Source organism: Polyangium fumosum, assembly GCF_005144585.1.
GTDB classification, from domain to species: Bacteria; Myxococcota_A; Polyangia; order Polyangiales; family Polyangiaceae; genus Polyangium; species Polyangium fumosum.
This window is the reverse complement of the sequence record NZ_SSMQ01000038.1, coordinates 1-115343: the sequence shown is the minus strand read 5'-3', so window position 1 is coordinate 115343 and position 115343 is coordinate 1. Positions and strand designations below refer to the sequence as shown.

86 protein-coding genes (1 of these 86 running past the window's edge) are annotated in these 115343 nt (G+C 69.1%); 56 read left to right on the top strand and 30 right to left on the bottom strand.

Annotation, left to right across the window (positions count from 1 at the left end):
* The 3 genes from E8A74_RS30775 to E8A74_RS30765 all read left to right on the top strand — a co-directional run.
* Positions 1–380: part of an ATP-binding protein coding region (locus E8A74_RS30775; RefSeq protein ID WP_170229494.1), annotated on the top strand (this coding region is incomplete at its 5' end). The annotated region extends 45 nt beyond the left edge of the window; the window shows 380 of its 425 annotated nt.
* Between the two features lie 763 nt (positions 381–1143).
* A complete protein-coding gene (locus E8A74_RS30770) occupies positions 1144–2499 on the top strand; it encodes a hypothetical protein (RefSeq protein ID WP_136932669.1) in 1356 nt (451 codons plus the stop codon).
* Between the two features lie 33 nt (positions 2500–2532).
* Positions 2533–3426, top strand: a complete 894-nt coding sequence (locus E8A74_RS30765) for a hypothetical protein (RefSeq protein WP_136932668.1) — start codon at positions 2533–2535, stop codon at positions 3424–3426.
* Between the two features lie 27 nt (positions 3427–3453).
* On the opposite strand, the gene E8A74_RS30760 is transcribed toward E8A74_RS30765, so the two are convergent.
* The 5 genes from E8A74_RS30760 to E8A74_RS52890 form a co-directional block, all read right to left on the bottom strand.
* Positions 3454–6708: a PAS domain S-box protein gene (locus tag E8A74_RS30760; protein WP_136932667.1), complete on the bottom strand. Its 3255-nt coding sequence runs from the start codon at positions 6706–6708 to the stop codon at positions 3454–3456.
* Positions 6709–6771: 63 nt separating this feature from the next.
* Positions 6772–7362, bottom strand: a complete 591-nt coding sequence (gene thpR, locus E8A74_RS30755; protein ID WP_136932666.1) for an RNA 2',3'-cyclic phosphodiesterase — start codon at positions 7360–7362, stop codon at positions 6772–6774.
* Between the two features lies 1 nt (position 7363).
* Positions 7364–7777, bottom strand: coding sequence for a secondary thiamine-phosphate synthase enzyme YjbQ (locus E8A74_RS30750; protein ID WP_136932665.1), 414 nt, complete (start codon positions 7775–7777; stop codon positions 7364–7366).
* 50 nt (positions 7778–7827) lie between these two features.
* Positions 7828–10062, bottom strand: a complete 2235-nt coding sequence (locus E8A74_RS30745) for a glycoside hydrolase family 9 protein (RefSeq protein ID WP_170229493.1) — start codon at positions 10060–10062, stop codon at positions 7828–7830.
* 25 nt (positions 10063–10087) lie between these two features.
* A complete protein-coding gene (locus E8A74_RS52890) occupies positions 10088–11443 on the bottom strand; it encodes a mandelate racemase/muconate lactonizing enzyme family protein (protein ID WP_170229492.1) in 1356 nt (451 codons plus the stop codon).
* 147 nt (positions 11444–11590) lie between these two features.
* Here E8A74_RS52890 and E8A74_RS30735 point away from each other — a divergent pair, with 147 nt between their 5' ends.
* Positions 11591–13444 (top strand): S41 family peptidase, encoded by a 1854-nt coding sequence (locus tag E8A74_RS30735; RefSeq protein ID WP_136932664.1) that lies wholly within the window; start codon positions 11591–11593, stop codon positions 13442–13444.
* 4 nt (positions 13445–13448) lie between these two features.
* Here the strand turns inward: E8A74_RS30735 and pdxH are convergent, their stop codons facing one another.
* On the bottom strand, positions 13449–14036 hold the full coding sequence (pdxH, locus tag E8A74_RS30730) for a pyridoxamine 5'-phosphate oxidase (RefSeq protein ID WP_136932663.1): 588 nt from the start codon (positions 14034–14036) through the stop codon (positions 13449–13451).
* Positions 14037–14298: 262 nt separating this feature from the next.
* Here pdxH and E8A74_RS30725 point away from each other — a divergent pair, with 262 nt between their 5' ends.
* From E8A74_RS30725 to E8A74_RS30715, 4 genes are all read left to right on the top strand, one after another.
* Complete coding sequence (locus E8A74_RS30725) at positions 14299–14991, top strand: phosphoribosyltransferase (RefSeq protein WP_211365479.1); 693 nt, start codon at positions 14299–14301, stop codon at positions 14989–14991.
* Positions 14992–15373: 382 nt separating this feature from the next.
* On the top strand, positions 15374–16315 hold the full coding sequence (locus E8A74_RS30720) for a hypothetical protein (protein ID WP_136932662.1): 942 nt from the start codon (positions 15374–15376) through the stop codon (positions 16313–16315).
* 109 nt (positions 16316–16424) lie between these two features.
* Positions 16425–16601 (top strand): hypothetical protein, encoded by a 177-nt coding sequence (locus E8A74_RS52885; RefSeq protein WP_170229491.1) that lies wholly within the window; start codon positions 16425–16427, stop codon positions 16599–16601.
* Between the two features lie 13 nt (positions 16602–16614).
* Positions 16615–18717: an NHL repeat-containing protein gene (locus E8A74_RS30715; protein ID WP_136932661.1), complete on the top strand. Its 2103-nt coding sequence runs from the start codon at positions 16615–16617 to the stop codon at positions 18715–18717.
* Here E8A74_RS30715 and E8A74_RS30710 read toward each other — a convergent pair.
* A complete protein-coding gene (locus E8A74_RS30710; protein ID WP_136932660.1) occupies positions 18714–20519 on the bottom strand; it encodes a sensor histidine kinase in 1806 nt (601 codons plus the stop codon). The genes E8A74_RS30715 and E8A74_RS30710 overlap by 4 nt on opposite strands.
* 11 nt (positions 20520–20530) lie before the next feature.
* Positions 20531–21217: a cell surface protein gene (locus E8A74_RS30705; RefSeq protein WP_232379826.1), complete on the bottom strand. Its 687-nt coding sequence runs from the start codon at positions 21215–21217 to the stop codon at positions 20531–20533.
* Positions 21218–21295: 78 nt separating this feature from the next.
* On the opposite strand from E8A74_RS30705, the gene E8A74_RS30700 reads away from it, so the two are divergent.
* The 15 genes from E8A74_RS30700 (at position 21296) to E8A74_RS30630 (ending at position 37564) form a co-directional block, all read left to right on the top strand.
* Positions 21296–22723: an FAD-binding oxidoreductase gene (locus E8A74_RS30700; RefSeq protein WP_136932659.1), complete on the top strand. Its 1428-nt coding sequence runs from the start codon at positions 21296–21298 to the stop codon at positions 22721–22723.
* Positions 22724–22733: 10 nt separating this feature from the next.
* The gene (ruvC, locus tag E8A74_RS30695; RefSeq protein WP_136932658.1) at positions 22734–23264 is read left to right on the top strand and encodes a crossover junction endodeoxyribonuclease RuvC; all 531 of its coding nucleotides are present in this window, start codon (positions 22734–22736) and stop codon (positions 23262–23264) included.
* Between the two features lie 78 nt (positions 23265–23342).
* Positions 23343–24068, top strand: a complete 726-nt coding sequence (gene lolA, locus E8A74_RS30690) for an outer membrane lipoprotein periplasmic chaperone LolA (RefSeq protein WP_232379825.1) — start codon at positions 23343–23345, stop codon at positions 24066–24068.
* A gap of 98 nt (positions 24069–24166) precedes the next feature.
* A complete protein-coding gene (locus E8A74_RS30685) occupies positions 24167–24568 on the top strand; it encodes a hypothetical protein (RefSeq protein WP_136932657.1) in 402 nt (133 codons plus the stop codon).
* Positions 24569–24637: 69 nt separating this feature from the next.
* Positions 24638–25885 (top strand): PrsW family glutamic-type intramembrane protease, encoded by a 1248-nt coding sequence (locus E8A74_RS30680; RefSeq protein ID WP_232379824.1) that lies wholly within the window; start codon positions 24638–24640, stop codon positions 25883–25885.
* A gap of 162 nt (positions 25886–26047) precedes the next feature.
* Positions 26048–26755, top strand: a complete 708-nt coding sequence (locus tag E8A74_RS30675) for a response regulator (RefSeq protein WP_136932655.1) — start codon at positions 26048–26050, stop codon at positions 26753–26755.
* Between the two features lie 93 nt (positions 26756–26848).
* Entirely contained in the window at positions 26849–27610 is a 762-nt protein-coding gene (locus E8A74_RS30670) for an energy transducer TonB (protein ID WP_136932654.1), read from the top strand.
* Positions 27611–27651: 41 nt separating this feature from the next.
* The gene (locus tag E8A74_RS30665) at positions 27652–28353 is read left to right on the top strand and encodes a MotA/TolQ/ExbB proton channel family protein (RefSeq protein ID WP_136932653.1); all 702 of its coding nucleotides are present in this window, start codon (positions 27652–27654) and stop codon (positions 28351–28353) included.
* Complete coding sequence (locus tag E8A74_RS30660; protein ID WP_136932652.1) at positions 28310–28756, top strand: ExbD/TolR family protein; 447 nt, start codon at positions 28310–28312, stop codon at positions 28754–28756. Before E8A74_RS30665 ends, E8A74_RS30660 begins: the two co-directional genes overlap by 44 nt.
* A gap of 2 nt (positions 28757–28758) precedes the next feature.
* Positions 28759–29196: an ExbD/TolR family protein gene (locus tag E8A74_RS30655; RefSeq protein ID WP_136932651.1), complete on the top strand. Its 438-nt coding sequence runs from the start codon at positions 28759–28761 to the stop codon at positions 29194–29196.
* Positions 29197–29203: 7 nt separating this feature from the next.
* On the top strand, positions 29204–32092 hold the full coding sequence (locus E8A74_RS30650; RefSeq protein ID WP_136932650.1) for a TonB-dependent receptor domain-containing protein: 2889 nt from the start codon (positions 29204–29206) through the stop codon (positions 32090–32092).
* 84 nt (positions 32093–32176) lie between these two features.
* Positions 32177–33487, top strand: coding sequence for a T9SS C-terminal target domain-containing protein (locus tag E8A74_RS30645; protein ID WP_136932649.1), 1311 nt, complete (start codon positions 32177–32179; stop codon positions 33485–33487).
* A 168-nt stretch (positions 33488–33655) separates the two neighbouring features.
* Complete coding sequence (locus E8A74_RS30640) at positions 33656–36658, top strand: cation-translocating P-type ATPase (protein ID WP_232379823.1); 3003 nt, start codon at positions 33656–33658, stop codon at positions 36656–36658.
* A complete protein-coding gene (locus E8A74_RS30635; protein ID WP_211365478.1) occupies positions 36655–36957 on the top strand; it encodes a hypothetical protein in 303 nt (100 codons plus the stop codon). Before E8A74_RS30640 ends, E8A74_RS30635 begins: the two co-directional genes overlap by 4 nt.
* A gap of 34 nt (positions 36958–36991) precedes the next feature.
* Positions 36992–37564, top strand: a complete 573-nt coding sequence (locus E8A74_RS30630) for an HMA2 domain-containing protein (protein WP_136932647.1) — start codon at positions 36992–36994, stop codon at positions 37562–37564.
* A gap of 153 nt (positions 37565–37717) precedes the next feature.
* Here the strand turns inward: E8A74_RS30630 and E8A74_RS30625 are convergent, their stop codons facing one another.
* Complete coding sequence (locus E8A74_RS30625) at positions 37718–38377, bottom strand: hypothetical protein (protein ID WP_136932646.1); 660 nt, start codon at positions 38375–38377, stop codon at positions 37718–37720.
* 275 nt (positions 38378–38652) lie between these two features.
* Here E8A74_RS30625 and E8A74_RS30620 point away from each other — a divergent pair, with 275 nt between their 5' ends.
* The 7 genes from E8A74_RS30620 to E8A74_RS30590 all read left to right on the top strand — a co-directional run bounded on the left by E8A74_RS30620 (position 38653) and on the right by E8A74_RS30590 (position 46765).
* Positions 38653–39408: a hypothetical protein gene (locus tag E8A74_RS30620; protein ID WP_136932645.1), complete on the top strand. Its 756-nt coding sequence runs from the start codon at positions 38653–38655 to the stop codon at positions 39406–39408.
* Positions 39409–39472: 64 nt separating this feature from the next.
* Positions 39473–40123 carry a hypothetical protein gene (locus tag E8A74_RS30615; RefSeq protein ID WP_136932644.1) on the top strand — a complete coding sequence of 217 codons (651 nt, stop codon included), beginning with the start codon at positions 39473–39475 and terminating at the stop codon, positions 40121–40123.
* Positions 40124–40172: 49 nt separating this feature from the next.
* Positions 40173–41087 carry a DNA-processing protein DprA gene (locus E8A74_RS30610; RefSeq protein ID WP_136932643.1) on the top strand — a complete coding sequence of 305 codons (915 nt, stop codon included), beginning with the start codon at positions 40173–40175 and terminating at the stop codon, positions 41085–41087.
* Between the two features lie 87 nt (positions 41088–41174).
* On the top strand, positions 41175–43760 hold the full coding sequence (topA, locus tag E8A74_RS30605; protein ID WP_136932642.1) for a type I DNA topoisomerase: 2586 nt from the start codon (positions 41175–41177) through the stop codon (positions 43758–43760).
* A 67-nt stretch (positions 43761–43827) separates the two neighbouring features.
* Entirely contained in the window at positions 43828–45219 is a 1392-nt protein-coding gene (gene trmFO, locus E8A74_RS30600; protein WP_136932641.1) for a methylenetetrahydrofolate--tRNA-(uracil(54)-C(5))-methyltransferase (FADH(2)-oxidizing) TrmFO, read from the top strand.
* A gap of 409 nt (positions 45220–45628) precedes the next feature.
* Positions 45629–46162, top strand: a complete 534-nt coding sequence (locus tag E8A74_RS30595) for an Hsp20/alpha crystallin family protein (RefSeq protein ID WP_136932640.1) — start codon at positions 45629–45631, stop codon at positions 46160–46162.
* Positions 46163–46303: 141 nt separating this feature from the next.
* Positions 46304–46765, top strand: a complete 462-nt coding sequence (locus tag E8A74_RS30590) for a hypothetical protein (protein WP_136932639.1) — start codon at positions 46304–46306, stop codon at positions 46763–46765.
* Between the two features lie 197 nt (positions 46766–46962).
* Here the strand turns inward: E8A74_RS30590 and E8A74_RS30585 are convergent, their stop codons facing one another.
* The 5 genes from E8A74_RS30585 to dusB form a co-directional block, all read right to left on the bottom strand.
* Positions 46963–49077, bottom strand: a complete 2115-nt coding sequence (locus E8A74_RS30585) for a S16 family serine protease (RefSeq protein ID WP_136932638.1) — start codon at positions 49075–49077, stop codon at positions 46963–46965.
* A gap of 39 nt (positions 49078–49116) precedes the next feature.
* On the bottom strand, positions 49117–49608 hold the full coding sequence (locus E8A74_RS30580; protein WP_170229490.1) for a response regulator: 492 nt from the start codon (positions 49606–49608) through the stop codon (positions 49117–49119).
* Positions 49609–49767: 159 nt separating this feature from the next.
* Positions 49768–52524, bottom strand: coding sequence for a helicase-related protein (locus E8A74_RS30575; RefSeq protein ID WP_136932636.1), 2757 nt, complete (start codon positions 52522–52524; stop codon positions 49768–49770).
* On the bottom strand, positions 52521–54950 hold the full coding sequence (locus E8A74_RS30570) for a dynamin family protein (RefSeq protein ID WP_136932635.1): 2430 nt from the start codon (positions 54948–54950) through the stop codon (positions 52521–52523). The genes E8A74_RS30575 and E8A74_RS30570 overlap by 4 nt, the downstream gene beginning before the upstream one ends.
* Before the next feature lie 594 nt (positions 54951–55544).
* Positions 55545–56531: a tRNA dihydrouridine synthase DusB gene (gene dusB / locus E8A74_RS30560; RefSeq protein ID WP_232379822.1), complete on the bottom strand. Its 987-nt coding sequence runs from the start codon at positions 56529–56531 to the stop codon at positions 55545–55547.
* Between the two features lie 87 nt (positions 56532–56618).
* On the opposite strand from dusB, the gene E8A74_RS30555 reads away from it, so the two are divergent.
* The 3 genes from E8A74_RS30555 to E8A74_RS30545 all read left to right on the top strand — a co-directional run bounded on the left by E8A74_RS30555 (position 56619) and on the right by E8A74_RS30545 (position 60234).
* Positions 56619–57416: a hypothetical protein gene (locus E8A74_RS30555; protein ID WP_136932633.1), complete on the top strand. Its 798-nt coding sequence runs from the start codon at positions 56619–56621 to the stop codon at positions 57414–57416.
* 153 nt (positions 57417–57569) lie between these two features.
* On the top strand, positions 57570–59069 hold the full coding sequence (locus tag E8A74_RS30550) for a DUF2330 domain-containing protein (protein WP_136932632.1): 1500 nt from the start codon (positions 57570–57572) through the stop codon (positions 59067–59069).
* A 37-nt stretch (positions 59070–59106) separates the two neighbouring features.
* On the top strand, positions 59107–60234 hold the full coding sequence (locus tag E8A74_RS30545) for a prohibitin family protein (RefSeq protein WP_136932631.1): 1128 nt from the start codon (positions 59107–59109) through the stop codon (positions 60232–60234).
* Positions 60235–60237: 3 nt separating this feature from the next.
* Here the strand turns inward: E8A74_RS30545 and E8A74_RS30540 are convergent, their stop codons facing one another.
* Positions 60238–61254, bottom strand: a complete 1017-nt coding sequence (locus E8A74_RS30540) for a peptidylprolyl isomerase (protein ID WP_136932630.1) — start codon at positions 61252–61254, stop codon at positions 60238–60240.
* Positions 61255–61358: 104 nt separating this feature from the next.
* Between E8A74_RS30540 and icd the strand changes: the two genes are divergently transcribed.
* From icd to E8A74_RS30525, 3 genes are all read left to right on the top strand, one after another.
* On the top strand, positions 61359–62753 hold the full coding sequence (gene icd / locus E8A74_RS30535; RefSeq protein WP_136932629.1) for an NADP-dependent isocitrate dehydrogenase: 1395 nt from the start codon (positions 61359–61361) through the stop codon (positions 62751–62753).
* Between the two features lie 75 nt (positions 62754–62828).
* Complete coding sequence (locus E8A74_RS30530) at positions 62829–64091, top strand: AAA family ATPase (RefSeq protein WP_136932628.1); 1263 nt, start codon at positions 62829–62831, stop codon at positions 64089–64091.
* Positions 64084–64683, top strand: coding sequence for a hypothetical protein (locus tag E8A74_RS30525; protein ID WP_136932627.1), 600 nt, complete (start codon positions 64084–64086; stop codon positions 64681–64683). Before E8A74_RS30530 ends, E8A74_RS30525 begins: the two co-directional genes overlap by 8 nt.
* Before the next feature lie 21 nt (positions 64684–64704).
* On the opposite strand, the gene E8A74_RS30520 is transcribed toward E8A74_RS30525, so the two are convergent.
* On the bottom strand, positions 64705–65844 hold the full coding sequence (locus E8A74_RS30520; protein WP_232379821.1) for a DegT/DnrJ/EryC1/StrS family aminotransferase: 1140 nt from the start codon (positions 65842–65844) through the stop codon (positions 64705–64707).
* A complete protein-coding gene (gene mdh, locus E8A74_RS30515; protein WP_136932626.1) occupies positions 65841–66788 on the bottom strand; it encodes a malate dehydrogenase in 948 nt (315 codons plus the stop codon). Before mdh ends, E8A74_RS30520 begins: the two co-directional genes overlap by 4 nt.
* A gap of 81 nt (positions 66789–66869) precedes the next feature.
* Here mdh and E8A74_RS30510 point away from each other — a divergent pair, with 81 nt between their 5' ends.
* Together E8A74_RS30510 and rpsD are read left to right on the top strand one after the other, a co-directional pair.
* Complete coding sequence (locus E8A74_RS30510; protein ID WP_136932625.1) at positions 66870–67838, top strand: phosphoribosylaminoimidazolesuccinocarboxamide synthase; 969 nt, start codon at positions 66870–66872, stop codon at positions 67836–67838.
* Positions 67839–67947: 109 nt separating this feature from the next.
* A complete protein-coding gene (gene rpsD / locus E8A74_RS30505) occupies positions 67948–68559 on the top strand; it encodes a 30S ribosomal protein S4 (RefSeq protein ID WP_136932624.1) in 612 nt (203 codons plus the stop codon).
* Between the two features lie 5 nt (positions 68560–68564).
* Here the strand turns inward: rpsD and E8A74_RS30500 are convergent, their stop codons facing one another.
* Positions 68565–69821 (bottom strand): MFS transporter, encoded by a 1257-nt coding sequence (locus E8A74_RS30500; RefSeq protein WP_136932623.1) that lies wholly within the window; start codon positions 69819–69821, stop codon positions 68565–68567.
* 80 nt (positions 69822–69901) lie between these two features.
* Between E8A74_RS30500 and E8A74_RS30495 the strand changes: the two genes are divergently transcribed.
* Positions 69902–70816, top strand: a complete 915-nt coding sequence (locus tag E8A74_RS30495) for an ROK family protein (RefSeq protein ID WP_136932622.1) — start codon at positions 69902–69904, stop codon at positions 70814–70816.
* On the opposite strand, the gene E8A74_RS30490 is transcribed toward E8A74_RS30495, so the two are convergent.
* A complete protein-coding gene (locus tag E8A74_RS30490) occupies positions 70813–71721 on the bottom strand; it encodes a hypothetical protein (RefSeq protein ID WP_232379820.1) in 909 nt (302 codons plus the stop codon). The genes E8A74_RS30495 and E8A74_RS30490 overlap by 4 nt on opposite strands.
* Before the next feature lie 74 nt (positions 71722–71795).
* Here E8A74_RS30490 and E8A74_RS30485 point away from each other — a divergent pair, with 74 nt between their 5' ends.
* From E8A74_RS30485 to E8A74_RS30440, 10 genes are all read left to right on the top strand, one after another.
* Positions 71796–72839, top strand: coding sequence for a hypothetical protein (locus E8A74_RS30485; RefSeq protein ID WP_136932621.1), 1044 nt, complete (start codon positions 71796–71798; stop codon positions 72837–72839).
* Between the two features lie 45 nt (positions 72840–72884).
* Complete coding sequence (locus E8A74_RS30480) at positions 72885–75416, top strand: HEAT repeat domain-containing protein (protein ID WP_136932620.1); 2532 nt, start codon at positions 72885–72887, stop codon at positions 75414–75416.
* Between the two features lie 129 nt (positions 75417–75545).
* Complete coding sequence (locus E8A74_RS30475) at positions 75546–77081, top strand: serine/threonine protein kinase (protein WP_136932619.1); 1536 nt, start codon at positions 75546–75548, stop codon at positions 77079–77081.
* 177 nt (positions 77082–77258) lie between these two features.
* On the top strand, positions 77259–78248 hold the full coding sequence (locus E8A74_RS30470) for a hypothetical protein (protein ID WP_136932618.1): 990 nt from the start codon (positions 77259–77261) through the stop codon (positions 78246–78248).
* The gene (locus E8A74_RS30465; protein WP_136932617.1) at positions 78245–78850 is read left to right on the top strand and encodes a hypothetical protein; all 606 of its coding nucleotides are present in this window, start codon (positions 78245–78247) and stop codon (positions 78848–78850) included. Before E8A74_RS30470 ends, E8A74_RS30465 begins: the two co-directional genes overlap by 4 nt.
* Positions 78851–78910: 60 nt before the next feature.
* Positions 78911–80170: a hypothetical protein gene (locus E8A74_RS30460; RefSeq protein WP_136932616.1), complete on the top strand. Its 1260-nt coding sequence runs from the start codon at positions 78911–78913 to the stop codon at positions 80168–80170.
* Positions 80171–80294: 124 nt separating this feature from the next.
* The gene (locus E8A74_RS30455) at positions 80295–82427 is read left to right on the top strand and encodes a sulfatase-like hydrolase/transferase (protein ID WP_136932615.1); all 2133 of its coding nucleotides are present in this window, start codon (positions 80295–80297) and stop codon (positions 82425–82427) included.
* Between the two features lie 103 nt (positions 82428–82530).
* Positions 82531–83550: an SUMF1/EgtB/PvdO family nonheme iron enzyme gene (locus E8A74_RS30450; RefSeq protein ID WP_170229489.1), complete on the top strand. Its 1020-nt coding sequence runs from the start codon at positions 82531–82533 to the stop codon at positions 83548–83550.
* A gap of 46 nt (positions 83551–83596) precedes the next feature.
* The gene (locus E8A74_RS30445) at positions 83597–84187 is read left to right on the top strand and encodes a hypothetical protein (protein ID WP_136932613.1); all 591 of its coding nucleotides are present in this window, start codon (positions 83597–83599) and stop codon (positions 84185–84187) included.
* 36 nt (positions 84188–84223) lie between these two features.
* Positions 84224–85468 carry a guanine deaminase gene (locus E8A74_RS30440; RefSeq protein ID WP_136932612.1) on the top strand — a complete coding sequence of 415 codons (1245 nt, stop codon included), beginning with the start codon at positions 84224–84226 and terminating at the stop codon, positions 85466–85468.
* Positions 85469–85510: 42 nt separating this feature from the next.
* Here the strand turns inward: E8A74_RS30440 and obgE are convergent, their stop codons facing one another.
* Positions 85511–86536 (bottom strand): GTPase ObgE, encoded by a 1026-nt coding sequence (gene obgE, locus E8A74_RS30435; RefSeq protein ID WP_136932611.1) that lies wholly within the window; start codon positions 86534–86536, stop codon positions 85511–85513.
* Positions 86537–86589: 53 nt separating this feature from the next.
* On the opposite strand from obgE, the gene E8A74_RS30430 reads away from it, so the two are divergent.
* From E8A74_RS30430 to E8A74_RS30410, 5 genes are all read left to right on the top strand, one after another.
* The gene (locus tag E8A74_RS30430) at positions 86590–88041 is read left to right on the top strand and encodes a hybrid sensor histidine kinase/response regulator (RefSeq protein WP_136932610.1); all 1452 of its coding nucleotides are present in this window, start codon (positions 86590–86592) and stop codon (positions 88039–88041) included.
* A gap of 219 nt (positions 88042–88260) precedes the next feature.
* Complete coding sequence (locus E8A74_RS30425; RefSeq protein WP_136932609.1) at positions 88261–89043, top strand: hypothetical protein; 783 nt, start codon at positions 88261–88263, stop codon at positions 89041–89043.
* Positions 89044–89154: 111 nt separating this feature from the next.
* The gene (locus tag E8A74_RS30420; protein WP_170229488.1) at positions 89155–92337 is read left to right on the top strand and encodes a serine/threonine-protein kinase; all 3183 of its coding nucleotides are present in this window, start codon (positions 89155–89157) and stop codon (positions 92335–92337) included.
* 42 nt (positions 92338–92379) lie between these two features.
* On the top strand, positions 92380–94275 hold the full coding sequence (locus tag E8A74_RS30415) for a DUF4114 domain-containing protein (RefSeq protein ID WP_136932607.1): 1896 nt from the start codon (positions 92380–92382) through the stop codon (positions 94273–94275).
* Positions 94272–96740 (top strand): MopE-related protein, encoded by a 2469-nt coding sequence (locus E8A74_RS30410; RefSeq protein ID WP_136932606.1) that lies wholly within the window; start codon positions 94272–94274, stop codon positions 96738–96740. Before E8A74_RS30415 ends, E8A74_RS30410 begins: the two co-directional genes overlap by 4 nt.
* A 103-nt stretch (positions 96741–96843) precedes the next feature.
* On the opposite strand, the gene E8A74_RS30405 is transcribed toward E8A74_RS30410, so the two are convergent.
* The 9 genes from E8A74_RS30405 to E8A74_RS30365 form a co-directional block, all read right to left on the bottom strand.
* On the bottom strand, positions 96844–97668 hold the full coding sequence (locus tag E8A74_RS30405) for a class I SAM-dependent methyltransferase (protein WP_136932605.1): 825 nt from the start codon (positions 97666–97668) through the stop codon (positions 96844–96846).
* A gap of 134 nt (positions 97669–97802) precedes the next feature.
* The gene (locus E8A74_RS30400) at positions 97803–98972 is read right to left on the bottom strand and encodes a porin (RefSeq protein ID WP_136932604.1); all 1170 of its coding nucleotides are present in this window, start codon (positions 98970–98972) and stop codon (positions 97803–97805) included.
* Between the two features lie 175 nt (positions 98973–99147).
* On the bottom strand, positions 99148–99756 hold the full coding sequence (locus E8A74_RS30395; RefSeq protein ID WP_136932603.1) for a hypothetical protein: 609 nt from the start codon (positions 99754–99756) through the stop codon (positions 99148–99150).
* Positions 99753–100352, bottom strand: a complete 600-nt coding sequence (locus E8A74_RS30390) for an RNA polymerase sigma factor (RefSeq protein ID WP_136932602.1) — start codon at positions 100350–100352, stop codon at positions 99753–99755. The genes E8A74_RS30395 and E8A74_RS30390 overlap by 4 nt, the downstream gene beginning before the upstream one ends.
* A 188-nt stretch (positions 100353–100540) precedes the next feature.
* Positions 100541–102067 (bottom strand): complex I subunit 4 family protein, encoded by a 1527-nt coding sequence (locus E8A74_RS30385; RefSeq protein ID WP_136932601.1) that lies wholly within the window; start codon positions 102065–102067, stop codon positions 100541–100543.
* Positions 102068–102089: 22 nt separating this feature from the next.
* Positions 102090–103652 (bottom strand): complex I subunit 4 family protein, encoded by a 1563-nt coding sequence (locus tag E8A74_RS52880; protein WP_170229487.1) that lies wholly within the window; start codon positions 103650–103652, stop codon positions 102090–102092.
* A 2-nt stretch (positions 103653–103654) separates the two neighbouring features.
* Positions 103655–105820, bottom strand: a complete 2166-nt coding sequence (locus tag E8A74_RS30375) for an NADH-quinone oxidoreductase subunit 5 family protein (RefSeq protein WP_136932600.1) — start codon at positions 105818–105820, stop codon at positions 103655–103657.
* Positions 105813–109748 (bottom strand): DUF2309 domain-containing protein, encoded by a 3936-nt coding sequence (locus E8A74_RS30370; RefSeq protein ID WP_136932599.1) that lies wholly within the window; start codon positions 109746–109748, stop codon positions 105813–105815. The genes E8A74_RS30375 and E8A74_RS30370 overlap by 8 nt, the downstream gene beginning before the upstream one ends.
* A gap of 7 nt (positions 109749–109755) precedes the next feature.
* Positions 109756–111216, bottom strand: a complete 1461-nt coding sequence (locus E8A74_RS30365; RefSeq protein WP_136932598.1) for a complex I subunit 4 family protein — start codon at positions 111214–111216, stop codon at positions 109756–109758.
* 193 nt (positions 111217–111409) lie between these two features.
* Here E8A74_RS30365 and E8A74_RS30360 point away from each other — a divergent pair, with 193 nt between their 5' ends.
* Positions 111410–113050 carry a SulP family inorganic anion transporter gene (locus E8A74_RS30360; RefSeq protein WP_136932597.1) on the top strand — a complete coding sequence of 547 codons (1641 nt, stop codon included), beginning with the start codon at positions 111410–111412 and terminating at the stop codon, positions 113048–113050.
* A gap of 110 nt (positions 113051–113160) precedes the next feature.
* On the opposite strand, the gene E8A74_RS30355 is transcribed toward E8A74_RS30360, so the two are convergent.
* Entirely contained in the window at positions 113161–113823 is a 663-nt protein-coding gene (locus E8A74_RS30355) for a hypothetical protein (protein WP_136932596.1), read from the bottom strand.
* A 272-nt stretch (positions 113824–114095) separates the two neighbouring features.
* Between E8A74_RS30355 and E8A74_RS30350 the strand changes: the two genes are divergently transcribed.
* Entirely contained in the window at positions 114096–115220 is a 1125-nt protein-coding gene (locus E8A74_RS30350; protein WP_232379819.1) for a diacylglycerol/lipid kinase family protein, read from the top strand.
* The last annotated feature ends 123 nt before the right edge of the window (positions 115221–115343 follow it).

Genomic DNA, 115343 nt, shown 5'->3' with positions numbered 1-115343 from the left:
TCCGCACGCTCCCCGCAGCGCTGGCCGACCTCATGCGCCAGGAATCGATACCCGCGACGGAGCGAAGGCTGCGCCGGTACACATCACCTGATATCTTAATCTTGGACGAACTCGGCTACGTACCCTGCGACAGCCGTGCAGCCGACTTGCTTTTCCACATCGTCAGCCGTCGCCACGAGCAGAAGTCGATCATCCTGACGACCAACCTCGCCTACAAGCAATGGGGCACGGTCTTCAAGGACGCCTCCTGCCTTGGCGCCCTCGTCGACCGCTTCGCCCAGCACTGCCACACCATCGACATCGACGCCGACTCCTGGCGCCAGAAGTCCTCGCTGCGACGCTCCCTCGCCTCACGCGAGAAACGTCGCTGCGACGAGTAAACGCGCCCCCGCGTCCGCACGGCCAGACCATCGATCACGCCACCCACACGACAAGCGCCCAGCGCGGCGGCGAACTCATGACCTCGCAGGCCAGCGCGAACTCGTGATCGCTTTCGAGATCGAGGATTCCCGCGGATCGGGATGGTTGTCTACACAACGCAAGCTCGTCGAGTCGTTTTTCTTGCGCCGCGAGCGCAGCGCCAAGAAGGGCGCCGGCGAGAGCGGGGGCGCGGGGAACGAGGGCTAAACGCCGAAACCTCGCTTTTGTCGCTGGCAAATTCTGCCCCGAGAACCGGATCCCGTCTTCGCGCATGCACGAACGATGCACAGGAGCGTCCAAACCGCATCTCTCGCCCCTCCGGACTCCGTACAGGATGAGCGCGACGCCATTCGGAATCGGAAAATCGTCGCGCCCGACGCGACCGGCGCCCCTCGCGCACGTCCGAACGACGCGCCGGGGCTCCTGTGCATCGTTCGGACATTTCCAAACGTGACGCACACCACTCCTGTGCATCGTTCGAGCATGTCCGAAGGACGCACCGGGAGACCGTCGCGGAATTTGCGCGCGTCCGAAGGCGGAAACCTGCTTTCATGCCGTGATTTGCCGGCCTCCGAGGGCGAAATCCGGCGCGAGCGGGTGCAGGCGGCGGAAGGGTTGTGTTCCTTCCGGGGCCCATGGCAAAAGGCTCGACGGGAAGAACGCAGGCCCGCTCACCGCCGCGGGAGTCACTGGGAGGGCGCGTGCTTCCCGAGGGGTCCGCCGATGCTTCGTCGTGTCTTCGCCTGGTGTTTGCCGCTGCTCCTCTTCATCTTGTGCGCGCCGAGCGTCGTGCATGCGCTCACGTTCCGCGTCTGCGTCATCCCGCCGGACGTGCCGCCCGGCGTGAACCAGTGGAGTTATGAGCTGGGCTCGGCGAGCGTGTGGACCACCCGCGATCGGGCGCAGTTCACGCAGAGGGCCCAGGGGCACGCCATTTACATCTATGACCCTTACGCGGCGCCCAAGAGCGTCCGGCTCTTGCCGATCCCGTACAACAAGCTGAAGTGCCCCCCGCCGCCGCCGCGTCCGGAACCAGCGAAGGTGCCGGCCGAAGAGAAAAAGGAGGCGGCGCCGGCCAAGGAATCCGAGGGCCCGAAGCCTCCGCCAATTCAAAAAGACGAGCAAGCCAACGTCCTCCCACCCGGCGTGAAGAAGATGCCGGAGCGTCCGCCGGAAAAACCGAAGTCCTCGCCGCCTCCACCCGAGGGCGTGCTTTCGAACGAGCCGCTCTTGCCATCGCAGGGCGTCTTGCCAAAGCGGGACGAGGTGCACCCGCCGAAATGCGTCGACGCGCATTGCACGCTGGTGGATCGGGGCGGCGCATTGCCGGAGCTTCAGCATCGGCAGGGGCGACCACTCGTGAGCGTGGTCCCGTGCGAGCAGACGAAGGACGGGTGTACGGGCAAAGGGGATGGGGCCGGCAAAAACAAGGCCCTGACGCCGATCGAGCGGATGGTCCGCGAGTTGACGATCGCCTCGGCGATGCTGAACGGCGAATTCAATCACGACCTCTCGCGGAAGGACGGCAAGCGGTTCGGCATCATCGGCGGCGATAACGAGGACGGCGTCGACAACGCCATCGTGCAGGCCGCGGCGACGATCACGCAGGTCGCGTCCGCGGTGCTCGTCGGGCAGGCCGAGAAGTTCGCGAAGAAGCTGGAGGAGGCTTGCGCGAAGAAGGCGCCGCTCATCCTCCAGGGGGCCGAGGAGCTGTCCAAGGAGACGGCGGAGCTGTTGGCGAAGCAGTACGGGGCGGACATCGCGGCCGCGCTGGAGCAGAACGGAGCTATCGGCGCGTACGAGGTGATGAAGAAGTTCACCGACGGGCTCGGTGGATCCTACCAGGCGCATCACATCCTGGAAAAGGCGATGGCACGCGATTGGCAACTCGGAAAGGATTTTGGCAAGTTACCAGCGGTGATCTTGACGGAAGCAGAGCACAAGAGAATCACGAACGAGCTGCGCGCGCTGACGCCGACAGCTCAGGATGTCAAAGCACTTTGGGGCTACTACAAACGCGTGTATAAGAAGTATCCCCACTGGCTGGACGCCATCGAGCCCTACTTCATCAAGAAGTGAAGACGTCGAACTTCCTGTGGAGCAACCTAGATCATGAGAACCGAGGTCCGTATTCGATTCGATGGCAGCGAACTCCCGGGTGGACCGCATACGATTCTTGAATCGACAGGCTGCGGTCCCGATACCGCGAGCATCGCCGAAGAGCCCGTGCTGCAACAGTTGCCCGTCTGGGTCACGCTCGATGCCACGGATGCACGATTGCACAAATTGATGGGTCTTTTGCAGACCCACGGGATCGAATGGCTCGAGTTCAGAAAGGACCGCTTCACCGGCGCCGAGCTGGAAACTGCTCCCCTGCTCCTCATCGATCCGATACCCCAACTACGGGTATTCGGCGGCCCCCGGATGGGTACGAAGTACGACGTCACGGGGGCCTGCAAGGTCTGCGGAGCCGGCGCGCGGCAGACCTCCGCGCTGCTCATCGATGGCGAGGAGCTGAGCGCGCTGGAGGGGCGCCGCGCCGCATCCACGCCCTACAGGGACCTGATCGTCGAGGAGCGGTTGGCAGGGCAGCTCGCGTCGAGCGGCATCACGGGGCTCTCGTTTCGGGGCGTCTTCGCCGCGTTCGAGAATCAGGTGCGCCTCCAGCTTCCCTGGAGGCAATTATGCGCAGCGAAGACCCTGCCTCCCATGTCGCCTCGCTCGACCGGCATCATCCGACACAAGCATTGCGTGTGCGGGCGAAGCGGCGTGACCGGCACGGCCGAGCAGCCCACCCGGCTCGTCTACCGCGCCGTGGACCTCGCCGACATGCAGGATGTCAACCTCACCTGGGAATGGTTCGGCGAGCCGAGGTTCAACGGCGACGTGAGCGACGCTCTCTTCCCGTACCCCTGGTTCCTCGTCACCCCCAAGGTCTGGCGCATCTTCCAGGGCGCCGGCGTCACCGAATTCGACTGGATCCCGATCCGCGTCGTCGACGAATAGGCCCACGCCGTAGCGACCACGTCGACGCTACGACACCGCCCGTTTGCGCCGCGTCACTTGCGCGACCGTCGCCACGAATCCGAGCGGATCGATCGGCTTCGTCACGTGCGCGTCGTAGCCGGCTTCGAGCGAGCGGGCCTTGTCCTCGGGGCGCGCGAAGGCCGTCACGGCGACGGCGGGCAGGTCGCCGAGCCCCGCGGCGCCACGCGCGCGCACCTCTCGAATGAGCGCGAATCCATCCATCCCGGGCATTCCGAGGTCGCTCACCATCACGTCCGGCTCGTTCTCCGGGTTGTTCAGCAGATCGAGGGCCTCGAAGGCCGAGGCCGCCGTGATGACCTTCGCCCGGCGATCCTCCAGCAATCGCTCGACGAGCTCCCGCGCGTCCGGCTCGTCGTCCACGACGAGGACACGAATGCCTTCGAGGCTCGTCGTATCGGCGACGGGCGCGCGGGAGAGGTTCGACCAGAGCAGCGGGAGCGTGTCGTGCTCGGGACCGGGGGCGACCGCGGGCATCGTCGGGAGGTCGACCACGAACGTCGCGCCTTTTCCGAGCCCCGCGCTCTCCGCGTGCACGCACCCGCCGTGAAGCTCGACCAGGTGCTTCACGATGGAAAGCCCGAGGCCGAGCCCGCCATGGCGGCGTGACGTGGATGAGTCGGCTTGCCGGAAACGATCAAAGAGGAGCGGCAGAAACTCCGGCGCGATTCCCTGTCCCGTATCCGTGACCGCGAGCCGGAAATAGGCGTTCGTCCGGGATAACCGGATGTCCACGCGGCCCTTCTTGGGCGTGAATTTGATCGCGTTCGCGACCAGGTTCCACACGACCTGCTGCAGGCGATCCGGGTCGCCCATCACGGTCGTGTCCGCCGGCTCGTACGCGGCTCGAATCGCGATGCCCTTCACCTCCGCGGCGTGACGGACGGACTCGATGGCCGCGTCGATCACCTTCGGCAGATCGACGCGCTGCACGTGGAGGCGCAGCTTGCCGGAGACGATCCGGCTCACGTCGAGCAGGTCCGAGATGAGCTGCAATTGCAGGCGCGCGTTGCGCTCGATGACCGACAAACCCTTTTCCAGGTTCTGCGGCGCCTGCTGCGAGGTGCGGAGCAGCTCGATCCAGCCGAGGATGGGGGTGAGCGGCGTGCGGAGCTCGTGCGACATCGTGGCCAGAAATTCGTCCTTCATGCGGTTGGCCCGCTCGGCCTCGCTCCGCGCGGCCCGCTCGCTCCCGAGCAGCGATTCGCGCTCCGCCTCCGCCGCCGCCCGCTCCGTGATGTCGCGGATGATCCCCGCGAAGAGCCTCCGCTCGCCCACGAAAAACTCGCTGACGGCGAGCTCCAGGGGGAACTCCGAGCCGTCCTTGCGTCGCCCGCGCACCTTGCGCCCAATGCCGATGATCTTTCGTACGCCCGTGCGCAGGTAATTCGCGAGGTACGTGTCGTGCCCGCTCCGGTAGGGCTCGGGCATGATCGTCTTGACGTTCCGGCCGACGAGCTCGTTCGTGCCGTAGCCGAGCATTCGTTCGGCCGCGGGATTCGTGGTCTCGATCGTGCCGTGGTCGTCGATGGTGATGAGCCCGTCGACGGCGGTGTCCACGATGGCCCGGAGGCGCGCCGCGGCGTTCCGCGCCGCCTCGATGGCCTGTTTTCGTTCGGTCACGTCGCGCGTCATGTTGGAGAATCCGCGGAGGGCGCCGGTCTCGTCCCAGAGGGCCGTCAGCACGACGTTCGCCCAGAAGCGCGAGCCGTCCTTGCGAACGTGAAACCCCTCCTCCTCGAAACGCCCGTGCCTCGCCGCCAGGATGAGCGAGCGCTCCGGTTTGCCCTGGGCGACGTCCTCGGCGGGGTAGAACTGGGAGAAATGCCGGCCGATGACCTCCGCGGCCGTGTATCCCTTGAGCCGCTCCGCGCCGGCATTCCAGCTCTGCACGTGGCCTTCGGGGTCGAGCATGTAAATCGCGTAATCACGCACGCCCTCGACGAGCAGGCGATACCGCTCCTCGCCCTCGCGCAGGGCCCGCTCGACCTGCCTTTGCCGCAGCGAGGCCGCCAGGAGGATCGCGATGGATTCGAGGAAGGTGATGTCGTCGCGGGTGAACAACCGCTTTCGCCGCGTGTGCGCGCCGAGCACGCCATAAGGTCGATCTTGCTCGCCGGCGATCGTCACGCTCATCCCGCTGACGACGCCGTGATCGTGCAAGAGCGGAGGACCGTGGAAGCGCGGCTCGGTCCTGAGGTCCTCCACGATCACGGGCACGTTCGATCGCAGCGTATATCCTGCCTGGGACTGATCGTCGGCCCCGACCGTGGCGTGCCCGACGAGGCCCGTCGCCCACCCCACGCCGGCGCGGAGCAGGAGCCGCTGCCCCCCGGGTATCAATTCCAGGACCTTGCACAGCTCGATTTCGAGCGTCTCGGCGACGAGCTCGACGGCACGATTCATGATGCGCTGGACGTCCTTCTCCACGAGCGCCATGTGCCCGAGCGCGGCCACGGCCGCCTGCTGGCGCGCCCGCGCCCGCGCCTGCTCGGTGGCCCGCTTCATTTCGGTGACCTCCAGGATGACGGCGCCGACCGAGGTGACCGTCCCCTCGGGCCCATGCACCGGGAAGATCGCGTCCATCCAATGCCTGGTTTCGCCAGGCCGGGCCGGGGTCTCGCCGCTGATCTCCAGGTGCGCGATCGGCTCGCCCGTCTGAAAGACATCGCGCAGCGCCGTGGTGACGGTGATGTGGGGCAGGACCTCGTGCGGGGGGCGGCCAAGGTGGGCCTCGACGGGCAGGCCATTGATCGCGGCGAGCCACTCGTTGACGCGGAGAAACCGACCCTCCCGATCAAAAAAGGCGAAGCCCACCGGCGCGTGCAAGAACAGGGATTCGAGCTCGGCCGTGCGTTCCTGGATCCGACGCTCGAGGACGGCGTTCCCGCGGCGGGTCGCCGCGAGGGAACGGTGGATGCATTCGCCGAGGGTGCTGAGCACGAGGCCGACCGCGACGAACAAAGCGACGGCGAGGCCTTCGAGCGGCCGGAGGAGGAGCATGCCGGCGAGGGCTGCCATTCCCGTCGCGGCGAGCCCGGGGCCAAAGCCGCCGTGCGCCGCGACGGCCACCGCGAGGACGAGCAGGAGCAGGAGCGCAGGCGTGTCGATGACGGCCTGCAAGCTCAGGCAGAGCGCCACGGTCCCCGCCGTCACGGCGACGGCGACACCGTAGCGGGACAGGACGTCCCAAAGGCACCTTTTCGATTTCGACGACGGCGGGTCGTTTTTCCGATCCGTCATGGCGGCGTGCCACCAGCAGCGCTGGCCCTCTCTCCCTGCAACCTGTCCTCGTGGAGGACGAGGTCAATGGAGCGGCGCAGGCAGCCCGCCGAGGGGCAATCGCGCGACGGCCTCGTAATGCGCGCCGGCCGCCGAAAGCACGCTCTCGTACAGCACGAGCTCCCGCACCTCCACCTCGCCGAACGACTCGGCCGCGAGCGAGCGCGCCGCCGCCCAGAGCCCCGCGTCCGTGCCGCCGAAGCCGGCGCGCGCCAGGGTGAGGTGCGGCGAAAAGAGGCGCTCCTCGGGGACGTACCCGACCTCCGTGAGCGCCTCCGAGAGCTCCTTTTGCACGAGCCCGAGCGCCGGCACGTCCCCCGCGACGGAGATCCACAAAACCCGCGGCTTTCGCCCGCCGAAACAGCCGGCGCCCTCGAATCGCAGCGTGAGCGGCGCGTGCCGGCCCGCGACGTCTTCCATCTTCGCCACGACCGCGGGGACGAGGGATGCGTCCACCGCGCCGAGGAAGACGAGCGTCACGTGGATGCCCTCCGGCCGCACCCAGCGCGCCCGCGGGGCGTGCGCGCGCGCCTGGCCGACGGCTCCGGTGATGCGCGCGTGGCAGGCCTCGCCAGGGTCGACGGCAATGAAGAGGCGCCTCGTCCCCTCGGTCACGTCATTCCCCCATGGCCTTGACCACCAGGCGCTTGCGACGCTGGCCGTCGAACTCGGCGTAAAAGATCTGCTGCCAGGGGCCGAGGTCGAGTTTTCCTTTCGTGATGGGGACGATCACCTGGTGGTGGACGAGGATCGACTTGAGGTGCGCGTCGCCGTTGTCCTCGCCGGTCCGGTGGTGCTTGTAATCGGGGCCGGCCGGGGCGAGCGTTTGCAGCCACGACCAGATGTCCTCCCAGAGCCCGGGCTCGTGATCGTTCACGAAGACGCCGGCCGTGATGTGCATCGCGCTGACGAGGACCATGCCCTCGGCGATGCGGCTGCCGGAGACGATCGTCTCGACGCGATCGGTGATGTTGATGAGCTCGCGCCTTTGCTTGGTCTCGTACCAGAGGTATTCGGTGACGGATCGCATGTGCGGCGATCGTCGTCGCGCGGGGGGCGGGAGACGTCAAGAGGCGAGGATCACTTCACGAACTTGGACAGCAGCCGGATGTACGCCACCTGGTAGCCGTTCGAGTTCTCGGTGACGGACCACGAGTTCAGCGGCCAGCTCGTGTTGAAGTCCTTGTACGACTTCTGCGCCGGTTGCCCCTTCGGCGGCGTGACCGACTCCGACGAGCAGACGGCGTTGTTCTGGGCGCTGCCGCAGTTGTTCGGGCAGCATCCATCCCAGTCGTAGCTCGGGTTCGGGCCGCCCACCACGAAGCCCGGCGCCGGCCCGTACGTCGACACGCCCACGCGATCCCATTGCGCGTTTCCGTGCGTGAACCACGAATGGTAGAACTCGTTCGCGCTATGTTCTGCGCCGACGGCGCCCATGTTCGAGAGGTACACGAGCCCGAGCGGGTTCGTGCCGTGGATGTAATGGATGTAGCGCGCCGCCGCCCGCTCCGCGGCCGTGTTCTTCGCGGGGTCGAGCCCGTAGACGAGGATGTCCTGGTACATGTTGCCCTGGTGCGACTTCGTCCCGTTGCTGCCCCACACGTAGTCCTTCAGGTACGCGCGGTACGGGTCGGCCTCGCCGTTGATCGCCGCGAAGTTTTCGGCTCCGTTCATCGCGCCGTTGTAGGCGTTCCGGATGGCGGTCACGACGGCCTGCGTGGCGCCCTGCACCTTCGTGTAATAAAGCAGCGCGTCCTGCTGCTCGGCCTCGAACGGGTAGGCGAAGTTCCACTGGAGCAGGTGGATCTGCGCGTAATTCGAATCGAAGAACTGGCGGTAGGTCGCCTTGCCGGTCGCGTGGAAGAGGTACGCGGCGGCCTCGATCTTCTTGCTCAGCCGTCCGTAATCGTCCGTCTCCTGTTGCCCCGCGCCGAGGCCCTGCGAGCCGTTCGAGCCGTCGTTGTTGGAGAACGTCACGCTCGGGTTCGCGTTCGCCCAGGTCCAGGCATTCTCGGCCCGCGCGACGAGGTCGTCGGCGTAGGCCGTGAACGCGCCGCCGAGCGAGCGGAAGACGATCGAGCCATACGCGAAGGCCGCGGCCGCGCTCAGCGTGGCCGAGGTGCTCGCGAGGCCGTACCGGCTCGGCTCCGTCGCCGCGGAGGGCGGGCTCGCGTGCGCGAGGCCCACGATGCTCAGCACGGAGCCGTTCGCGTTTTGCATCTTGATGAGCCAGTCCATGCCGAACTTCGCCTCGTCCACCACGTCGGGGACGCCGTTGCCCGACTCGGGGATGCCGTAATCGTCGGCGAACGCGGCCTTCGACTCGTCGTAGGCCATGAGCAGGCTCGTCACGTACCGCGCGTGCCAGTTCGTGTACTTGTTGTAATCACCCGCGTCGTACCAGCCGCCGGAGAGATCCCGCTCCGTCGACGCGTCGTTCGGCGCATTGTAACGCCGGGCGTTCTTGTCCTGCCCCGGGCCCACGTGGCTCGCGCCGTCGGCCCAGCCCGCGCCCGCGTGCGCTGCCGACTTCGCGACCCCGGCGCGCTGGTAGAAGAACGTGCGCACCGCGGCCTTCAGCACGTCCCGGTAGACGTTCGTCGCGATCCGGAACTCGTGGGAGCGCCGGTCGTTGCCCGTGTCGTGCACGTAATAGGTGCCCGTGGCCTGCACGGACGAGAAATCGAAATGCCAGGCCCGATCCCCCGAGGAGGCGTCGACCATTCCATTCTTCCACGCCGCCGGGGCGCCCGTGAGGACCTGCGCGCCCGTCTGCGCGTTCACGAGCGCGTACGTGCCCCCGGGCGAGAACGACTCCGCGGCGTCGAATCCATTTTGAGGATCCCGGACGACCGCAACTTTCTGCCCAGCCGGCAAGTAGCCGAATTGATCGACGACGATGTAGGGGCTCACGGGCGGCTTCACCGGGGGCATTCCACCGCCGCTGCCGCCGTCGCCGCCGGAGCCACCGGAGCCGCCCATCCCGCCGGAGCCGCCGATTCCCCCCGCGCCGCCGGAGCCGCCCATTCCACCGTTGCCGCCCGCGCCACCGATGCCGCCGGACCCACCGGAACCACCGATGCCGCCGGAACCGCCGATCCCACCGTCGCCACCGGACCCACCGATGCCGCCGCTGCCGCCGGGCCCGCCGGTGCTGCCCATGCCGCCGCTGCCGCCGGTGCTGCCCATGCCGCCGGTGGCGCCCGCGCCTCCGCCGCCGGTGTTTGCCGACGTATTCGAGGTCTCGCCGCTGTCGCAGGCGGCGAGCACGGTGAGGGAAAGCGCGGGAATCGAAGCCAAGAGCAAACGTCTCATGAAGACCTCCGCGCGCGATGCTACCTCAGAAGGGCGGCTCGGGAAGCTCGAACTCGGCGAGCGCGCTGCGGTCCTCGACCTCGCGTTTCTTGTTGCGCAGATACACCGCCTCGCGCCAGCCGTGATCGAGCACGGTCCAGGCCGCGAGGCTCGCTTTCGTGACGACGTCGATCCGCTTGCCGAAGCGCGCGATCACCTCCCAGTCGATCTCGACGCCGAGCCCCGGCTCGTCCGGGATCCGGATGCGGCCCTCGGCGTCCCGCGCGAAGCCATTACGAAGGAACCGCGCCCATTGCGGCATCTGCCAGTGGAGGTCGTGCGGCAACTCGAGGAGGCCTCGCTCCGCCTGCGGGAGCAGGCCAAAGAGGTGGAGGTTCACCGCGAAGCCGAGGCCGTTCGTCCACGTATGCGGGGAATATCGGAGCGGCCGCGTCTCCGGCCCACGCGCGGCGTTGCGCCGGCGGATCTCGCGCACGAGCCAGCGGACGACGCTCACGCCGCCCGCATACGTGCCGCCCGCGAGCACCGCGTCGGGCTGGTAGATGTCGAGGCTCCCGGCGTCGAGCATCGACCGGAATTCACGCCACGAGGGCGTGACCTCGCCGCCCGCGATCGGGATCTTCGAGCGCGCGCGGAGCCGCGCGAGCCCCTCGTGATCGGCCCGGTGGAGCGGCTCTTCGAGCCACGACGGCCGATACGGCGTGATCGCCTCGGCGAAGCGCGCGGCGAAATCCTCGTCCCAGCGCGGGCTCTTTTCGACGAGCTCCGTAGGCCAGCCGAGATTGGCGTCGACCATGAGCTCCATCGAATCCCCCGCCGCCTCGCGCGCGGCCGCGACGACGTCGACCATCCGCGCGAGCTCGTCGCTCTTCACGCGGATCTTGACGCCGGCAAACCCCTCGTTGCGGCGCTCCGTGACGAGCTCGGCCACGAGGCGCGGGTCGTGGTCGTGGTTCGAGCCGAGCGAGGCGTACGGGACGGCGAAGCCGCCCTCGCCGCCGAGGACCTTCCACAAGGGCTCACGACGAATCTTGCCGACGAGATCCCAGAACGCCGCGTCGATCCATCCATTGCGCATGCCGAGGATCGAGAACTCCTCGATGCGCTGGTTCACGAGCCGCATATCGAGCGGGTTCAATCCGAGCAGGTAGGCGCCGAGCAAGGCGCCGAGCGACTCGCGCTCGCGGCCCATCGCGGGGATCGCCGCGACGCCGTCGATCCCCGCGTCGGTCACGAGGCGCAGGAGGTACAAGCGCAGGTCGATCTGGTGGTAGCCGGGGATCCAGTTCGGTTCGAAGACGACCCGATCGTCGAAGAACCCCGGCCGGTCGCCGGAGAGCGGGATCTTGACGTAATAGAGCTCGATCCGCTCGATCTTCATGGTGGGCTCCTGCCTTTCCGGACAACGGCGGCTGCCCCTGGTTTCTGACACTTCTTCTTGGCGAACGAGGCGCGCTTGGGCAAGATCCGGACGCTCGATCTCGTGGCTCGGAGGGCTCTTTTGCGCGCGTCCCAGGCTGCTCGCCTCATGCTCCCTTGGGTGCTCCTCGCCTGTGGCAACGTCCCGCCGCCGGAGCCCATGCCAGCCCCGCTGCCTTTCTCCCCGGTCGCTCTGCCCAGGGCGGCGCCGCGGGTCGATCCTTCCCGCCCGCTCGCGGGTCGCGCGCTCGAGAACGTCGTCGCATTCACGCAGCTCTACATGGCCGTGCGTTTTTTCCACCCGAGCGACGAGGCCGCGCGGGCCGATTGGAACGTGATCGCCGTGGACGGCGCAAAACGCGTCGAAGGGGCGACGTCCGCCGAGGAGCTCGCGCAGACCCTCGGGGACATCTTCGCCCCCGTGGCGCCGACGCTCCGCGTGTTCCCGTCGGGCCTGCGGCAAGACCTGCCCGAGGCGATCCTGCCCCCGAAGGACGGCGCGAAGCTGAAGATCGTCGCGTGGCGGCACGACGGGGTCGATCTGCGGATGGGAGTGCCGGTCTACAAAAGCGTTCGCATGAGCGACGCGGATTCGCCTTTCCCGAGGCTCGCGCTCCCGCGTGAGGTCGACGAGGTCGAGCTTGGCGGGGGGGTCTCGTGCAAATTGCCGCGCACGCTTTATGCCGACGAGCGCGGGACGTTGCCGCATGGAAGCGCCGCGCCGGCCGAGCCGCCGCCGGGCGGCATTCCCCCGACGCTCGTGTATTCGCTGATGGACCGGGAGACTCGCCTCGCCGACGTCGTCATGGCGTGGGGCGTCCTTTCCCATTTTTATCCCTACTTCGACGTCGTGGAGACGGACTGGCCCGCCGTGCTGCGGAAGAGCTTGTCCGATGCGGCCACGGCCCTCGACGAGCAGGGCATGGTGGCGGCGATGGAGCGTATGATCACGCAGCTCCACGACGGGCAGGGACGTGTGGTGCGGATGCTGAAGCAGCCCGCGGGGCCGCCGCTTCCCGAAGCGTCGACGCGCGGGTTTTTGCCGCTGAATTTTACCTGGGTCGAAGGCCAGCTCGTCGTGACGAACGTGCACCCGAGCGCGGGCGCCGAGGTTCGTCCGGGGGATGTCGTGCTCGCGATCGACAACAAGCCGGTCGACGCGTGGATGGCGGTGTTCGAGCCGCGGACGTCGGGCGCGACGCCGGCGTGGAGGAGGCGCGTCGCGACGGCGTCGCTACGCGTAGGGAAAAAGGACGAGGTCGCGACGGTGCGCCTGAAGCACGAGACGGGCGAGCCCGTGACCGCGCGCCTCGCGCGCTCGCTCGGCGCGGAGGATCGATTGCTGCAGGAGAAGAGGCCGGAGCCTGTCGCCGAGGTCGCGCCGGGGGTCTCGTACGTGGATCTCGAACGGGTGACGCCGACGCAATTCGACGCGGCCCTGCCCACGCTGGCGAAGGCGCGGGGCGTGATCTTCGATCTGCGCGGGGAGCCCAAGCTCGATTTCGAGGCGCTCGGTCACCTCGCGTCGAAGCCGATCGCGAGCCCGCTATGGAAGATCCCGCGGGTCGTCCGGCCAAACAGCCAAGGGTTCACGTTCGACGAGACGCGGTGGTACGTCGAGCCAAAGGCGCCGCGGTTCGGCGGCCGGATCGTCTTCCTGACGGACGAGCGCGCCGTGGGCCAGGCCGAGACGTGGCTCAGCATGGTCGAGCATGACAAACTCGGCAAGATCGTCGGTTCATCGACGGCGGGCACGAATGGCGTTGTCAACACGCTCGCCGTGCCCGGCGGGCTCGTGATCACCTGGACCGGAATGCGGGTCGAGCGTTATGACGGCACACGTTTCCACGGCGTGGGCGTGCAGCCGGCGATCCCCGCGGCGAGGACGGTGAAGGGCGTGCGCGAGGGGCGCGACGAGGTGCTGGAGGTGGGGATCGGCGTCGCGACCGGGAAGGTGAAATGAGGCCTCAGGGCTGGAGCCGCTCGCAGCGCCACCCCTCGCCTTCGCGGACGTAGGCGAAGCGGTCGTGCAGGCGGCTGTCCTTGCCAAACCAGAATTCGATCCGGTCGGGGACCACGCGATACCCGCTCCAGTGCGGCGGCCGCGGGACGGGGCCACCCTCGAAGCGCGTGGTCAGCTCGGCGACGCGCGCTTCGAGCTCCTCGCGCGATTCGAGCGGACGGCTCTGCTCGGAGGCCCAGGCTCCGATCTGGCTGCCGCGCACGCGCGAGGCGAAGTAGGCGTCCGCTTCCTCGGTCGAGACGAGCTCGACGCGGCCCTCGACCCGGATCTGCTCGGCGGCCTTCGGCCAGTGCATGCAGAGCGCGGCGTAGGGGTTTTTCGCGAGCGCTCGGCCTTTGCGGCTCTCCAGGTTCGTATAAAAAGAAAAGCCGCGCTCGTCCACGCCCTTGAGGAGCACCATGCGCGCCGAGGGACGGCCGTTCTCGTCGATGGTGGCGAGGGTCATGGCCGTGGGGTCGTGATCCTCGCGTTCCTCCGCGCGGGCGAACGCCTCGCGGAACGCAGCAATGGGGTCCGATGCGGGGTGGCTCATCGCGGCGCAGCATAGGGGCCAGGTGACGGTTGGAAAAGGGCGAAACGTATCGGGGGCTTGGGGGCGCAGCTCGCTTGGCGAGCGAAGCCCCCAAACGTCAACCAAGGCTTGGGGGCGCAGCTCGCTTGGCGAGCGAAGCCCCCAAACGTCAACCAAGGCTTGGGGGCGCAGCTCGCTTGGCGAGCGAAGCCCCCAAACGTTGACCGCCCACTGACAGGGGGGGCCTCCGAGGACGATGTGTTCGAGGGCGGGGAGGGGCGTCATGATGTGGAAGGACCGGGAAGAGGCGGGCGAGCTGCTCGGGCAGCACATGCGGGGCATCGGTGGGCTCGACGGCGCGGTGGTGCTCGGCATTCCGCGCGGCGGCGTGGTCGTCGCGGCGCCCGTGGCCGAGGCGCTCGGGGGCGAGCTCGGCGTGATCGTGGCGCGCAAGCTCCGCGCGCCGCGCCAGCCCGAGCTCGCGATTGGCGCGGTCGCCTCCGACGGCTCGGTCTGGGTCGAGCCGCGCGCGCTCCGGGTGCTCGGCGTGGACGCGGAGTACCTCGAAGCCGAGCGAATGTTTCAATCGGAAGAGGCGCGGCGGCGGGAGGCGCTCTTCGGCGGACACGGGCCCTCGCTCGCCGGGCGTCCGGTCATCGTGGTGGACGACGGCATCGCGACGGGCGCGACGGCGATGGCGGCGCTCCGGGCGGCGCGGGCCGCGGGCGCGACGACGGTCGTGCTGGCGGCGCCGGTGGCCTCGCCGGAGCGGGCCGACATGTTGCGCGGCGAGGCGGATCTCGTGGTTTGCCTGATCGAGGATCCGAACCTTTATGCGGTGGGCCAGTATTACGAGGATTTCCGCGCCATCGAGGACGACGAGGTCATGAGCCTGCTCGAGAGCCACGGCAAGAAGCCCTCGACGGAGAGGCGGACGTCGACGCGCGGCATGGCGCGTCGGCCGAGCGGCGCGTGAGGGCCCACCTCGCCGCCCTGGTGGGGGTGCGGAAAGGAGATGTTCACGAAGAGAACGATTCGAAAGGTTGGGACCGACATGGCCTCTACTGTCGTACCATTGCCGCTTCCGTTTTCCTTGTCGGGATGGTCCGCAATCCGAGTGCTCCGCCCCACCCGATCCCTGTCCGGCCGTCCTGCACCCGTGACGCACGCAACACCTTATTACGCAGCGCTTCCCTGAGCGGAGGGGCTCGGGTAGGGTGCGGGCCGTCCGTGGAGGTCCGCCGATGAGGTTCCTTGCGCTCGCCGTGGTCACGCTCGCCGTGGCGTGGCCCGTCGTGAGCTACGCCGAAGCCTGAGGCGCCTGAAGCAACCCGAACCTGCCGGTCGGCGGGTCCGAAGTGCGCGCGTTCGAGCCCGGGCGGCTCGAAGTGCGCCTGGGTGCGTCCGGGCTCGCCGGTTCGGCGGGGCATCTCGCGGAGTGTCCCGATCTCGGGCCCGCGTGCGCCGAGACGCCGCCGCCCGTGCCGTACCACCACCACGTGGCGTTGTGGATGACGGACGTGACGGCGGACGTGTCGTACCAGATCACGCCGTGGCTCGCGGCCGAGGCGCGTTTGCTGCTGCGCGTCGTGAATACGACGCCCACGTATTCGGAGATCGACGGCACGCCGAAGCTCGTCCCCGACGACATTCACCACCACGATCGGACGATCGTGGGGCCCGGAGATCCGTGGCTCCTTGCGCGTTTTTCAGGCAGCGTCGGCAAGCTCTCGTCGGCGGCGCGGCTCGGCCTGTCGTTTCCTTTGGGGCGAACGGAGCCGGATCCGTATCGGCTCGGCGCGGCGGGGAAATGGCACGAGCATACCCAGCTCGGGACGGGGACGTTCGTCCCGATCGTGGGCGTGGGGCTCACGTATGCGCTGGATTCGGTGGAGATCTCGGCGTCGGCGTTGGGGCTCTTCAGCGTGTACGAGAATGACCAGGGGTTCCGGGCGCCGACGCGCATCTTTGGCGGCGCGCGCGTCGGCGTGCCGCTGCTCGGAGGGAAGGTCACGCCGTATGCGACGGTGGATCTCGCCCATGAGAGCGCGGAGATCTGGAATGGCGCGTATGCGCTCGAAGGGTTCAATGCGCGCACGGATCTGCTCGTGGGCCTGGGGGCCACGTGGGCGATCACGCCTGCGTGGAGGTTCGAGGGCAGCGTGCGAGCGCGGGTTCTGCGGCTGACGGACGCGGCTGCGTTCCAGTATCCGGGAATGGCGCAGATTTCGATCACACGCGCCTGGGATCTCGGCGTCGAGGATGACGAGGACGAGCACGGTCACGGGCACGGTCCCTGACGATTGGCAGCGGCCGGGCTCGACGGGGAGCCTCGCCCCGCCCGGCGTTTTCGCCCTTCGCGCCGCGCGCTCGCCGTGCTTCGCTCCGGTCCGAGGAGGCCGGAAGACCATGAAAGCCATGTCGCTCGTGCTCGTCGCCTTTGCTGCGCTCGCCCTCGCCGGTTGCGAGGAAAGCGCCAAACCCTCGGCGGACCCGTCCGCGAAGTCCGCGGCGAGCGCCGCGCCCGCCGCGAGCGCGGCGCCTGCGGCGAAGCCGGCCTCCACGGGAGAGAGCGGCGGCTGGTGATCGAAGCGCGGCGATGAATCGCGAGGAAGGCGGATCTCGCCGCGTCGCGTTTCTCGGGCTCTTGCTCCTCGGCCTCGCGCTCGGCGCGGGGTGCAAGCGGGAGGAGCCGCCCGCGGAGGCCACGAGCGCCGCCGAGCCCGACCCGCTGCCCGAGCTGCGTGCGTTCGAGGCGGAGCGCAGGGCCGCGACCGATTTCGCGGCCCTGCCGCCGAGCGACGCCGCGTTCGGCGCCGATCCGTACGCGATTGCCGCGCTGCCGGGGGGGGAACGGTTCGTCGCGCTGCTCCGCGGGCGGGACGTGATCGTGGTGCTCGACGCGTCGATGCGCGAGCTCGCGCGTCTGCCCGCGCCCGCATCGCCGAGCGGGCTCGTGGTGACGCCCGAGGGCCACAGCGTGCTCGTCGTGGGCGAGCGTGGTGACGGCATCACGCGGTTTCGGATCCAGGACGCCGCGCCGTACCTCACGCCGAGCGGCCGTTTCGGGCTCGATGGGATGCGAGCGCTGCGTGACGTCGCCGCCGGGCCCGAGGGGGTGGTGTACGCGGTCGAGGAGCACGAGGGGCGCCTCGTGACGCTTTGGCCCGAAGGCGAAGAAGGGCCGGACGGGGCGATCGCTGCGCGCCGGGAAGACGCGAGCATCGGAGGCGGGCCGATCCACGTGGAGCGCGTGGGTTCGTTCGTCGTGGTCGATGCGCTGCACGCGCATGCGCTCGTGGTGAGGCCGGTGGACGAGGCGGGGCGCGCGCTGTCCGCAGGCGAAGCTCGGATCGTGCACGACGGGCCGATCTGGAGTTTTTCCGCGGTGCCCGACGGCGAGGGGCTCTTCGTGCTCGCGGGCGGCGTCGAGGATCGGCCGCTCGATCGGCGCGGCGGGTTCTTCGGCTACGTCGACTCGTTCGTCTTTCTGTACCGCGTGGAGCGTGGCGCGGCGCGGCTGCTCTCCGCGGTGAACGTGGGCGAGCTCGGCGTGGTGACGCCGAAGGCGCTGCACCTCGCGAAGGAGAAGGACGGCACGCTCGCGGCGCTCGTCACGGGGTACGGCGGCGAGGTGTCGGCGCGGCTCGTGTTCGAGGCGAGCGGAGCATCGCTTGCGATGCCGGCAAAAACGAGCCCCCTGGTGCCGGGCACGCGCGACCTCGTGAGGCTGCCCGGCGGCGGGTTCGTCGGGGCGAACCCCCTGCTCGATGCGTTCGTGATCGTGCGTTCGGACGAACCCCACGAGCGGATCGTGCCCGTCGTGGATCGGGACGGGCCTGCGCCGCCGAGCGTGGAGGCGCGCCTTGGCGAGGCGCTTTTCTTCACGAACCTGATGGCCCCGGAGAACGGCACGGAGGGCGCGCACAGCCGCTTCACCTGCGAGACGTGCCACTTCGAGGGGTACGTCGACGGGCGCATCCACCACACGGGCCGCGGCGAGGTGCGTGTCGTGACGAAGCCGCTCCTCGGCCTGTTCAACAACCGCCCGCATTTTTCACGCGCGCTCGATCCGGACCTGTCCTCGGTCGCGCATGCCGAGTTCCGCGTAGCCGGCGCGGAGAGCGGGCATTCGCCCTGGTTTTCGCTCGACGCCCGGACCCACCCGGTGCTCGCCGCGCTCGGCCGATCGGAGGCGGAGCCTACCCACCCGCTCGCGCTCCGCCGCGCGCTCATGACCTTCCTCATGGGCTTCTCGCACCGGCAGAACCCGAGCACCGTGGGGCGAAGCGCGTTTTCAGCGCTGGAACGCGAGGGCGCGAAGCTCTTCGAGGCGCGCTGCGAGGGGTGCCACGAGGCGCGGCTCTCGGCCGACGAGAAGGGCAGCCGGCTGCCCTTCGAGCGCTGGGAGAGCCTGGTTTTCTCGCCCGCGGGGCCGATCGTTTGGGCCTCGAACGAATACCAGAAGACGGGCGTCGTGCCGTACGTGCACGAGCGCGGCGCGCGCGTGCCGTCGCTGCGCAGGCTCGCCAAGAAGCGCCCGTACCTGACGAGCGGCGCGGCGAAGGACCTCGCGGATCTGCTGACGCGGGCGCATTGGTCCGCGGAAGGTGTGTTCTTCCACGATGGCGCGCCCGAGGGCGCGGCGGGGCTCGAAGCACGCGAGCGTGAGGCGCTGCGGGCGTTCTTGGATCTGCTCTAAGCCGCGTCTCCGAGCGGCAACGTGAACCAGAAGCGCGCGCCCACGCCGGGCTCGCTCTCGACGCGGATCGTGCCGCCGTGCGCGCGGACGAGGCCGTCGGCGATGAAGAGGCCGAGCCCGGTGCCAGAGGTCTTGCTCGTCGCGGCGTGGAAGTACCGATCGAAGACGTGGGGCAGGTGCTCGCTCCGGATCCCGGGCCCGCTGTCGGCGACGTCGATGCGCGCGCACGGGCCCTCCCGCGCGAGACGCAGGGTCACGAGGCCTCCCTCGGGCGTGAACTTGATGGCGTTCCCCACGAGGTTCCAGAGCACCTGGAGCACACGCTCGCGATCGATCCGCGCGAAGAGCGCCTCGTCGGGCAGCGCCTCGTCGATCTGGATCCCCTTCGGCGCCGCGAGCGGCTTGAAGTGATCGATCGCCTCGCGCACGACCGCGCGCACGTCCTCGCGTCCGACCGAGAGCGCGAGCCCGCCCGTCTCGATCCGCGAAGCGTCGAGCAGGTCGCGGATCATGCGATCCATGCGGTCCGCCGAGCGCAGGATGAGCGCGGTCTTGTTCTTGATCCGCGCGTCCTCGCCCGCCTCCCGCCCGATCTGCGTGGCGGCCAGTTTGATGGCGACGAGCGGATTTCGGAGATCGTGCGACACGATCGCGAGGAGGTCCTCGCGCGCCCGGACGGCCGCCTGCGAGGCCCGGTAGAGCCTGTCGTTTTCTTCCCGCGCGCGGCGCTCGAGGTCGTAGAGGCGCGCGCGTTCGAGGGCCTGCGCGCAGTGCTCGGCGGCCGACTCCAGGAAGCGCTGCTCCGCCTCGTCGAGCCGCCGCGTCCCCACGAGCGAGAGGCCCATGACCCCGAGCACCCGATCCTGCACGATGAGCGGGAGCGCCGCGAACGCGAGGCTCTTCTGGTCACGCTGGACGCGGTCGAGGTGCGGGTAACGCGTGAGGTACTCCTCGACCGTCGCGAGGAAGATCGGCTGGCGAGAGCGCACCGCATCCGTGAGCGGCAGGCGGGTCTCGAGCGGGATCACCTTGAACGGCTCGACGATGCTGCTCGCGTAGCCCGAGGCCCGCTCGATCACGAGCGCCCCGCGCTCTTCGTCGAGCAGGCACATCGAGCCGGCATGCGCGCCCATCTCGCTCCGCGCATGCTCCACGACCACCTCGGCCACCTGCGCGGCGGTGAGCGCGAACGAGAGCCGCCGCGTGATCGAATGCAGCCGCTTCGTACGGTCCATGGCCGCGCGCGCGACGCGGGCCGCTTCATGCTCGTCCCGCGTCGCGCGATCCTCCACGACCGCGAGCGCGATCCTCCGCGCGAGCTCCTCGGCCACCTTCAGGTCCGTGCCTACGATCCGCCGCTCCTTGCAGCTCACCGCCAGCGTGAGCGCCCCGAGCGCGCGTCCCTGCCAGACGATCGGCACGAGCATCCCCGCGGTGATCTCGACCGCGCGCAGGACCGCGAGCGCCTCGTCGTCGCTCATCGTCGCGGCGAGCATCGCGTCCGAGGTCTCGGGCAGGACCTGCGCCACGCCGCTGCGCATCACGTGCGCGAGCGGGCTCTTCGTCGAGTCGAGCGCCGGGCTCCTTTGCATGCACGGCTGCCGGAGGAGCTCGGCCTTCAACGGGTCCTCGTGATCCACCGCGGCGAGCCGCGCGCCGCCCCCTTCGAGCAAGTGAACGAGGCAAAACCCTCGGATCCACTGGGCCGCGCGCGAGGCCACGGCGGCGAGCCGCGTCCCGAGATCCGTCACGTTCCCGAGCGCTTGCCCCGCGTCGAGCAAGAGACCTAGCGACTCGTCCATGCGCCTCGACGTCAAGGCACCTTGGGGTGCAAAACGGCGATCGCGTCGAGATCAAAGCCAGCACTCGGCGCAGCTCCGATGCCCTGGAGATCACGGATGCGGACGAACCGTGCCTCCTCGACGCCGAGCTCGGCGAGATCGAACACGTCGCCGCCGGACACGCTGGGATCGAGGGAGGACACGCCGAGATCACCGTTCGCGAAGACCGGAGCATACCCGGCGCACCCTGCGGGCGGCTTCGTGTCCTCGGCGCAAGGGAACACGTGCCAGGTCTCGCCGTCGGCGCTGACGGAGACCTCGGCGAGCTCGGCGTACACGTTGTTCGGATCGTCCGACACGAAAAACGGATTCTCGAACACCACGAAGTCCGGGCCTTCTCCGTCGACGATCGCGTTGCCGCCGAAGCCGAGCACGATCGAGCCGCCTCGGCCGAGCGAGAGCACGTCGAGCCCGCCCGACGTCGTGCCGTTGCCGAGCGGCTCGCCGTAGATGACCTCGGGGAACCGATCCGCCCCGAACCCCGCGTCGTCGCCGGGCTCGAACGCGACGACGCAGGACGCCGTCCGCGACGGCGGAGCGTCCGCGGCACAGGCGTGCGGCTCGTTCGTGGTGCCCGTCGAGCTCGCGGGCCCTTCGTCCCCACACCCAACGCCGGCGAGGCCCAGCGCGCCCAGGAAGACAACCACGACGCGGTGCACGGACCCTCGATACCAGCCCGCAGAGGACGTGCAAAGGGGACCATCGCCGCTCCGCGCGATCCGTACTAGAAATCATGCGTGCTTCGTCGCGCGCCTTTCCCCCGCCCCTCCGCCGCCGCCGTCGACAAGGCGCGGCGCTTGCTCGATCGCGCCCTCGGGCCCTCGAAGGTCATCACCTCGCCCGCAGGCTGCGAGGCGTACGCGGGGGACGAGTCCGATCAGGAGCCGGTGATCCCCGACGCGGTCGTCGTCGCCGAGACGCCGGACGACATCCTGCGGGCGCTCGCGGCGGCGAGCGAGGCCGAGGTCCCGATCGTCCCGCGCGGCGCGGGCAGCGGCAAATCCGGCGGCGTGGTCCCCGTCGGCGGGGGCATCGTCGTCACCACGCTCGGCATGCGCGGCATCAAGGAGATCGATCGCGAAGAGCTCGTCGCCGTCGTCGAGCCGGGCGTCATCCTCGGCGACTTTCACGCCGCGGTCGAGGCCGAGGGGCTCTTTTATCCGCCCGATCCGAACTCGCTCAAGATGTGCGCCCTCGGCGGCAACCTCGCCGAGAACGCGGGCGGCCCGCGCGCCTTCAAGTACGGCGTCACGCGCGAGTACGTGCTCGGCCTCGAAGCGCTGCTCGTCGATGGAACCCGCCTCCGCACCGGCCGGCGTACGGTCAAGGGCGTCACGGGCTACGACGTCACGAGCTTGCTCGTCGGCAGCGAGGGCACGCTCGCGGTCTTCACGGAGGCCACGCTCCAGCTCATCCCGAAGCCCCCGAGCGTCGCCACGCTCCTCGGCCTCTTCGACACCGCGCTCGCCTCCGGCCGCGCCGTCTCCGCGATCATCGCGGCCGGCCTCGTCCCGCGTTGCCTCGAGCTTCTCGATGCCGGCGCGCTCTCCGCCGTCCGCGCCCGCGGGGTCCCCGTCGATGCACGCGCCGGCGCGCTCCTCCTGATCGAGGTCGACGGTGATCCCGCCTCGTGCGAGGCCGCCATGGAGCGCATCGGCGAGGCGTGTGTCGCCGAGGGCGCGCTCGACGTCCTCGTCGCGCAGGACGCCGCGCAACGCGAGCGCCTTTGGGAAGCACGCCGCGCCCTCTCGCCGGCCACACGCGCCATGGCCCGTTACAAGATCTCCGAGGACGTCGTCGTCCCGCGCACGCGTTTGCCCGACCTCCTCCGCGAGATCGATCGCATCAGCGAGGAGACCTCGATCCGCATGCTCTCCTACGGCCACGCGGGCGACGGCAACCTGCACGTGAACTTCCTGTGGGACGATCCCGACGCCGGCCCGCGCGTCGAGCGCGGCCTCGATCGCCTCTTTCGTGCGGTCGTCGGCATGCGCGGCACGCTCACGGGGGAACATGGCGTCGGCACCTCCAAGGCCGAATACCTCCCGCTCGAACAGGGCCCGGAGCTCATCGAGCTTCAGCGCCGCTTGAAGGCCGTCTTCGATCCGAAGAACCTCCTGAACCCCCACAAGATCTTCCCCCGCCGCGGCCACGGGGTCTGCTAGAACGCCCCGCGTGCGTGTCCTCGGCATCGATCCTGGCAGCCGTCACCTCGGGTGGGGCGTGCTCGAGCGCGTCGGCACGCGGGTCGAGCACGTCGCCCACGGCGTCATCGACGTCGACCTCGACGGGACCTTCGCCGACCGCCTCGTCGACATCGACGACCGCCTCGGCGAGGTCATCACGCAGTACGCGCCCTCGCATGCTGCGGTCGAGAGCATCTTCTTCTCCAAGGACGCGCAGAGCGCGGCCAAGCTCGGCCATGCGCGCGGCGTCGTCCTGCTCCGGCTCGCCCGCGCTTCGCTCCAGACGTCCGAATACCCGCCTGCGCTCGTGAAGCGCACCGTCGCGGGCAAGGGCGCGGCGGACAAGCGCCAGGTGGCCATGGTCGTCACGGCCATCCTCCGACTCGGCACGCCGCCTCGGTCGGACGCCGCCGATGCCCTCGCCATCGCGCTCACGCACTGCAATGTCGTTGGTTTTCAGACGGCGCTCGCCGCCTCTGCGCCCGCCCGCCCGGCGCGGCGTCGCGCGAATGTCCCGTGATCTTGCATCGCCTGCGGGCGCCCTGCGTCCAACCCCGCGGCACCCTCGGTCCGGCCAACTACGCGGAACAGGAAGAAAATGATGCGTAAGGTAAGGTTCCTCTCGATCCCCTCCCTCCTCGCGGCGTGCGCCGTGGTCCCTGCTCTCCTGCTCTGCTCGACCGACGGCCATACCCAGGCCGCGGCGCCTGCGGCTCCTGCTGCGGCGCCTGCGAAGGGTCCCTCGGCCGAGGAGATCGGCCGACGCGTCCAGGCGTTCTACGACTCCACGAAGACCTTCAAGGCCACGTTCGCGCAGACCTATACGATCAAGGTCCAGAACGTGAAGAAGGAGTCGAAGGGCACGGTCATCTTCGAGAAGCCCGGCAAGATGAGCTGGTCGTACGACGCGCCGAACGGCAACCGCGTCGTGTCCGACGGCAAGGTGATCCGCGTCTACGAGAAAGAAAACGAGCAGATGTTCGAGACGCCGGTCAAAAACTCGCAATACCCGGCGGCGCTCGCGTTCCTCATGGGCACCGGTCAGCTCGTGAAGGATTTCAACCTCAAGCTGCTCGACGCCGCGCAGATGAAGTTCGAGGGCGGATACGTGCTCGAAGGCACGCCGAAAGACGCGACGCCCGCGTACCAGAAGGTACTCCTTTACGTCGACGCGCAGACGAACCAGGTGCGCCGCGTGCTCATCCTCGACGCGCAGGGCAACAAGAACCGCTTCGACTTCAGCGCCCCTGTCGTCAACCAACCTGTCGGCAAGGGCGAGTTCGACTTCACGCCGCCGCCCGGCACGCGCGTCGTCAAGCCCTGAGCCGGATTCGACGGAAACGATGCAACCGGACGGAAAATCTGGTAGATCGAATGTTGCTTGGAGGTGCGATGAACGCGCATAGCTGGATGGGTCGCGGGATGCTTTCGGTCGCCGTTGCGCTGCTTGTCGCGGCGTGTGGTGGCCCGCTCGAGTACATGGCCAAGGGCACGCCGCGCGCGCCCGACGCCGACGCGAAGATCGTGGCCGAGGTCAACAGCAGCACGGTTCTGACCACCGTGAGCATCGAGGCGGAGCACCTCGCTCCCCCGGATCGGCTCATGCCGGGCGCCACGGCGTATGTCGTGTGGGCCCGCAAGGACTCGAGCAGCCAGTGGCAGCGCATCGGGTCGCTCGCGTACAACAACGACAAGCGGACGGGCTCGCTGCCGACGGCGACCGTGCCGCTCACGAGCTTCGAGCTCATCGTGAGCGCGGAGCAACAAAACGCGCCGACTTCGCCCTCGCCGCACGTGGTCATCCAGCAGAAGGTCGCCGACTGACCTCGCGCTCGTGGTGGCACAGACGGTAGGATGATCGAACGCCCGGCGCCTTGCGTCGGGCGTTCTGCCATGAACAACCCCTACGGATCGCCGCCCGGGCCCTACGGCCACGCTCCCTACCCCCCGCAGCAGCAACCACGATATCCCGGCCCGGCGCCGTACACACCACCGGGCCACGGCGGGTCCGCGCCACGCGCGCCCGTGGAGCTCGATCCGGACAAGCGTCGCCGCGGGGTGGGGCTCGCGCTCTGGATCGTCGGCATGCTCGCCGGCGTCGTGCTGAACATCCTCTTCACGATGGCGGAGATCTTCCTGTCGAAGGCGCCGGGGCGCATGCTCTCGGCGGTCCTGACGGGCTCGCTCTTCGCGTTCTTGCCGCTCGGCTTTTACCTCTTCGTGCCCATGGTGCTCGATCGGTACGATCCCGAGCCGTGGTGGTGCCTCGCGATGGCGTTCCTGTGGGGGGCGGTCGTCGCGACGGGCTTCGCCGGCATGATCAACACGGGCGTGCACATCGTGTTCGCCGGCCTCTTCGGGCCCGGGGTCGGCAATTTCGTGTCGTCCGTGATGAGCGCGCCGCTCTCGGAAGAATTCTTCAAAGGCCTCGTCATCCTGGGCTTTTTCTACTTCCTCCGGCGCGAGTTCGACGGGGTCGTCGACGGCATCATCTACGCGACGTTTTGCGCGCTCGGGTTCGCCGCGGTCGAGAACGTCAGTTATTACGCCCGCGCGGACATGGCCGATCAGCTCGGCACGACCTTCTTCCTGCGCGGCGTCCTCGCGCCGTGGGGGCACCCGCTCTACACGTCGATGACCGGCATCGGGTTCGGCATCGCGCGCGAGTCGAGCAAGACGTGGGTGCGCTGGCTCGCGCCGATCGGCGGGTTTTTCGTGGGCGTCTTCCTGCACGCGCTCTGGAACTTCGTGCCCACGGTCATCCCCGACGCGTTCGTCATCATGCTGCTCTTCTGGCTGCTCTTCGTGGCGATGTTTTTCTGCATCATCATCGCCCTCGTCGTCCGCAAGGGCCGCACGATCCGCCAGTTTCTCCGCGACGAGGTGCTGATCGGCAACCTGACGAACGAGGAGCTCGAGCTCGTGTGCTCGCCGGTCGGCCGCATCCAGTGCACGTTCTCGTGGCGCGGCGCCGAGGGGCGCGCGTTCATCCGCGCCGCGTCGCGGCTCGCGCTCAGCAAGTGGCACACCGCGCGCGCGATGAAGGGGCAGAAGCGCACGATCAGCGCCGATTTCATCGCCCCGCTCCGCGGTGAGCTCGCGACCTTGCGCGCCGCCCTGCGCGCCAAAGCTCCCCGCTGAAAAGCTCTCGACACCTCGAATTCACGAATTCGTCACGCGGGGCGCGCCCTCGCCGTTTCGACACGTCGAATTCACGAATCCGTCACGCACGCCGCATTTCCCCGCCAACCTGCAACACGAGCTTCATCGGGCCGTAACAGGAACAGGATACACCCGGGTGCGATGGCACGCATCCTGGTCGTCGAGGACGAGCCCGCGATCCTCAAGGTGCTCGATTACAACTTCCGGCAGGCGGGGCACGAGGTGCTGCTCGCGTCGCGCGGCGAGGAGGGGATCCGGCTCGCGCGCGAGCGGCGGCCCGATGTCATCCTGCTCGATATGATGCTCCCGGACCTCATGGGCACCGAGGTCTGCCGGAGCTTGCAGCAGAGCGAGGAGACCCGCGAGACCCCGGTCGTCATCGTATCGGCGCGCGGGGACGAGGTCGACCGTGTCGTCGGCTTCGAGCTCGGCGCCGTCGATTACGTGGTGAAGCCTTTCAGCGTCCGCGAGCTCATGCTGCGGGTGCAGGCGATCCTGCGGCGGGTGAAGGCGCGGACGACCGAGCGCCGTGTCCTCCAGTTCGGCCGGCTGCGCATCGACGACGAGGCGCACCGGGTATGGGTCGACGGCGCCGAGATCGAGCTCACCTTGCTCGAGTTCAAGCTCCTGCTCGCTCTGTACGAGAATCGCGAGCGTGTCCAGACGCGCGGCGCGCTGCTCGAAGGGGTGTGGGGCATGGACGTCGACATCACGACCCGCACGGTGGATACGCACGTAAAGAGGCTCCGCGACAAGCTGGGGCCTGCCGGCGATTATGTGCAGACAGTGCGGGGGATCGGGTATCGATTCGGCGGATCGCCCGATCTGCCCGACTCGCATCCCGATTGAAAATTGCGTCATGCGACGCGCACGTGATCGTTTCGCGACGTTCACGAGGTTGTCACGAACGATCGTCAAGGTGGGGGCCGAGGAAAGACGGCAATGGGCTTCGAGGCGTGGAGCGTCGGGGAGACGGATCCCGGGCGCGGCAAGCGGCTTCTGATCGGATACGCGACGGCGATTGCCATTTGCACGGCGGTCGGTGTCGTCGGGGCGACGATGAAATCGAGCGCGCCCGCCGTGGAAGAAGAGGAGGAGGTCGTCGCCGTCGAGCTCACGCCCACGGTGGAGCCGCCGAAACCGCCGCCTCCGCCGCCGCCCGTGGACGCGGCGCCCAAAGCGCCGGAGCCGCCCGGGCCGAAGCACAAGCCGATCGCCGTGCCCGTGGAAGTGCCGACGGAAATGCCCAAGGAGGCAGATCCGAGCAAGGCAAAGGCGAGTGATGGCGAGTATGGGGAGGGCTCGGGCGAAGGCTCGGGCGGGACGCCCGGAGGAACGGGGACCGCGACGGCTGCTGCGCCGCCGCCTCCGCCGCCCCCGCCGCCTCCTCCGCCGCCCCCGCCCAAAGCGGCGGGGCCCATCGTCCTCGGCGAGGATGGCACGCCGCCCTCGCCGATCTCGAAGCCGCAGCCTCCTTATCCCGAGGACCTGAAGAGCCAGGGGATCGAGGGCACGGTCATCGTGCGGTTTGTCGTGACAGAGTCGGGCGACGTCTCGAACGTGACCGTCGTGCGAGGGGATGCGCAGCTTGCGGCGCATGTCGTGGCGACCGTGAAGACGTGGCGCTTCAAGCCAGCCATGGTCGAAGGCCGCCCCGTGGCCACGTACCAGAACGCAAGGTTCAATTTCAAGATCAAAACGTAATTTGGTCGTCGGGCAATCCCGTTCGACCAAGGAGCCAAACCATGCAATTTGATCTCGCGCACATCTGGGCGAGCATGGGCCTCGTTTCGAAGCTCATCGCCTTCGTGCTGGTGCTCATGTCGACCGCGACCATCGCGGTCGTCGTCGAGCGGGTGATCGCGCTCGCGCGCATGAACGCCGAGACCCGTGCTTTCGTGAAGGAAGCGCAGCCGCTGCTCGACGCCTGGGACACGGAGGAGCTCCTCCGCGTCTCGGATCGATATCGTCTCTCGGCGCTCGCGCGCCTCGTCTCCTCGGCGATGCGTCGATTCCTCCGCGCGGAGAGCGAGGGCGCCGGCAACCTGACGCCGGTCGAGCTCGCGCGGCGCGAGGTCGAGCGCAGGCGCGAGGCGCTCTCGGCGGATTTGCGGCGCGGGCTCTCGGTGCTCGCTTCGGTTGGATCGGTCGCGCCCTTCGTCGGGCTGCTCGGTACGGTCGTCGGTATCATCACGGCGTTCCAGAGCATTGCGACGACGGGCTCGGGCGGCCTCGGCGCGGTGAGCGCGGGTATCTCGGAGGCGCTCATCGAGACGGCGCTCGGCCTCACGGTGGCCATTCCGTCGGTGCTCTTCTTCAATTACCTCACGGGCAAGATCGCGGCGGTCGAGACGGCGCTCGAGCGAAGCGCGGGTGAATTGCTCGACGACATGGAGAACCAGCATGGGCGCGCAAGTGAAGAGCGGATCCTCGAAGAAGCTGCCTGAGCCGGACATCAACATCACGCCGCTCGTCGACGTGGTCCTCGTGCTGCTCATCATCTTCATGGTCATCGCGCCCGAGCTCGAGCACGGCGAGCGCGTGGAGCTGCCGAGCGTGATTCAGCCCGACGAGAACAAATCGAAGCTCGATCCGATCACCGTGACGCTCACCGCGCGGGGCAACCTCTTCCTCGAAAAGGAGGTCCTCGCGGACGTGCCGGCGCTCGAGGCGCGATTGAAATCGATGCACGGGAGCGAGCCGGATCGGCGCGTCGTCCTCAAGGGAGATGCGACGGTGCAATACGCGAAGATGCGTGACGCGTTCGCCGCGTGCCAGCGCGCCGGATACACGGGCGTCGCGCTCAGCGTGAGCCAAAAAGGCAAGGGCGGCGCGGGGGAGGAGAGCTAGCCATGGGGATGAACGTCTCCTCGGGCGGGAAAAAGGGCGGCGCCATCGCGCCCACGATGAACGTCACGCCGCTCGTCGACGTGGTCCTCGTGCTGCTCATCATCTTCATGGTGGTGACGCCGCTGCTCAACAAGCAGCTATGGCTGAACCTGCCGAAGAAGGACGACGACGCGAAGAACGAGCCGCCGCCCCCGGACGCGGACAAACCCGTGGTGCTCACGGTGGACGGGAAGGGCGCGATCCGCATCAACCAGACCGAGGTCTCGCGCGCCGAGCTGCGGGATCGCCTCACGCGGATCTTCGCGGCGCGCGCCGACAAGCTCCTCTACTTCGACGCGGCGGACGACGCGCCGTACGGGATTACCGTCGAGGTGATGGATATCGCGAAGAGGGGTGGGGCCAAGGGCATTGCAATCTTGACCGAGAAGCTCGGCGGCTGATTCTTCCATGCGAAAAACCATTGCGACACTCGCCTCGGCGCTCACGCTTTTCCTCCCGGCGCTCGCGCTGGCCCAGGAGGGCGCGGACGAGGCGCTCCTCGGCGAGGAGGACCCGTCCCGCCCCGCGCCCGCCGGAAAGGGCGTCATCTGGGGCGTCGTCACGGACGGGAAGACGAAGGAGCCCGTGATCGACGCGCAGGTCTCGGTCGTTGGGACGAACAAGAAGGCGATCGCGGATTTCGACGGTCGATATCGGCTGGAGCTCGCGCCGGGCACCTACGAGCTGCGCGTCTTTTATCAGCTCTACAAGGCGCAACGCGTGCAGAACGTGCGCGTGACGGCCAGCGCCGTCGAAAAGGTCGACGTCGTGCTGTCGACCGAGGAGAGCAAGCAGGAGATCGTCGTCGAGATCGAGGCGGACCCGGATCGGGCTTCGGCGGCGGCGCAGACGTTGCTTCGAAAGAACGCGGCGCACACGGGTGACGCGGTGAGCGCGCAGGAGATCGCGCGGACGCCGGATCGCAATGCGGCGGACGCGGCGCGGCGTGTGGTCGGCGCGTCCGTCGTCGGGCAGCGGTACGTGTACGTGCGCGGCCTCGGCGACAGGTACACGAATGCGCTCTTGAATGGCGTGCCGCTGCCGAGCCCCGAGCCGGACCGGCAGGCCGTGCCCTTCGATTTGTTCCCGACGACGGTCCTCAGCGATCTGACGATCATCAAGACGTTCACGCCCGACATGCCGGGCGATTTCACGGGCGGCTCGGTGCGCGTGACGACGCGCGAATTGCCCGAGAGGTTCACGATCAGCGGCACGTTTTACCTCGGGGCAAACACGGAGACGACGTTCCGCAATCGACTCACGTACGCGGGCGGCGGGACCGATTTCCTCGGCATCGACGACGGGACGCGGGCGCTGCCGCCGGGCTTCCCGACCGATTCCAAGGTCGGCAAGGGCGAGGAGAAGCCGGACGGCTCGCTCATGTCTTCGCGTGAGGCCAATGAGCTCGGCCGCGTGCTCAACCGCCCGATGACGACCTCGCGCACGACCGCACTGCCGAACATGAGCGGCAACCTCACGATCGGCAATACGCACAGGCTCGGCTCGGATCACGAGCTCGGGTACATGGCGGCGCTGACGTACGGGCGGCGGTTCCAGATCCGGCAGGGCGAGATCCTCCGGACGCTGACGATCGATACCAACGTGTCGGACGATCTGAAGCCGCAGAACGATTACCGCGTGGATACAGGGCTCGACGTCGTCTCGTGGGGCGGATTCGCGGGCCTCACGTACAGGTACGCGAGGGACCACAAGGTCTCGCTTATTGGTCTGCACAGCCGTTCTTCCGAGAACGAGGCGCGCGAGATCTCGGGGCTCAGCGAGGAAGGTGGCCCCGGGCGCACGTTCTTCGATACGCGCCTCCGTTTCGTGAGCCGCTCGCTCACGTTCGGCCAGCTCGCCGGCGAGCACAAGCTCCGCAAGGCGAACGACGCGACGCTCGAATGGAACCTGACGACGTCGCTCGCGACGAGCGACGAGCCGGGTACGCGCGAGAACGTGTATCTCGACGACGCGGGGCGGAGGGCGTGGCAAAGCACGACGCTCTCCGGCTTGCATTTTTATGCGAACCAGGCGGAGACAGCGATCGGCGGCGCCGTGCATTACACGCAGCCCATCGTGAGGGGCGACGCGCCGACGCGGGTGAAGGTGGGTGCGCTCGTGCAGGGACGCGACCGCGCCTTCGAGGCGCGCCGCCTGCGGTACATTCCGATCGCGGAGACGCCGGAGGACGCGGCCGCATTCTCGCTCCCAGCGGATCAGCTCTTCACGAACGAAAACATCGGGCGCGTCCTCTCCCTGGCAGAGTACACGAGGCCGACCGACACGTACGACGCCACGCAGCGCGTGTTCTCGGGGTACTTCATGACGGACACCTCGATCCGTCCTTGGATGCGCGTCGTGCTCGGAGCGCGGGTCGAGGCATCGTCTCAAAAGCTCGATACGGTCGATCCGTCGACGCTCCTGCCGAAGCAGGTCGAGCTCTCCACGACGGATTTGCTCCCCTCGCTCGGGCTCGTCTTCAAGACGAACGAGCGCTCGAACCTGCGCGCCTCCGTGACGCGTACGGTCGCGCGTCCCCAGCTCCGCGAGCTCGCGCCGTTCTCGTTCACCGATTACTTCGGCGCCCGCGAGATCCAGGGCAACCCCGACCTCGACCGCACCACGATCGTGAACGCGGACCTCCGCTTCGAGTTTTTCCCGACGCTCGCCGAGGTCGCGGCCATCAGCGTGTTCTACAAGGATTTCACGAAGCCGATCGAGCAGATCATCAAGCCCTCGAATCGCGGTATCGTGTCGTACCAGAACGCAAAGGGGGCGCAAAATGCGGGCATTGAGCTCGAGTTGCGAAAGAACCTCGGCTTCATCACCCCTGTCCTCGCCGACCTCGGCGTGCTCGCGAACCTCACGCTTGTGTACTCGCGGGTCTCCCTCGACGAGGCGGGGACGAGCGTGCAGACGAACAACGTTCGCCCGCTCGCGGGGCAATCGCCGTACGTGGTGAATGCGGGCCTCGATTACGCCAGCGAGAAGCGTGGCACGCGGCTGCGCGTGCTTTACAACGTCTATGGCCGGCGTATCGCGCAGGTGGGCTCGCTCGGGCTGCCGGACGTCTACGAGCAGCCGCGCCACCTGCTCGACGTGACTGTCGCGCAGCGCATCGGCAAGCACGTGGACCTGAAGCTCGCGGCCGAGAACCTCCTGCTCGCGCCGGTCGTGTTCACGCAGGGACCGAGCGAGGCCTCGATCCCGAATTCCACGGTCGCCGATTTGACGAACGTGGTGCAGCAATACCAGCCTGGCGCGACGTTCACCTTGAGCGCCACCATCCAGAATTGACGGCTTGTCGCGAAATCGTTACGCGCGCCCTGCAATGGCGTCACGCGGCATGACCAGAATGCGCGGGCGGAGGAATCACCCACCATGCGATCGAAGGTATTGCTTGCGACGAGCGCGCTTGTCGCGGCCAGTCTGATGGGCTGCGGCGGGGACGAAAATGGAGAAAGTCCGACGCCCCCCGCGAAGAACAACGAGATCCCGGCGAGCATCACGTCGGATCTGACGCTCACGGCCGACCAGGACTGGCTGTTGAAGGGAATCGTGCACGTGCGCGCGGGCGCGACGCTCACGATCGAGCCGGGTACCACGATCAAGGGCGACAAGTCCACGCTCGGCACGCTCGTCATCGACCCGGGCGCTCGTATCCACGCCGAGGGCACGAAAGACGAGCCCATTGTTTTCACGAGCCGCGCCGAGCCCGGGGACCGCACGGCCGGCGACTGGGGCGGCGTCATCCTGCTCGGAAAAGCGCCGATCAACGTGCCCGGCGGAAAAGCGAACGTCGAGGGAATCGAGGCGACCGCGGAGACCGAGTACGGCGGGACCGACCCGGCCGACAACAGCGGCGTGCTGAAGTACGTGCGGATCGAGTTCGGCGGCATTCTCCTTTCGACGGACAACGAGATCAACGGGCTCACGTTCGCCGGCGTCGGCAGCGGGACGACCGTCGATTACGTCCAGGTCCGCTACACGCTCGACGATTGCTTCGAGTTCTTCGGTGGCACGGTGAACGCGAAGCACCTGGTCTGCACGTACAACCAGGACGACGGGATCGACTGGGATCTCGGGTATACTGGAAACCTCCAGTTCGTCGTGGTCCAGCAGGATCCGGCCGCCGTGGACGACACGAACGGCTTCGAGGGCGACAACGACGCGATGGGCACGACGAACGCGCCGCTCTCCGAGCCCACGATCTACAACGCGACGCTCATCGGCAAGAACGTGGACGTCGACAAGCAGCAATACGCGATGCTCCTGCGCCGCGCGACGAGGGCGAACCTGTACAACATCGTCGCCACGGGCTTCGAGGCGGGCGTCGATGTGCGAGACGCGCCCACGTCCGTGAACCTCGAAGCGTCCATCTTCCACGGAAATCTCGCGCAAAACATCGCGTACGTGGAGACGCCGGACGGCACGGGCTCCGAGAAGGACGACGACATGGGCTTCGACGAGGTCAAGTGGTTCCTGGACGCCGGCAACGCCGAGACGGACCCCATGCTCGTCGCGCCCTACGATCGGCAAGCGCCTGATTTCCGGCCGAAGGCGACGCTCACGACGGGCGCCGCGACGCCGCCGAGCGACGGCTTCTTCGATACGAAGGCGAGCTACGTCGGCGCGTTCTCGCAAGACGACACGTGGCTCGACGGCGCCTGGATCTCGTTCACGCCGAACTAGCCGCCAAAAGCTCCGAAGAGCCCGCCTGCCGTGCGGTCGCGGCCGCTCGATCGCGCCGTGGATCGCTCTTTGCGTGCGCGCCCCCGAGTGCGTTCGGCGATCATGAAGTGGCGCGCCCTCGCCCGAGGGCGCGCGCCATTGGGACATGTTGGCAAGCCCTCTGGGCGCGTGGTGCACAGCGCGCAGCGCCTCAGGGTCGAGGTGGCCGGGCTCTTCGGAGAGCCCGTGCGCGCGAGGCGGATCGAGCGCGCCCTGGGCGAGCTTCCGGGCGTCGTGGAGGCGCGAGCCAACGAGCATACGGGGACGGTGCTCTGCGTGCTCGCGCCGAACGCGCCGACGACGCGCGCCGAGGTGCTGTCGATCCTGGCCGAACACGAGGACTCGCAGGGGCCGCCGCCGCCCTCGCTGTCGCGGATCGCCGAGAGCGCGGCCGCCTCGGCGCGCGACATGATCCGTGCGTACGGAGCGAACGGCAGCGCCGACGACGAGGACGACACGACGCCCGTGACGCCGTGGCACGCGCGCTCGATCGACGAGCTCACGCAGGCGTTCTCGGTGGATCTGCAGCGCGGCCTCACGGCGACCGAGGCGCACCGGATCCTGCGCGAGGTCGGCCCGAACGTGCTCGCCGGCATCGCGCCGCGCACGGCGCTGGAGATCCTCACGGGCCAGATCTTCACGGTGCCGACGGCGTTGCTCGCGGGCGCCGCGGGGCTCTCGGTGCTGCTCGGCGATCTGCTGGAAGCAGGCGCGATCCTGCTCGTCGTGGGCTCGAACGTGGTCGTCGGATATTTCACGGAGTCACGCGCGGAGGAGCTGCTCGACGCGTGGAGCAAGTTCCGCGTGGAGTGGGCGCGCGTGCTGCGCGACGGCGTGGAGACGACGGTCGCGGCGAGCGAGGTCGTTCCGGGCGACGTGCTCTGCGTGCGCGCCGGGGATGCGATCGCGGCGGACGCGCGGATCGTGGAGGCCACGGATCTGACGGTCGACGAGAGCACGCTGACGGGCGAGAGCGAGCCGGCGGAGAAGGAGACGGCCGCGGTGGTCGAGGACGCGCCGGTCGCGGATCGCGACGACATGCTCTACGCGGGCACGGTCGTGGCGACGGGCAGCGCGCGCGCGGTCGTCGTGGCGACGGGCAGCGCGACGGAGCTCGGCGCGATCCAGCGCGCGCTGTCGCACACGGCCGATCGCGCAGCGCCGCTCGAGCAGCAGCTCGATCAGCTCGGGCGCAGGGTGGCGACGCTCGCGTTCGGGAGCTCGATCGCGGTGACGGCGCTCGGGCTCTTGCGAGGTCAGCCGCTCGCGGCGCTCGCGCGCTCGGCCGTGGCGCTCGGCGTGGCGGCGATCCCCGAGGGGTTCCCCGCGGTCGGGACGACGGCGCTCGCGCTCGCGAGCCAGCGGCTGAACCGCAAGGGCATCGTGATCCGCAGGCTCGCGGCGGCCGAGACGCTCGGCGCGGTGAGCGTGGTGTGCGCGGACAAGACCGGGACGTTGACCGAGAACCGCATGCGCGTCGCGGAGGTGTTCCTGCCGGACGAGGGGCTCGTGCGGGTCGAGTACGGCGCGCCGTCGAGCGAGAACGGGGCGCCTCCGTCGCTCGGGCTGGTCGGTGAAGACGGCCGGCGCGTGCCGGTCTCGTCGCTGCGGGAGATCGGGCGCATCGCGGCGCTGAACGCGGACGTGGAGCTCGACGAGCGCGACGCGATCACGAGCGGCAGCGGCACGGAGCGGGCGCTCGTCGAGTTCGCGATGGCGATCGGCTACCCGGTGCGTCGGCGGAGAGGCGCGGCGAAGCGGGTGCGCGAGGAGCGTCGCAGCGCAGAGCGGCCGTTCATGGTCACGGTGCACGAGCACCCGGAGCTCGGTCGGATCGAGCTCGTGAAGGGCGCGCCGGAGCCGGTGATCGAGCGCGCGAGCGTGGAGCCGTCCGAGCGCGCGCACCTGCTCGCGATGAACGAGGCGATGGCGTCGCGGGGGTTGCGCGTGCTCGCGCTCGCGTGGCGGAAAGATGGTGATCCAAAGCAAACGCACGAAGCGCCGCTCGTGCTCGCGGGCCTCGTCGGGATGCGGGATCCGCCGCGGCGTGGCGTGCGCGAGGCGCTCGCGGTGCTCGCAGGCGCGGGCGTGCGGACGATGATGCTGACGGGCGATCAAGCGCGGACCGCGCAGGCGATCGGCGCCGAGCTGGGGATCGGCGCGCCCGACGTCTACAGCCGCGTGACGCCCGAGGCGAAGCTCGACGTCGTGCGCGAGCTGCAGGACGGCGGCGCGATCGTGGCGATGACGGGCGACGGGGTGAACGACGGGCCGGCCCTCAAGGCCGCGGACGTCGGCGTGGCGATGGGCGAGCGCGGGACGGATATCGCGCGCGCGGTCGCGGACGTGGTGCTCGCGCACGACGACCTCGGCAGCCTCGCGGACGCGGTGAGCGAGGGGCGAAGGCTCTACGACAACGTGCGGCGCGCGATCGAGTACCTCGTCGCGACGAACGCGAGCGAGGTGATGGTCATGCTCGCCGGCTCGGTCGTCGGCGCCGAGCCGCTCGGGCCGCTGCAGCTCCTCTGGATCAACATGCTGACGGACGTCGCCCCCGCGCTCGCGCTGGCGATCGAGCCTGCGGACGCGGACGTCATGCGCAGGCCCCCGCGCGACCCGCAGGCGCCGCTCTTCGGGCCCGCGCGTGGCAAGAAGCTCGCGCGCGAGGCCTCGAAGATGGCGGCGATCTCGCTCGCTGCGTACGGCATCGGAGCGATCGGGCCCGGCGCGAGCCTGCCGCGGGCCCGCACGATGTCGTTCGCGTCGCTCGTCGTGGCGCAGCTCCTTCACGCACGCTCGTGCCGATCGAGCGGGTCGCAGCCGAACCCGGAGCTCCACCGCGCGCTCGTCGCGAGCCTCGGTCTGCAGGCGGCGGCGCTCGGCCTGCCGGGTCTACGCCGCGTGCTCGGCACGACGCCGCTCGGCCCGATCGAGCTCTCGATCGCGGTGCTGCTCGGTCTGCTCCCGACGCTCGCGCGGGAAGGGAAATCGCTGTTCGAGCCGGAGCCTCCGATCGTGGTGGATCGACGCGGCATGCCGGCGGGATCGACCCTGGTGCGAGGGGACGATCGGCACGCGCCGGTGGACTGGGCGTCGTCGCCCGTGATGTTCGAGGAGGAGGCTCGTCGATGAAATTTCATACGCCATCGTTCATTCTCGGCTTCGGCAGCGCGGTCGTCGTGATGGGGACTGCGCGTCGGCTCAAGCCCGCGGTCGTGGAGATCGGGGCGCTCGGCCTGCACCTCGCGCGGCTCGGCCGCGCCGTCGTGGAGCGGCAACGCGAGCACGCGGAGGACCTGTGGGCCGAGGTGGAGGAGCGCGCGCGTCACCTGCGGGAGGTGCCGCGCCGCCGTCGCGCCGGCGCGACGACGGGCAACGGCAAACACGTGCCGAGCGCGGCCAACGCGCAGGCCGGATCCTCGGCGCACTGAGCGTCGCTGAGCGAGAGGGAAGGGGAGACGAGACGTGATACCCAGCGAGCAGTGGAGTGAGCTCGTGCATAGCCTTCCGCGCCGCGTGCGGCTGCGATCCCGCGCGATCGTGGGCCAGCGCGACGCGTGCCTGCGGGTCGCGGAGAAGCTCGCGATGATGGATCCGAGCTGCGAGCGCGTGGAGGTGCGGCCGTGGACGGGCTCGGTGATCGTGGAGCGCGAGGACGGGACGCTCGACGCCGAGGCGGTGCGCGTGATGCTGGAGCGGCTCGTGGCCGACGAGCGTGACGAGCAGGGCCGCAAGCTGACCGACCTCGGCCATGAAGCGCTGCCGGGCCCGACGCGCGTGGCGAAGGCCGTGGCGCATGCGTTCGCGGAGATCAACGGCGACGTGCGGAGCGCGCTCGATCACCGCGCGGATCTCGGGACGTTGATGCCGGTGCTGTTTTTCTCGCTCGGCCTGGTCGAGATCGGCGTGACGAGGAAGCTGCCCGCGCCGGCCTGGTTCAACCTGGTGTGGTGGTCGATCCGGTCGTTCATGACGTTCAACGCCGGAGCGGTGGAGCAGGAGGGGAGGGCGGTCGCTGCGGATGGGGGGCTGGATTAGAAGCCAGCGACGGATCCGCGGGCGTGAGGTCGCGTTCGACCCTTCCCTTGCCGGCGCCGTTCGCCCCGAGAAACACCCCAAGGGGCGTGGAGAAGTCCAGCGAGAGCTACTCGACGGCGCGGATGCGCTCGATGTCGAGGTGGAGGAGGTGCATCAGGGAGCCTCAGCGGCGCCGAGATCGAGGCCGTCGAAGATGACGGCACCGACGGCCTGATTCATCGCCCTAGCCGCACGAACGTAACGTTCGAATGCCTGAAGGTATTGGGAACAGGCATGCATGAGAGGCTCCGAGGCGAAGTCGTTGTCCGACTTCGAGAACTCGAACGCGAGGAGCGCGGGTTGAGAAGTGCCAAGCACGCAGAGCGCTGCGACGTTCCTTAGCTCGCTGGCAGGGCAAGGGCGGCGTAACATGTCGAGCGCAACGTCGAGCGATATCCATGCAGTATCGAACAGCTTTGCTTCGTGTTCAGGCGAAGGCACCGCAGAGAGATATGCATGGGCGAACCTGTTGGGGTGTTCGGAGTCTGTCTCCTCGAGGATTGCTTCCAGCGCCACGATCAAGCCGGGGCGCGCAGCTTCCCACGCCAGCGGCCAGTCGAGCGTCACGAGCAGCGGCATCACCGCCACGGCGAATCGCCCCCGATCCTCCGGTGTCATGCCCTTGCCGATCTCGGCCAGGTGCCTCACATCCTGTCGGTTCGACTGCGCTGCCTGCCGCTTGAACTCCCTCCACAAGACAGCCGCCGTGAGCGCTTTTCCGCTCTCCTGCCGTTCTTGCAGGCGCTTTACCAGCTCTGCCCAGCTCGCCGCCACGCGCGAAACATAGGCCCGGGAGCGCCTACGGGCCAAGCATCATCGCGGAACGCGCGCCCAAAGCACGTCCAGACCACCCCTGCAACTGCGCACGTCTGCACGAGACCGTTTGCGCCGTCTCCTTGGCCAAGACGACCTGTCCCAAGCGCTTGCACCTCACCCCTTCCCCTTCGCCACCCCTCCAAAACCCTTTCCAACGCCTCCTTCAAAACAAAACCGCCCCTAAAAACCGTGAGCCTGTGTACGCTCCCGTCCCAAACGAAAGGGGCCTTCCCATGGCTGACGTCTCCAAGCTCGTCTCTGATCGGGTCGCGATCACCCGCACCTTGACCTCGGCTATCTCGGTGCACGGCAACGAGGTCGCCGCGGCGCTCGAGAAGGCCTTGTTCCCTGACGGTTCGCCGCCCGACTTCCAGGTGACCGTCTTCCTGCAGGCGCTCGGCGCGCTCGCGCAGCGCTCCGTGGACGAGCTCTCGGCCGCGAACCAGGCGCATGCGACCGAGCTCGCCGACGACGGCGAGCCGCGGGCCGCGCGGGACTCCGCGAAGGACGAGCTCCGCGCGCGCATGATCGGCATCCGCAGCACGCTCTCCGGCGTGTACGGCGCGCCCCTCCTCAGCGCGTACGGGCTCTCGGGCGAGACGCCGAGCGACGCCGAGCACCTCATCGAGGCCGCCTGCACGACCGAGCGCCTCTTGCGCAACCGCCCTCTCGTCGAGGCGCCGAAGCAGGAGGGCGTCTCGGTGGACCCGAAGGCGCTCGCCGACAGCCTCAAGGCGCGCGTCGACGCGCTTCGTACGGCGCTCGGCGACGTGCGGCGGGAGGAGCGGGAAGCGCAGGTGACGCTCCAGCGGCGGAACGCGGCGACGGCGACATGGAACGGGGTGTATCAGGGGATCGCGGACTCCCTGACGGGGCTCTTCGAACTCGCGGGCAAGGGGGAGCTCGCGGACCGGGTGAGACCAACGGCGCGGAGGCGAGCCGGGTTGACCGAGGCGGAGGATGTCGAGGGGGGAGCCGCAGAGAAGTAGCTTCGCGCTTGCGTCACGTCGTCTCCCCGCGCAGATCGCGTGCGATGTCAAGCGGGACTTGCCCATGCGCCTCGTGATCGTCTCCGTCTGTGCCGCCACGCTCCTCCCCGCGTGTGGCTCCCGCGCCGACTCCCAGCCGCTCGTCATCGACCCGCTCCCCCCGCGCCGTGGCCGCTCCTCTGCGACCGTGGCGGCTTCCGCCTCCGCCGCCGCGCCTGCCGTCGCCGCGGACGCCGCGCCCGCGCACGTGCCCGATCCCGAGGCTGCGCGCCTCTTCCTCGACCATTACGCCGCGCCTGCGCTCCCGCTCCTCCCCGACGTCAAGCCTTCGCGTGTCCTCGGGCTCGCGTTTGATGGTTCGGTGCGCGGTGAGACGGCGGGCATGTCCGCGGAGGGCGCGCGGTTCGGCGTGACGCTCGCGGAAGGACAACGCGCGTGGGTGCCTGTCTCGTATCCGGTCGGCGCTTGCGTCACCGTCGTCGCGCAGGGCGGCCTCGGCGTCGTCGAGGTCGACGCTTTCCTCACCACGAGCGAACCCGCGCCCGTGCGTATCGTTGCCGAGGACGCGCGCACCGGCCCGACCGCCGTCATCGGCGGCAAGGACGACTGCTTCTCCTTCTTCGAGCCCTTCCTCGGCAACCTCTCGGTCACCGTGCGCAAAGGCTCCGGCATGGTGCTCGTCCAGCAGTTCCGCCCCGTCACCCGCGAACGTTGAAGCGAGACGATTTCGCGCAACTCGCGCCGCGCGCCGTCGATGGACACGCGTGCCTCCCTCCATCGTCCTCGCGCCCGACGCGCCCGCTTATCCCGCCGTCCTCCGCGCCCTCGCCACCCCCGAGCGCGCCCCGCCGACCTTGTACTTGCGCGGCGCCCTTCCCACCTTGCCCGGCGTCGCCGTCGTCGGCCGCCGCGCGGCCAGCGCCGAGGCGCGCGCCTTCACGCGCGTCCTTGTTCGCGACCTCGTCTCCGCGGGCTTCGCCATCTGGTCCGGCGGCGCGTTCGGCATCGACGCGGCTGCGCACGAGGCTGCGCTCGAGGCCGGCGGGCGCACCGTCGTCGTCACGGGCGCCGGGCTCGATTGCCCGTACCCGCGCGAACACGTGCCTCTCTTCGATCGTGTCCTCGCCGCGGGCGGCGCGCTGCTCTCGCGCTTGCCTGACACGATCCCCCCGCGCCCTCAGCATTTTCTCGCGCGAAACCACGTCCTCGCGGCGCTCACGCTCGCGACCGTCGTCGTCGAGGCGGGCCTCAAGAGCGGCGCTCGCTCGGCGGCTGCGGCGGCGCGCAAGCTCGGTCGCCCGCTCGGCGTCGTCCCGCATCCTCCGTGGTCCGAGGCTGGCGCGGGCTGCGCGGAGGAGCTAGCCATGGGGGCCCGCGCCGTCACTTGCATGGCGGACGTCCTCGGCGCCGTGGGTCACGGCCCTTCTCCTCGCAAACGGCGCACGGAGACGGAGCCGCGGCTCCCTGCGCGGGACCTCCCGCTCCCCTTCGAAGGGAGCTTCGATCCTCTCGAAAAGGCCGTTCTTGGTGTTTTGGGGGACACCCCTACGCACCTTGACGTGATCTGCGATACGGTCGGAGCGCCTCTTCCTGCGGTCGCTGGGGCGCTCTTGACGTTGACACTACAGGCCGTAGTAGTAGAGGGCCCCGCCGGCTCCTACCGGCGGGGCAAGCGCTAGATGGGCCCACCTGCTCGTTGTTGAGCCGAGCGGGCCCCCTGGGTTTTCCCTTCGTCCTCACGCAATTTGCTCGATCAGAAGGTGGTGATGGCCAAGACGCTCGTCATCGTGGAGTCGCCGGCCAAGGCGAAGACGATCAAGAAGTACCTCGGCTCGGGGTACGACGTCGTCGCCTCCAAGGGGCATTTGAAGGATTTGCCCAAGAACCAGAACGCCGTCGACGTCGCGAACGACTTCACCGAGAAGTACGAGGTCATCGTCGGGAAGGAGAAAGTCCTCCAGGAGCTGAAGGACGCGGCCAAGAAGGTGGACGCGGTGCTCCTGGCGACCGACCCTGATCGCGAGGGCGAGGCGATCGCTTGGCACATCCTCGAGGAGATCCAGGACGACAAGCTCCGGGTCGAGCGCGTGGAGTTCCACGAGATCACGAAGAAGGGCGTCGACCACGGCGTCCAGCACCCGCGGCCGCTCGACATCAACCTCTACGACGCCCAGCGCGCTCGCCGCGTGCTCGATCGCATCGTGGGCTACGACGTCTCGGCGCTCGTCTGGTCGAAGCTCGCCTTCGGTCTGTCCGCCGGCCGCGTTCAATCCGTTGCGCTGCGGCTGATCGTCGACCGTGAGCGCGAGATCGATGCGTTCGTCCCCGAGGAGTACTGGAACGTCTCCGCCGGCCTCTCCGCGCCGAGCGGCGCGCCCTTCGTGGCGAAGCTCGCGGCGGCCGAGGGCGAGAAGTTCGAGGTCAAGAACGGCGAGACGGCGGCCTTCGTGCGCGCCGATCTGGAGAGCGCGCGCTGCAAGGTCGCGAAGGTCACGCGCCGCGAGCAGAAGCGCAACCCGCCCGCGCCGTACACGACGTCGAAGCTCCAGCAGGACGCGACGAACAGCCTGCACTTCGGCACGAAGCGCACGATGCAGGTCGCGCAGGGGCTCTACGAAGGCGTCGATCTCAAGCAGGACGGCGGCCCGGTCGGCCTCATCACCTACATCCGTACCGACTCGACGCGTGTCAGCGACGACGCCGTCGCCGAGGTGCGCCAGGCGATCGAGAAGCGGTACGGCAAGTCGTTCGTGCCGGACAAACCGAACGTCTACAAGTCCAAGAAGAACGCGCAGGACGCGCACGAGGCGATCCGGCCGACGGACGTCAACATCCACCCGGACTCCGTCAAGAAGCACCTCAAGGACGAGCAGTACAAGCTGTACAAGCTCATCTGGAACCGCTTCGTCGCCTCGCAGATGACGCCCGCCGTCTACGACCGCACGACGGTCGAGATCCAGGCCGAGCCGACGCGCGACGATGCGTCGCGCAAGTCGTACATGCTCCGCTCGACGGGGCGCGTGCTCAAGGACAAGGGCTGGCTCGAGGTCACCGAGGGGCAGCGTGATTTCGCGGGCGAGGAAGAGGCCGCGGCGGAAGGCGAGGCCCCGGAGCCCACGGCGGCGGCGAAGGCCGCGCCGGTCGAGGAGGACAGCGACGCGCTCCTGCCCGAGATGAACGAGGGCGACGTGCTCCGCCTCTCGACGACGCCCGGCGTCGTGACGGAGCAGAAGTTCACGCAGCCGTCGGCGCGTTACAACGAAGGCTCGCTCGTGCGTGAGCTCGAGAAGCGCGGCATCGGCCGGCCGTCGACGTACGCCGAGATCATCAGCAAGGTGCAGCAGCGCGCGTACGTGGAGAAGCTGCCCGGCGGCGCGTTCCAGCCGACGCAGCTCGGCAAGTTCGTGGTCGAGGGCCTCGTGCGCTCGAACCTCGACTTCATGGATCCGAACTTCACCGCGCAGATGGAGGAGGAGCTCGACGAGGTCGGCGCCGGCAAGATCAAGCGCGAGCAGCTCCTCAAGCGCTTCTACAAGCGCTTCCGCCAGCAGCTCGAGCCGGCGAAGAAGCTCGCCTCGTGGAAGCCGCCGTCGGAGAAGACGGGCGAGCCGTGCGAGGAGTGCGGCGAAGGAGAGATGATCAAGAAGTGGGGCAAGAACGGCTACTTCTTGAGCTGCAGCCGCTACCCCAAGTGCAAGGCCACGCGTGACCTCTCCGCGAACGCGCAGGCCGTGCGCGAGACGGACATCACCTGCGACAAGTGCGGCAAGCCCATGGTGATCCGCACCGGCCGTTTCGGGGATTTCCTCTCCTGCACCGGCTATCCGGCCTGCAAGAACGCGCGCCCCGTGCCCCTCGGCGTCGCCTGTCCGCAGTGCGGCGGCGACCTCATCGAGGTCCGGCCGCGCAAGAAGGGCGGGCGCACGTTCTACGGCTGCTCGAACTTCAACGCCGAGCAGAAGTGCGACTTCAAGCTCTGGGCGAAGCCCATCGCCACCCCGTGCCCCACCTGCGGCGCCAAGTTCCTGACGCGCACGGCCGGCAAGAAGCCGATGCTCGTCTGCGCGACGAAGGACTGCGGCTTCAAGCAAGAGGTGCCCGAGGAGGACGAGGCGGGCGTCGCCGGCGCCGCGCCGGAGGGCGTAGCCGGGGACGAGGGCGAGGGCGGGGCGGCGGACGCCGACGCGACGGCCGCGCCGAAGCCCGCACCCACTGCACCGAAGGCCAAGGCCGAGCCGAAACCCGCGCCCAAGGCCGAGGCGAAGCCCAAGGCCGCGGCCAAGACGGCCGAGAAGAAGGGCGCCACGAAGACGCCGACGAAGTCGAAGAGCAACGGCCGAGCCTCGGCCTGATCACCCCCTCGATCCTCCCTCCCCAAGGCGCGCCTGCTCGTCCGGGCGCGCCTCCGCCCCCGACACCATGACCGAAGCTCGTTCCCACGACGTCACCATCGTCGGCGCCGGCCTTGCCGGCTGCGAGGCCGCCTTCCAGCTCGCCGAACGTGGCCACCACGTGCGCTTGCTCGAAATGAAGCCCGCGCGCCGTACGCCCGCGCAGACGAGCGATTTCTTCGCCGAGCTCGTCTGCTCGAACTCGCTGCGCGGCGCCGCGCTCGCGAACGCCGTCGGCTTGCTCAAGGAGGAGCTCCGCCGCGTCGGCTCGCTCCTCATGCGCGTCGCCGATCGAACGTCCGTGCCCGCGGGCGGCGCGCTCGCCGTGGATCGCGAGCGCTTCGGCGCCGAGATGACGACGACCATGCGCGAGCACCCGCGCATCACGGTCGAGACGGGCGAGGTCACCGAGATCCCCCGCGACGAGCGTCCCGTCATCCTCGCGACGGGCCCGCTCACCGCCGACGCGCTCGCCTCCTCGATCGCCGAGGCCGTCGGCACGAAGCACCTCGCCTATTACGACGCGATCGCGCCCATCCTGAGCGCCGACTCGATCAACTGGTCGAAGGTGTGGAAGCAGTCGCGCTGGGGCAAGGGCACGGCCGAGCGTGCCCAGGAGCCCGGCCGCAAGATGATGGCCGAGGACGCCGAGGAGAGCGGCGACGAGGCGTACGTCAACTGCCCCTTCGACGAGGAGACGTACCGCGCGTTCGTCGCGGCGCTCGTCGCGGCGGAGAAGGTCGCGCCGCGCGAGTTCGAGGACGTGCGTTACTTCGAGGGCTGTTTGCCTTGTGAGGTCATGGCCGAGCGCGGCGAGCGCACGCTCGCGTACGGGCCGATGAAGCCTGTCGGGCTCGTCGATCCGCGCACGGGAAGGCGGCCGCACGCCGTGATCCAGCTCCGCGCCGAGGACGTCGCCGCGACGGCGTACAACATGGTGGGTTTTCAGACGCGCATGAAGTACCCCGAGCAGCTCCGCGTCTTCCGGATGGTCCCGGGCCTCGAAGAGGCGGAGTTTCTGCGCTTCGGCTCGGTGCATCGCAACACGTTCGTCGACGCGCCGCGCGTGCTCGGCCCTGGGATGGAGATGCTGCGGATGCCGGGCGTCTTCCTCGCGGGGCAGGTCGCGGGCGTCGAGGGCTACGTGGAGAGCGCGGCGGCGGGGTTTGTCTGCGCGGTGCTCCTCGCGCAGCGGCTCGCGGGCAAACCTCTCGCGCCGCCGCCGAAGACGACGGCGCTCGGCGGCATCGTCACGCACCTCGGCCGCGAACAGCCCTCGTATCAGCCTTCGAACATCACGTGGGCGCACCTGCCGCCGCTCGAAGGCACGAAGTCGAGGCTCACGAAGCGCGCGCGGTACGAGGCGATGGCCGAGCGCGCGCTCGCCGATCTCGATCCCTGGAAAAACTCGGCGCTCTGATCACGCCCGCGTCGCGTCCGGGCATACGCGCGTTTGGCGCGGGCGGATGCGTGTATCGTCCGGGCATATCACTGTTTTGGCTGGGCATATTCGCGCGCTCCGACGTGGGCGAACCTCGCCGCGATCCCCTAGCCGAAAAACCAAGGGATTTCCGAGGTATTGCGGGTTCATCCGGGAAATGCCGTCAGGGCTCTGGCATTCTACGTCCGGCGATCCGGAAGCTCCTGAATCGATAACACTGTCGCGACCGACAGACAGGCGGCGACGAGCCGCGTAGTGTCCTTTCTCGTCGCGGTTGCGGCGAACAGGAAATGCGCGAGGTGGCGCGTTTCTGTGCACTTCGGCGCGTCTCGGCGGGCTTTCAATCGCCCCGGACGGCCATCGCGGCATTTTCCTGGAGGGGACTTCGATGTTGAACGTGGAGCAGGCGATCGCCGAGGTCGCGAGCGTGTACCAATCGCTCACCGGACGTGCCATCAAGCCGGGTCGTTATGAGCTTCCGCCGGAGGTGGATCCCGCCTCCCATGCCGAGAGCCATTACCGGCAATTCAAGGCGCTCCTCGAGCAGAAGGCGCGCGTCGCGGTGGACCCGCGCGGCAAGGGGGGAGAGACCCCGCTTCCGCCGCCGGTCGACGTCGTCGAGCTCGAGCGCGAGGTGCGCGTGATGGTGGACGTCCCCGGATGCCCGCGCGAGCAGCTCGCCGTGTCGGTGACGGGCGACGCGCTCACGATTCGCGGCGAGCGCGGGGCTTCGCGATCGCTCGCGGGAATGATGCGGCTGGAAGAGCGGCGCAAGGGGCCGATCCTCCGGACGATCGCGCTGCCGCCGCGGGCGCGGCGCGAGGGGATCGAGGCGACGCTGCGCGACGGCGTCCTCACGATCGCGATTCCCACGGACGGCCAGGGGAACGACGCGACCGAGGTCCCGATCGACGTGAAATGAGTTTTTCGGGTGCGGCGCATGCGCGATTCCCGCACCCGGCAAGGATTTCTGGCGCTCCGCGCTGGAAAGGTAGTGCCGCGCCGGGGCATAGGGCCCCGGGGCGGAGATAGTGCACGAGCCCTGATTCAGGGGGGTACGAACATGGATCCCAAGACCTTCGAGATCAACAACCTTCGCGTCCTCAACGATTACCTCGCCCAGACGATCGAGGTGCTGGCGCGCACGCAGCGGATCGGCCTGAGCCGCGACATCAACCGCGACATGACCGGTCTCTCGCATACCCAGTTCGGCCCCGCCGCCCCGTTCGGCGTGCCCGTGCAGGGCATCGATCCGCGCGTGGATTACACGGCGGGCCTCGGGCACTCGCCGTACGGCGTGTACCCGTTCAACTACGCCATGCAGTCGGTCCCGGCGTGGGCGGGCGCGCAGCACCTCGGCGGCCTGCCGACGAGCATCGACCCGTTCTTCGCGCAGCGCAGCGGCCTGAGCCACACGACAGCCACGCCGTGGACGGGGTGGACCCCCTTCACGGCCGAGATCGTGCGTCAGCGCGAGATCGCTCGTCAGCAGTACGAGGCGATGTGCCGCGCGTGCGGCTTCTGATCGGAAGCGATTGAAGCGGGAGACGGGCCGCCCGCCGGCCGGTCTCCCGGCGCGCCCTCCACGCGCCATTGGGTCTAGGTCGCCGTCACCGTTCGCGTGACGGCGGCCGAGGCCCATTTTCGCATTTGTCGACGCGAGCGCGCCGTTGCGTCGACGCGAGCGCGCGTTCGCGGCGCCGCGCCGCGGGGCGAAATCCTTCAAACCAGCTCGGGAAACATTGCTTCGAGGACCTCGTCGAGCGTCCGCGCGAAGACGACCATGTGCTCGGCGATCTTGCGCGGCACTCGCTCGGCGTGCGTCACGTCGTCTCGATTCTGCGCGGGGAGCACGATGCGCGAGAGGCGACGCTCGTAGGCGCCCTCGATTTTCGCGTCGACGTCGCCGATGCGGGCGAGCGACAGGACGTCGTGCGCGTCGCAGATGACGGCGCCGGAGAAGGCGACGTCGCTCGGCGTGGAGAGCCCGAGCATCACGCTCGCGAAAGCGACGGCGATGGGCAGGCCGGCGCTGTCGCCGGACGAGGGCTCGTCGTCTTTCGTGAAACGGAGGAGAAAGCGGCGGTCGTCGAGCTCGGGATCGACACGGTGGGGATATCGAGATCGGACGAAGGCGCGCACGGCCTGGAAGATGGAGACCGCGCGGGCGCGGAGGTCCGGCGCGACCGAGCCGAGGACGTCCTTTTCGTCGAGGCCGCCGCGGCCCCGCTTCGTGCGGCGGCTATCGGCCCAGAGCTCGTGAATCACGCCGCGCACCTCGCCGCCGCGTCGCCATGCGGCGGCGGCGAGCACGTACGGGCGCGGCGTGCGCGCGGCGTCCGCGAGGGCGCGCGCGTGGGATTCGTATCGTGCTTTCACGTCGACCTCGTCTCGCGCCTCGGCCAGGCGCGCGAGCGAGAGCACGGCCGCGCGATCCTCCGGGTGCGTCTTGCGTCGCGCCCGCAGCACGGACGCCGCCTCCGCGAGCCGCTCCGGGGATCCCAAAGCCTCCCGCGCGTCCTCTGCGTTCGCATCGTCGTGCCCGAGCAGCCGCGCGAGCGCCGCGGCGTCCGGTCGATCGAGCCCCGCGACCCCGCGCCGCCGCGCCAAACGCGCGCGCGCGTGCTCCCCGAGCGCCTCGAGCGCATCGGCGAGATAAAGCAAATCCACCGGGGTGGTTTGTCCCTCTTTATCGAGCTCCGCGTACATCGCCTCTGCGCGCGCCGCATCGCCGCTCCAGAGCGCGAGCGCGGCGGCGCGCCTGCGGTGCTCGGGGCGCTTGCGATCCCGGATCCGATCGAAGAGGTGTTGCACGGCCCGATGCCCGAACGGCAAGACGGACAAACCCTCCGGCGGCACGTACACGGTCGGCAGCGCGCGCGCGGCCTCCCGGAGCGAGAGCACGTGCATGCGGCGGCGAAAGACTTCCAGGTAACGCGCCTCGAACAGCTCGGCGAGGCGCGTATGGCCGAGCTTGCCCACGAGCCGCGCGATACGCCGGAGCAAGGTCGGGCGCCGCGTGACGAGGTAGGCATATCGCACGGCCCGGAGCGCGCGGCGGATTCGCTCGGGGGTTCCCTCTCGTTCATAGAGGAGCGAGAGGCAGAGCAATCGCTCCACGTCGCTCGCGAGCCCCGGCTCGTCGGCGAGGCGCTCCAGCGTGGTGATCGCGCCCCGCACGTCCTGCGCTTGCTCCAGCAAAAAAGCGCGCTCCAGCATCGCGAGCTTGTACACGCCCCGCGCCTCGGTGCGCGCCCGCGCCGCCACCCGATCCACGATGCGCAGCGCCCCCTGCAAATTGCCCGCGAAGGCCAGGCGAAACGCGTGCTCGAGTTCGGACAAACCCGTGAAGGGCCCCGCCTCGGGCGCGACGTGCGGCGCGCGGGCCGACGGCGATTCTTCGCGCATGCTCGCCTCGAAGAGCCGCCCGAGCGTGGCCAGCGCCGAGGGCTCGCCGCCGGCGCGGGCCGCCATTTCGCTGTGCAGCGTGATGGCCGCGCCGAGCTCGCCGCGCGCGTGGTGAATCGCCGCGAGCAGCCCCAGGGCCGCCTCGTCGTCCGGCGCGAGCGCGAGCGCCGCGTGCGCCTCCACCTCGGCGCGATCCGAGAGCCGCGCCTCGAAGGACAGGCGCGCCACCACGATATGCGCCTCGGCGCGACGCCGCAGCGGCTCTTTGCGTGTGCGCCGCGGCGGATCCACGAGCTCCATTTCGAGCAGGTGGCCGAGCTGGCGCAAAAGCTCGTCGTCGAGGCCTTCGGCGGCCAGGGCGGCGTCGAGCTCTCCTCGCTCGCCGGTCTCCGAAGGGGGCCCGGCTGCCTGGTGTTTGTCTCGCGACATCCCGCTTTCAGCGCTCGCGGCTCGCCACGGACGCGCCGCTCACGCTGTATGCATCCTGGGCCCCGAGGGCACCTTCCGGGGCTCACCTCCGCGCTCGGCCCCGCGCGGCTTTTCGAGGGCGCGGTCGATCGCGGAGAGGAGCGTTTGCTCCGACGAACCCTTGGGCACCCACCCCACGCCGAGCTGGGCGAGCCGCTCTTCGAGGGCACGTGAAATGGGCCCGCTCGTGACCACCGCCGGCACGCCGAGCGAAGCCGCGTCGAGGATCAGGCGAAAGCCGCCCTGAGAATGCCCAGACAAACCGAGGTCGGCGACGACGAGATCGGGGTGCCGCACGAGGAGCGCTTCGAGCGCGGTGGGCACGCAGGCGGCTTCGAGGGCGACCGCGGGCGCGTATTTCTCGACGAGGAGCGCGCCGATGAGGCGCCTGCGGGTCGCGTCGTCGTCAGCGACGAGGATACGCCGGCCGTCCTTTGTCGAGCCGTCGCGGTTCTTGGAAAGTCCCGGTCGGATACCAGAAGCAGAACGCATGGCCCCCCCTGCGAGCTTACCGGAGGCCGAGTACGCCACGCAGCGGGCTTCCTTGCCATCGGGGTGCACGGTCATGCGAGGTCGGGGCGAGCCCGAGGCGAGCCCGAGGCGAGCCCGAGGCGCAGGAAGACGAGCGGGCGGATCACGCCCACGCTGCATTCACGAGACGATGGCTGCCAGGAGGGGCGTCACGGCGTGCCTGATGTTGGCTTCGAGATCCGTTTCGTTCGGCGGCCGCAGCTCCTGGAACAGCGCCGCCTCGGCTCTTTGCATGGCCGCGACGAGCGCCGGTGCCTCTTCAGGCTCGCGTCGCACCGTCCCGCGCCCGAGGGCTCGCAGCAGCGTGCCTTTGGCTCCCGGCTCCACCGTCCGAACATCGCCCGCCCCGGTCACCACCACGCAGTGCAGCGTCGCCCCTTGCTCCGCGGTCGCGCCCTGCTCCCTGCGCACCGACTGCCGCACCAGGACGAGCACCCCGAACGTACCCTCGTGGGGCCTCGGTTCGTCTTCGGGCCAACGCACATGCGCCGCGCCCGTGAGCGCCGTCGGGAACGCCTGTGCGCGCAGCGCCTTCGCGACCGCGGCTACGTTCAAGCCGAACCGCTCGGCCTTGGTCCCGTCGTCCCGCGTCACCGGCATCCCCCCGTGGTCACCACACGCGTAGAGCGTCCCCTCGATCGAGAACACCTCGGCCTTCTGCGGCGCCTCGACCACCTCTTCGTCCTGCCTGAGGAACCGGAGCGACGAGAACCCCTCGGCCGTCGTCGCACCGAGATACGCCCGGGAGAATGTCGCGAGGTCACGCCACGTCGCCTCCCCGGGATCGAGGGCACGAATCTGCTTTTGCTGTTGTGAATAACGATCGTGGAATCGTTTCCACTGGTTGTATCCCTCGGTCACGAGCGTCGTGAGGCGCGCCTGCTCGTCCGGAGAGAGGGGGCCCACGGCGCCCTGGCCCAGGATGTCCGACAGCTCCTCCGGTGGTACGAGCGACATCACCCGTCCGAAGAGCGCCTCGAAGCGATCCTCGGTGCCCATGGTGGTTGCGATCATGCGTAACTTCTGGCGGGCGTAATCGTAGGTATCCACCTCCCGGCTGTCCTTCACGACCAGCGTGTCGACGAGGATGGTGCGCCGCGACAGGAATCGATGTACGCGGCCGATGCGCTGCTCGAGCTCCATCGGGTTCCAGGGCACGTCGAGGTGCACCAGCCGGCGCGCGACCTGCAGGTTCAAGCCCTCGCCGCCCGCGCGCGACGAGACCAGGTATTGCGGGCCGCTCTCCTGACAGAATCGTTCGACCTCGGCGGCGCGCTCTTCTTCGGACTGGCCACCGAGGATGAGCGCGGGGCGCTCGCCGGTGCGCCGCTCGAGATAGGCCGCCATGGCGGTGACCGTCTCGATCGGCTGCGCGAAAAGGACGACCTTCTCGTCGCCCGCAGGCTCGAGGATTTTCTCGTACAAGCGATTCCATTTGGCGTCGCCCGTGGCGCGGAGCAGCTCCACGCCGTCCTCGAGCAGCTCGCTCAGGTGCCCGAGGTCCGGGCGCCATTTCGTCTCGTCCGAGAGGTCTTCGATGTCCTCGACGTCTGCGTCCTCGATCTGCTGCCGCACTTCCCCAGCGATGCGGGCGAAGAGCTCGCGCGTGGGCTCGGAAGCGGAGCCTCGGCGATAGGGCCGGATGGCCGCGAGCGCCGCTTCGAGCCCGGGGAGCGTCTCGGGCTTGCAGTTCGCGCGGATGGCCTGACGCACCAGATAACCGAGGCCGGCCTGCACGCTCGACGTGGCCCATTGCAGCGCTTGCCCCGCGCGCCAGCCCGCCGCGCGGCGCTGCGCCGAGTTGTCTCCTCGCTCCGCGCGGCCGGGCTCGAAGAACCGGTGGATCTCCGTGAGCCAACGCTGGTGGTCGCGGCCGAGATCCACGACGCACACAGGGTTCACCTGTCGGCTCGGGAAGAGCGGCTGGTCGTCCCAGTCGCGCACGTCCTCTTTGGTCCGGTAAATGACGCGCCCGGCGAGCTGCGACTCGGGTTCCTTTTTCGTGCGCAGCAATCGCAGGAGGTTCTGGAAGCGGGCGCCATGCCCCTGGTGGGGCGTTCCACTCATGAGCAGGAGGCGGCCGTTCTCGCTGAGCCGCTCGGCCAGCTTCTCCACGAGCTTGTATTGCGCCACGGGGCTCCCACCACCGGGCGCCCAATCCGAGAGGTGGTGGCACTCGTCGACCACGATCATGTCCCAGGGCGGAGCCGCGAGGACCTCGTCGATGCGGCCTTTGTGGCAGGCGCGGTGGATGCTGGCGACGATATGAGGGTCCGTGAGCTTGGCGTCCCGGTCCGCGCTGGCGATCCAGAGGCGGAACGAGGAGAGGCCAAGCTTTTCAAACTCGTTCCGCACGTTGCGTACCAGGCGCGCGGGAGAAAGGTAGAGGACACGAGCGCCGGGGTTCTGGGCGAGGACCTGCTTGATGAGCAGCCCTGCCTCCACCGTCTTGCCGAGGCCCACCTCGTCGGCGAGCAGCACGCGCCGGAGCGAGGGTTGTTGCAGGATGTGCTGCACGACGCTCGCCTGGTGCGCGAGCGTCACGATCGCCTGCGCCTCGAGCCTTCGCTGCGGATCCTCGACGACGAGGAACCACGCGAGCAGCCGAGCCAGGCTGCGTCGGGTCATCGCCATCCAGCTATCGTCCGGCTTTTCGACGAGCAGCGCCGCGGGCGTGGGAACGGCATGAACGCGCCGCGACTCGACCTGCAAAACCGGGTCGAAACGGTCGGCCCGAGAGAGATCGCCGTCCCCCCAGAATCGCCCGGGCGGGCGCAGGAGGTCGAGGTCCTCGAAGCCGAACTCGTCGCGCCGGCTGAGCAGGGCCCAGGTCTGGCCCTCCTCCGGCCTGCGGAAGAGAACGCGCAGCCCCGTCACGCGTCCCCCCTGGGGACCTCGGCGAGGATCGTCTCGATTTCTTCGAGAACATGGCGGCGCTTCTGCGCGTCGCTGCGGCGAACGCCGTCCTCGTGGGACTGCACGATCGCGTCGCGCGCGGCTTCCAGCGGGTTTCGATACACGGAGAGCCGCTCGCCGATCTCCTGCTGGACTTCCTTGTAATTGCTCAGGAGGACCTTCGCGGCGACGGGGCGCGCCCCCTCCACGACGGTCTCGGCCAGCTCGTCGCGGAAATGGTCGAGGATTCGCTGCTTGACGCCGGGCCCGACGTCCTTCTTTTCCTCGACGAACTTCTCGCAACTCTGGCGCACCTTCTTGATGAGCTTCCCGTGGAGCTCGTTGCGCACCTTGTTCTTCAGGTCGTCCACCGCGTCCTTGCCGACCGTGGCGAGCTCCTTCGTCTGCGCGTCGAGGCTCTCGTGCAGCGCCTCGACGATACGCGGCTTCACGCGGGCCTCTTGTCCGCGTGCCCACGCGACCACCTCGCCGACCATCCCCACGTAATCCGCGCCGAGCTCCTTGGTGCGCTTCCGCAGCTCCGTGAGGATGTGTTTCGACCATACCGACGCCACGGGTTCTTCGAATCGCGTGGCCAGATGATTCGGCAGGTCGACGTGCTTGCCGCTCCGGGTCTCGTGGGCGCCGCCTTTACGCACCGTCGCCCGAAGCGTGGCCCAATGCATGTCCCCGAGCGTGCGGAGTTGTTTTCCTATGTCGACCTGCGCAGCCAAAGCCGCCTCCGCTATCCGCGCTTCGATCTCCTTCGGGATGCTCTCGCGGAGGAACTCGCGGAACGCGCCTTGGCGCGCGTCGAGCTCGCGCTGCTTGGGCGCGAGAAACGTCTCGAGCTCCTCGCGGAGCTCCTGCGCCTCCTTCTCCGCACGCGCGTTCTCCTCCCATTGCGCCCGCACGAGGTCGATCACCGTGAACACGCGCTTCTGGAAGTCGGCCGCGGCGGCCTTCGCGCGCTCCTTGCGGAGACCCCGATGGTCCTCGGCCACCTTCTGCAGCGACGTCACGAGCTCCGGCATCCGCGACTCTTCTGCGCTCTTGATGCGCGGCGGCGCCTCGTCGTCGTCCTTCTTGAAGAGCCGGTACTGCGGGGCCGAGACGGCGTGCACCTGCATCGTCTCGAGGATCCGGGCCACGGCCTCACGTCGCTCGTCGAGGGTCGCCTGCGGCCCGTCGGCGACGAGCTTCTCGAGCTGCGCCCGCATCTGCTGCTGCGCGAGGCGCACCGCGCGCTCGCAGTTCTCGCGGAAATGCACGTTCCACTTGCGAGCCGCCTCCGGGTCGACGGACTTCTCTTGCAGCCAGTCGCTTTCGGCGATCTCGTCGACCTTCACCACGGCCACGGAGAGCGAGGCGAGCTTCGCGCTCGGGTCGTGGCTGTCGTGCAGCATGCGCGCGAGGAAACCCGTCGAGCGCAGCAGCTCGGCGCTGGCCTCCGTCACACCGCGGTTGCCGACGACCAGGACCACGGCCTGCGCGTGCGTGCGGACCCACTTCGACGTCACCTTGCGGTACTCGTCGTTCGCCACCCCCACGCCCGGCAGATCGACGAGCACGAGCCCGCCCCGGAGGGCCTCGCTGTTCCAGCCGACCTCGAGGCTCTTGATGAGGGGAGCGAGGAAGCCGGAGGCGTGCTCGCGCAGCTCGGCGAGAAAACCCTTCCGGTCGCCGTCGGCGCGCCGCTCGCGGTGGACGCCGTCCCCCGTCGCGACCTGGAGGCACTGCCGGATCCGCTCGATGCGTGTCGCGTCCGCGTCCGCGATCGTGAGCCCGAAGCGTGGCTTCTGCCCGAGAGCCGCGCACAGGCCCTCGATGAGGTAGGGCAGATCGAGCTCGCCCTCCTGGCTGCCCTGGATGAGCAGGCGGACCTGCTTCTTGTACGCGTCGAGCTTGCCGTTCTCCGCGGGGGCGTCGGCTTCCTGGACGGGCAGGGCGGACTCGGCCTCCCGTCGGTCTTCCTCGTCGAGCTCTTGCCCGAGTTCCGCGGCGAAGCTCGCGCGTTCGGCGCGCTTCTGCGCGAGCTCGTGCGTGCGGGCGAGGGCAAAGAGGATGCGGTTCAGCGCGGACTTCGAGAGGTAGGTGGCGCGGAAGTAGGGGTTCTCCGCGTACCTGACGACGGTGGCCTGTGCGGTGAGCGGGCCGATGCCTCCGTGGGGGAGGACGTTGACATCAGGCGAGACGATGGCGTTGAGGAGAGTGCTCTTGCCGACGCCCGCGTCGCCGAGGAAGCAGACGGCGACCTCGTCGTCGACGGAGCGTGAGAGCTTCTCGACGTCGGATCTGCGCTTGTCGATGGACTCGAGGCTCAGCGGTGCGTGCTGCTCAAGGAAGGGCCGAGCCCTGGTCGTGTACCAGGCGAGGAGTCGATCGATGTGCGGCTCGAGATCCGACATGAAGCGTCCTTTCGGGGGATGAGCACGAGACCAGGAGAACTGACTGCGAGGCTACCAAGGCCTGCCGTAGTTTTACAGGATGCACGTCCTGTTCTGTCGGATACCAGGTACCCTTCCGGAGGGCGGATCAAGCCCAGAGGATGCACGTCAGAGACGCGTGCGCGCGACTTGGAGACGCGCGCGCGCGCCTTCGAGGCGCCTTCCATCGACCCGGAGGACGCGCGCAGGCGACTTGGAGACGCGCGGACGCGACTTCGAGACGCCCTCAACCGACCCCGGGGACGCGCAGACGCGTCTTGGAGACCTGCGCAGGCGTCTTGGAGACGCGTGCAGGCGTCTTGGAGACGCGTGCACGCGACTTCGAGACGCCCTCAACCGACTCCGGGGACGCGCAGACGCGTCTTGGAGACGCGCGCAGGCGTCTTGGAGACGCGCGCAGGCGACTTGGAGACGCGTGCACGCGACTTGGAGACGCGCGCAGGCGACTTGGAGACGCGCGCAGGCGTCTTGGAGACGCGCGCAGGCGACTTGGAGACGCGTCTACTCGTAGTTTAGCCCACTCGAACGCGCGCCGTCACCACCCCGTCGGGTCGGTCAGGCTGCCCGTCGCGAGAGCGCCTCGTCCAGAATCGCGAGGCAGCCTTCCAGCGAGTCACACGCATTCAGCGCGCGCCGGAGCGCGGCCGCGCCCGGCAGCCCGTGCAGGTACCCCGCGAGGTGCCGCCGGGTCACGCGCACGCCTTGCGGCTCGCCGCGCTCCTCCGTGTTCATCACGAGGTGCTTCTTGCAGAGCGCGATTCGCTCCTCCGGCGTCGGCGGCTCGATCAACCGGCCCTCCTCGAGCAGCGCCTTCGCCTCGCGGAAGATCCACGGGTGCTCGATCGCTCGCCGGCCCACCATCACGCCGTCGCAGCCCGTCTCCGCGAGCGCGCGCTGCGCGTCCTCCGCGCTCTTGATGTCGCCGTTCACGATCACCGGGATGCCGACCACGCTCTTCGCGCGCGCCGCCCAGGTCCAGTCCGCCGCCCCCGAGTGGCCCATCTGCGCCGTCCGGCAATGGATGGTCAACGCCGAGACGCCCGCGCCTTCGAGCCGCTTCGCGAGCTCCACGATCGGCATCTCCGACTCGGGGCCCCAGCCGATCCGCGTCTTCACCGTCACCGGCATGGACACGCGGCGCACGACCATCGCGGCCATCTCCACCATTGCGGTCGGGTTCCGGAGCCAGCCCGCGCCCGCGCCGCGGCCCGCGATCTTCGGCACCCAGCAGCCGCAGTTGATGTCGACGAACGAGGGGCCCGCGGCCGCGGCGATCTCGGAGGCCTCGGCGAGGCGGTCGGGATCCGAGCCGTAGATCTGGATGGCGGTCGGCTGATCGTCGGGGGCGAGCGTGATCTTCCGGCGCGCGTTGCGGCAGCCGCGCAGGAGGCCCTCGACGTTCACGAACTCCGTCACGCAAAGCTCGGCGTCGAGCTCGCGGCAGAGCTTGCGGAAGACGGCGTCGGAGACGTCCTCCATCGGCGCGAGGATCACGGGCCGAGAGGAGAAGAGCTTTTGAAAAAGCGTTCGGTCGGAGGGCACGGCGGTTCTCGAAGGGGAGAGGTTAGAGCACGGGGCAGACGGACGCGCCAGCGATCCCGGCGTGATTGCGGGTAGACTCGCCGCCCCATGGAGAAAGTCCGTCTTGTCCCGCTTCTGCTCGGTCTCCTCGCCACCGCGTGCGGCGCGGCCGTCCCCGAGCCGAGCACGCCCTCGCTCCTCGCGAGCTCGTCGTACGGCGGCGCGTCGTCCGCGTTCTCCGCGCCGAGCGGGCCCTCGATCCCGAGCCACGGCGACACGCGCGGCGCGCTCGTCGTGCGCCCGGACCTCGCGTGTGTTCCTTTCGTCCTGCGCGTCGAGCTCGCGGATCCGAAGGCCGGGCTCGACCTTCTGGAGAAGGCCACGCTCGCCCTCAAGGAGCGCTTCGGCGCGTCCACGGGCGGCGCGGCCACGATCGCCATGCTCGGCGCGAACACCACGGCGGCTCCGGCGTACACGAAGGTGAAGGACGACAAGCCGCCGCCGGCGCACTTCGTCGTGACCGTGGACGGCGCGGTCGAGGTCCCGCTCGCCGCGGAGGCGGGCTACTGGGCGCGCGCGAAGCTCGTCGCGGGGCTCGTCGAGGCCTCACGCAAAGAAGACGCGCTCGTGCCTTCCGGAGGCGAGGGCGCCCCCGAGCTCGAGGTCGCCTTCGGCGCGCCCGAGCTCAAGCTCCGCGACCCCGAGTCGCACCGGGCCGAGCTCGTCAAGCGCTGGGTCGAGCGCGCGCGCGCCTTCGCCCGCGTGGCCGAGTCCCAGACCGCGCCGCTCCACCTCGTCGCGTGCGAGCCGCCGAACGCCATCACGCAAACGCCCATCTCCCTGGAGCAGGTCGGCCTCGCGCTCCCCGTCTCCTGCCGCATCGACGTGTCCTCGCTTCCGCGCTGAAGCGGACCCCGCGGCGCCTTCGCCCTGCATGGCCCACTCTGGCGCAGCATTTCGCCGTGAATGCGCGCCTTCGGGTCGGCATTGCTTTTGCTGAAAGCGCCCACGCCTTGGCTTACCTTTCTTAAGGCTCTCGCCCGAGAGGAGACCTTCCCCATGCGACTCGGCTTTGTCGTCCCCGTCCTCGCCGCCACGCTTCTCGCTTCTTTGACTGCGACCGACGAGGCCGCGGCGTGCGGGGGGTGTTTCGTTCCGCCGAGCCAGAGCACCGTCGTTTCGGCGCATCGCATGGCGCTTTCGATCTCGCCGAAGCAGACGGTGCTTTGGGATCAGATCCAGTACGACGGCGATCCGGAGAGCTTCGCGTGGGTCTTGCCGGTCAAGCCGGGCGCGGTGATCGAGGTCTCCACCGACGCCTGGTTCGACACGCTCGACGCCGCGACGACCACGCAGATCTTTCAGGCGAGTGTCGACTGCGGCAACAGCGGTGGCAGTGGCTTCGGCTGTAGCGACTCGCTCGGGGGTCGTGCGTTCTCGGCCGCGGAAGATGGCAGCAACGGCGGCGGACCAAGCGTCACGGTCGTCCACCGCGGCACCGCGGGTCCGTATCAGACCGTCACGCTCAGCACGGACACGCCCGGCGCGCTGAATGGATGGCTCGACAGCGCGGGGTACGCGATCGATCCCTCGACGCAGCCGGTGATCGACGCCTACGTCGCGGAGAAGTTCGACTTCATCGCGATCAAGCTCCTGCCGGGCAAGGACGTGAAGGCGATGAAGCCCGTGCGCGTCGTGCAGCTCGGCGCGAGCCCCACGCTGCCCTTGCGCATGGTCGCGATCGGGAGCGGCGCGAACGTCGCGATCACGCTCTTCATGATCACCGAGGGCCGCTGGGAGGCGAAGAACTTCAACAACGCCGTGGTGCCGGTCGATCTGCTCTCGTGGGACTTCAAGACGCAGGCGTCGAACTACGGCGAGCTCCGCACGAAGGTGCTCGAACAGAACGGCGGCGCGTCGTGGCTCACGGCGTTCGCGTTCCAGGGCGGCCTGCTCTCGCAGCTCCCTGGTCTCTTCAGCTTCCAGGGGTTCCGCACGTACACGACCGCCGGCAACGGGGCCTTCGCCGACACGATCGCGGCGGCGTACGTGCAGCAGGGCCTCGCGAACGCCGAGACGACGGACGGCGCGTGCTCGGCGTCCTTCGCGAACGTCGGCAAGAGCGGCGCCATGGTCTCGAACCCGTGCCCCGCGGGCGTGCCGCTCGACGATCCCTCCTGCGGCGAGGTCGGGGCGGGCGAGATCGACGCGCGCTCGCTTTCATGTGGCCCGCTCGACGACCTCGCGGTCGCGATGAACGGCCTGCATCCGAAGGACGTTTGGCTCACGCGGCTCGAAGCGAACCTGCCGCGCGCGGCGCTCGGCAAGGATCTCGTCCTCGAGCCCGCGGCCTTGCAAGAGACCGTCGACAACATGCATCAGGCGCGCATCGGCACGAACGTCGACGCCTTCTGCGGCGACGGCTCGGCCGCTCCGGTCCCGGGCGCTGGCAAGAAGACCAGCGGCGACGGACGCGGCCCGCTCGTCGTTGGCTTCGGCATGGCGCTCGCCGCGATCGCCGTGGCGGCGCGCCGGCGGCTCGGCGCCACGAGGGCCTGAGCCTTCTCCTTTTCGATATGCTAGGCGCGAGAGTGCCATGGCAACCGTCCGCCCCTTCTCGACCCCGCCTCCTGCAAACCTCATCAAACGCATCGCCCTCGTGGCCGTCGGGCTCGCGATCCTGGCGATCGCCCTCTCGTCGTGTGTTCTGCGTGTCGACGCGGGGCACGTCGGCATCAAGGTCAAGCTCGCGGGGGACGAGCGTGGCGTCGACAAGAGCCCCACGGTGCAGGGCTGGGTGTTCTTCAACCCGCTGACCGAGCAGATCATCCTGTTCCCGACGAGCGTGCAGAACATCGTCTGGACGAAGGATCCGCACGAGAGCAACGCGCGGGACAGCTCGATCACGTTCTCCTCGCAGGAGGGCGTGAACATCAACGCCGACGTCGGGCTCTCGTTCCACATCGAGCCCACGCTCGCGCCGAAGCTCTACGGCCGGTTCCGCAAGTCGGACCTGATGGATCTCGCGAACGGCTACGTGCGCAACGCGATGCGCGAGAGCTTCAACATGCAGGCCTCGCAGATGCCGGTGCAGGAGATCTACGGGTCGGGCAAGGGCAAGCTCGTGGAGAACGTCGCGCAGCGCATGCAGGAGCAGCTCGGCAAGGACGGGTTCGTGATCGATCAGCTCACGATCAACGGCGCGCTTCGTCTGCCGGAGAACGTAGCGAACGCGATCAACCGGGCGATGGAGGCGACGCAGCAGGCGATCCAGGCGGAGAACCGGGTGCGTCAGGTGCGGGCGGAGGCGGAGCAGGCCGTCACGCAGGCCGAAGGGCAGGCGAAGGCGGCGCGTGCGCGCGCGCAGGGCGAGGCGGACGCGAAGCTCATCACGGCGAAGGCCGAGGCGAGGTCGAACCTGATCCTCAAGTACTCGATGACGCCGTCGGTGCTTCAGTACCGCGCGCTCGAGCGCTGGAACGGCCGTCTGCCGGTGATGAACGGCGGCGGCGCGATGCCGATGCTCACGTTCGACGCCTCGAAGCTCGGCAAGGGCGGCGACGACGACGAGAAGAAGCTGCTCGAGCTGCTCGGTCAGGAAGAGGAGATGGAGCGCAAGGAGGCCGAGCGCGCGAAGGACGCGAAGGACGAGAAGGCCGATCCGGCGAAGGCGCCCGAGGGCGCGGCGCCTCCCGCGCCGCCCGCCGAACAACCGAAGAAGTGAAGGCTACAAGCGCACGTCGAGGTGCGTGCGCTTCTTCAGCTCGTCGAGCCACTTGCGCTTCGCCTTCTCGAGGATCTCCGTCTGAAGGCGCTGCACCATCTCGCCCTTGGCCGCCTCGTACGTCGTGTACCGGGAGGGCTGGCGCGAGATGAGCTTCATGATCACGAGGCCCTTCTCCATCTCGATCACGTCGCTGACCTGCCCCGGTTCGAGCGGCATCACCGCGTTCTCGAACTCGGGCGAGAGCGCCGGGCGCTGGCCCTGCTGGGTCTGGGGCGAGCCGATCGGGGCGCGGATCCCGAGGTCGCCGCCCGCATCGCGCGTGTTCGCCTCGTCCGAGTAGGCGCGCGCGAGCGCCGCGAAGTCTTCCCCTGCCCGCGCGCGGGTCACGATCTCGGCCGCGAGCTTCTTTCGCTCGGCGATCGCCTCGGGGCTCGATCCCGGCATGATCTGCAGCACGATCCACGAGGGGCGGTAGTCCCGGCGCTTGCGCTCGTCGCGCAACGTGCGCTCGTACGTCGCCTTCACGTCGTCCTCGGTGATGCGCACGCGCCCCTTCACGCGGAGCTGCAGCATCTTGCCTTCGAGGATCTGCCGCCGGATCTCGTCGCGGTATTCCTGCTCCGTCAGGCCCGAGCGCGCCTTCGCCTCGCGGAAGAGCTCGGCCGTCGAGATCCCCTGGGCGTTCGCGATGTTGCGGAAGGCGTTTTCGACCTCGTCGGGCGTGACCGTGATGCCTGCGCGCTCGGCGGCCTGCGCTTCGAGGCGTTGATCGATCATCGTCTCGAGCATGTCCTTGAATACCTGCGACTCCGCGGCGGCCTGCTCGGCGCCGGGGCGCACGCGTTGCTGGACCTGCAGGAGGAAGGGCTTGGCGCGGGCGCGGAGCTCCGAGAGCAGGATGGGTTCGTCGCCCACGACGGCGACGATCCGCTCGACCACGATGGCTTCGGCCGGCTGCTGGGCGAGCGCGGCGGCGAGGACGAGACCCAGAGCGACGAGCCTTTGACGAGAGCGCATGCCGGGCACGACGTAGCACAAGTGCGGCCGGGGGTCCGCGAGCGAATCACCCGAGATCGTCCGTCCCCGTTGCGGCAGCCGTCGCCCTGGTTTATTGCGCCGCCATGCGCGAGTTCCCGAAGCCCACTGCGGGCGAAGCGATCACGATGTCCTCGTCCGGCCAGCTCCAGGTGCCGGACCAACCCATCATCCCGTTCATCGAAGGCGATGGCACCGGGCCCGACATCTGGCGGGCGAGCCAGCGCGTGCTCGATGCGGCCGTGGAGAAGGCGTACGGCGGCAAGAAGAAGATCGCCTGGTACGAGGTGTACGCGGGCGAGAAGGCGTTCAACACGTTCGGCGAGTGGCTCCCCCAGGGCACGGTGGAGGCGTATCGCCAGTTCCTCGTGGGCATCAAGGGCCCGCTGACGACCCCGATCGGCAAGGGCATCCGTTCGCTCAACGTGGCGCTGCGGCAGATGCTCGACCTCTACGTCTGCCTGCGCCCGGTGCGCTGGTACAAGGGCGTTCCCTCGCCGGTGAAGGATCCGGGCGCGGTCGACATGGTGATCTTCCGTGAGAACACGGAGGACATCTACGCCGGCATCGAGTGGGAGGCGGAGAGCCCGCAGGCGAAGAAGGTGATCGACTTCCTCCAGAACGAGATGGGAGTGAAGAACATCCGCTTCCCGGGCACGAGCGGCATCGGCATCAAGCCGGTGAGCCGCGAGGGCACGGAGCGCCTGGTGCGCGGCGCGATCGACTACGCCCTCCGGTTCAACCGGAAGAGCGTCACGTTCGTGCACAAGGGCAACATCATGAAGTTCACGGAAGGCGCGTTCAAGGCGTGGGGCTATTCGCTCGCGCAGCACGATTTCCGGGACAAGGTCGTGACGGAGCGCGAGACGTGGATCCTCGGGAACAAGGAGAAGAACCCGGAGATCACGGTCGAGCAGAACGCCAAGGAGATCGAGCCTGGCTACGACATGGCGCCGCCGGACATGCAGGCGGAGTTCCGCGCCGAGGTCGAGGAGGCGCTCAAGCTCTGGGACACGCACGGCGGCGGCAAGTGGAAGAAGATGCTCCGCGTCAAGGACTCGATCGCGGACATCACGCTCCAGCAGGTGCTGACGCGGCCGCGTGATTTCGATGTGATCGCGACGTTGAACCTCAACGGCGATTACCTCTCGGACGCGCTCGCGGCGCAGATCGGCGGCATTGGCATCGCGCCGGGCGGCAACATCAACTACGTGACGGGCCACGCGGTCTTCGAGGCCACGCACGGCACGGCGCCGAAGTACGCGAACCTCGACAAGGTGAACCCCGGCTCGGTCATCCTGTCGGGCGAGATGATGCTGCGGCACATGGGCTGGGTCGAGGCCGCGGACCTCATCAACAAGGGCATGGACGGCGCGATCGGCGCGAAGACCGTGACCTACGACTTCGCGCGCCTCATGGAGGGCGCGAAAGAGGTGAAGTGCTCCGAGTTCGGTGACGCGATCATCGCGCACATGGGCTGAACGCGTGACGAACCCCGGCCCCCCCCGCTCTCGCGGGAGTGGGGGGCGCTGGAGTTCTGGGGGCGAGATATACCGATGTTGAAGAGCCTGGGCGTGCGCGGCTTCAAGTCCCTGGCGGACGTGGGGCCAATCGAGCTTGCGCCGCTTACGGTCGTCTTTGGTCCCAACACGGCTGGCAAGAGCAACCTGATCGACGCGCTCCAGGTGCTCTCGCGTCTTGCCACGGCGAACACCGTGGCCGAGGCTCTGGGCCCGCCCGTTCGAGGGCTCCCGCTCGAATCCTTCACTTTCCCGCAGGGAGGTCTCCCTGCGTTGCTGGCGCGGACCGCTGACGATCCACCCACGTTCCGGTTGAGAGCGGATTTGCGGGATGAGGAGGGTATCCTTGGATATGAAGTAGAGATTGGCATCGCTCCGCAGTCTGGTGCGCTCTCCGTGCGTGACGAGCGGCTATCGCAAAAGGGCAGGAGCGGAACGTTGGTGAGGGACCCCGATATCAGTCTGGATCCATCCTCTCGAATGGTCGTGGTTCGACGAAAGAGGAAGTCGCGCGAATCGTGGTGGGAGGAGGAAGCGGGCCAGAATCACACGCAACTGTCGAATCGGCGATACTCGGGGAATGAGTATCCCGCGCTCAGCAGGGCGCGAGCATTGCTGTCGTCGATGCGTGCCTATTACCTGGATCCGCGCGTCGCCATGCGCGCCGCGCGCGCTCCCCAGGAGGTTGATGATATCGGGCCTCTGGGCGAGGATCTCGCGCCGTTCCTTTACAGGCTCAAGGCTGAGAATCCGAAGGTATTTGCCTCGGTCAAGCGATCCCTCTGTACGGTCATCCCATCGGTCGATGACCTGAGCGTGGATCTCGACCCTCGGCGCGGGGTCCTGGACGTGGAGATCAAGCAGAACGGAACGGCGTATTCCTCGCGGGTGATCTCTGAAGGGACGCTGCGGGTGTTGGCCCTCGCGTGCGTAGCGACGAACCCGTGGACAGGATCTGTCGTCGCCTTCGAGGAGCCGGAGAACGGAGTTCACCCGCGGAGGGTGGAGCTCATTGCGCAGCTCCTCGGCTCTCTCGCTCTCGGCAGCAAGGAGCGCCGCCAGGTGATCGTCACGACGCACTCGCCGCTGTTTTGTGCGGCCGCGCTTCGCATAGCTTGGCAGCGGCCGCGTGACGTGCGCCTGATCCAGGTGACGCGCGACGAGGGTCGGAGCCGATTCGAGCCATTCAATCCGCTGGGGCCTCTGTTTCAGGATCCCGAGATTCGAGATGCCCTGACCGCGAAGGATGAGGATGTATGGATCGAAGGGCTTCTCGTACGAGGGCTCTTCGATGGGTGAACGGCGTGTCGTGCGCTTGTTCGCAGAAGACGTGGGTCACGAAGGGTTTCTGCGTGCGCTAACCATTCGACTCTGTTCCGAGGCGGGCATAGAAGTGGATGTGAAGACGGCGTCTGCCCGTGGTGGCCACGGACAGGTATTGCGTGAGCTTCGCACATTCCAGCGGGTGATCGTCAAGCAAGGGGGAGAGGCGACGGACCTCGCGGTTATCGCGATCGACGCCAACTGCAAGGGCTGGGATGGGGCGCGCAAGGAGATCGCTGACGAGCTCATGACCGGACACTTCCCTTATGTCGTCCTCGCATGCCCGGATCCGCACATCGAGCGCTGGTACATGGCGGATCCGCAGACCCTCGTGCAGGAGCTCGATGTGCGCGTGTTCCCGCGGAAGAGAAAATGCGAGAGGGATGTCTACAAGCAGCAGTTCATCGATGCGCTCCGCGAAGCAGGGCATCCGGTGACGCTTGGTGGCGCCGAGTTTGCGAGCGACATCGTGAGGGTGATGGACCTGTATCGCGCCGCGAAAAATGAGCCTTCGCTCAAAGCCTGCATCGACGAGATCCGACGTGTCTGTCGAACCTGGAGGGGCTGAACAGCGTCGTGCGCCGATCGGTCATCCGCCAACGTAAAAGGCGCGGATTCTGTTGACCACGTACCACTGCTGCTCCGGCGTCAACGTCGGGGAAATGGGGAGCGAGAGCACCTCGCGGCAGGCGCGCTCGGTCTCCGGGAAATCCCCCGCTTGGTGGCCGAGGTGCCCGAAGCAAGGCTGCAAATGCAGCGGGACCGGGTAGTAGACGGCGGTGCCTATGCCGGCGGATTCGAGGAACACGCGGAGATCGTCGCGCCGGGCGGCGCGAATCGTGAATTGGTGATAGACGTGGCGTCCCTCGGGATCGTCCTCGGCGGGGCGGACGACATCGGAGAGGCCCGCCTCGGCGAAGAGGGCGCGATATCGATCGGCGATCGCGCGCCGCGCCTCGGTCCAGCCGTCGAGGGAGGGGAGCTTGGCGCGTAAAACCGCGGCCTGGATCGCGTCGAGGCGGCTGTTCATGCCGACCTCGTCGTGCCGGTACATCTTTTCGCCGCCGTGCGTGCGGAGCCGGCGCACCCGCGTGGCTTTGTCGGGGTCGTTCGTCAGGATGAGCCCGCCGTCGCCGAACGCCCCGAGGTTTTTGCTCGGGAAAAACGAGAGGCAGCCGAACGTGCCGATGGTGCCGGCCGCGCGCCCGCCCCGCCGCGCGTCGATCGCCTGCGCGGCGTCCTCGACGACGGTGACGCCACGCGCGCGCGCCTCGTCGAGCCAAGCTTCCATGCGCGCGACGCGGCCGTAGAGGTGCACGGGCACGATCGCGCGTGTGCGCGGGCCAAGCGCCGCGAGCACGCGATCGGGATCGAGGTTCCACGATCCAGGCTCGATGTCGACGAACACGGGCCGCGCGCCGAGCCGCGCGATGGCGCCCGCGGTCGCGAAGAACGTGAACGGCGTGGTCACGACCTCGTCGTCCGGGCCCACGCCCGAAGCGAGGAGCGAGAGCAGGAGCGCGTCGCTGCCCGAGGCCACGCCGATCGCGTGTGCGGCGCCGAGGCGCGCGGCGATCGCCTCCTCGAAGAGGCGAACCTCTTCTCCGAGGACGAACGCCTGCGCCTCGACGACGCGGGCGATGGCCTGATCGATCTCTTCGCGGATCGCGCGATGGAGCGCGCGCAGATCGAGGAGCGGGACGAGGATGTCCCGCTGTTGCGTTTTCACGTCGCCGGCGTGGCCTTCACGACGTCGGTGATGCCCTGCACGCTCTTCGCGCTCTTCGCGAGCATCGCCTTCTCGTCGTCCGTCAGCTTGATTTCGAGGATCTTCTCGACGCCGCGGCCGCCGATGATGACGGGCACGCCCATGAAGAGGTCCTTGTAGCCGTACTCGCCGTCGAGGTAGACGGCGCTCGGCAGGAGGCGCTTCTGGTCGAGGAGGAACGCCTCGGCCATCGCGACCGCGGCCGACGCCGGGGCGTAGTAGGCGCTCGTGCCCATGAGCTTCACGATCTCGCCGCCGCCCGTGCGGGTGCGGGCGATGATCGCGTCGAGCTTCTCGCGCGCGATGAGCTCGGTCGCCGCGACGCCGTTGATCGTGGTCGCGCTGAGCACGGGGACCATGTCATCGCCGTGGCCGCCGAGCACCATGGCGCGGACGTCCTTGATGCTGACGTTGGCTTCCCGCGCGAGGAAGAGCTGGAAGCGCGCGCTGTCGAGCACGCCGGCCATGCCGACGACGCGCTCGCGGGGCAGGCCCGTGGCGCGCTTGAGCTCGTAGACCATCGCGTCGAGCGGGTTCGAGATGACGATCACGAACGCATCCGGACAGTGCTCCTTCACGCCCGCCGCGACGCTGCGGATGATGGGCAGGTTCGTCGCGACGAGGTCGTCGCGGCTCTGGCCGGGCTTGCGCGGGATGCCCGCGGTGATGATCACGACGTCGGCGCCGGCGCAGTCTTTCCAGTCGCTCGTGCCGGTGATCTTCGCGTCGTAGCCGATGACGCTCGAGTTCTGTTCGAGATCGAGGGCCTTGCCCTTGGCGAAGTCGGCCTTCGCCGGGATGTCGAAGAGGACGATGTCGCCGAGCTCCTTGCGGGCGCAGAGCGCCGCGAGCTCGCCGCCGATGTTGCCGGCCCCGATGAGTGCGATCTTCTTCCGAGTGCTCATGCGCGGGCCTTTAGCACCCCGCCGAGCTGAAAAGAACCGGCTTGCTGCGCCGCGCAAATCTTGCGCTAAGGTCCGGGCGCCATGGTTTCCGCAGACACCCTCCGCGAAGCGCTCCGGACGACCCTCGACCATACGGATTTCGGGGCGCTCGGCGCGAAATATGAAGGGAAAGTCCGGGACAATTACACCACAGGCGATGGACGGCGGTTCCTCGTGGCGACCGATCGGATCAGCGCCTTCGATCGTGTGCTCGGCACGTTGCCGCTGAAGGGGCAGGTGTTGAACTTGCTCGCGGCGCACTGGTTCGAGGCGACGAAGCACATCGCGCCGAACCACGTGATCTCGGTGCCGGATCCGAACGTGGTCGAGGCCGTCGAGTGCACGCCCTTGCCTGTCGAGATGGTCGTGCGCGCGTACGTCACAGGCGTGACCTCCACGAGCATCTGGACCCATTACGCCCGCGGCGAGCGTGTCTTTTGCGGCCATCGCCTGCCGGACGGTTTGCGCAAGAACGACCGCTTGCCCGCGCCGATCCTGACGCCGAGCACGAAGGCGCCGAAGGGCGGGCACGATGTCTCCGCGTCGCGGGAGGAGATCCTCGCCGAGGGCGTGATCAGCGCGCGGGACTTCGATGAAGCGGCCGAGATGGTGATGGCGCTCTTCGCGTTCGGGCAAAAGCGCTGCGAGGAGCGCGGGCTCATCCTCGTCGACACGAAGTACGAGCTCGGCAAGACGAAGGACGGGCGGATCGTGGTCATCGACGAGATCCACACGCCGGACTCGTCGCGCTTCTGGTTTGCCCGGACGTACGACGAACGCCGCGCGCGGGGCGAAGAGCCCGAGTCGTTCGACAAGGAGTACGTGCGCCGCTGGCTCGCGGGCACGGGGTTCACGGGCGACGGGCCGATTCCTACGATCCCGGACGATGTGCGGGTCGAGGCGGCGCGCCGGTACATCGAGGCGTTCGAAGCGATCACGGGGCAGGTGTTCGTGCCGAACCTCGAAGACCCGCACGCGCGGATCCGGCGGAACCTCGCGTTGCCCCTCTGAACCAGGCGTCGCCGGAAGGTGTGTGACATGACGCACTCTGTTGGTGCGTTCGTTAAATGAAAACGATTTTCATTGTCGCTTTCAAGGCGTCGCAGTAGGTTCCGTCCCCATGAGTCGTTACACAGGTCCCCGCGTTCGCGTGATGCGCGCCCTGGGCTGCGATCTGCCGGGATTTTCGCGCAAGAAGATCGAGCGACGTCCGTACCCGCCCGGCCAGCACGGGCAGGCGCGGCACAAGCTCTCCGAGTACAAGGTCCGCCTGATCGAGAAGCAAAAGCTTCGGTTTGGCTACGGCGTCAGCGAGGTCCAGCTCCGGCGCCTCATGGTCGAAGCCGGGCGAAGCAAGGCCGCGCCCGGCGAGAAACTCATCGAGTTGCTCGAGCGACGCCTCGACAACGTCGTGTTCCGCGCGGGTTTCGCGCGCACGATTCCCGCCGCGCGGCAGCTCGTCTGCCATGGCTTCGTGCACGTCAACGGGCAACGCGTCGACGTCGCCTCGTTCCGGGTCAACCAGGGGCAGACGATTTCGCTCGTGCCCAAGGTCTGGAAAAACCCGCACGTGCTCGCCGCGATCGCGGACGAGACGATCCTGCATGCGTCGTGGTTGAACGTCGACAAGGGCACGTTCAGCGCCAAGGTCGCGGCGATGCCGGATTCCACGTCGGCGTTGTTCCCGGTCGACGTGCAGCGGGTCGTCGAGTTCTACTCGCTCCGTCTCTGAGGCTCCTAGGGCCGATCCGATCCCTCCACCGCGGGCGGCGACCACGCGAGCCACGCGATGCACCCCGGCAAGATCCACACTCCCACCACGAGAAAGGGCAGCGTGTAGCTGCCCGACGTGTCGATCAGCTTGCCCACGATCGGGGCCGTGACGATGTACGCGATCGACTGCGCGGCCGCCGCGACGCCGCTCGCCGCCGAGGCGACCGAGGGCGAGACACGCGCGAGCATGTCCGCCGTGAGCAGCGCGAAGATCCCGCCGCCGCCGGCGAGGCCGAGGCCGCCGAGCACCATCGACTCGACCGGCGTGCGGCCGAACGGCGTCGCCGCCGTGATGAGCGCGAAGAGCGTCGCGACGGCGAAGAGGACACGATCGGGCGCGCCGTCCACGCGGGATCGGGCGCGCACGCTGGCGAAGTGGCCGAAGAGGATCGAGCCGGCGTCGAAGAGGACGAGCGGGATCACGAGGTACGGACCCACGTTCGCCTGCGCGATGTGGTGCGACGCCACGAGATATTTGGAGCCCCAATTGAGCAGGAACCCGATCGCGGGCGCCGACGCCAGGATCGCGAGCGTAGCGCGCAGCACCGCGGGGTGCGTCACGACCAACCGCGCGCTCGGGCGTTTTCCCGAGGCCGTGGGCGCCGCGTCGAGCACCTCGCGCGCCGGGCTCCGCCACGCGAGCAGGAGCCAGAGCGGCACCCACGCGAGCCCCACGATCGCCGTGCCGAGGAACGCGATCCGAAGGCCCCAGTTCTTCTCCAGGAACGGCGCGAGTTGCGGCGCGACGATGGCGCCGAGGGAGCTGCCCGTGAACAGGAACCCGAAGCCGCGGGCGCGATCGGCCGGCGGGAGCACGCGCTGGATGGTCTGCGCCGCGCCGGGGAACGAAGGGGATTCGGTGAGGCCGAGGGCGATGCGCAAGAAGAGCAGGCCCGCATAACTCGGCACGAGCGCGTGCGCGGCGGCGACGAGCGACCACGCGACGACGGCGCCAAGCAGGCCCCGACGCGCGCCGAGGTGATCGACGAGCCAGCCTGCGAACGGAGCGCCCGCGAGGTAGGCGACCGAGAAGGCCGAGACGAGCCAGCCGTACTGCGCGTCCGAGAGGTCGAAGACCTTCGAGACGGTCGGCGCGAGCGCGGCGAGGGCCTGGCGATCGACGTAGCTGACGGCCATCGTCAGGGTCGCGGTGAGCGCGAGGGCCCAGGCGTGGGGTCGCGAAAGGGCAGGGGAGGCGAAGGGGCTGGGCGCGTTCGTCACGGGCGGCGGGATGCTCGCATGGAACCGGTCTTCTCGGGCGCATCATGGACGCGGCGCGGCCCTGCGGGTACACCCCCGGCATGCGCCAGCCGATCGCGATCGGGGTGGATCTGGGCGGCACGAAGATCGAGGCCGTCGTGCTCCGGGAGGCGGAGAAAGACGCGCCGGCCGTGGACCTTCGCCGACGTGTCCCGACGCCGCGCGAGCGTGGCTACGAGGGCATCCTCGAAGCCGTCGCGGCGCTCGTGCACGACGTCGCTGCGGAAGCGAACGTCGACGTGAAGACGATCCCGCTCGGCGTGGGCATGCCGGGCGGCGTGACGGGCGCGGGCCTCGTGAAGAACTCGAACACGATCTGCCTCAACGGCCGCCCTTTTCGCGCGGATCTCGAGCGCTTCCTGGATCGATCGATCGTCTTCGACAACGACGCGAACTGTTTCGCGCTCGCCGAGGCGCGGCTCGGCGCGGCCTCCGCGCACGTGGGCGGCGTCGTCTTCGGCGTGATCCTCGGGACCGGCGTGGGCGGCGCCCTCGTCCTCCGCGGGCAGGTTTGGCCGGGCGAACACGGCATCGCCGGCGAGTGGGGCCACCACGCCGTGTTCCCTGACCGCGGGCCTGTCTGCTACTGCGGGCATCGCGGCTGCCTCGAGCTCTTCGCGAGCGGGCCCGCCGTCGAGGCGGACTATACGCGCCGCGCGGGCCGCCCCCTTTCGGCCTCCGAGATCGCCGCGCGCCGCGCCGAGGATCCTCACGCCGCGGCTGCGATCGAGGGGTTTCTCGAAGCGTTTGCCCGCGGCCTCGCGAACGTGATCGACATCGTTGATCCGAGCGCCATCGTCCTCGGCGGCGGCCTTTCGAACCTGAACGTTCTCTACGACGAGGGCCGCGATCGCGTGGCCGCGCTCGTGTTCAACGACGAGCTCCGCACGCCGATCCTGAAGAACGAACTCGGCGACAGCGCGGGCGTGATCGGCGCGGCCTTGCTGGCGATCTAGGCGAAGCGCGACGCTTCCGCCGGCTTCACGCCGAGCGCTTCGAGCGCCGAGCCGAGCTTCGATCGGTGGATCGACACGACGGTCGGCATGCCGCCGGAGATCCCGAACTTCTCCAGGAAGTTGATCCCGCTGTCGAACGCGGCCGCGAACGTCACGTTGTCCCCGTCGATCACGGCCGACACGCTCGCCCGCTCCTGCCCGACGAGGAGCAGCAACGTCTTGTCGTATGGGCCTCGCCGCGACGTCGCGTCGACGATCACGATCCCGGGCTCGACACGTTCGAACGACTTCGCGAGCCTACGCGATTCGGCTTCGAGCGGCGCGAGCTCTGCGCCGGCGGCGTCGATCGGCTGCCAGAGCGACGCGTCGGTGAGACCCGTCGCGAGGTGCCGCACGATGAGCCCGAAGAGCGCGTGATCCCGCGGCCGCGCGCGGAGCGCCCGATCGATGCGCTGCGCGATCGGGCCTGGCGTGCCGATCCGTGTGTCGATCGCCCGCGCGTCTGCATCGCAGCCCGGATACGGCTCCTCGCCGCCGCGCAGCCACTTGGCCCCGCTCGCCAGGCCGTCGAAATCCACGTGGCAGACGAGCGTGTCGATGCGACCGGCGCGCGCCACGACCTCGGGCGTGATCATCTCCGGGCAGGCGCCGTGCTCGGCCTTCGTGGAAAGCACGAATCGCGCGTCCTCGACGTACCGCGCGTGGTGCAGGCTATCGTGGTGATCGACCCAGGCACGAAGCCGCGATCCGAGCGCCTCGATGAACGGCAACGTCACCGTCTCGAAGCTCTTGCCCCCCGCCTCCGAGGCGAAGGCGATGTCCAGGACCGCCACATTTCCGCGGAGATCCTTGGCTTTGGGCAGCTTCCGTGGGGAAGCAAACGAAAGCTCGACGGGTTGCATCATCCTTCGCTCGGTTGCGTCCTTCGTGTCATTTCCCTGCATCCGACTCGGCTGAAACTCGCACTGGGGAGACGGACATGAAACGTGGATTCTTAGCATGGGGTGGGGCTCTCGTCGGTCTCTGGCTGCTCGCCGGAGCTGGCGGCGCGCCCGCGGCCCACGCGGACGAGGCTGCGGCAGCAGCGGAGCCCACGGTCACAGCGCCCACCTGCTCGATCAAAGGCACCTACCCTCCCTCCAAGAACACCAAACTCTTCGACGCGTCGAGCGGCGGCAACCTCATCGCCACGCTGACCGGCGCGTACATCCCGATGACGCTGAGCGAGATCCCGTTCGACCCCGCGGCCGGTCGAGCGCGGCTCGCGACCTCCGCAGGCAGCGGCGCGATGCGGCTCGAAGGGTACGTCGCGCCCGCGGACATCTCGCTCTTTACGACGCGCGATATCTCGGTCTACGGCGGGCACGTCTGGATCGCGAGCGCGCAAAAGGTGAAGCTCGTCAAGGCCAGCCTCAACTCGCTCACCGTGGAGATCCCGATCGGCGGCACGTTGAACCAGAGCGTGCGGGCGACGGCGCCTTGCGACGCGTTCGTCCTCGCGAAGGGCACCGTGTCGCCGTTCGAGGTCCCCGGCAATGGCCGCGGGTACATGACCAAGAAGCAGAAGATCGAGCTCTTCGACAAGCCGAACGGCGACGTCGTCCTCTCGCTCGACATGATGGAGGGCGCGGGGCAGCTCTTCTGGAGCACGGAGATGAAGCTCGGCTTCGTGCACGTGATGTCGCGCAGCGATCTCACCATCGACGCGTGGGCGCGCCTGCGTGATCTCGACCCGCTGAAGAAGGGCGAGATGCAGGACCAGTACATCCCGCCCACGACGCAGATCGCCGGCGCGCAGCTCACGTTCGACAAGCCCCCGCCCCTCGTGCGCGCCTCCAAGGAGATCCCGATCCGCGCCAAGCGCGACGACAAGGCGAAGCCGATCGGCGTGATCGAGGCGGATACCGAGATCTACGTGCTCGAGACGGTCGCAGGCTGGACGAACGTCCTGCCGAAGCACCTTGGGATCGTCCCGCCCGACGACGGCGGCTTCTGGATCCCGTCGAGCGAAGTCCCGAAATAACCACGGCCGTTGCAGCGCTGGCCCCACCGCGGCAAGGATGCGGGCATGCGGCTCCGCACAGCGCTCCCCGCCCTCGTCACGCTCGCCACAGGCACGCTCGTCCTCGCGACGTCCGAAGCAGCGCCCGAACCAGGCACCTCCAAGGATTCGATCGTCGCCCCCGCTGTGGCCGGGCAGCAAGCGCTGGCCGTGCGCGCGTCGAAGGCGGGCATCGTCGCGCGCGTCTGTGCGAAGGAGGCCGACTGCGACGCGGCGTCGGGCGCGACGATCGAGCTTCCTGGCGGGGCCCTCGATCTCGTCGCGAAGGGCGCGAAGCTCGAGACGAGGACGCTCGCGGGCGGGCGGCAGATCGTGCGTGTCGTCGCCGGCGGAGGCGCCGGCGGCGCGAGCTTCGTGGCGCTGCTCGCCGCGCCGCTCGCGGGCAAAGGTGACGCGCCGATCACGCTGTGGACCGGCTTCACGGGCCTCGCGAAGGGCGAACACGGCGAGGAGCGTGTGTCCGTGCTCGTCGAAGAGCCGCTGGAGAAAGGCGTCCGGATCGTGGTGGGCGAGCAGCGCGATGACGTCACGGTGTGCGGCCGGCCCGCGCTCGTCTCGGCGCGCGAGGTCGATCCGCAGACGATGACGCTGAAGCGCGGCGCGAGCGTGCAGAACCTTTCCGGCAAGGAGCGCGCGGAGGCGACGAAGCTCGTGGCGCCCCCCGCGCCCGGGGACAAACCCCGGCCGCTCGTGCCGCTCCTCGTGGCGCGCACGGCGTCGAGCGCGGTGGGAAAATCGTTCGCGACGCTGACGGACGGGGATCCAGAGACGACGTGGTCCGAGGCGAAAACAGGGCCGGGGCGCGGCGAGTTCGTGACGTTCTCGTCGGCGAGCGAGGTGCCGATCACGTCGCTCGACATCGTCGTGCGCCCGCCGAAGGCCGAAGTGGCCGGCGGCGTCGCGCCGAAGAGGATCTATCTCGCCACGCCGGAAAAACTCTACGAGGTGAGCTTCCCGGAGGACGCGTTCAAGAAGGCAGGCGCGCGGTACGAGGTGAAGCTCCCCGCGCCGATCGCGGCCACGTGCTTGTCGGTCGTGCTCGATGCGGCATACGCGCCGGAGAGCGCGGCGGACGCGCGCGTGACGATCGCCGAGATCACGGCGCGCACAGCGTTCGACGAGAGCTCGCCCGAGGCGCTCGTGGGCGCGCTCGCGGGCGGGAGTGAAAGGTCGAAGGGCGCGGCGGCGCTGCTCGCGCGGGGCGGCAGCGCCGCGGTGAAGGCGACGATCCAGGGCTACGACAAGCTCGACGACGCCGGCAAGCAGCTCGCCGAGGGCGTGATCGACGCGGCCCCGTGCGCCGACCAGGCGCCGTTTTGGACACGCGTGATGCAAGCCGAGCTCGAAAAGAAGCGCCCGAAGCACGCCCCCGAGGAGCCGGCGCTCGTGCACGCGCGGGATCGCCTGCGCCGCTGCGGGCGCGCGTCGGCCGCTTCGCTCGCGGAGCTCGTGGCGAAGGGCGAAGGCAAGGTCCGGATCGAGGCCGCATCCGAGCTCTCGCTCATCGCGCCGGCCGAGGCGATCCCCCTGCTCGTGGATGCGCTCGCCATCCCGGACGACGCGCTCCGCCGCGAGTTTCGCGGCTCGCTCGCGCACGCGGCCAAGAGTGAGCGGGCGCTCGGGGCGCTCGGCGTGGAGCTCGAAAAGGAGCGGTTCGCGGGGCGCAGCGAGGTCGCGCGGATCGATCTGCTCCGCGCGCTCGGGGCGCGCATCGGCCTCGTGCCGGGCGCGCGAGAAGCGTTTGCCTCGCTGGCGACGGAAGGCGCGTCGTTCCGCACGCGCTACCTCCTGCTCGGGCCCGCGGCCGATCTCGCGCGCGCCGGGGACAAGGGCGCCGAGGCGTTCCTCGTGGCGGCGCTGCGCAAGGATCCCGATCGGCACGTGCGGATGCGCGCCGCCGAGGTCGCGTACCGCGCGCCGCAGCTCTTGCCCTTGCTCCTCGAAGCGTCCGAGGATCCGGAGGTGCGCGTGCGCGACGCCGTGGTCCTTTCGCTCGGCGCGCGTGGACGATCGGACGAGGCCCCGCCCGCGGCGCTCGTGACCACGCTAGGCAAGCGGCTCGCGCAGGATCCGTTCACGTTCGTACGGACGAACGCGGCGCGCGGCCTCGGCGAGATGCCGAGCACGAAGGCCGGGGACGCAGCGCTCGCCGCAGCGCTCGGCGACGCCTCGCCGGAGGTCCGCGGCCGCGCGCTCGACGGCCTCGGCGCGCATCAGGCGACGGCTTACCTCGGCCCGATCCGCGAGCTCGCCGCGAACGACGAGGAGTTTGTCGACGTGCGCGCGCGGGCGATGCTGGCGCTCGCGGCGATGTGTGATCGTTCCCAAGTGGACGCGTGGACGAAGCTCGCGCGGAACACGCCGGTCGCCATGAGCGAAAGGGAGCGCACCCTCGGCGCGGCGGCGATCGCGGCGCTCGGGGACATAAAACCGCAGGATCTCCGCGCGAGGCTCGCGCCGCTCCTCGATCCGAAGGTCCCGCGCAACGTGCGGGAGCTCGCGCGGGCGGCCCTCGAAGCGACGTCCAAGTGCAAGTGATCGCTACTTTTTTGGGTGTCCTAAGCCCGGGACGGAGGCTCCTCCGCGGGGCACGCACCGCGCGGTAGCGGTGGCCCTTCGATCCGTGTAATTTCAGGGGAGGCAGGGAGCGGAGGAACCAAGGGCCAAGTGAGTAACCCCGCCGAGAACATCAAGCCCGGCACCGTCATCGCCGATCGGTACCGCGTCGTGCGCCAGCTCGGGCGCGGCGGCATGGGCTCGGTGTTCCTCGTCGAGCACGTCCACACGGACGAACAGCTCGCCCTCAAGATCCTGCACTCGGCCGTGATCTCGGACGCCGTGGCGCTCGAGCGCTTCCGTCGCGAGGCGCGCACGCCGGCGCGGATCAACAGCGATCACGTCGTCCGCGTGACCGACGCGGACATCGCGGCGAACCTGAACGGCGCGCCCTTCCTCGTGATGGAGTACCTGCGCGGTGAGGACCTCGATCAGCGCATCGAGCGCGTGGGGCCGATCCCGCCGACCGACGTGGTCCTCTACCTGCGCCAGGCGGCCCGCGCGCTCGACAAAGCCCACGCCCTCGGCATCGTCCACCGCGATCTCAAGCCCGAGAACCTGTTTCTCACGACGCGCGAGGACGGCACGCCCTGCATCAAGATCCTCGACTTCGGCATCGCCAAACTCACGGGCGAGGCCTCGCGCGAGCTCGTCCGTGCGGCCGCGACCACGACGGGCCAGATCTTCGGCACGCCGCTCTTCATGTCGCCCGAGCAGGCGAAAGGCGAGTCGTCGAAGATTTGTGGTCAAACGGATGTCTGGGCCCTCGGGCTCATCGCGCACCGCCTCCTCACGGCCCGCGACATCTGGACGGCCGAGACGATCACGCACTTGATCGCGCAGATCGCGTACGAGCCCATGCCCGTGCCGAGCGAGCACGGCGCGCCCTTCGGCCACGACTACGACGACTGGTTCGCCGTGTGCTGCGCGCGCGACGTGAAGAAGCGCTACGCCTCGGCCGGCGAGGCGGTCACCGCGCTCGCAAAGTCGCTCGGCGTGATCGAGACGTTCCCCGGCCCGGGCAGCGGACCGGATCGGATCACCGGGCGCTTCATCATCGACTCGAAGCTCCTCACCCCGCCCGCGTCCACGGCGGCGGCCTCGACGCTCAGCGCCTCGCAGCTCAGCCTGCTCGGCGAGCCTCCGCCCACCGATCCTGCGCCGCCCATGCTCACGCCGCAGGAGACGCAGCGCAAGAGCTCCGCCGGGCCGCTCACGCTCACGGGCATGAAGCTCGGCACCGCGCCGTCGCGCAAAACCAGGGTCCTGCGCGCCGCGGCCGTCGCGCTCCTCGTGGGCGCGTCGCTCGGAGGCGCGGTGCTCTGGTTCCTGCGTGCTCCGCTGATGAGCGCGGAGGACCCGAGCATGCGGCCCGCCTCGCCCGACGTGAAGTCGACCGCGCCGCCGCTGCTGGTCACGGTGGTGCCGCTCAACGACGCGCAGCACACTGTGATGAACCCGACGCCGCCGCCCTCGTCCACGTCGACGCACCCGCAGATCGCGGACGCGGGGGTGGGAGACGCTGCGCCCACGGCGACCACGAGACCGCCGTTTCCCCACCCGACCGCGACGACGACCTACCCGTTCAAGGGGACCGTGGGTCCGCGCAACAACAAGCCGTTCGATCCGCTCTCGGGGCGGCACTGAGGCGCGCCTACCGTTTCTTCGGCTTCCCCGGGGAGCTGGGGTATAGGGTACGCTGAAGTGCGAACGATCCTGCTCCCTCGGGGGCGGTCTTCTCGGATGGAACACTCTCGCATGCAGGGCCCACTGCCTGGTCGGACAACGCCACGCGCGTCACGAGCGCGCGGTGCCGCGTTGCGCGTGGGTTCGGCCGCCGCCCTCGGCCTCGGGCTCGTGCTCGGTTCGTCCGTCGCGCGGGCGAACGATCCGGCCGCCGCCGACGCCTTGTTCCAGGCCGCGAAGAAGCTCATGAGCGAGAAGAACTTCGCGGAGGCGTGCCCCAAGTTCGACGCGAGCTACAAGCTCGATCCGACGCTCGGCACGCTGCTCAACCTCGCCGATTGTTACGAGAAGTTCGGCCGCACCGCGACGGCGTGGTCGACGTGGGGCGAGGCCATGGAGAAGGCGCTGCGCGACGGGGACAAACGCGCCGACTTCGCCAGGAGCCGCCGCGACGCGCTCTTCCCGAAGCTGCCGAAGGTCGTCATCAACGTGCAGAACGAGGTCCCGGGCGTGGACATTCTGTGGGACCAGGTGAAGCTCGCGCCCGCGGTCTTCGGCGTGGAGCTGCCCGCGGATCCGGCCGAGCACGACCTCCTCGTCCTGCGTGACGACGGCATGAAGCTCAAGGAAGAGCGCGTGCGCATCACGCAAGAAGGCGCTCGCACCGAGCTCACGCTCGACATCGAGGCGCTCGACAAGGCGAACCCGCGCAAGGTGAAGGTCGTCGAGCCGCCGCCGCCTCCGCCGCCGGGGTCGAGCAAGCAGCGCGTCGCGGGGCTCGTCGTCGGCGGCTTCGGCGCCGCGGCGCTCATCGCCGCCGGCGCGCTCGAAGGCGTGGCGCTCGCCAAGCGCGGCGCCGCGAGCGACAGGTCGGCCTGCGTGAACAAGTTCTGCACGCCCGACGGTCTCGCCGCGATTTCCTCGGCGCAGACGTTCGCCGAGGCAGGGCAGTGGATCGGCCTCGGCGGCATCGTCGCAGCGGCCGTCGGCATCACGCTCCTCATCACGGCGCCCCCGGCGGCTCCGTCGCCGCGCCCCGCGACGGGCGTCGTCGTCCCGCGCCCGATGTGGGTGGCCCCTTGGGCCGGGCCGAACGGCGGCGGCCTCGTCGTGGGGGGCGCGTTGTGAAGCGGCCCCTCGGCGCGAGGATCAGCGCGCTCCTCGTCGTGTTCGGCCTCATCGGCGGGTGCGCGACCGTCCTCGATCTAGAGGGCTACCAGGACGCCGCGGCCTCGCTCTGCACGTGCCCCGGCTTCGAGCAGGTCGCGTCGTGCGCGGCGAGCGCGCAGGCGCGCATCTCGGCGGCTTCGGAGGGAGAGCGCACGGCGTTCCTCGACACGTTTGAAAAGAAGCAGTGCGGCACGATCTGCGAGCACGCGGCCGAGTGCTACGCCGCGATCCCCGGCTGCCAGGGCGAGAGGCCCGGGTGCGAGTGCTGCCCGTGGAACAACTCGGTGCTCGCGTGCTCGAGCTCGGACACCTGCCAGACGTGCCGCACCTGCTTCGAGCTCGCCACCGCGCAGGGCGACGGCATGACGTACGAGTGCGCGCTCGGCCGGGGGCGCCTCAAGGAGCTGCGCGACTGCGCGTGCTCCCTGTGCACGGACGACTGCACCGGGTTTTGCCAGAACATCGAGCTGCTCACGGCTGATCCGCAGGACACGTGTCACTCGTGCCTCGAAAAGAGCTGCAAGCCATCGCTCGACGCGTGCTTCAGCGACAAACCTTAGGGGGACCCGCACGTGCATGCCGGATCGCCTCGCCGCGAACCTTCGTCCTCTCGAAGCGCCATGATCCGGCCTCGCCGCGTGCTCGGCGTGCTCCTCGCCGCGCTCTTCTCGTTCGGCGCCGCGAGCTGCCTCGGCGTCCTCGACCTCGACGGGTACGCCTCCGCGCCCGTGGTGCTCTGTGATTTGCTCGAGCGTTGTTACGGCGAGGCGGGCTTCGCCAAGTGCCAGGGCCACGTGAGCTCGCAGCTCGCGGTGGCGACGGCCGAGGGCAAGGAGAGCTTCCTCGATGGGCTCTCCAAATGCCTCGTGGACTGCAAGTCCGCGCGCCGTTGCCTCGACATGCCCCCGATCTGCCGCGACCCTCGGCAGAGCTGCACGACGAACGAGCAGTGCTGCGGCTTCTCGGGCGGCCTCGCCGTCTGCAGTCGGCAGAGCTGTTGCCAGACCACGGGCTCGTCCTGCGCGTCCGACGTCGACTGCTGCACTGGCAAGTGCGAAGGCGATCCGCCGACCTGCGGCGGCACCCCGTGTGTCGTATCCGGAGAGCCCTGCGCCGAGAGCTTCGAGTGCTGCAGCGGCGTGTGCCTCGCCTCGGGCGTGTGCAGCGAGGACACCTGCTTCCCCGATGGGTTTAGCTGCATGGCCGACGTCGACTGCTGCTCGGGCCTCTGCACCCAGGGCACGTGCACCCAGCCCGCCTGCACGCAGAACGACGCGCCTTGCCTCGCGGACGGCGAGTGCTGCAACGCCGCCGGCTGCGACGAGGCGCTCGGCATCTGCGGCGACGCGGGCTGCCTCCCGCTCTCGGCGCCTTGCTCCCCGACGGGGCCCGATCCGTGCTGCGGCGACCTCTTCTGCAAGCCCGGCCTCGAGCGCTGCGTGGAGCCCTCGTCGTGCACCGAGACCGGCCAGAACTGCGGCTTCGACGACGAGTGCTGCACCCTGCACTGCCAGGGCACGTGCCAGTGCGCGAACGACGGCGAGGGCTGCTACGAGAGCTACTCCTGCTGCAGCGGCGTCTGCATCAACGGCCAGTGCGGGCAGTGCAGGCAGGAGGGCAGCCCCTGCTCGAAGGCCTCGGAGTGCTGCGCGGGCATCTGCAACGCCGGCGCGTGCTGCAAGAACTCCGGCTGCAACCACAGCATCTGCCAGCCCGGCGAGGCGCTGACCCCGACGAGCTGCAACGAGAGCGCGGTCGAGATCCAGTGCATCCGGGCGATCTGCGCGAACGATCCGTATTGCTGCTGCGCGACCTGGGACGACAACTGCGTCGGGCAGGTCGCCGCGGTGTGTGGTCTTTCGTGCCCCGCGGGGCCTTGAGTTTTTCCGGCCGCCCGCTGGATCTCGGCCTTCCCGTGCCGCGCCGGTTTCGTCTTTTCGGCTCCGTGGCCTGGTGCTACGCCCTCGGCGTCATGGGCCCCACCCGCACCCACCTCCGCCTCGCATGACGAAAACCGGCTGGACGATGCGCCTCGGGGAGGCGTGCGTGCTCGCGCTCGCGGTCGCGGCGTTTTCGGCCGTGCCCACCGCGCTCCGGACGAGCGGCGCGGGCGGGACGCTCCTCGACGGCTTGCTCGTGGGAACGGCGGCGCTCCTGCCCGTCGTCACGCTCTCCATCGTGCTCCTGCGCGCCGCGGGGCGTGGCCTGCGGGGCGTGATCGGCGCGGGCGCCGGGCCCACGGCGGCGCTCGGGATCGCGCTCTGGATCGGCCTCGCGCTCCCGGCGCTCGCGGTCCTCGCGGGGCTGCTGAAGGCCCTCACGCACCATCGTGGCCTCGGCGGCGCCACGTTCGGCATGCTCGGCGCGTTCGTCGTGGTCGCCTGCGCCCTCGTCGCGCGTCGCATGGTCGAGGCTGGCCAGGGGCTCGTCGCGCGCGGCGTTCGCCCGCTCTACGTCGCGGCGGGCGGCGCCGTCGTCTCGGTCCTGCCGCTGCTCGTCGTCGCGGCTTGGCTGTACCGCGCGTCGGGCGGCGCGGGCGCGGCGTCCGTGAGCGCGGCGCTCGTCGACCTCGCGATCGCCGTCCTCGCGACCGCGCTCGTCGCCTCGATCGAGCTGAGCGACAAACTCCTCAAGCTCGCCTCCGCGTTCGGCGTCCCGTTCGCGGCGGTCGTCATGATCGCGGCCTCGGCGCGCCTCGAATCGTATCCGCCGCTCGGGCGCGCGGTGCAGGCGGGCGGCGGCCTCGCGGCGACGATGCTCTCGGCCCTCGAGCGCTGGACCGATCGCGACGGCGACGGCATGGGCGCGCATTTCGGCGGCGGCGATTGCGACGAAGGAGATCCTCGCCGTCACCCCGGCGCCGAGGACGTGCCCGGCGACGGCATCGATCAGGACTGCAGCGGCGCCGACACGCCGCGCGCCGAGCCGCCGCCGAAGGCCCCCGCCGCCCCGGGCGCTGCGCCGCCCCCGTCCTCGGGTTCGCCTGCGCCTGCCGCGCCTGCGCCTGCGTCTGCGCCTGCGGGCAAGGCGCTCGATCCTTCACGCCCGGACATCCTGCTCATCACGCTCGACACCGTGCGCGCCGATCATACGAGCGTGTACGGCTACGACCAGAAGACCACGCCGCACCTCGAAGAGCTCGCCGCGAAGGGCGTCGTCTTCGACCATGCGTACGCCACGGGCAGCGACACCCAGCGCGCGCTCGCGCCGCTCGTCTCGGGCAAACCTCTCTCGCAGACCCCGCACAACCGCCGCGAGTGGCCCACGCTGGCCGATGAAATCGACACGGTCGCCGAGCGCATGAAGCGGGCCGGGTACGCGACGGCCGCGGTCGTCTCGTTCACGTGGCTCAGCGAGGATCGTGGCTTCGCGCAGGGCTTCGATCGCTTCGAGCCCGTCTATCGCGAGGAGCACCCCGAGCGCAGCGTCACCGGCGCGCTCGCCACGCGCGCGGCCCTCTCCGTCCTCGAAGACCTCGGCAAGAAGGACGCGCCGATCTTCCTCTGGATCCACCTCTTCGACGCGCACGAGCGGTACCTCGAGCACGCGGGCCTGCGCTTCGGCCGGGGCCAGCCGGGCCTCTACGACGGCGAGATCGCCTTCGTCGACAAGCAGATCGGGCAGATCGCGGCGTTCGTCTCGAAGTGGAGCCGCGCCTCGCGCGTCGCGTGGGTCGTCCACGGCTCCCACGGCGAGGGCTTCGACGAGCACGGCGAGAAGGGGCACGGCTCCGAGCTCTACGAAGAGATGATCCGCGTGCCTCTCGTCGTCGCCTTGCCCGGAGGACGTCCTGGTCGATTTGCCGAAGGCGCGGTCAGCACGCTCGACGTCGCTCCCACGGTGCTTGCCCTGGGCAACGCCCCGCTGGACGGCGTTTCGGGCATCTCGCTCCTGCCTCACGCGCGCCTCGAAGCGAACACGCCGCGTCGTCCTCCCGTGCTCGCGTATGCCTCGAAGCGGGTCGCCTTGATCGATTGGCCCCTCAAGCTCATGGTGATTGAGCGCAAGAAGCAGAACCGAAACTTCCTCTTCGATCTCGAAGCTGACCCGCGCGAGACGAAAGACCTCTCGGCCGACCGTCCGGACGATGTCGCCAAGCTCGTGAAGCTCGCCTCCGAGATTGCACCATCCCCCTAGCGAGGCGCGTCGAACCGTCATGCCCGCAGCCACCTCGTCCCCGCAGCTTGCCACCCCTCCTCCGGAGCCGACCCCGCGCGGATCACGCACGGTTCATGCCCTCGTGGGCGCGAGCGTGCTCGCGTGCGTCGTCGCTTCCGCCGTGGGCGTCGTCAAGTTCGTCGCCAAGCAGGATCTGCCGCTCTCGCTCGCGCTCGGCGCGATCCGCGGCATCGTCCCGCGCAAGCCCACGCACGAGTGGCGCCTCGTCGGGGGCAAGCACTGGCAGATCGTCGCGCCCTCCGCCGAGCCGACCGAGACCACGGACATGCTCGAAGCGAACCGCGGCGCCTGCCCGGGCGGCATGGTCGAGGTGAAGGGCACGATGAAGGTCGACCCCTCGGCGACGGCCGCCTACGACGGCAAATCGGTCGAGGAGCTGCAGAAGAAGACCTGCACGAAGTGGATCAACCGCGACTACCCCGAACGCTGCGCCGAGTTTGACCGGGACCAGTGGCTCACGCTCTCGAAGGAGCTGCCCACGAAGCCCATGCATTTCTGCATGGATCGCTTCGAGTACCCGAACCGGAAGGGGGACTATCCGGTCATCATGGTGAACTTCCACGAGGCGACCGAGCTCTGCGCCGAGCAAGGCAAGCGCCTCTGCGACGAGAACGAATGGACGTTCGCCTGCGAGGGCGAAGAGGCGCAGCCCTACCCGTACGGCTACGTGCGCGACACCGAGGCGTGCGTCATCGACAACAAGTGGCGCCCCTACAACGAGCGCGCCATGCAGCCCCGCGACGGCCTCGCCGCCATGAACGAGCTCGACCGCCTCTGGCAGGGCGTCCCTTCGGGCTCGCGCCCGCGGTGCAAGAGCCCGTTTGGCCTCTACGACATGACCGGCAACGTCGACGAGTGGACCAAGAACGTCCGGGCCTGGGAGGCCCACGCCTCCATCCTGAAGGGCGGCTACTGGGGCCCGGTGCGCACGCGGTGCCGGCCCTCCACGCGCTCGCACGACGAGAACCACACGTTCTACCAGCAGGGCTTCCGCTGCTGCGCAGGCGTCGGGACCACCCTCGAAGCCAAGAGCTTCAACGCGGATCCCGCCGTCGCGCCCCTGCCGCGGGAGCTCAAGTGAGCCGCGGGGCCTGTCGCGCCGCCCGCGCTGCTTTATCCTCGACCTCGTGACGACCTCCTCTGCGCCCCCGCCTCCTTCCCCCGAAGGCCGTGCTCCCGAGGAACAAGGCCCCGCGCCGCGCCCGGGGCGCTGGATCGACACGCTCACCACGCTCCTCCTCGTCGCGACCGCTTGCTTCGTCACCGTCTCCGCGGCGCCTGCGCTCCTCCGCGCCGCGGGCGTCGCGCCGTTCGGGCCTTCGGGCACGTTTCGCTCGCCCTTGCGAGGCCCCGGGGAGCCGCACCCGATCGGGGCCGGGCTCGCCGAGGACGACGAGGACGACGATCATGGCAGCGAACCCCTCCTCAGCCCGCGCTTCGACCCCTTGCGCGACACCCCACGCGCGTCGGGCTCGAGCGCGGACACGGCCGAACCCGACGAGGGCGCGCCTCGCGGGCGCATGCGCCCTGCGATCGTGCGTCGCAAGGCGACCTTGCGCCTCTCGGCCTCCGAAGAAGCCGATCCCACGGGGGAGGTCAACGTCGGGGATTCGGTCTTCGTCGTCCGGGAGCAGGGCGAGTGGGTCCTCGTCTTGCAAACCGGCGCCGAGGGTGTGCTCATGGGATGGACGCAGAGGAGCCAGCTTGCGATTCGTTGAAGATTCCATCCCGCGCGGCGCGAGAGGGGCCCGAGCATGAAGCGAGCATTTCGCGGCAGGATCATGACCGCGTCTTCGGGCGGCGAGGGCCTCCGCTACCTCGACGACGGCATCCTCGTGCTCGGCGAAGACGGCCGCATCGAGGCCGTCGAGCCCTGGACTGGCCCGCCGAACGGCGTCCTCGTGCGCGACGTTCGTCCGTGGCTCCTCGTGCCTGGGTTCGTCGACGCGCACCTGCATTACCCGCAGACCCGCGTCATCGGCAGCGCCACGGGCCCGCTCTTGCCGTGGCTCGAACGCACCGTCTTCCCCGAGGAAGCGCGCTTCCTCGACGAGCGCCACGCTTCGGCCGTCGCCGCCGAGCTCACGCAGCGGCTCGCGGCCGCCGGCACCACCACCGCCGTCCTTTATTCGAGCTCGAACCCCACGGCCACGCGCGTCCTCTTCGAGGCCCTCGCGCGGAGCGGCCATCGCGCCTTCGCGGGCCTGACCCTCATGGATCAGCATTGCCCCGACCCGCTCCGCGTCGACGCGGATCACGCGCTCGCCGCGTGTGCCGAGCTCGTCCGCGCCTACCATGGCCATGATCGCGGCCGCCTCTCCTTCGTGATCACCCCGCGCTTTGCGCCCACCTGCTCGCGCGCCTTGCTCGAAGGCGCGGGCCGCCTCGCCCAGGATCACGGCCTGTTCGTCCAGACGCACGTCGCGGAGAACCCCGACGAGTGCCGCGCGGCGCTCGCCGTGCACCCGTTCGCCAAGGATTACCTCGACATCTACGACCGCACGGGCCTGCTCGGCGAGCGCACGCTCCTCGCGCACGCCATTCACTTGTCGCCGGACGAATGGGATCGGATCCGCGATCGCGGCGCGCGCATCGCGCATTGCGCCGATTCGAACTTCTTCCTCGGCAGCGGCCGCATGCGCCTCGCCGACGCCCGCGCCCGCGCGATCCCCGTCGCGCTCGGCACCGACGTCGCCGCGGGCCGCACCTTCGACGTGCGCCGCATGATGTCCTCCACGTACGACAATGCGATGTGCCTCGGCGATCCGATCACCCCCGAGGACCTCTTCCGGCTCGGCACGCTCGGCGGCGCGGAGGCGCTCGGCATCGCGCGCGAGACCGGCAGCCTGGAGGCGGGCAAGGACGCGGACTTCTGCGTGATCGAGCTCGCCGCCTACGTACAGGAGCCGAACGACGTGCTCGCGCGGATCGTCTTCAGCAGCGACACGACGCCCGTGCGGGAGACGTACGTGCGGGGGAAGCGCGTCGTGGGCGGCTGAGCGAGCAGCGGAATGTCGTGGCGCGACAACCGCGCCGCTCGTTCAGGACCGACGCCCCTCGGTCACCATCTGCCACAAGGCGGCGATCAGCTCCGGCACGCCCTCGCCCGTCGCGGCGCTCACGAGGTGCAGCTCGATCTTCGCCCGCTTGAAGCGCTTTCGGATCGCCGGGTACGCCTCTTTCACTTCGGGCAGGTCCGCCTTCGAAAGCGCCACGATCTCCGGCCGCGCCGCGAGCGCCTCGCTGTATTTGGTGATCTCCTTCCGGATCGCCCGATAATCCTTCAACGGATCCCGACCCTCGCCCGGATCGATCGTCACGAGGTGCAAGAGCGCCCCCGTGCGTTCGAGGTGCCTCAAGAATCGTGTCCCGAGGCCTACGCCTTCGCTCGCGCCCGGCACGAGGCCTGGGATGTCGGCGACCACGAAATGCGTGCCGCCCGCCCGCCTCCCGCCGCCGATCTCCACGACCCCGAGCGACGGCGTCAGCGTCGTGAACGGGTAGTCCGCGATCTTCGGCCGCGCCTTCGACACCGCCGCGACGAACGTGCTCTTGCCTGCGTTCGGGAAGCCCACGAGCCCCACGTCGGCCAGCACCTTGAGCTCCAGCCGAAGCTCCCGCTCCTCGCCCGGGTCTCCCTTCTCGGCCCGCCGCGGCGCCCGCTCCTCCGCGCTCTTGAAGTGGATGTTGCCTCGACCCCCCTTGCCCCCGCGCGCCACGACCACACGCTGCTCGTGCGCCGTCACGTCCGCGAGGAGCTCGCCCGTCTCGCCGTCGTAGATCTGCGTACCGAGCGGCACGCGCTCCACGCGGTCTTCGCCCCCGCGCCCATGGCAGTCCGAACCTTGACCGTGCTCGCCTCGGTCCGCCTCGATCGTCCGCGCGTAGACGAAGTCGAGCAGCGTGCTCATCCCTTCGTCGCCGACGAGCACGACGTCTCCGCCGCGGCCCCCGTCGCCCCCCGAGGGGCCCCCGAAGGGCACGTACTTTTCCCGGCGGAAGGCAACGGACCCGTTGCCGCCGCTGCCTGCTACCACCTTGACCTTACACTCGTCGACGAACCGCATGGCGGCGCGGCTTCTACCACAATGATACGGATACGACAGCGGAGGAGACGAAATTGCCGGCACGGATCCTGATCGTCGACGACAACCAGAGCCTCGCGAAGAACCTCCGGGACGTCCTCTCGGGCGATCCCGAGCTCGACGTGGAGGTCGCGCTCGCCGAGACCGGCGCCGAGGCGCTCGAGCGGGCTCAGAAGGACGGCTTCGAGGTCGCGGTCGTCGACGTCAAGTTGCCCGACGGCAGCGGCGTCGACCTCATCGGCCCCCTGCGCGAGGCCTGCCCCCACGGCGAGATCGTCCTCGTCACGGGCAACGCCACGGTCAACACGGCCATCGCTGCCCTCCGCGCCGGCGCCTTCGCGTTTATCCTGAAGAACTTCCGCCCCGCCGAGCTCATCTCCACCGTCGCCCAGGCCCTCGAAAAGATCGCCTTGAAGCGCGAGCGCGAGGAGTTCGAGCGCCGCTACCGCGCCATCGTCGACGCGGCGGACGTCCTCATCGTCGGCCTCGACGCCTTCGGCGACGTCACGCTCTGGAACCCGCGCCTCGCTGCCATGACCGGCGTCTCCACCGAGGCCGCGCTCCGCGGCGCCTTGCCCGACAACATCCTCGACGAGGACAGCCGCAAGAAGGTCTGTCAGGCGTTCGTCGCGGTCCGCGACGGCGGCGCGGCGAACGAGATCGAGGTCGGCGTGCGGGACGCCATGGGCGCGATCCGCCGCGTCCGCTGGCACCTGAGCCCCGTGCGTGGCTCGGGCAAGCGCATCGAGCTCGTCTACGGCATCGGGATCGACGTCACCGAGCGCCGCGCCCTCGAACGGCGCGCGGCCGACGCGGAGGCCTTGAACGCGATGGCGCCGCTCGCGCTCGGCCTCGCGCACGAGATCCGAAACCCGCTGAACGCGGCCGTGCTCGAGCTGCACTTGCTCGCGCGTGGCATCGAGCGGCTCGAAGCGCCGGCTGCGCGGGATCCGATGCGGGCGCGCGTGCGCATCGTGGAGAGCGAGATCAAGCGCCTCGAACGGCTGCTCACAGACTTCCTGGAGCTCGCGCGGCCGCGGGCGCCGCAACGCGAGCCCTTGGATCTCGGGCGTGTCGTCGACGAGGTGCTCGACCTCGAAGCCGAGGCCATCGCCGCGCATGGGCTCGAGCTCGTGCGTGAGCTCGCGGCGGGCGTCGTGGCGCTCGGCGACGTGGAGAAGCTCAAGCAGGTCGTCTTGAACCTCGTGGTCAATGCGCTCGACGTCATGCCCCAGGGCGGCGTCCTTCGGGCGCGGGTGGGCGCGGACGAGCGCGAGGCGTGGCTCTCCATCGGCGACACGGGGCCGGGCGTCGATCCCCATATCCTCGCCGAGATCTTCGACCCGTTTTTCACGACGAAGGCCGCGGGCACGGGGCTCGGCCTCGCCATTGTGCGCAAAATCGTCGATCAGCACGGCGGCCGTGTCGTCGTCGATACGAAAAAGGGCGAAGGCACCACGGTCAAAGTCATTCTGCCGAGCGGTTAGCTGCGCGACGTAGAGACAACACGCCTCGCGTGATGCCTGGGGGCGGAGGCCGCACCTCGGCTCCAGTCCTTTCCCATACCGAAACGGACCGCTGAGACTGGATTCGTTTCACCTTCCTGTTTTAACGCGGAACGCGTGAATGAGCGATTGACCGTGTTGCGGGGTTTCGGTATCCTGAATCAAGGTGGCGATCTTTTCTCGCTCACGCAGGAGATACGCATGAAGCTTGGTCATATCGCAGGGTGCGCAGCGATCCTCGTGTCGTTGGCAGGATGCGGTGGGCGCGAGGGCGATGGCTGGGACGAGGGGGACGTCGCAGCGGCGGAGCAGGAGATCGAGAGCACGAACGGGTTCGAGGTCGTGAATGGGCTGAACAGCGGCAATGGGCTGAACAGCGGTAACGGCCTGAACAGCGGCAACGGCCTGAACAGCGGCAATGGGCTGAACAGCGGCAACGGCTTGATGGCGTCGGAGGAAGGCCGCAAGACCGTCGAGTACATCGTCAAATGTGCGCTCCCGGCGGGGCACACGATCACGAAGCACGACGAGACGCTCACGGAGCACACGTTCAGCGGCCTGCTCGGCGTCGCTCCGGAATGGGAGACCGGCGCTTGCGAAGAGGATTGCCAGGAGCGGATGACCGCGTGCCTCGGGGCGCATCTCAACACGACCGGCGAGCACATTTCCATCTTCCTGGTGGGGAACGAGGCCGCGTTCCCCAGCATCGGACCGGACACGAGCCCGACGTATCCGACGCAGGAGGGCGCCTTCTTCGGCAACATCTTCAAGAGCCCGCCGGAGTTCTTTTATTGCAACGGCGAAGGCGCCTTGACCTCGCCCGTCCCGGGCCGCATCGGTTCGTCCGGGGAGAAACAATACAACAATCCCTTTGGCGGGGACGGCTCCTGCGCGGACAACTGCGTCGCGTTCGACGCTCCGTACGCCTCGGCGGGGTGGACGTCCTGTGGTGGGTTCGACAACGTGCTCACCGTCTATCGGTAGTGATTCCATTCTCGCGGCGAACGCCCGGCGATGGACGGGCGTTCGCGCGCGCAATGCTGCTCCAACATTTCTGGCGGCCTTGCGAGCTGCCATGATGAACCCTCGCGACCGATGACCTTGGCGCGCAGCGACGATATGGCGGAGACGCTCGACGCGGGTGTGGCGAAGAGCCACACCCGCCTCGGCGCCGGGGGGACCGGCGAGGGCCGCATCCCGCCTGACGCGCTGCGGGAGCGATACGAGGAGCTACGCCTCATCGGCGAAGGCGCGATGGGGAGCGTGTTCCGCGGCTGGGATCCGCGCCTCGGCCGCGCGGTCGCGCTGAAGCTCTTGAAGAGCGACGACTCCGACGGCACGCGGCGATTCCTGGCCGAGGCGCGGGCGCAGGCGCGCGTGCAGCACGACAACGTTTGTCGCGTGTACGAGGTCGGCGAGGCCGACGGCCAGCCCTACATCGCGATGGAGCTCATCGACGGCGTGCCCCTCGATCGCGCGCACCAGAAGATGACGCTCGAGCAAAAGGTGAAGGTCGTCCGCGAGGCCGCCGCGGCGCTGCACGAGGCGCATCGGCTCGGCCTCGTCCACCGCGACGTCAAGCCCGGCAACATCATGGTCACGACGGCCGAGGACGGCTCGCTCAAGCCCTACGTCGTCGATTTCGGGCTGGCCCGCGAGGTCGCGAGCAGCGGCGAGACGCTCCAGAACGCCATCGCGGGCACGCCGTCGTACATGTCCCCCGAGCAGGCGGAGGGGAATACGGCGCTCCTCGACCGGCGCACGGACGTCTACAGCCTGGGCGCCACGCTTTACGAGCTCATCGCGGGCCGGCCGCCGTTCGCCGGGTCAAACGCGATGTCGATCCTGACGCAGGTGATCCTCGAGGACGCGCCGGGGCTCGGGAGCATTCGGCGGGGCGTGCCCACCGAGCTCGAGACCATCGTGATGAAGTGCCTGCAGCGAGATCCTTCGCGCCGGTACGAATCGGCGCGGGCGTTCGGGGAGGATTTGCAGCGCTTCCTCGACGGAGAGCCGATCCTGGCGAAGCGCGCCTCGCTCGCTTATGTCTTGTGGGCGAAGACGCGGAAAAACCGGGCCGTGGTCCTCGTCGCGAGCATCGGCCTCTGCGTCGCGCTCGTCCTCGGGGGCATGTGGGTGAACGCCGCGCGGCACGCCTCCGAGCAGGCGAGGCTCGCGCGCGAGCTCGGCGAGGACGTGAAATACGTCGAGCTCTTTCTTCGGAGCGCATACGGTTTTCCCGCGCACGACATCGAGCGCGAGCGCCGCGTCGTGCGGGCCCGCCTCGCCGAAATCGAGCGCAGGATGGCGGCGGCCGGGCGCGCCGGCGAGGGCCCCGGTCATTACGCGCTCGGCCGCGGGCACCTGGCGCTGCACGAGTACGAGACGGCGAGGACGCAGCTCGCGCGGGCGTTCGCGGCCGGGTACACGAAGCCCGAGGTGCATTACGCGCTCGGGCTCGCGCTGGGCGGGCGGTATCAGGAGGAGCTCGACGGCGCGCGTCGCCTCGAGGACGGGGCGGCGCGCGAGGCTGCGATACGGAAGGCCGAGGCGAGCTTCCGCGACCCGGCGCTGCAACACCTCCAAGCGAGCGGCGGGACCGCAGTCGAGTCGCGGGCGTACATCGAGGGGCTCGTCGCGCTTTACGAAAAACGCTACGACGACGCTGCGGCGAAGGCGCTTTTGGCGGCGGAAGAGTCTCCCTGGCTCTACGAGGCGAAGAAGCTCGAAGGGGACGCGCGATTCGAGGCGGGAATCACGGCGAGCGAGAGCGGGCGTCAGGAGGAGGGGCGTCGTCTCTTCATGAGGGCGATTGAGGCGTATCGCGCGGCGGCGGCCATGGCGCGCAGCGACGCGGCCGTCCACGAAGCGCTGGCCGAATCCTGGATCCAGGTCCTCGGGCTCGACAAATGGGAGGGGCGCGACGGCCGCGTCGCGTTCGAATCCGCGCTCGCCGCGTGCAACGACGCGCTCGCGGTGAACCCGCGGAGCGCCAATACGTACAGCAAGCAGGGCCGCGCCTATTACCACCTCGGCGATCACCAGCTCCGCAGCGGGGGAGACCCTCGCCCGACGCTCGAAAAGGCGGTCGAGAGCGGACGCGCGGCCATCGAGATCGCGCCGGGCGACGCGATTTCGATGGACGGCGTCGGGATCGCACACGTCTACATCGCGAAGTACGAGCGCAGGATCGGGCTTGATCCCGTGCCTTCGCTCGAGCGCGCCATGAAGAGCTTCGACGAAGCGAACCGCATTCAGCCGAGCTTCGCGTGGGCCTGGAACGACGCGGGCATTGCCCTCCAGAGCCGGGCGGAATACGAGGCCGACCACGGGCTCGATCCTCGCAGGACGCTCGACGAATCCGTCGCGCGGTACGAGCGGGCGGGGAAGGAGGACCGCACCTACAACTCGGCGTTTTCGAACATGGCGCTCGTCCTCGCGATTCGCGCGGGCTACGAGCTCTCGATCGGACAGGACCCGCGCCCCTCCGTGCAGCGTGCCGTCGAGGCTTGCGCGCGCGGCGCGGAGATCAACCCGAAATGGCTCCCCATGCTGAACAACCGCGGCTGGGCCGAGCTCGTCGCCGCGCAATACGAGGAGGCCACCGGCGCCGATCCCACGGCGACGCTCGAACGGGTCGAGGCGAGCTTCCAGGCCTCGCTCGACCTCAACAAGGACGAGGCCGACACCCATTTCGGCATGGGCGCCGCGAAGCACGTCCGCGCGCTCTACCTCCTCCGCACGAACGCCGATTCGCAAAACGTCCTCGACGTGGCGCACGCCGAGCTGCGCCGTGCCGCCCAGCTCGACGCGCGGGAGCCCCTCATTCGCCTCGAGCTCGGCCTGCTCACGATGACCATGGCCCGACGCGCGGCGCTCCGCGGCGAGGCGCCGGCGGCCCTGCTCGACGAGGCCGAGCGCGTGCTTCGGGAGGGATTGCGCATCAACACCCGCCACGCCCCGCTCCACGCCGCGCTCGCCGAGCTGCTCGCGCTCCGGGCCGAGCAGCAGCCCACGCGTGACGCGGCGCGCGAAAAATTCCTCGCGGAGGGCCTCGCCGTCGCGGACGAGGCCCTCCGCCACAACCCGAAATGGGCCCTCGCCCTGGCCGCCAAGGGCGTCCTCTTCGCCGAGCGGGCCCGCGCCGGGAAGGAAGCCGTCCGGGCGGACGACATTCGGTTGGCGGTGGAATGGCTCGACAGGGCGATCGCGACGAACCCGCTTTTGCCGCGGCGCTTCCAGGACCGACGCGCCGACCTTCGCCGCCGCGCGCCCTGAAGCCCCTTGTGGCAGAACCCGGCGATCGCTTAACGTGCCATCATGGAGATCCTTCGATCAGGTCCTCCGCGGGCGGCATGGCCCGCGCTCGTGGCTCTTGGTCTATGCTTGTCCCCCGGGGACGCGCGCGCCGTCGTGGAGCAGACCGATGGGCTCGTGGTCCCCGTGCAGGTCGCGAACTGCCCCGGCAGCGGCAACGCGGAGGGCTGCATCCAAGTGGGCCTCAACATCGGCGAGGGGCTCGCGGCCACGGCGGCGAACAACCCGCTGAACGCGATCTTCAACGCCGTCACGAGCCCCGAGCTCTTCTCCATTCCCAAGACGAACGGCAACTTCGGCAACGTCACCGTGCAGGACTTCATCGAGGGCGCCGGGTACGAGAACACGTTTGGCTGGTACAACGCCTCCGACCCGACGAAGCTCTACGCGATCACGCCTTGCGCCGACGAGCCCGGGTCGAGCCGCACCGTCAACTTTCAGACAGAGTTCACGGCAGGCCGGTACCTCGGCGGGTTCATCGGCTTCTTCCTGATCACCCCGGAGAACGCGCCGGTCGGGAACAACTGCGGCTCCATCGGCAACGTCGGGCACATCTATTACACCGAGCAGGCCCGCAACGGCGACGGCAACTACGTCCACTATCTGCTCTATCAGTCCAAGGCGAACCCGCTCGCGTATTACTTTGGGTTCGAAGATCTGTACCGCGGCGGCGACAACGATTTCGAGGACATGTTCCTCAAGGTGACGGGCCTGCTCGCGCCGTGCACGCCCACCGCCGAGATCTGCGACAACAAGGACAACAACTGCGACGGCATCGTCGACAACGCGCCCGTCGACGCGGGCGGCGCATGCGGCGCCACCGACGTCGGGGCATGCGCGTTCGGCACCGTCACCTGCCAGAACGGCGCGCTCGTGTGCGTCGGGGCCGTCGGGCCCTCGCCCGAGCAGTGCAACAAGCTCGACGACGATTGCAACGGCGTCGTCGACGACGGCGCCGCGGGCGCGGGTGTCGCGTGCGGCACCGACGTCGGTGAGTGTACCTATGGCACCTCGCAGTGCATTGGCGGCGTGATCGTTTGCCTCGGCGGCAAGGGGCCCTCGCTCGAGGTCTGCAACACGCTCGACGACGATTGCAACGGCGTCGCCGACGACGAAACCAAGGACTCGGGCGGGCCTTGTGGCTCGAACATCGGCGCCTGCCTTCCGGGCACGCTCGCGTGTGTGGCCGGCTCGATCGAGTGTGTCGGGGGCACGGCGGGGACGCCGGAGACGTGCAACGGGATCGACGACGATTGCAACGGCGCGATCGACGACGGCAACCCCGGCGGCGGCGCGAGCTGCGGCACGGACGTGGGGAGCTGCGAGGCGGGCACGGAGTTCTGCGTCGGCGGCTCGCTCGTGTGCGTCGGCGCCGTGGGCCCGGGCTCCGAGATCTGCGACGGGCTCGACAACGATTGTGACGGCGTGGCCGACAACCTCGCCGTGTGCCCCGGCGATTCCAAGTGCGTCGAGGGCACCTGCGCCGAACAATGCAAGTTCGGCGAGTTCCCGTGCCCCGGCGGCCAGGTCTGCAAGGAGGGCTATTGCGTCCCGGCGACGTGCGACAACGTCACGTGCCAGCCCGGGTACTCCTGCACGCAGGGCGTGTGCGTCCCTGACAACCCCATGGGATCGGGCGGCGCGGGCGGCGCGGGCGGCGACGGCGGCGCGGGCGGCAATGGCAGCACTGGTGGAAACGGCGGCGGCGGCGCGACCGGGACCGGCACGGGCGCGTCGGGACAATCCAACGCGTGGGGGCTCGCGACGGGCGGCGGTGGCGCGCTTTGCGCGGCGTCTCCCTCGCATTTCGGCGGGCGCGCGGGCGGCGCGGCCATGACCCTTCTTCTCGCGGCGAGCGCGTTCGTGGCGCGGCGACGCGGCCCTCGGAGGAGCGCGTGAAAAGGTCTGTCGTCTTCGGCGCATCCATCCTCGGCCTTTCGCTCTCGTCGCTCGTGTTCACGAGCGGCTGCACGACCGACGCCTTTTGCTGGGATTGCAACGCCACGCCCTCGGGCAGCGGCTCGGGCAGCGGCACGGGCGGCACGGGCGGCATGGGCGGCGACGGCGGTGAGGGAGGGCTCATCCTCGTCGGCTCGGGCGGGTCGGGCGGATGCAATGCCGACGTCCTCACCGACCCGCAGAACTGCGGCGCTTGTGGCGTCGTCTGCAACCTGCCGAACGCGTTCTCCACGTGCGAGGCCGGCTTCTGCGTGGTCGACACGTGCGCGTCAGGTTTCGTCGACCTCGACAACCAGGTCGCGAACGGCTGCGAATACAAGTGCACGGTCTCGAACAACGGCGACGAGATCTGCGACACGATCGACAACGACTGCAACGGCGCGATCGACGAGCTCACCGATCTGCAAGGGGATCCCTTCAACTGCGGCGCTTGCAATGCGGTCTGCGCGTACGCGAACGCCTCGCCCTCGTGCGTGGCGGGGACGTGCCAGCTCGCCGAGTGCCTCGTCGGGTACCACGACGTCAATGGCACGCTCGGCGACGGCTGCGAGTACGCGTGCACCGAGACGAACGGCGGCGTCGAGCTCTGCGATTACGCGGACAACGACTGCGACGCGACCGTCGACGAGGGGTTCGACGTCCAGACGGACCCGGCGAACTGCGGCACCTGCGGCACGAACTGCAGCGCGCTCTACCCGAACTCCGTCGGCACCTGCACGGCGGGCGTCTGCGCGTTCGGCCCTTGTTTGCCCGGACATTACAATCTCGACGGTATCGAGGCGAACGGCTGCGAGTACGCCTGCACGCCCTCGGGCGCGGAGACGTGCGACGGCGCCGACAACGATTGCAACGGGCTCGTCGACGACGGCGCGCTCCCGGGCGTCGGGGCTTCGTGCGGCACCTCCGACGTGGGCGAATGCGCGCTCGGCACCCAGGCTTGCCAGGGCGGCATGCTCGCCTGCGTCGGGGCGATCGGCCCCGGCACCGAGCTCTGCGACGGCCTCGACAACGATTGCTCGGGCGGCGCGGACGAGGCTTGCCCCGTGGCGAAGGCGACGGACACGCGCCTCGATCTCGGCGCGAACTCGGCCGTCGGGCAAGCGCCGAGCACGCAGCTCTCGGTCGCGTCGCGCGGCGACGTCGTGATCGCGGCCTACCTCGATCGGCGCGCGGGCAATGCCGACATCCGCGCGAACGTCTCGACGAATGGCGGCTCCACGTGGCTCGCGACCGACGCCGGGGTTGCGAGCGGCACGCTCACGCAGGTCGAGCCCTGGGCGTTCCTCTCGCCGACGCGCGCCTACGTGGCGCTTGCGCAGTTCCCGAGCGCCGCGCACCGCGACGTGTACATTGCCTCGGCCCCTGCGCCTTACAATACGTACACGGTCCCCGTGCGTGTCGACAAGGACGCGGGCACGGCCGACGCATTCTTCGTGCGTGGCGTCGTGGCCAAGGCAGGCGCGCAGGATACGCTCGTCGTGGTCTGGCAAAGCCTGAGCGGCACCGGCGCGAGCGTCACGACGGACGTCTTTCTCCAGCGATCGACGAACGGCGGGACGACGTGGCTCGCAGCGGACCTCCGCGTCAATGGTGCCCAGGGCAAGGCCGAGCTCCCCGCGATCGCCACCGACGACAATGGCAAGGTGTTCCTCGCATGGCGCGACGCGCGCAATGGCAAGTCCGAGGTCTATGGCGCGGTGTACAACGCCGAGACGGGCACGCTCGGCGCGAACGTCGCGCTCTCGGGCGGCAATCCGGCCGAGCAGATTACGGTCGCCGCCGATGCGGGCGGGCCGAACGTCTACGTCGCCTGGACCGATCTGCGCGGCGCGAAGAAGGTCATCCGCCAGAACCGCAGCAATGACGCCGGTGTGACGTTCCAGCCCGACGGGGCCGTCGTGAACGTCGATTCCACGTTCGCCGACGCCTCCGCGCCGGCGATTGTGTCCGCCGGCGGGCGCGTCGTCATCGCGTGGGAGGACACGCGGAGCGGTTTGCCCGACATTCGGCTGAACCATTCGACGAACGGCGGCGTCACCTGGCAGCCGACCTCGGCGCGCGCGGACCTCGCCACCATCCCCGGGACGAGCGCTTCGACCCGCCCGCGCGTCGCGCTCGGCGGCGCGAGCCTCGTATTCGTCACCTGGGAGGACGCGCGGAGCGGTCAACGCGATATCTTCGCGAACCACTCCTTCGACAACGGCGCGACCTTCCAGCCGCTCGACCTGCGCATGGATGTCGGCATGGCAGGCGCCCCCTCGGCCGCGGGCGCGGCCGATTCTCGCAATCCGTTCGTCGTGACGAACGCGGCCGGCGCCCGGGCGATCACGATCTGGACCGACAACCGCACGACGGCCGGCACGAACGGCGCGAACGCCGACATCTACACGAGCTTCTTCGAATAAGCTCTCGCCGGTTACAGCCCCCGCTTTCTGTCCGCCCAGTAGGTCTTCGTTTGAATCGACCGACGCGAGACCCCTCGTCCATGGCGCCTGTTCGCGTCGCTCGTCAGGATGTCCATCGCGAGGTCTGAACCCGCACGATCGACGGGATGACGTCGCGCAGCATCGGCACCTTCGAGAACACCGGCAGCAGCAGGCCGGGCACGCCACGGAAATAACCGAACGACACTTGCTCCACCGACGTGATCCGCGGGCTCCAGCTCCCGATCAGCCGCTTCACCTCGCTTCGATTCACACCCCAGGGCATCGGTGGTGCCGTGTAATGCTTCGTCTTGCGCAGCCCCGCGAGCGTTTTTTTCGAGAACCACCGGGGAATGACGTCGAACATCAGCTCGACCCCGGGAAACCGCTCCACGATCGCCCGAAACAGCCGCCGCACGTCCCTCTCGTGGAAGTACATGAGGAGCCCCTGCGCGGTCACGAAAACCCCGCGCGAACCGTCGACTTCGTCCATCCATGAGAAGTCGAGCGCGCTCTTCGACACGTGCTTGCAACGCTCGTTCGCCTTCAGGAACCGCTCGCGCACCGCGATGGCCTCCGGCACGTCCACGCAGACCCAGCGCACCTTGCCGTCGTCACACCGCTGGAATTCCGTCTCGAGCCCCGCGGCGAGCTCCACAATGGTGCCCCCGGGATGCTTCGCCATCCAGGGTCGGATCGCGTCGTCGAAGACACGCGAGCGCATCGCGTGCGAGCCGTCGGGCTTGCCGAAGCTCCGTTCGAAGTCGTAACGAACGCTCTCGTAGATTCGAATGGCGTCCGGATCACGCAGGATCGCGTCGGGCCGCTTGGCCTCGCTGGCGCGATTGTGGAGTGTCCATAACATCGTCTCCGGGATGCCGGTCAGGTTCACGGGTGCGCGCTTGGTCATGGTGTCATCCCCCCCGGACCCCGAGGTCCGGAAGCCTACGACCAAACTCTACCCTGCCTAGATGAATTTGACAATGAAAATCGTTTTCAATTGCGGTTGGGAACGTGCTGGGGCAGGAAGCCGCCCAGGGGCCCCTAGATCCAGAGCTGCACCTGGAAGGTCAGCTTGTGGTTTGTCCCGGCCGCATAGCCGTCGGCCGTCTTCGCCTCGGTGCGGAGCCACATGTAACGCAGGCCCATCTTGAGGTGGTTGCCCACGACGTAGCCGTTGAGCAGCCCCTCGACGCTCCGCTCGGTGTCTGGCTTCGACGTGTCCGGATCCATCACGCCTGCGCGCGCGGCGATCTCGAAGCGCTTCGGCACCACGAAATACCCCGCCTGCGCATATCCCCCGAACCCCTGGATTCGCTTGCCCTCGTCCGGCTGCACCTGCCGCGCGTATGCCTCGGCGAGGAACGTGAACCGATCCCACGCAATGAAGACATCGGCGCCCGCGGTGAGGCGCGTCTCGGCCGGCAGGGCCACGGTCGTCTGCGCGCCCGTCGCGGCGTCCGTCTGCTGCTTCGTGGGGTGCGCGCGATCGGCGATGCCATTGACGCCGATGGAGATCCCGAACGGAACGGCGCCGCGCAAGGAAGGCGTCTCGTCGTACGGCATGGCGCGGACCGGGTTCACCGCGAGGCGGCCGATGCCCATCACCGACGTGTCGTCGTTGCCGCCCTTGTCGATGCCGTTTCCATTGAATGCGCCCGCGTAATACTCCAGGCGCCCCTTGCCGGTCGAGCCGAAGAGCATCATGCCGGTGTCGCGTCCCGCCCTGAATTTCTCGTTCACGCGCGAGAAGTCGGGGAACTGGAGGATCGGGACGGGCGTGAAGAACGCGCGGCTGAACGGGGTCAAAAATTGGCCCACCTTGATGCCGAGCTCCGGCATCGGCTGCCACGCGATTTCGAGGTCGAGCAGCTTCGGGGTGGCCGTGGCGAGCTCGGGCTGCACGAAAAAGCGGACCTGATCGTGGAACGCGCGGGCCCGGATGTACGGGCGCACGACGGCGACGTTGAAGCCGTCGCTCGCGAGACCGTCGCTGTTCGAGATGGCGTCGAATCGCATCTGGCTGAGCACGCCCGCGTCGAGGACGAATTTGTCCTGCTCGGTGCGGAATCCGAGCCCGTCCGCGAGCGAGGCGTGGAAGACGAAGGTGTCGCTCTTCGCAGGCGCGTCGGCGCGGGCGGCGGGGAGCGAAAACGAAGAGGCCATGGCGAGCGAAGCGAGTCCGCTCGCGAGCGCGCGAATGCGATGAGACACGATACCTCCAGCGGTCCGCAGCGCGGACGTACCAGGACGAACGATCGCGCCGCCAAAACCGGGTCGGCGCGGAGCACGAGCCGAAGGCGTCGCGCGGCGAGGCGCGGCGTCCGGGGCTCGGAAGGCTATCTTTCAATCAATGGGGCGCAGGGATGTTTCCCGGCGCTGAAAACGTTCAATCGCGGCTGGCCGTCAACACGAATTGCTCGCGGAGGGCGGCCTTTTTTGATTCGTGACGGACGTGAATCTCGTACCGGCCCGGATGCGCGACGGCCACGCGCAAGGGCACGCCCTTGCCATTGTGGTGCGTGAATTTGTGCACGCAGAGCGTCTCGGCACACTGCCGTTCGAGCTTCACGTCGCTCTCCGACGGGAGCTCCACGCGCACGTGCGTGGGCACCTCGAGGTGCACGAGGGCCGGCAAATCGTCGTGGTGGTGCGTTTGCAGGTAAAGCTCTGTCCAGGCGTGCCCCGCCTCCGGCAAGGCGACCGCGCGCTCCTCGACCCGCACGACCTCGGAGCCCTGCGAGCGCACCTGACCCCAGATGCCATACGCGAGCGCCGCCGCGAGGGCCATCGCGGGCGCGATCCGCACGAACGCCGAGCCCCCGCTCTGGCGGGGTTTGGCCGGGACATCCTTGCTCGTGCGACGCTCGGAGGCCGAGCGCTCGGGCAAGCTGGCGAACGCGCGATCGACGAGCGATTGCGGCGGCTTTACCTGGCGGAGCGCGCGGATCTCCTCCTCCAAACTTTCGGGGAGCGGGGGCAGGTCTTTCGAATTCATGTCGACTCCTCCTCCTCCCTCGTCGGCGCTTCGGACTTCGCCGCCACGAGCTTTTCATAAGCCGCGCGCAGACGCACGCGTCCGCGGGCATGTCGGCTCTTCACCGTCCCTTTGGGGACGCCGAGGATCTCGGCCACCCGATCGTATCCGAGCTCCTCGATGTCGCAGAGGACCACCACCGTGCGGAACTCCTCCGGCAACGTCTGCAAGCACGCGAGGAGCTGGCCCGCGTGCTCGTTCTGGATCACCAGCGCCTCCGGGCTCTTCCGCTCGTCCTCGGCCCCGAATCCGAACGCCGAAGCACAAGCATCGACGAATTGCTCGAAGAGCCCGCGCCGCCGCGCCTCGGTGCGCCGCGCCTCCAGGTGCTCGTGCCGGGCAATGCCGCAAATCCAGACCACGAGGTCGCTCCGGCCCTCGAACGAGGCTGCGTTCGCGTAGGCCTTGATGAGCGTGTTCTGGAAGAGGTCGTCGGCGCGGTCGCGGTCCCCCGAGAGGGCGAGGCAAAAGCGATAGAGCCGTGGCAGGACCGGGCGAACCACCGCCTCGAACTGCGCGCGGCCTTCCCCGAGGGACGTGGAGTGCGGAGAGGCCATGGAGAAACCGTCGAGCGTGGGCGACGACGGGGCCACTCTAGCGTAGCCGAGACGCGGGGCCACCCCTGGCAAGCGGAAGAACGATCCTCCCGCGGAGAACGCCGTTGATTCGGTGGTGGCGCGCATGTCCGGAGTGGGACGGAACGACCTCGGCCTGGGTTCCCGGGCGAGCACGGCGGGGACCGAGATCACGGGTGCCCAGCGACGACGGAGGGGACCGGGCGCGCGAGGGCCTCGGCGCTCGGGCCCACGACCGCGAGCAGAGGGCGCGGATAAAGGCCGACCACGAGGACGAGAATGGCCAGACAGCCGACGACGCCCCATTCGAGCGGACGGAGGTCCTTCATCGCGGCGACGCGCGGGCGCGTGACGGGGCCGAGGAAGACCTGCTCGAAGACACGGAGGACGTACGCCGCGCCGAGGATCGTGCCGAGGAGCGCGAGCCCGAGCCGCGGGAGGCTCGTCTCGTACGCCGAGAGCAAGACGAGGTGCTCGCCGGGGAAGCCGCTCGTGCCGGGGACGCCGATGCCGGCGAGGCTCAAGAGCAAGAACATCACGGCCGCGCGCGGCGCTTTTTGCGCGACGCCGCCGAGCGCCGAGACCTCGGACGAACCCACGCGGCTCTGGAGGAAGCCAGTCAGGAAAAACAGCCCCGTGGCGGACAAACCCAGGTTCAGCATCGCGAGCACCGCGCCCGTGAGGCCTTCGGCCTTGCCCGACGAGATGCCGAGCAGGACGATGCCCACGTGGCTCAGGCACGCGAACGAGAGCATGCGCCGGAGGTTTGGCTGGACAAGCGCGACGAGCGCGCCGTACACGATGCCCGTGACGCCGACGGCGCCGAGCAGCCACGCATAGTGCGCCGTGGCCTCGGGCAGGAGCGGCACGAGGAAGCGAAGGACGCCGTAGCTGCCGAGCTTGAGGCCAGTCAAGAGCACGCCGATCCCCACGGGGCATTCGCGCAGCATCGTGGGCATCCAGGTGTGGAGCGGGACGAAGGGGCCCTTCACGGCGAAGCCGGTCAGCATCGTGAAGAAGACGATCGGCCCGATCGCGGCCGGGACCGGCCTCGCGCGGAGGACGAGCCAGTCGAACGTGTACGGATCGGCCGGGCTTTGGCGGCCCGCGACCGCGAGCAAGACGATGCCGAGCAGGAGCGGCCCGGAGGCGGCGAGCATCGTGAGCACGAACTTCGTCGCCGCATACCGGCGCTCGGGGCCCACGCCCCAGAGGCTTACGAGGAAATAGATGGGGACGAGCGACGCCTCCCAGAACACGAAGAAGAGGACGAGGTCGAGGGACGAATAGATGCCCACGACGATCGCGGAGAGCGCGAGGAGGGACGCGCAAAAGCCGCGGGCGCGGGTCTTCACGTCGTGCCACGAGGCGACGAGCACGAGCACCGTGAGCATCGAGGCGACGGGCAAAAAGAGCACGCTCATGCCATCGACGCCGACGTGATAACTCGCGCCGAGCGTGGGCATCCATGCGCGCCGCTCGGCGAATTGCACGTCGGGCGTCCCAGGCGTGAACCGCGCGAGCACGAAGAGCGAGAGGAAGAGCTCGATCAGGGCGCCGGTGAGCGCTGTCCACCGCGCGCGTTTCTCGTCGCCGATCGCGAGGACGAGGATCGCCCAGGCGAGGGGGAGGAAGATCAACGTGGAGAGGACGGGAAAACCGACCTGATCTGCGGCGAAGAACTCGCGAATTTGCACGACGAACGCCTCCCGAGCGCCCTTACGGGGCGCCCTCCCCGTGCATCACGAGGGACGAATGCGGTTTGGCGTGCTCGAGCCGTGTGGACATGGCGCGGACCGAGCCGTCCACGACCTCGAGCAGGGGGTGAGAAAAGAGCCCGAGGCCCACGATGAGCGCGCCGACCGCGCCGGCAATGACGAGCTCGCGCGGGCCGAGGTCCCGGACGCTCTTGCCGCGCGTCGATTTCGTCTCGGTTGCAGGCGAGCCCGGCGCGGAGGCGGCGGAGGCGAGGAAGGCGCGCTGGAAATAACGCAGCAGATAGGCGGCCCCGAGCAAGCTGCCGAGGCCGACCGCGATGGCCATGATGCCGTGCCGCGCGCCGAGCGCGCCCACGACGACGAGGTGCTCGGCCTCGAAGCCGCTCGTCCCCGGCATTCCAATCGTCGAGAGGCCGACGAGCAGGAACGTGAACGAGAGCAGAGGCGCGTGATGCGAGAGCCGCGCGGCGCGCTCGATCTCGGTCGAGCCGAGGCGCCGGTGCAAGAAGCCCGCGACGAAATAAAGCCCGGCCGCGCTGAGGCCGACGTTCAGCGTGACGAGCAAGGCGCCCGAGAGCCCCTCCACGTTGAGCGCCGAGAGCCCCACGAGCACGGCGCCCGTGTGCGTGAGGCAGGCGAACGCGACGAGGCGGCGTAGGTTTGTCTGGACGAGCGCGAGGAGGGCGCCGTACAGCATGCCGACGACGCCGAGGATGGCCAGAATGGAACCGTGTCGGTGCGCGGCGACGGGCAGGACCGGGACCACGAAGCGCAAGAGGCCATAGACGCCGAGCTTCGCGCCGACGAGGAAGACGCTGACGCCCACGACCGGGCCCTCGGCCATGACGGGCGGCAGCCAGCCGTGGAAGGGGAAGAGCGGGATGCGGACGGCGAAGCCGAGGACGAAGAGCCAGAACGCGAGGGATTGTGCTTTCGCCGGCGCGGGCATGTCGACGAGCGCGTCGAGGGAGAATCGACCGCCGGTGGCGCGGCCGAGGACGAGCGCACCGGCGAGGACGAGCAGGACGCCCATCGCATTGAGCGCCGCATAACGACGCGCCGCCGTGTGCCTTCCCGGCCCCGTGCCCCAGCTCCGCACGAGCAGCGTGCCCGGCACGAGCTCGAGCGCGGCGAACGCCCAGAAGAGCAGGAGATCGAGCGCGACGAACGCGCCCATGAGCGTCGCCTGGAGGCAAAAGATGGCGGCGAGGTAATGGCCAGGTCGCTCTTTCGAAGCGACCTGCGCGTGCAGGATGACGAGCAGCGCGAGCAGCGCGGTCAGCGGCAAAAAGAGGACGCTGATCCCGTCGACGCCGACGTGATAGGCGAAGGTGCCGAAGAGCGGGACACGCTCGACGAGCTGGAGCGCGGAGGTGTGCCGCTCGAACCGGGCGACGACGAGCACGGCGAGGACGAGCTCGAGCGCGGCGCCGCCGAGGCCGATGGAATAGACGTAGCGCGCATGTTTCAGGGAACGGACGAATGCCGCGGTGAGGAGCGGCACGAGGATGAGCGCGCTCAGGACCGGGAAGGGCAAGGCCGAGGCGTAGGGGATTTCGTTCATGATCAAACGGCCCAGCAGACGACGACGAAGAGCGAGAGGACGACGAGCGCCCCGACGACGACAGGCCTTTCGAGCAGCGCCTCGACGTGATCGAGGGTGCGCCCGAGGAGGTCGCCGGTGATCGGGATGCCGCGGCCGATCGCGCGCCGGACGATGTGTTTCTCGATGAGGTTCGCGAGCGCCGCCGCGTATTGGACGATCCGGCCCGCGATGCCCCGGCCCCGGGCGAAATCGTCCTCGGCGCCGGGCGCGGGCGGCGGTTCGTCCCCGTGCGCCATCGCCGCGCCGCTCGTGGTTTGGCGTTCGAGGGCCACACGTACGGCCGCAAAAGGATCGGCGTCGTCGATCTCGCCGGCGAGGACTTTTTCCTGGAAGGTCGCGAGCGGCGCGGGCGCGTCCTCGGGCGAGAGCGGGCGGCCGAAGGCGCGATCGAGGAGCGAGCCATCCAGGTGATCGAGCGCGCGGCCGAGCCGGAGAATGGGCGCGAGGAGGAGGCGCTCGTACAGGGGTTCGAGCCAGAAGCGCGCGAGCGCCGTGACGTAAAGGCCCCGCAGGCGCGTCGGCAAAATGCCCGGTCGCTCGGGCGCGGCGCGGTGGAAATAAAGCGCCGTCGCCCAGCCCGCGACGAGCAGGCACCCGAGCAGGAGCATGAGGCCAAAGGCCCAGAAGGGATGTGCGGCGCGGCCAAGTCCACCCCGCACGAGCAAGGGGTCGAGGACGAGGTGAAAAAGGCCGTGCGGCCGTCCGCCGGGCGCGAGGCCGAGCGAGAGGCTGACGGCGCCGACGACCGCGGGGGCGATCCACGCGGGGCCGAACTCGACGAACGAGGAGACGGTCTTCCACTCGGCGCCATTTCCTGCATTCGCGAGGCCCCGCTGCGCGAACCGGAGGAGATAATGGCCGCCGCAGAAGAGCGCCATGCCGGCGCCCGCCGCGGAGAGGAACGCGCCGGGCGAGAGGGGGGCGTCCGGGCCTGCCCATATCTCGGTGAGGAAGGGCAAGGCGAGGACGCCGAGCAGGCCCGCGAGCAAGAGCCAGAAGGCCGGCTCGACCTCGCCCGCGACGGGGCGCTCTTCGCGGGACGGCTCGTCGCGCGTGACGAGGAGCAGGGTGCTCGGCGCCGTGAGGAACTGCGCGCCGCGGAGGAGCGCATGCGCAAAGAGGTGAAACAGCGCAATGCCGCGGGCCCCGAGCCCGACCGCGAGGAACATGAGCCCGAGCTGGCTCACCGTCGAGAAGATGAGGCCGCTCTTCACGTCCGTCTGCACGAGGCTGACGAGCCCGCCATACAGCGCAGTCGCCGCGCCCATCGCAGCCATGGCGCGGAGCACGTCGGGCGCGTGCACGAGCACGGGGTTCATGCGCAAGACGAGGAAGAGGCCCGCCGTGACCATGACGGCGCCGTAAAAGAGCGCGCTCGAAGGCGTCGGGCCTTCCATGGCGCGCGAGATCCACGGCGAGAACGGGAGCTGCGCGGATTTCGCGGCCGCCGCGACGAGGAGGCAGAACCCGAGCGCCGAGAGCGCCCCATGGTTTGTGGTCTCCGCGGCGCGGAACAGCGACGCATAGCGGACCGTGCCGAGCTCGTGCCAGGCGATGAAGATCGCGCAGAGGAACGCCGCGTCGCCGATGCGGTTCGTCACGAACGCGTACGTCGCGGCCCGCGCCGGTGCTTTGCGATCGTAATGATATCCGATGAGCAGGTACGACGCGAGGCCTGCGCCCTCCCAGCCCACGAACGTCATCACGAGGTTGCCGGCGAGCACGAGCAGGAGCATGGCGGCGAGGAAGAAGCACATCACCGCGAAGAACCGGGGAAAGCCGGCCTCGCGGTGCATGTAGTTCGTCGAGAACTTGAGGACGAGCGCGCCGAAGCCGGTGACGAGCAGCGCGAGCGACGCCGAGAGCGGATCGAGCAGGAGCTCGAGCGGCGCCTGATACGCGCGGGTCTCGATCCAGGGCGCGAGGAAGATCGTCGCGGGCGCGGCGCCGAGCGTGGAGCGCACGAGGAGCGCGCCGGCGCCGAGGAAGGAGAGCAAGGTCGCGCCGAGCGCGAGCCGGCTCGTCGTGCGCTCGCGGAGCGGGCGTCCGCCGAGGGCGCAGAGGCCGATGAGGATCGCCGCGACGAGCGGCAGCAGCGGAATCAGAACGGCGAGACGTTCAAGCATGGGCCGCCTGTCCACGCGCGGGGGGTTCGTCCGGGCGAATGAACGCCGGGGGGAGGAAGTCGAGCGTGCCCGAATACCAGGCCGCGGAGGCCTTCACCGTCTTCACGGGGAGGTCCTGTGGCTCCCACGGGATGAAGCCCTTTCCAGGCTGGAACGACATGCATACGCCCGTCTCCGGATCCATCGCGATGAGGTGGACCCACGCGTTGCCCACGAGCTCGCGGATGGCCGGCTGCTTTTCGTAGATCTTGCCGAGGATCTCGGTCTTCGCCACGACGAGCATCTGGAGTCGCATCGGCTCGTGGATCTCGATCATCTGCCGGGGCAAACCCGTGCGCAGATCCCCCGATGCGCCTTCCATCACGCCGATGAGCCCCGCGACGTTGTGGGGGACCTTCGTCCCGCAGCCGTACGTCGTGTTGTCGACCGTGGAGAAATAGTATTCGAGGTTGATGCCCGCGCCGACGGGGCCGGCGGCGAGCAGGGTGCCTTCGAGGATCGTGCCCTCGGGGTCGATGGCAGGATCGTACGAGATCAAAAAAGATCGGCGGTCGAGGAAGACGCCCTGCGAGATCGATCGAGGTCCGATGACCGCGAATGCGATCGTCGCGTGGCCAAGCTCGGGGCGCGCCTGCGAGAGGTCCGCGGCGCGGCCGACCACGTGCCGGAGCGCGCGGGCCGGGGTGGGGTTTTTCGGGGCCGATTCGAACTTGCGGCACCGCTCGTGTGCGGAGCGCTCCCGGGCACGTTGAAGCACGCCGCGGAGCTTTTCCACGGCGGGGCGGACGTCGTGGGGGACGTCGCCGAGGTCGAAATAAAGGATCTCGTCCGTCGCGGTGTTGTGCTCGGTTCCCAGGAACCACGTGTCGTCCGGGATGTCGATGCCCCGCTCCCGCACGAGGGCGCGGACCTCGGGATCGTTCGCCATGCGCGCGAAGACACGGGCATTCGGGCCGCCGTGCTTGCCGCCGCACGCGCCGCAGTCGTACGCGGAGAGGTGCGGGTTGTTGCGGCTCTCGGAGCCGTGGCCGGAGAGCATGACGACCGGCGCGAAGTCGCGGACGAGGCCGATGTTTCGGAGGAGCGCTGCCACCCGATCCGCCTGCTCGACGACGGTGAAGTGGGTCTTCTGGAGCGAACCTTGTTTCGGCGCCGTACCTTTTTCGCGTTCCCGATCGAGCGGCACCTCGGTCTCGACGGCGGGGAGCACGGCGTGCTTCGCGCGGCGCGACATGCGATCGAACGCGCGCGGGAAGAGCAGCCGGCCGAGGACGGGGAAGAGCGAGAAGAACCCGAGGATGTCGATGACGAAATAGGACGAGACGGGATTGCGGGTGACCTCGCGGATGACGTCGCGGAGCGCCGCGAGGGCGCGCGTGCGGAGCGAGCGCGAAGCCCACGCGTGCATCGCCTCGGGGCGCGGGACCTCGCAGAGCTGCGCTGCGGGCGTCGCGACGATCGGACACAGCGGCACGGCCTCGCGCGCGCCAAGCGCCTCATACGCGATCGCCACGCCGAAGAAGCCTGCGACGCCGAAGGTCTCGTACGAGGGCCGCATCTCCTCGATGTGCCGGCGGATGGACTCCTCGCGGTCGTCCATGCAGAAGACGATCTGCGCCTCGCGCCGGCCCGCATACGGTTTGTGATCGCGGACGTTTTGGGTGAGCGCTTCGAGCACGCCGTCGCGGTAATGGATCTCGTAGGCACACTGCCAGAGCGGCGTGAGGGTGTCGGGGTCGCACGCGTCGAGCGCCGCGAGCAGACGCGTGGCGCCTTCGAGCGAGGTCGCGCGGAGCTCACCCGGGGAGATGCCGAGGTGCTGCGCGAGCAAGAAGAGGCGGAATGCGTGATGCCGCGCGGAGTGTCCGCCGTTCACGTGTTCGGCGCTTTGCTTCAGATCAAAGACCATGTCGGCGAGGCGGAGGAGGGCCCCATCGTCGCTGGCCGCGGTGCCCGCGGAGCGCGCCTCGAACAAGGCGCGCGCGCGCTCGGCGAGGAAATCGGGCAGCTCGCCGAGGAAGAGCGCATGCCGGACGAGAAGCTCCGGCAGATGGTTCGAGAAATAATGGCGGAAGGCGTCGACGTCGCCGTCGTGCCCGAAGGCGCGCAAGGACGCGCGACGCACGAAGAGCACCTCGTAGAAGAGGCGGACCGCGAGGAACTGGAGGAGGTCGATCGGGTGCGCCCGTTGCGCCGGGTAATCGGGGTGGGTCTCGCGCCAGTGCACCATGCCCGCGAGCCCGGGCAAACCCACGCAGATACGGCGGAGATACGGCCCCCAGTGCAGCTCGGGCACGCCGAGGCGTTCGAGGCTCTGGAGGATCGCGTCGACGGCGAGCGGCGGCAGCTCCCGCAGCGCGTCGCGGGCCCCCGGCAAATCTTCGAGCTCGAAGAATCGGTCGTGCTCGGCCATCTTGCGGAAAGCATCGTAAAAGCCGAGCGAGCGGCCCGCGACGTGCCAGGCCGCGAGGCCCTCGTCGAGGAAGGCCATCGTCACGCGCATGATCTGCGGGTGAATCTTCTCGTGGATGTCCTCGCCCGTGAGCGCGAGGAGCAAATCGCGGTGGCACGTCTCGGGGCCGACCTTGCCGATGTGCTCCTCCCATCGGCGCGCGGCGTGCTCCATCATCTGCCGGCGAGGATCACGCGTGGTGAGCTTGGCAATCAGGCTCTCGCTCGACGGCGGGCCGCCGAACGCGGATTCGAGCGCCCGGAGCGCCTCGAATCCACGCCGTCGCAGGTGATCGGGGCCGAGGTCGTGAACGACGGTGAGGCAGAGGCGGGCGATTTCGCTGGTGGCCGCGCCGGCGTGTGGACCGAGCGCGCCGTCCCGCTCTTCGAGGTGCGCGCGGACGGTGTCGCGGACGCGCGCGGCGAGCTCGGCGTCGAGCGGAATGGCCGGTCCGCCCCAGGCTTCGAGGTGCTCGATGCGCTCGAAGAGCGCCTCGATCCGCGCGCCCACGGGCTCTTCGGGCGTGAGGTTCTCGGCGTGGATCGGCGAGAAGGGATCGGACAAACCAAAGCTCGCGAGGCTCGCGCGGAGCAAGGAGAGGACGGCGAGGCCCTCGGGATCACGCCGCATTCGCTCGGCGATCGCGGGGAGCGTGCCCTCGACGCCGAAATGCGCGAGCAGCACCCGGCGCACCTTGCGGACCTCGGCTTCGAGCCAGCGCTCGGGGCGGTTTTTCGCGGGACCGGAGGCGAGTTTGTCGCGGACGAGGTCGAGGTAGCCGGCCCGCGCGTCCTCGGGGATGCCGAGCGTATCGAGCGCGCGGGGGATGGCGTCGGGATCGGCGCTTTCGTCCGTCGATCCGTCGAGGCAAGCCTCTTCGAGCACGGCCGCGGGGACGGGCGTGGCGAGGAGATCGGCGAGCAGATCGGCGACGGTGAAATCGCGCCCGATACGCGCGAGCGCGGCCTCGAACTCACGTTTCGCCGTGGCGAGCAGGTGCTCGCGGGCCTCCGCGGAGAGCTCGGGCCGGAGCACGGAAAAAACGTTCGGCCCGAAGCGTGGCTCGGCGCCCTCGCCGGGTTCGAGCGGGTCGAGGCCGTGGAGCAAGGCGAGGCGCTCGACGTCGCGCGTGGTGACCGTTCGATCGCCGATCCGGAGGAGAGGCTCGGGCTCAACCGCGCCATTCCGCTCGCGGCGCGCGCGTTCGAGGTCCTCGTCGGTGATCCGGCCGATGGCGTAGAGCCGTCGATACTCGTCGAGCGGCAGGTATCCGCGCCCGCCGAGCACGCGGCGCGCCTCCACGACGGCTTGCTCGAAATGGAGGTGCTGGAAGCCGTGGAGCGTGTTGTGGTGGATGAACGTCTCGATCGGCCCCTGTCCGGGCAGGACGTGGGCGATGTGGTGGATCTCGTGTTCGAGGTGTTTCCTCGATTCGACCGAGATGCCGCGCGGGACGGCGGAAGGCATTGCGCGCATACGAGACTCATCCGTGGAAGAGCGTCGCCATGTGCGAGACCGTGGCGGCGACGAGGTCGAGGGCGGCGCGCGGGGCGACGCCGAGCGCGACGATGAGGAGCCCGAGCGGCGCGGCAGCGACGAGCTCCCGCGGTTCGAGGTCCCGGAGGTGTTTCCAGCGGGGATTCAAGGGGCCGAAGAAGAGGCGGCCGATGGCGCGCATCGAATATCCGGCCGTGATGAGGACGCCGATGGTCGCGATTCCAGCAAAATATTCGTACCGCTGGAACGTGCCGACGAGCGTGGACAGCTCGCTGACGAACCCGGCGAGCCCGGGCAAACCCATCGAGCCGAGGAGCGCGAGGGAGAGCGCCACGAAGAAGCGTGGCGTGACGCTCGCGAGGCCGCCGTACTGGCGCACGTCGCGGGTCTTCGTGCGGCGCTCGAGCGCGCCGACGAGGAGGAAGAGCGCAGCGCTGGAGACGCCGTGCGTGCACATCTGCATCGTGGCGCCCGTGAGGCCGGCGTCGTTCAGCGAGGAGACGCCGATCAAGACGAAGCCCATGTGGCTCATCGAGCCATAGGCCACCATGGTCTTGAGATCGGGCTGGCGGAACGCGAGCAGCGCGCCGTAGACGATATTGACGAGGCCGAGCAGGAAGAGGAGCGGCACGAGCGACTCCGCGCCGGCGGGCAAGAGCGCCGTGAGGCGGAGCAGGCCGTACGCGCCCATCTTCGCGAGCACGGCCGAAAAGACCATGCTGACGGGTGGCTCGGATTCGACGTAGGCGAGCGGGAGCCATCCGTGCAACGGGAAGACGGGGATCTTCACCGCGAGGCCCGCGAAGAGGCCGAGGAAGAGTAGGACCTGGGTCGCGCGGCCGAGGCCGGCGCTCGCGTTCTGCATTTCGACCATCCCGAACCCGTGCTTCGGCACCGAGAGGTGCAGCGCGAGGATGGCGACCAGCATGAGGACGGAGCCGGCGAGCGTATACAAGAAGAAGCTCATGCTCGCGGCCGAGCGGTTTTTCCCGCCCCACACGCTGACCAGGAAAAACAAGGGGACGAGGGTGAGCTCCCAGAAGACGTAAAAGAGCGACCACGAGAGCGAGGTGAAGACGCCGAGGACCGCGAATTCGAGGAGCAGAAACCAGGCGAAATACCCCTTCACGCGGTGCGTGCCGTGGAGCGACGCGATGAGCGCGATCAGCATCACGAGCGTCGTGAGGAGCACCATGGGGAAGGAGATGCCGTCGACGCCCAGCGCGGCGGCGCCGTCGGCGTCCGGCGACCACGGGAACGGCGCGACGAACTGGAGCGCGGACGTCGTTCGGTCGAACGACGGGACGAGGCTCCACGACGCGATGAATGCCAGCGCCGCGTGGAAGAGGGCGACGCCTTTGATCCACCGGACGTTCCCGGGCGGGAGCAGAATGACGAGGATCGCGCCGAGCAAGGGCGGGAAAATCGTCAGGAGAAGGCTCGGCATAAATCAATGCTCATCGCAGGGACGGATCGTCCCTACGCGTGCTGCTTCTTGCTTACGTCGTGGGACGGGACGAGCAGCGAGTTGGTTCCCGGGAACCTGCCCGTGGCCTCGATCCGTCTTGTGGATCGGATCGCACGACCGACGTCGTGAGGAACGGAATCACGACGTCCGTGACCGATCCGCAAAGGGTTTTATGGACAAGCCGGACCAGAGCGCCGGTGTGCCCACGGGCGCGCCTTCCATCCGGAACGACCTCGTCGCCGGATTTCTCGTCTTTCTCATCGCTTTGCCGCTTTGCCTGGGCATCGCCATGGCCAGCGGTTTTCCGCCCGTGGCAGGCATCATCACGGCCGTCATCGGCGGCGTGGTCGCCACCTGGATAGGCAGCGCTGCGCTCACCATCAAAGGGCCGGCCGCGGGCCTCATCGTCATCGCGCTCGGCGCCGTGACGGAGCTCGGGAGCGGGAATGGCTCGGTCGGGTATCGCCGCGCGCTCGCCACGATCGTGGTCGCCGCCGTGCTCCAGATTGGGTTTGCCCTCGCGCGCGCCGGGGCGCTCGGTGATTTCTTTCCGTCATCCGTGGTGCACGGGATGCTCGCGGCGATCGGCATCATCATCTGCTCGAAGCAGATCCACGTAGCGCTCGGCGTGACGCCCGAGGCCAAGGAGCCGCTGCACCTGCTCTTCGAGATCCCGCGCAGCGTAGGCCGCCTGAACCCGGAGATCGCGATCATCGGCGGCGTGAGCCTCGCGATCCTCTTCGCGTTCCCGGTGCTCGCGAAGCGGTTTTCGTTCCTCAAGAAGATCCCGGCGCCGCTCTTCGTGCTCGCGGTCGCGGTGCCGCTCGCGCACGCGTTCGACCTCGAGCACGAGCACACGTACACGTTCTCGATCAACCACCACGACTACAAGATCGGGCCGAACTTCCTGGTGAATCTCCCGGGAAACGTGCTCGCGGCGGTGACGACGCCGGATTTCAGCGCGGTGCTCTCGGGGACGTCGCTCAAGTACATCGTGATGTTCGCGCTCGTCGGCAGCATCGAGAGCTTGCTCAGCGCCAAGGCCGTCGACGCGCTGGATCCGGAGAAGCGCCGCTCGGACCTCGACAAAGACCTGCTCGCGACGGGCGTCGGCAACCTGGTCGCGGGCCTCATCGGCGGCCTGCCCATGATCTCGGAGATCGTGCGCAGCTCGGCGAACATCGGCTACGGCGCGCGGTCGAGGTTATCGAACTTCTTCCACGGGCTGTTCTTGCTGCTCTTCGTGGCGTTCTTGCCCGGCCTCATCCACCGCATCCCGCTCGCGGCGCTCGCAGCGATGCTGATCTACACAGGCACGCGCCTCGCCTCCCTCCACGAGTTCGTCAAGACGTTCCGCATCGGTCGCGAGCAGCTCCTCGTGTTCGTGTCGACGACGATCGTCACGATCGCGACCGACCTGCTCGTCGGCGTGGCGGCTGGCATCGTGATCAAGATGGTCGTGCACGTGGTGAACGGGGCGCCCATCAAGAGCCTGTTCCGGCCCGACATCGAGGAGCGTTCGGTCGGGGAGCGCGTCGTGCTCCGGATCCGGCACGCCGCGGTGTTCAGCAACTACCTCTCGATCAAGGGGCGGCTCGCGAAACACGAGGCGAAGCACGTGGTCGTCGACTTCGACCATGCCCGCCTCGTGGATCACACCGTGATGGAGAAGCTCCACGAGCTCCGAGGTGAGTTCGAGCGGAGCGGGCGCACGCTGGAGCTGATCGGCCTCGATCGGCACCGCAGCCTGTCGGAGCACCCTCTCGCGGCGCGGCGGAAGGCCGCGCTGGAGCGCGCCGGCTCGACGCCCTGAGGTCGCCTCGTTGGACCTGAAAACGAAACGTCCCCCTTCCCGGAGCGCTCCGGGGAGGGGGACGTCGTGGTTTCGAAGCGAGGGCCGGGGATGCCCGACCCGCTTCGATTTCAGCCGCCGGCGGCGCGCATCGGGGGCTTGAGGGGCAGCGGCAGCGGCGCCATGGGGCCCGGCGTCGAGGGCGCGGCCTTCGGCGCGGCTTCGCCGTCGAGCGCGGCGAGGGCCATCATGCAGCGGTCCATCCCGTGGTCGAGGGCGGCTTCGCGCTGGAAGACCTTCGACAGCTTCACGAGCTTCAGCGAGGTCTGCTTGCCGAAGTCGATCTCGCGCTCGAGGAAGGCCTCGAACGAGCCGTAGCCCTTCGCCTGGAAGAGCTGCTGCTCCTGGATCTCGGCGAGGACCAGGCCGATGTCGAAGAAGCCCTTCTCCATGCGCTTGCGCAGGGTGCGGATCTTCGTGGTCTGGTTGTGGAGCTCGGCGATCTTCGCCTTGATCGCGTCGGCACCTTCCGGCACGCGGATCGTGGCGCGCGCGCTGCCCGGCGGGGCAGGCTCGGCGGCCCGGGCCCGCGCCTCGGCGGCGTGCTTGGCCGCGTGGCGAGCGGCCCACGGCGCGGCTCCCCGCAGACCGAGCTTGCGCTTCGAGCCCTTGGCGTCGTCGTCCTTCTCCCGGGCTTTCGTCCCGGACTTCGGGGCGTCGCCGCTCGCGCGCGAGCTCGAATGTTTTTTCGCGGAGCGTTTCTCCGAGCTCTTCGTCTTTGTCGATTTCGCCATGTCGCTGCGTCCCGCTTCTGCGATAATCCCCGTCCCACGCGTATCGCCACGCGAACTGGGGCGCGCCGTACGGTTCGAGCCGGACGGCTGTCAAGTGCACGTGAAGGCTATACGCCCGTCGCCTTACCAAAATTTGAGCCAGTCCGTCCAGAAACTTCGGACGTATGGTCAGTTTGTGTCCGGGCAGGCGGACGGACAAGGCTAGATCTGGCGCCCCACGTGCGGAGGGGCCAGGCGGGGAAGAGGGCGCATTCGTGCTAGATCCGCCGCCCATGGCCTCTCGCACCGACGTGCCCCTGCCCGCTGGAACGGACCTCGAGGCAGCCTCCTCCAGGCCCTCGGAGGCGGCCCGGTCCGGCGGGCCGGCCCTGCCGCGCATCGCCGTGGTGGTCAACGGCAACGCCAAGAGCGTCACGGCCGAGGTGATCGAGACGCTCGATCAGATCCTCGACAGCGGCGATCTCTTCGTGTCGCGCAGCGTCGAGGAGAGCGAAGGCATCGCGCGGATCCTCGTCGATCGCGGCTACGGGACGATCCTCACGGGCGGCGGAGACGGGACGTTCACGTCGGTCGTCACGGCCGTCGTGAACGAGGCGAAGCGGAGGAGCGCGCCGATCCCGCGCTTCGGCCTGCTGCGGCTCGGCACGGGCAACTCGCTCGCGTGGGTGCTCGGCGCGAGCGGCGCGGGCGAAAAAGGCTCGGGCGGGTTCCGCGGGCTCGCGGTGGATCTCTCGCGCCTGCGCGCCGACGCGGGGAGCCGCTGGCTGCGCCTCGTCGAGGCCGAGGGCGTGCTCTCGCCGTTCTGCGGCTTCGGCATCGATGCGGAGATGCTCAAGGACTACACGCGGGTGAAGGGGCTGCTCGCGCGCGGCCCGCTGAAGCGTATCGCGCCGGGCATGGTGTCTTACGCGATCGCAGCGACGACGAAGACGCTGCCGAGCTACTTCGTGCGCCGCACGCCGCACTGCCGGGTGATCAACACGGGCAGCGACGCCGTGCGCGTGGGGGAGAAGGGCTCGATCCTCGGGGCGCCGATCCGCAAGGGCGGCGTGATCTACGAGGGACCGGCGAAGCTCGCGTGTGTCGCGACGATCCCGTACTACGGCTTCGGCTTGCGCATGTTCCCGTACGCCGAGGATCGACCGGATCGCATGCAGCTCCGGGTGACGAACCTTTCGCCCGTGGCCTTCGTGTCGAACTTCCAGACGATCTGGCGCGGCGAGTACGAGGACCTCGAGAGCACGTTCGATTTTTTCGTCGACGACATCACGATCGAGATGGACCCGCCGACGGCGTTCCAGATCGGCGGCGACGTGAGGGGCGATCGCAAGAGCATCCGGGTTCGTCTGACCGAACCGATCCGCATCGTCGATTTTTACGCGCCGCCGCGGGGCTAGTACATCATCCCGCAAATTCGTAGTGGTTCACGCGATCGGCATGAGCATCCAGCCGAAGGAACCGTGGAGGAGGTCGAGCAGGGGCTCCTGCCCGCGGTCCTGGTAGGGCGTGGGCTCCCAGCG

What these genes read in the sequence shown, in the direction of transcription:
- topA (WP_136932642.1), top strand. Translation starts at nt 41,175, where the DNA reads ATGGCCAAGACGCTCGTCATCGTGGAGTCGCCGGCCAAGGCGAAGACG.
- E8A74_RS30525 (WP_136932627.1), top strand. Translation starts at nt 64,084, where the DNA reads ATGGGTGAACGGCGTGTCGTGCGCTTGTTCGCAGAAGACGTGGGTCAC.
- E8A74_RS52890 (WP_170229492.1), bottom strand. Translation starts at nt 11,443, where the DNA reads ATGAAGATCGAGCGGATCGAGCTCTATTACGTCAAGATCCCGCTCTCC.
- E8A74_RS30655 (WP_136932651.1), top strand. Translation starts at nt 28,759, where the DNA reads ATGGGGATGAACGTCTCCTCGGGCGGGAAAAAGGGCGGCGCCATCGCG.
- E8A74_RS30765 (WP_136932668.1), top strand. Translation starts at nt 2,533, where the DNA reads ATGAGAACCGAGGTCCGTATTCGATTCGATGGCAGCGAACTCCCGGGT.
- E8A74_RS30530 (WP_136932628.1), top strand. Translation starts at nt 62,829, where the DNA reads ATGTTGAAGAGCCTGGGCGTGCGCGGCTTCAAGTCCCTGGCGGACGTG.
- E8A74_RS30365 (WP_136932598.1), bottom strand. Translation starts at nt 111,216, where the DNA reads ATGCCGAGCCTTCTCCTGACGATTTTCCCGCCCTTGCTCGGCGCGATC.
- E8A74_RS30685 (WP_136932657.1), top strand. Translation starts at nt 24,167, where the DNA reads ATGCTTTCGGTCGCCGTTGCGCTGCTTGTCGCGGCGTGTGGTGGCCCG.
- trmFO (WP_136932641.1), top strand. Translation starts at nt 43,828, where the DNA reads ATGACCGAAGCTCGTTCCCACGACGTCACCATCGTCGGCGCCGGCCTT.
- E8A74_RS30495 (WP_136932622.1), top strand. Translation starts at nt 69,902, where the DNA reads ATGCGCCAGCCGATCGCGATCGGGGTGGATCTGGGCGGCACGAAGATC.
- E8A74_RS30350 (WP_232379819.1), top strand. Translation starts at nt 114,096, where the DNA reads ATGGCCTCTCGCACCGACGTGCCCCTGCCCGCTGGAACGGACCTCGAG.
- icd (WP_136932629.1), top strand. Translation starts at nt 61,359, where the DNA reads ATGCGCGAGTTCCCGAAGCCCACTGCGGGCGAAGCGATCACGATGTCC.
- E8A74_RS30355 (WP_136932596.1), bottom strand. Translation starts at nt 113,823, where the DNA reads ATGGCGAAATCGACAAAGACGAAGAGCTCGGAGAAACGCTCCGCGAAA.
- mdh (WP_136932626.1), bottom strand. Translation starts at nt 66,788, where the DNA reads ATGAGCACTCGGAAGAAGATCGCACTCATCGGGGCCGGCAACATCGGC.
- E8A74_RS30585 (WP_136932638.1), bottom strand. Translation starts at nt 49,077, where the DNA reads ATGTCGCGAGACAAACACCAGGCAGCCGGGCCCCCTTCGGAGACCGGC.
- E8A74_RS30715 (WP_136932661.1), top strand. Translation starts at nt 16,615, where the DNA reads ATGAATCGCGAGGAAGGCGGATCTCGCCGCGTCGCGTTTCTCGGGCTC.
- E8A74_RS30415 (WP_136932607.1), top strand. Translation starts at nt 92,380, where the DNA reads ATGGAGATCCTTCGATCAGGTCCTCCGCGGGCGGCATGGCCCGCGCTC.
- E8A74_RS30650 (WP_136932650.1), top strand. Translation starts at nt 29,204, where the DNA reads ATGCGAAAAACCATTGCGACACTCGCCTCGGCGCTCACGCTTTTCCTC.
- E8A74_RS30510 (WP_136932625.1), top strand. Translation starts at nt 66,870, where the DNA reads ATGGTTTCCGCAGACACCCTCCGCGAAGCGCTCCGGACGACCCTCGAC.
- E8A74_RS30425 (WP_136932609.1), top strand. Translation starts at nt 88,261, where the DNA reads ATGAAGCTTGGTCATATCGCAGGGTGCGCAGCGATCCTCGTGTCGTTG.
- E8A74_RS30660 (WP_136932652.1), top strand. Translation starts at nt 28,310, where the DNA reads ATGGGCGCGCAAGTGAAGAGCGGATCCTCGAAGAAGCTGCCTGAGCCG.
- E8A74_RS30440 (WP_136932612.1), top strand. Translation starts at nt 84,224, where the DNA reads ATGAAGCGAGCATTTCGCGGCAGGATCATGACCGCGTCTTCGGGCGGC.
- E8A74_RS30615 (WP_136932644.1), top strand. Translation starts at nt 39,473, where the DNA reads ATGCGCCTCGTGATCGTCTCCGTCTGTGCCGCCACGCTCCTCCCCGCG.
- E8A74_RS30395 (WP_136932603.1), bottom strand. Translation starts at nt 99,756, where the DNA reads ATGAATTCGAAAGACCTGCCCCCGCTCCCCGAAAGTTTGGAGGAGGAG.
- E8A74_RS30420 (WP_170229488.1), top strand. Translation starts at nt 89,155, where the DNA reads ATGACCTTGGCGCGCAGCGACGATATGGCGGAGACGCTCGACGCGGGT.
- E8A74_RS30770 (WP_136932669.1), top strand. Translation starts at nt 1,144, where the DNA reads ATGCTTCGTCGTGTCTTCGCCTGGTGTTTGCCGCTGCTCCTCTTCATC.
- E8A74_RS30725 (WP_211365479.1), top strand. Translation starts at nt 14,299, where the DNA reads ATGATGTGGAAGGACCGGGAAGAGGCGGGCGAGCTGCTCGGGCAGCAC.
- E8A74_RS30760 (WP_136932667.1), bottom strand. Translation starts at nt 6,708, where the DNA reads ATGACGGATCGGAAAAACGACCCGCCGTCGTCGAAATCGAAAAGGTGC.
- pdxH (WP_136932663.1), bottom strand. Translation starts at nt 14,036, where the DNA reads ATGAGCCACCCCGCATCGGACCCCATTGCTGCGTTCCGCGAGGCGTTC.
- E8A74_RS52885 (WP_170229491.1), top strand. Translation starts at nt 16,425, where the DNA reads ATGAAAGCCATGTCGCTCGTGCTCGTCGCCTTTGCTGCGCTCGCCCTC.
- E8A74_RS30545 (WP_136932631.1), top strand. Translation starts at nt 59,107, where the DNA reads ATGGCAACCGTCCGCCCCTTCTCGACCCCGCCTCCTGCAAACCTCATC.
- E8A74_RS30645 (WP_136932649.1), top strand. Translation starts at nt 32,177, where the DNA reads ATGCGATCGAAGGTATTGCTTGCGACGAGCGCGCTTGTCGCGGCCAGT.
- E8A74_RS30390 (WP_136932602.1), bottom strand. Translation starts at nt 100,352, where the DNA reads ATGGCCTCTCCGCACTCCACGTCCCTCGGGGAAGGCCGCGCGCAGTTC.
- E8A74_RS30590 (WP_136932639.1), top strand. Translation starts at nt 46,304, where the DNA reads ATGGATCCCAAGACCTTCGAGATCAACAACCTTCGCGTCCTCAACGAT.
- E8A74_RS30460 (WP_136932616.1), top strand. Translation starts at nt 78,911, where the DNA reads ATGATCCGGCCTCGCCGCGTGCTCGGCGTGCTCCTCGCCGCGCTCTTC.
- E8A74_RS30745 (WP_170229493.1), bottom strand. Translation starts at nt 10,062, where the DNA reads ATGAGACGTTTGCTCTTGGCTTCGATTCCCGCGCTTTCCCTCACCGTG.
- E8A74_RS30480 (WP_136932620.1), top strand. Translation starts at nt 72,885, where the DNA reads ATGCGGCTCCGCACAGCGCTCCCCGCCCTCGTCACGCTCGCCACAGGC.
- E8A74_RS30540 (WP_136932630.1), bottom strand. Translation starts at nt 61,254, where the DNA reads ATGCGCTCTCGTCAAAGGCTCGTCGCTCTGGGTCTCGTCCTCGCCGCC.
- E8A74_RS30595 (WP_136932640.1), top strand. Translation starts at nt 45,629, where the DNA reads ATGTTGAACGTGGAGCAGGCGATCGCCGAGGTCGCGAGCGTGTACCAA.
- E8A74_RS30405 (WP_136932605.1), bottom strand. Translation starts at nt 97,668, where the DNA reads ATGACCAAGCGCGCACCCGTGAACCTGACCGGCATCCCGGAGACGATG.
- E8A74_RS30360 (WP_136932597.1), top strand. Translation starts at nt 111,410, where the DNA reads ATGGACAAGCCGGACCAGAGCGCCGGTGTGCCCACGGGCGCGCCTTCC.
- E8A74_RS30555 (WP_136932633.1), top strand. Translation starts at nt 56,619, where the DNA reads ATGGAGAAAGTCCGTCTTGTCCCGCTTCTGCTCGGTCTCCTCGCCACC.
- E8A74_RS30580 (WP_170229490.1), bottom strand. Translation starts at nt 49,608, where the DNA reads ATGCGTTCTGCTTCTGGTATCCGACCGGGACTTTCCAAGAACCGCGAC.
- E8A74_RS30710 (WP_136932660.1), bottom strand. Translation starts at nt 20,519, where the DNA reads ATGGACGAGTCGCTAGGTCTCTTGCTCGACGCGGGGCAAGCGCTCGGG.
- obgE (WP_136932611.1), bottom strand. Translation starts at nt 86,536, where the DNA reads ATGCGGTTCGTCGACGAGTGTAAGGTCAAGGTGGTAGCAGGCAGCGGC.
- E8A74_RS30670 (WP_136932654.1), top strand. Translation starts at nt 26,849, where the DNA reads ATGGGCTTCGAGGCGTGGAGCGTCGGGGAGACGGATCCCGGGCGCGGC.
- E8A74_RS30370 (WP_136932599.1), bottom strand. Translation starts at nt 109,748, where the DNA reads ATGCGCGCAATGCCTTCCGCCGTCCCGCGCGGCATCTCGGTCGAATCG.
- E8A74_RS30750 (WP_136932665.1), bottom strand. Translation starts at nt 7,777, where the DNA reads ATGCGATCCGTCACCGAATACCTCTGGTACGAGACCAAGCAAAGGCGC.
- E8A74_RS30490 (WP_232379820.1), bottom strand. Translation starts at nt 71,721, where the DNA reads ATGATGCAACCCGTCGAGCTTTCGTTTGCTTCCCCACGGAAGCTGCCC.
- E8A74_RS30680 (WP_232379824.1), top strand. Translation starts at nt 24,638, where the DNA reads ATGAACAACCCCTACGGATCGCCGCCCGGGCCCTACGGCCACGCTCCC.
- E8A74_RS30635 (WP_211365478.1), top strand. Translation starts at nt 36,655, where the DNA reads ATGAAATTTCATACGCCATCGTTCATTCTCGGCTTCGGCAGCGCGGTC.
- E8A74_RS30570 (WP_136932635.1), bottom strand. Translation starts at nt 54,950, where the DNA reads ATGTCGGATCTCGAGCCGCACATCGATCGACTCCTCGCCTGGTACACG.
- E8A74_RS30550 (WP_136932632.1), top strand. Translation starts at nt 57,570, where the DNA reads ATGCGACTCGGCTTTGTCGTCCCCGTCCTCGCCGCCACGCTTCTCGCT.
- E8A74_RS30675 (WP_136932655.1), top strand. Translation starts at nt 26,048, where the DNA reads ATGGCACGCATCCTGGTCGTCGAGGACGAGCCCGCGATCCTCAAGGTG.
- E8A74_RS30485 (WP_136932621.1), top strand. Translation starts at nt 71,796, where the DNA reads ATGAAACGTGGATTCTTAGCATGGGGTGGGGCTCTCGTCGGTCTCTGG.
- E8A74_RS30735 (WP_136932664.1), top strand. Translation starts at nt 11,591, where the DNA reads ATGCTCCCTTGGGTGCTCCTCGCCTGTGGCAACGTCCCGCCGCCGGAG.
- lolA (WP_232379825.1), top strand. Translation starts at nt 23,343, where the DNA reads ATGATGCGTAAGGTAAGGTTCCTCTCGATCCCCTCCCTCCTCGCGGCG.
- rpsD (WP_136932624.1), top strand. Translation starts at nt 67,948, where the DNA reads ATGAGTCGTTACACAGGTCCCCGCGTTCGCGTGATGCGCGCCCTGGGC.
- E8A74_RS30455 (WP_136932615.1), top strand. Translation starts at nt 80,295, where the DNA reads ATGACGAAAACCGGCTGGACGATGCGCCTCGGGGAGGCGTGCGTGCTC.
- E8A74_RS30375 (WP_136932600.1), bottom strand. Translation starts at nt 105,820, where the DNA reads ATGCTTGAACGTCTCGCCGTTCTGATTCCGCTGCTGCCGCTCGTCGCG.
- E8A74_RS30620 (WP_136932645.1), top strand. Translation starts at nt 38,653, where the DNA reads ATGGCTGACGTCTCCAAGCTCGTCTCTGATCGGGTCGCGATCACCCGC.
- E8A74_RS52880 (WP_170229487.1), bottom strand. Translation starts at nt 103,652, where the DNA reads ATGAACGAAATCCCCTACGCCTCGGCCTTGCCCTTCCCGGTCCTGAGC.
- E8A74_RS30665 (WP_136932653.1), top strand. Translation starts at nt 27,652, where the DNA reads ATGCAATTTGATCTCGCGCACATCTGGGCGAGCATGGGCCTCGTTTCG.